The 115,343-nt window shown below is 53.5% G+C and carries 95 protein-coding genes and 4 tRNA genes (2 of these 99 cut by a window edge); 18 read left to right on the forward strand and 81 right to left on the reverse strand.

Going from position 1 to position 115,343, the window contains the following annotated elements; translation table 11 throughout:
- The 3 genes from HZA73_10915 to HZA73_10925 all read right to left on the reverse strand — a co-directional run.
- A protein-coding gene (locus HZA73_10915; GenBank protein MBI5806533.1) for a T9SS type A sorting domain-containing protein crosses the window boundary here: on the reverse strand, positions 1-1,785 show its 5' portion. The gene continues 480 nt to the left of window position 1, outside the view; the window shows 1,785 of its 2,265 coding nt (coding positions 1-1,785); its start codon is at positions 1,783-1,785; the stop codon falls past the left edge of the window.
- Between the two features lie 66 nt (positions 1,786-1,851).
- Positions 1,852-2,379: a DUF255 domain-containing protein gene (locus tag HZA73_10920; GenBank protein MBI5806534.1), complete on the reverse strand. Its 528-nt coding sequence runs from the start codon at positions 2,377-2,379 to the stop codon at positions 1,852-1,854.
- A 42-nt stretch (positions 2,380-2,421) separates the two neighbouring features.
- Entirely contained in the window at positions 2,422-2,871 is a 450-nt protein-coding gene (locus HZA73_10925) for an arginine repressor (protein ID MBI5806535.1), read from the reverse strand.
- A 776-nt stretch (positions 2,872-3,647) separates the two neighbouring features.
- Here HZA73_10925 and rsgA point away from each other — a divergent pair.
- The 3 genes from rsgA to HZA73_10940 all read left to right on the forward strand — a co-directional run bounded on the left by rsgA (position 3,648) and on the right by HZA73_10940 (position 8,389).
- The gene (gene rsgA, locus HZA73_10930; GenBank protein ID MBI5806536.1) at positions 3,648-4,754 is read left to right on the forward strand and encodes a ribosome small subunit-dependent GTPase A; all 1,107 of its coding nucleotides are present in this window, start codon (positions 3,648-3,650) and stop codon (positions 4,752-4,754) included.
- 49 nt (positions 4,755-4,803) lie between these two features.
- On the forward strand, positions 4,804-6,594 hold the full coding sequence (locus HZA73_10935) for an ABC transporter ATP-binding protein (GenBank protein ID MBI5806537.1): 1,791 nt from the start codon (positions 4,804-4,806) through the stop codon (positions 6,592-6,594).
- A gap of 61 nt (positions 6,595-6,655) precedes the next feature.
- Entirely contained in the window at positions 6,656-8,389 is a 1,734-nt protein-coding gene (locus tag HZA73_10940; protein MBI5806538.1) for an ABC transporter ATP-binding protein, read from the forward strand.
- A gap of 85 nt (positions 8,390-8,474) precedes the next feature.
- On the opposite strand, the gene HZA73_10945 is transcribed toward HZA73_10940, so the two are convergent.
- Positions 8,475-9,566 (reverse strand): endonuclease, encoded by a 1,092-nt coding sequence (locus HZA73_10945; GenBank protein MBI5806539.1) that lies wholly within the window; start codon positions 9,564-9,566, stop codon positions 8,475-8,477.
- A 142-nt stretch (positions 9,567-9,708) separates the two neighbouring features.
- Between HZA73_10945 and HZA73_10950 the strand changes: the two genes are divergently transcribed.
- Entirely contained in the window at positions 9,709-11,664 is a 1,956-nt protein-coding gene (locus tag HZA73_10950; GenBank protein ID MBI5806540.1) for an ABC-F family ATP-binding cassette domain-containing protein, read from the forward strand.
- A complete protein-coding gene (locus HZA73_10955) occupies positions 11,648-13,204 on the forward strand; it encodes an amidohydrolase (GenBank protein MBI5806541.1) in 1,557 nt (518 codons plus the stop codon). Before HZA73_10950 ends, HZA73_10955 begins: the two co-directional genes overlap by 17 nt.
- Positions 13,205-13,317: 113 nt before the next feature.
- Here HZA73_10955 and HZA73_10960 read toward each other — a convergent pair.
- The 13 genes from HZA73_10960 to HZA73_11020 all read right to left on the reverse strand — a co-directional run bounded on the left by HZA73_10960 (position 13,318) and on the right by HZA73_11020 (position 32,203).
- Positions 13,318-13,393 (reverse strand) — tRNA-Ile (locus tag HZA73_10960).
- 51 nt (positions 13,394-13,444) lie between these two features.
- Complete coding sequence (locus HZA73_10965) at positions 13,445-15,955, reverse strand: M28 family peptidase (GenBank protein MBI5806542.1); 2,511 nt, start codon at positions 15,953-15,955, stop codon at positions 13,445-13,447.
- Between the two features lie 31 nt (positions 15,956-15,986).
- Positions 15,987-18,863, reverse strand: coding sequence for a M28 family peptidase (locus HZA73_10970; GenBank protein ID MBI5806543.1), 2,877 nt, complete (start codon positions 18,861-18,863; stop codon positions 15,987-15,989).
- 148 nt (positions 18,864-19,011) lie between these two features.
- A complete protein-coding gene (locus HZA73_10975; GenBank protein ID MBI5806544.1) occupies positions 19,012-21,885 on the reverse strand; it encodes a M28 family peptidase in 2,874 nt (957 codons plus the stop codon).
- 70 nt (positions 21,886-21,955) lie between these two features.
- The gene (gene htpX / locus HZA73_10980) at positions 21,956-22,807 is read right to left on the reverse strand and encodes a zinc metalloprotease HtpX (GenBank protein MBI5806545.1); all 852 of its coding nucleotides are present in this window, start codon (positions 22,805-22,807) and stop codon (positions 21,956-21,958) included.
- 12 nt (positions 22,808-22,819) lie between these two features.
- Positions 22,820-23,884 carry an omptin family outer membrane protease gene (locus HZA73_10985; protein MBI5806546.1) on the reverse strand — a complete coding sequence of 355 codons (1,065 nt, stop codon included), beginning with the start codon at positions 23,882-23,884 and terminating at the stop codon, positions 22,820-22,822.
- A gap of 19 nt (positions 23,885-23,903) precedes the next feature.
- Positions 23,904-24,263 carry a response regulator gene (locus HZA73_10990; protein MBI5806547.1) on the reverse strand — a complete coding sequence of 120 codons (360 nt, stop codon included), beginning with the start codon at positions 24,261-24,263 and terminating at the stop codon, positions 23,904-23,906.
- 28 nt (positions 24,264-24,291) lie between these two features.
- Positions 24,292-25,932 (reverse strand): GAF domain-containing protein, encoded by a 1,641-nt coding sequence (locus tag HZA73_10995; GenBank protein ID MBI5806548.1) that lies wholly within the window; start codon positions 25,930-25,932, stop codon positions 24,292-24,294.
- Complete coding sequence (locus HZA73_11000; GenBank protein MBI5806549.1) at positions 25,929-26,891, reverse strand: radical SAM protein; 963 nt, start codon at positions 26,889-26,891, stop codon at positions 25,929-25,931. The genes HZA73_10995 and HZA73_11000 overlap by 4 nt, the downstream gene beginning before the upstream one ends.
- A gap of 90 nt (positions 26,892-26,981) precedes the next feature.
- The gene (locus HZA73_11005) at positions 26,982-28,253 is read right to left on the reverse strand and encodes a tetratricopeptide repeat protein (protein MBI5806550.1); all 1,272 of its coding nucleotides are present in this window, start codon (positions 28,251-28,253) and stop codon (positions 26,982-26,984) included.
- A complete protein-coding gene (locus tag HZA73_11010) occupies positions 28,246-29,130 on the reverse strand; it encodes a tetratricopeptide repeat protein (GenBank protein MBI5806551.1) in 885 nt (294 codons plus the stop codon). The genes HZA73_11005 and HZA73_11010 overlap by 8 nt, the downstream gene beginning before the upstream one ends.
- On the reverse strand, positions 29,131-31,272 hold the full coding sequence (locus HZA73_11015) for a UvrD-helicase domain-containing protein (protein ID MBI5806552.1): 2,142 nt from the start codon (positions 31,270-31,272) through the stop codon (positions 29,131-29,133).
- A 76-nt stretch (positions 31,273-31,348) separates the two neighbouring features.
- On the reverse strand, positions 31,349-32,203 hold the full coding sequence (locus HZA73_11020) for a hypothetical protein (protein ID MBI5806553.1): 855 nt from the start codon (positions 32,201-32,203) through the stop codon (positions 31,349-31,351).
- Positions 32,204-32,392: 189 nt separating this feature from the next.
- Between HZA73_11020 and HZA73_11025 the strand changes: the two genes are divergently transcribed.
- Complete coding sequence (locus HZA73_11025; GenBank protein ID MBI5806554.1) at positions 32,393-34,264, forward strand: hypothetical protein; 1,872 nt, start codon at positions 32,393-32,395, stop codon at positions 34,262-34,264.
- 151 nt (positions 34,265-34,415) lie between these two features.
- Entirely contained in the window at positions 34,416-35,189 is a 774-nt protein-coding gene (locus HZA73_11030; GenBank protein ID MBI5806555.1) for an HAD family hydrolase, read from the forward strand.
- A 96-nt stretch (positions 35,190-35,285) separates the two neighbouring features.
- On the opposite strand, the gene HZA73_11035 is transcribed toward HZA73_11030, so the two are convergent.
- A complete protein-coding gene (locus HZA73_11035; protein ID MBI5806556.1) occupies positions 35,286-37,721 on the reverse strand; it encodes a copper-translocating P-type ATPase in 2,436 nt (811 codons plus the stop codon).
- A gap of 209 nt (positions 37,722-37,930) precedes the next feature.
- Here HZA73_11035 and HZA73_11040 point away from each other — a divergent pair, with 209 nt between their 5' ends.
- The gene (locus HZA73_11040) at positions 37,931-39,895 is read left to right on the forward strand and encodes a tetratricopeptide repeat protein (protein MBI5806557.1); all 1,965 of its coding nucleotides are present in this window, start codon (positions 37,931-37,933) and stop codon (positions 39,893-39,895) included.
- Entirely contained in the window at positions 39,885-40,961 is a 1,077-nt protein-coding gene (locus HZA73_11045) for a DUF4388 domain-containing protein (protein ID MBI5806558.1), read from the forward strand. The genes HZA73_11040 and HZA73_11045 overlap by 11 nt, the downstream gene beginning before the upstream one ends.
- A gap of 143 nt (positions 40,962-41,104) precedes the next feature.
- On the opposite strand, the gene HZA73_11050 is transcribed toward HZA73_11045, so the two are convergent.
- Positions 41,105-42,766, reverse strand: coding sequence for a nucleoside kinase (locus HZA73_11050; protein MBI5806559.1), 1,662 nt, complete (start codon positions 42,764-42,766; stop codon positions 41,105-41,107).
- 273 nt (positions 42,767-43,039) lie between these two features.
- On the opposite strand from HZA73_11050, the gene HZA73_11055 reads away from it, so the two are divergent.
- The 3 genes from HZA73_11055 to HZA73_11065 all read left to right on the forward strand — a co-directional run bounded on the left by HZA73_11055 (position 43,040) and on the right by HZA73_11065 (position 44,921).
- Complete coding sequence (locus HZA73_11055) at positions 43,040-43,648, forward strand: thymidine kinase (protein MBI5806560.1); 609 nt, start codon at positions 43,040-43,042, stop codon at positions 43,646-43,648.
- Between the two features lie 3 nt (positions 43,649-43,651).
- The gene (locus HZA73_11060) at positions 43,652-44,119 is read left to right on the forward strand and encodes an HIT family protein (GenBank protein MBI5806561.1); all 468 of its coding nucleotides are present in this window, start codon (positions 43,652-43,654) and stop codon (positions 44,117-44,119) included.
- A gap of 76 nt (positions 44,120-44,195) precedes the next feature.
- Positions 44,196-44,921 (forward strand): CPBP family intramembrane metalloprotease, encoded by a 726-nt coding sequence (locus tag HZA73_11065; protein MBI5806562.1) that lies wholly within the window; start codon positions 44,196-44,198, stop codon positions 44,919-44,921.
- Positions 44,922-45,027: 106 nt separating this feature from the next.
- Here the strand turns inward: HZA73_11065 and HZA73_11070 are convergent, their stop codons facing one another.
- The 46 genes from HZA73_11070 to thrS all read right to left on the reverse strand — a co-directional run bounded on the left by HZA73_11070 (position 45,028) and on the right by thrS (position 94,665).
- Positions 45,028-45,177, reverse strand: a complete 150-nt coding sequence (locus HZA73_11070) for an SWIB/MDM2 domain-containing protein (GenBank protein ID MBI5806563.1) — start codon at positions 45,175-45,177, stop codon at positions 45,028-45,030.
- Positions 45,178-45,227: 50 nt separating this feature from the next.
- Positions 45,228-45,304, reverse strand: a tRNA-His gene (locus tag HZA73_11075).
- 71 nt (positions 45,305-45,375) lie between these two features.
- Positions 45,376-45,452, reverse strand: a tRNA-Arg gene (locus HZA73_11080).
- Positions 45,453-45,685: 233 nt separating this feature from the next.
- A tRNA-Pro gene (locus tag HZA73_11085) sits at positions 45,686-45,761 on the reverse strand.
- 69 nt (positions 45,762-45,830) lie between these two features.
- Positions 45,831-46,451: an XTP/dITP diphosphatase gene (locus HZA73_11090; GenBank protein ID MBI5806564.1), complete on the reverse strand. Its 621-nt coding sequence runs from the start codon at positions 46,449-46,451 to the stop codon at positions 45,831-45,833.
- 153 nt (positions 46,452-46,604) lie between these two features.
- Complete coding sequence (locus HZA73_11095; GenBank protein ID MBI5806565.1) at positions 46,605-47,309, reverse strand: CPBP family intramembrane metalloprotease; 705 nt, start codon at positions 47,307-47,309, stop codon at positions 46,605-46,607.
- Positions 47,290-48,255: a tRNA dihydrouridine synthase DusB gene (gene dusB / locus HZA73_11100; GenBank protein ID MBI5806566.1), complete on the reverse strand. Its 966-nt coding sequence runs from the start codon at positions 48,253-48,255 to the stop codon at positions 47,290-47,292. The genes HZA73_11095 and dusB overlap by 20 nt, the downstream gene beginning before the upstream one ends.
- A 250-nt stretch (positions 48,256-48,505) precedes the next feature.
- Entirely contained in the window at positions 48,506-49,534 is a 1,029-nt protein-coding gene (locus HZA73_11105) for an undecaprenyl/decaprenyl-phosphate alpha-N-acetylglucosaminyl 1-phosphate transferase (protein MBI5806567.1), read from the reverse strand.
- Positions 49,535-49,599: 65 nt separating this feature from the next.
- Positions 49,600-50,922: an aminomethyl-transferring glycine dehydrogenase subunit GcvPA gene (gene gcvPA / locus HZA73_11110; GenBank protein ID MBI5806568.1), complete on the reverse strand. Its 1,323-nt coding sequence runs from the start codon at positions 50,920-50,922 to the stop codon at positions 49,600-49,602.
- Between the two features lie 78 nt (positions 50,923-51,000).
- On the reverse strand, positions 51,001-51,387 hold the full coding sequence (gene gcvH, locus HZA73_11115; protein ID MBI5806569.1) for a glycine cleavage system protein GcvH: 387 nt from the start codon (positions 51,385-51,387) through the stop codon (positions 51,001-51,003).
- A gap of 36 nt (positions 51,388-51,423) precedes the next feature.
- Positions 51,424-52,524 (reverse strand): glycine cleavage system aminomethyltransferase GcvT, encoded by a 1,101-nt coding sequence (gcvT, locus tag HZA73_11120; GenBank protein ID MBI5806570.1) that lies wholly within the window; start codon positions 52,522-52,524, stop codon positions 51,424-51,426.
- A gap of 176 nt (positions 52,525-52,700) precedes the next feature.
- On the reverse strand, positions 52,701-54,197 hold the full coding sequence (dacB, locus tag HZA73_11125; protein ID MBI5806571.1) for a D-alanyl-D-alanine carboxypeptidase/D-alanyl-D-alanine-endopeptidase: 1,497 nt from the start codon (positions 54,195-54,197) through the stop codon (positions 52,701-52,703).
- 84 nt (positions 54,198-54,281) lie between these two features.
- Entirely contained in the window at positions 54,282-55,688 is a 1,407-nt protein-coding gene (locus HZA73_11130; GenBank protein ID MBI5806572.1) for a glucose-6-phosphate isomerase, read from the reverse strand.
- Between the two features lie 96 nt (positions 55,689-55,784).
- A complete protein-coding gene (locus HZA73_11135; GenBank protein ID MBI5806573.1) occupies positions 55,785-56,858 on the reverse strand; it encodes a hypothetical protein in 1,074 nt (357 codons plus the stop codon).
- A 132-nt stretch (positions 56,859-56,990) separates the two neighbouring features.
- Entirely contained in the window at positions 56,991-58,085 is a 1,095-nt protein-coding gene (locus tag HZA73_11140; GenBank protein MBI5806574.1) for a 6-phosphofructokinase, read from the reverse strand.
- A gap of 127 nt (positions 58,086-58,212) precedes the next feature.
- Entirely contained in the window at positions 58,213-59,346 is a 1,134-nt protein-coding gene (locus HZA73_11145; GenBank protein MBI5806575.1) for a glycosyltransferase, read from the reverse strand.
- 61 nt (positions 59,347-59,407) lie between these two features.
- The gene (locus tag HZA73_11150) at positions 59,408-61,714 is read right to left on the reverse strand and encodes a hypothetical protein (protein MBI5806576.1); all 2,307 of its coding nucleotides are present in this window, start codon (positions 61,712-61,714) and stop codon (positions 59,408-59,410) included.
- Positions 61,715-61,789: 75 nt separating this feature from the next.
- Positions 61,790-62,932 carry a DegT/DnrJ/EryC1/StrS family aminotransferase gene (locus HZA73_11155; protein ID MBI5806577.1) on the reverse strand — a complete coding sequence of 381 codons (1,143 nt, stop codon included), beginning with the start codon at positions 62,930-62,932 and terminating at the stop codon, positions 61,790-61,792.
- A 98-nt stretch (positions 62,933-63,030) separates the two neighbouring features.
- On the reverse strand, positions 63,031-64,089 hold the full coding sequence (locus tag HZA73_11160; protein MBI5806578.1) for an undecaprenyl/decaprenyl-phosphate alpha-N-acetylglucosaminyl 1-phosphate transferase: 1,059 nt from the start codon (positions 64,087-64,089) through the stop codon (positions 63,031-63,033).
- A 293-nt stretch (positions 64,090-64,382) separates the two neighbouring features.
- Positions 64,383-65,786, reverse strand: a complete 1,404-nt coding sequence (locus HZA73_11165; protein ID MBI5806579.1) for a glycosyltransferase family 2 protein — start codon at positions 65,784-65,786, stop codon at positions 64,383-64,385.
- A gap of 135 nt (positions 65,787-65,921) precedes the next feature.
- Entirely contained in the window at positions 65,922-66,902 is a 981-nt protein-coding gene (locus HZA73_11170) for a glycosyltransferase family 4 protein (GenBank protein MBI5806580.1), read from the reverse strand.
- Positions 66,899-68,029: a glycosyltransferase gene (locus tag HZA73_11175; GenBank protein ID MBI5806581.1), complete on the reverse strand. Its 1,131-nt coding sequence runs from the start codon at positions 68,027-68,029 to the stop codon at positions 66,899-66,901. Before HZA73_11175 ends, HZA73_11170 begins: the two co-directional genes overlap by 4 nt.
- A gap of 56 nt (positions 68,030-68,085) precedes the next feature.
- Positions 68,086-68,634: an acyltransferase gene (locus HZA73_11180; protein ID MBI5806582.1), complete on the reverse strand. Its 549-nt coding sequence runs from the start codon at positions 68,632-68,634 to the stop codon at positions 68,086-68,088.
- Positions 68,631-69,773, reverse strand: a complete 1,143-nt coding sequence (locus HZA73_11185) for a glycosyltransferase (GenBank protein MBI5806583.1) — start codon at positions 69,771-69,773, stop codon at positions 68,631-68,633. Before HZA73_11185 ends, HZA73_11180 begins: the two co-directional genes overlap by 4 nt.
- Positions 69,774-70,628 carry a class I SAM-dependent methyltransferase gene (locus HZA73_11190; protein ID MBI5806584.1) on the reverse strand — a complete coding sequence of 285 codons (855 nt, stop codon included), beginning with the start codon at positions 70,626-70,628 and terminating at the stop codon, positions 69,774-69,776.
- Between the two features lie 29 nt (positions 70,629-70,657).
- The gene (locus HZA73_11195) at positions 70,658-71,371 is read right to left on the reverse strand and encodes a class I SAM-dependent methyltransferase (protein MBI5806585.1); all 714 of its coding nucleotides are present in this window, start codon (positions 71,369-71,371) and stop codon (positions 70,658-70,660) included.
- Between the two features lies 1 nt (position 71,372).
- Positions 71,373-72,500 carry a glycosyltransferase family 4 protein gene (locus HZA73_11200; protein ID MBI5806586.1) on the reverse strand — a complete coding sequence of 376 codons (1,128 nt, stop codon included), beginning with the start codon at positions 72,498-72,500 and terminating at the stop codon, positions 71,373-71,375.
- Positions 72,501-72,644: 144 nt separating this feature from the next.
- The gene (locus tag HZA73_11205) at positions 72,645-73,832 is read right to left on the reverse strand and encodes an O-antigen ligase family protein (GenBank protein MBI5806587.1); all 1,188 of its coding nucleotides are present in this window, start codon (positions 73,830-73,832) and stop codon (positions 72,645-72,647) included.
- A gap of 97 nt (positions 73,833-73,929) precedes the next feature.
- Entirely contained in the window at positions 73,930-75,321 is a 1,392-nt protein-coding gene (locus tag HZA73_11210; GenBank protein MBI5806588.1) for an oligosaccharide flippase family protein, read from the reverse strand.
- Positions 75,296-75,487 (reverse strand): hypothetical protein, encoded by a 192-nt coding sequence (locus HZA73_11215; protein ID MBI5806589.1) that lies wholly within the window; start codon positions 75,485-75,487, stop codon positions 75,296-75,298. The genes HZA73_11210 and HZA73_11215 overlap by 26 nt, the downstream gene beginning before the upstream one ends.
- A gap of 179 nt (positions 75,488-75,666) precedes the next feature.
- Positions 75,667-76,641, reverse strand: a complete 975-nt coding sequence (galE, locus tag HZA73_11220; protein MBI5806590.1) for a UDP-glucose 4-epimerase GalE — start codon at positions 76,639-76,641, stop codon at positions 75,667-75,669.
- 23 nt (positions 76,642-76,664) lie between these two features.
- A complete protein-coding gene (gene wecB, locus HZA73_11225) occupies positions 76,665-77,936 on the reverse strand; it encodes a UDP-N-acetylglucosamine 2-epimerase (non-hydrolyzing) (GenBank protein ID MBI5806591.1) in 1,272 nt (423 codons plus the stop codon).
- Between the two features lie 89 nt (positions 77,937-78,025).
- Positions 78,026-79,219 carry a DegT/DnrJ/EryC1/StrS family aminotransferase gene (locus tag HZA73_11230; protein ID MBI5806592.1) on the reverse strand — a complete coding sequence of 398 codons (1,194 nt, stop codon included), beginning with the start codon at positions 79,217-79,219 and terminating at the stop codon, positions 78,026-78,028.
- Positions 79,220-79,302: 83 nt separating this feature from the next.
- The gene (locus HZA73_11235; protein ID MBI5806593.1) at positions 79,303-81,147 is read right to left on the reverse strand and encodes a polysaccharide biosynthesis protein; all 1,845 of its coding nucleotides are present in this window, start codon (positions 81,145-81,147) and stop codon (positions 79,303-79,305) included.
- 1 nt (position 81,148) lies between these two features.
- Entirely contained in the window at positions 81,149-81,859 is a 711-nt protein-coding gene (locus HZA73_11240) for a class I SAM-dependent methyltransferase (GenBank protein ID MBI5806594.1), read from the reverse strand.
- Positions 81,856-82,410, reverse strand: a complete 555-nt coding sequence (locus HZA73_11245; GenBank protein ID MBI5806595.1) for a sugar transferase — start codon at positions 82,408-82,410, stop codon at positions 81,856-81,858. Before HZA73_11245 ends, HZA73_11240 begins: the two co-directional genes overlap by 4 nt.
- A gap of 18 nt (positions 82,411-82,428) precedes the next feature.
- A complete protein-coding gene (locus HZA73_11250) occupies positions 82,429-83,625 on the reverse strand; it encodes an O-antigen ligase family protein (GenBank protein ID MBI5806596.1) in 1,197 nt (398 codons plus the stop codon).
- Between the two features lie 10 nt (positions 83,626-83,635).
- On the reverse strand, positions 83,636-84,670 hold the full coding sequence (locus HZA73_11255) for a glycosyltransferase family 2 protein (protein MBI5806597.1): 1,035 nt from the start codon (positions 84,668-84,670) through the stop codon (positions 83,636-83,638).
- Positions 84,667-85,848, reverse strand: coding sequence for a glycosyltransferase family 4 protein (locus tag HZA73_11260; GenBank protein MBI5806598.1), 1,182 nt, complete (start codon positions 85,846-85,848; stop codon positions 84,667-84,669). Before HZA73_11260 ends, HZA73_11255 begins: the two co-directional genes overlap by 4 nt.
- 2 nt (positions 85,849-85,850) lie before the next feature.
- Positions 85,851-87,014: a glycosyltransferase family 4 protein gene (locus HZA73_11265; GenBank protein MBI5806599.1), complete on the reverse strand. Its 1,164-nt coding sequence runs from the start codon at positions 87,012-87,014 to the stop codon at positions 85,851-85,853.
- Position 87,015: 1 nt separating this feature from the next.
- Positions 87,016-87,768 (reverse strand): class I SAM-dependent methyltransferase, encoded by a 753-nt coding sequence (locus tag HZA73_11270; GenBank protein ID MBI5806600.1) that lies wholly within the window; start codon positions 87,766-87,768, stop codon positions 87,016-87,018.
- 55 nt (positions 87,769-87,823) lie between these two features.
- A complete protein-coding gene (locus HZA73_11275; protein MBI5806601.1) occupies positions 87,824-88,747 on the reverse strand; it encodes a glycosyltransferase family 4 protein in 924 nt (307 codons plus the stop codon).
- 194 nt (positions 88,748-88,941) lie between these two features.
- Positions 88,942-90,267, reverse strand: coding sequence for a flippase (locus HZA73_11280; protein ID MBI5806602.1), 1,326 nt, complete (start codon positions 90,265-90,267; stop codon positions 88,942-88,944).
- Between the two features lie 30 nt (positions 90,268-90,297).
- Positions 90,298-91,671 carry a hypothetical protein gene (locus tag HZA73_11285; protein ID MBI5806603.1) on the reverse strand — a complete coding sequence of 458 codons (1,374 nt, stop codon included), beginning with the start codon at positions 91,669-91,671 and terminating at the stop codon, positions 90,298-90,300.
- Entirely contained in the window at positions 91,671-92,495 is an 825-nt protein-coding gene (locus tag HZA73_11290) for a hypothetical protein (protein MBI5806604.1), read from the reverse strand. Before HZA73_11290 ends, HZA73_11285 begins: the two co-directional genes overlap by 1 nt.
- 244 nt (positions 92,496-92,739) lie before the next feature.
- Complete coding sequence (gene thrS, locus HZA73_11295) at positions 92,740-94,665, reverse strand: threonine--tRNA ligase (GenBank protein ID MBI5806605.1); 1,926 nt, start codon at positions 94,663-94,665, stop codon at positions 92,740-92,742.
- Positions 94,666-94,912: 247 nt separating this feature from the next.
- Here thrS and HZA73_11300 point away from each other — a divergent pair, with 247 nt between their 5' ends.
- Positions 94,913-95,824: a hypothetical protein gene (locus HZA73_11300; GenBank protein MBI5806606.1), complete on the forward strand. Its 912-nt coding sequence runs from the start codon at positions 94,913-94,915 to the stop codon at positions 95,822-95,824.
- A gap of 185 nt (positions 95,825-96,009) precedes the next feature.
- On the opposite strand, the gene HZA73_11305 is transcribed toward HZA73_11300, so the two are convergent.
- The 3 genes from HZA73_11305 to HZA73_11315 form a co-directional block, all read right to left on the reverse strand.
- Positions 96,010-97,323, reverse strand: coding sequence for a 3-deoxy-D-manno-octulosonic acid transferase (locus HZA73_11305; GenBank protein ID MBI5806607.1), 1,314 nt, complete (start codon positions 97,321-97,323; stop codon positions 96,010-96,012).
- On the reverse strand, positions 97,323-98,327 hold the full coding sequence (gene rfaE1, locus HZA73_11310; protein MBI5806608.1) for a D-glycero-beta-D-manno-heptose-7-phosphate kinase: 1,005 nt from the start codon (positions 98,325-98,327) through the stop codon (positions 97,323-97,325). The genes HZA73_11305 and rfaE1 overlap by 1 nt, the downstream gene beginning before the upstream one ends.
- Before the next feature lie 105 nt (positions 98,328-98,432).
- On the reverse strand, positions 98,433-99,197 hold the full coding sequence (locus HZA73_11315; protein MBI5806609.1) for a hypothetical protein: 765 nt from the start codon (positions 99,195-99,197) through the stop codon (positions 98,433-98,435).
- Positions 99,198-99,455: 258 nt separating this feature from the next.
- Between HZA73_11315 and HZA73_11320 the strand changes: the two genes are divergently transcribed.
- The 5 genes from HZA73_11320 (at position 99,456) to recO (ending at position 105,693) form a co-directional block, all read left to right on the forward strand.
- Positions 99,456-100,460, forward strand: coding sequence for a PhoH family protein (locus tag HZA73_11320; protein ID MBI5806610.1), 1,005 nt, complete (start codon positions 99,456-99,458; stop codon positions 100,458-100,460).
- Positions 100,461-100,859: 399 nt separating this feature from the next.
- Positions 100,860-103,091 carry an HDIG domain-containing protein gene (locus tag HZA73_11325; GenBank protein MBI5806611.1) on the forward strand — a complete coding sequence of 744 codons (2,232 nt, stop codon included), beginning with the start codon at positions 100,860-100,862 and terminating at the stop codon, positions 103,089-103,091.
- Between the two features lie 19 nt (positions 103,092-103,110).
- Positions 103,111-103,539, forward strand: coding sequence for an rRNA maturation RNase YbeY (ybeY, locus tag HZA73_11330; GenBank protein ID MBI5806612.1), 429 nt, complete (start codon positions 103,111-103,113; stop codon positions 103,537-103,539).
- A gap of 35 nt (positions 103,540-103,574) precedes the next feature.
- Entirely contained in the window at positions 103,575-104,945 is a 1,371-nt protein-coding gene (locus tag HZA73_11335) for an HlyC/CorC family transporter (protein ID MBI5806613.1), read from the forward strand.
- A gap of 13 nt (positions 104,946-104,958) precedes the next feature.
- Positions 104,959-105,693, forward strand: coding sequence for a DNA repair protein RecO (gene recO, locus HZA73_11340; GenBank protein MBI5806614.1), 735 nt, complete (start codon positions 104,959-104,961; stop codon positions 105,691-105,693).
- Positions 105,694-105,822: 129 nt separating this feature from the next.
- On the opposite strand, the gene HZA73_11345 is transcribed toward recO, so the two are convergent.
- From HZA73_11345 to HZA73_11405, 13 genes are all read right to left on the reverse strand, one after another.
- Positions 105,823-106,461, reverse strand: coding sequence for a tetratricopeptide repeat protein (locus tag HZA73_11345; protein ID MBI5806615.1), 639 nt, complete (start codon positions 106,459-106,461; stop codon positions 105,823-105,825).
- Positions 106,445-106,639 (reverse strand): hypothetical protein, encoded by a 195-nt coding sequence (locus HZA73_11350; protein ID MBI5806616.1) that lies wholly within the window; start codon positions 106,637-106,639, stop codon positions 106,445-106,447. Before HZA73_11350 ends, HZA73_11345 begins: the two co-directional genes overlap by 17 nt.
- A 106-nt stretch (positions 106,640-106,745) precedes the next feature.
- Positions 106,746-106,961, reverse strand: a complete 216-nt coding sequence (locus HZA73_11355; GenBank protein MBI5806617.1) for a hypothetical protein — start codon at positions 106,959-106,961, stop codon at positions 106,746-106,748.
- A 21-nt stretch (positions 106,962-106,982) separates the two neighbouring features.
- Positions 106,983-107,870 (reverse strand): phosphoribosylaminoimidazolesuccinocarboxamide synthase, encoded by an 888-nt coding sequence (locus HZA73_11360; protein MBI5806618.1) that lies wholly within the window; start codon positions 107,868-107,870, stop codon positions 106,983-106,985.
- 19 nt (positions 107,871-107,889) lie between these two features.
- Entirely contained in the window at positions 107,890-108,390 is a 501-nt protein-coding gene (gene purE / locus HZA73_11365) for a 5-(carboxyamino)imidazole ribonucleotide mutase (protein ID MBI5806619.1), read from the reverse strand.
- A gap of 93 nt (positions 108,391-108,483) precedes the next feature.
- The gene (gene greA / locus HZA73_11370) at positions 108,484-108,951 is read right to left on the reverse strand and encodes a transcription elongation factor GreA (protein ID MBI5806620.1); all 468 of its coding nucleotides are present in this window, start codon (positions 108,949-108,951) and stop codon (positions 108,484-108,486) included.
- A gap of 27 nt (positions 108,952-108,978) precedes the next feature.
- Complete coding sequence (locus HZA73_11375) at positions 108,979-110,313, reverse strand: bifunctional folylpolyglutamate synthase/dihydrofolate synthase (protein ID MBI5806621.1); 1,335 nt, start codon at positions 110,311-110,313, stop codon at positions 108,979-108,981.
- Between the two features lie 8 nt (positions 110,314-110,321).
- Positions 110,322-111,116, reverse strand: a complete 795-nt coding sequence (locus HZA73_11380; protein MBI5806622.1) for a methyltransferase domain-containing protein — start codon at positions 111,114-111,116, stop codon at positions 110,322-110,324.
- Positions 111,113-112,669, reverse strand: a complete 1,557-nt coding sequence (locus HZA73_11385) for a hypothetical protein (protein ID MBI5806623.1) — start codon at positions 112,667-112,669, stop codon at positions 111,113-111,115. The genes HZA73_11380 and HZA73_11385 overlap by 4 nt, the downstream gene beginning before the upstream one ends.
- Positions 112,670-112,680: 11 nt before the next feature.
- Positions 112,681-113,658, reverse strand: a complete 978-nt coding sequence (locus HZA73_11390) for a hypothetical protein (protein MBI5806624.1) — start codon at positions 113,656-113,658, stop codon at positions 112,681-112,683.
- 13 nt (positions 113,659-113,671) lie between these two features.
- Entirely contained in the window at positions 113,672-114,259 is a 588-nt protein-coding gene (locus tag HZA73_11395; GenBank protein ID MBI5806625.1) for a DNA-3-methyladenine glycosylase I, read from the reverse strand.
- A 67-nt stretch (positions 114,260-114,326) separates the two neighbouring features.
- On the reverse strand, positions 114,327-114,938 hold the full coding sequence (locus tag HZA73_11400) for a tyrosine-protein phosphatase (protein MBI5806626.1): 612 nt from the start codon (positions 114,936-114,938) through the stop codon (positions 114,327-114,329).
- Positions 114,939-114,967: 29 nt separating this feature from the next.
- Positions 114,968-115,343 carry the end of an amidohydrolase gene (locus HZA73_11405; GenBank protein MBI5806627.1) on the reverse strand. It continues 815 nt past the right edge of the window, so 376 of the gene's 1,191 nt are visible here — the last part of the coding sequence; its start codon lies beyond the right edge, outside the window — the gene reads right to left on this strand; its stop codon occupies positions 114,968-114,970.

Below are 115,343 nucleotides of genomic sequence, written 5' to 3' on the forward strand. Positions count from 1 at the left end.
CGCGTTATCGGCCCGGTAAACGTTGTACCCGGCACAGGCTGTGTCTATCCAGAAATCATGCCAATAAACGCGAATGTCGCTTCCGGCGTATTTTTTTGGGGTAGTGTCAAGATACCCTAATTCCGGCAGGAAATCGGTCCACTCCTTCAAAACCCAGCTGTCCGGGTCGAGCATGACCCTGGCCACCGGCTGGTCGTCCTGCACCAGGAAATCCTGCGAGGCCAGGCTGTCCCAGACCACAACCGTACTGTCGATCCCGTTTGAGGTGCTGCAGGCCAGGGCCAGCGGCATCTTATAGAGCTCTCCGGTGTTGGAAGTGTGGGTCAATTTCAACCAGGCCGAATTGCTGTCCCCGTGTGTTTTATAGTAAGTGGCTGTGAAGTATATGGGGTGCCCGGCCCGGTATACCCACTGGTCAAAATACCATTGCAGCGAGGAACCGTAATGCTGCTCGGCGATCCTCTGGTAGTCGGCGGTCACCGCGTTGCCGTAGCTGAAGCTGTCGCCATAGGCGTTCAGGGCCGCAAAGAACGTGGAATCGCCCAACACCCAGCGCAAACCATGCAGCACCCAGGCTCCCTTGGAATAAACCATGGAGGAGGCGAACAGGGATTCCGGCGGGGGATTGTAGATGGGATAGCCGGTGGCCCTCAGCGCCCTCCAAAAATACTGGTTCATGTAAGCTCCGGGCTGGCGGCCGGTCTTGTACTCATCATAAACAGCCTCGGAATAGCTGGCAAATCCTTCATTAAGCCAGATGTCCTGCCAATAACCGCAGGTAACCTCGTCGCCCCACCACATGTGAGCCAGTTCGTGGGCTATTCCCCGCTGGGCGTTGCCGGTTATCCAATTGCGGTGAATGGTGGTCATGCCCTGGTGCTCCATGCCGCCGAATTGGAAGGGATAGGCCGCGGCCATCCCGTACTTGTTGAATGGATAGGGACCGAACTTGGCGGTAAAGCAATCCATCATCTGGGAGACCGAGTCGAAGACTACCGAGGCCTGAACCGAGTCCTCGGGCCACACATAATAATTCAGCGGCACGGTGTCGCCCCGGGCGGTGTAGGCGGTATCGGCCCAGAAGGAATATTTGGAAACGGCAAAGGACATCAAGTAGGTGGCTATGGGCTTATCGTCCTGCCAGTGCCAGGTCAGGGTGTCGCCGGAACGGATGGTGTCCATCAGCAGGCCGTTGGAGGCCACTTTAAAGCTGTCTGGAACGGTAACATAAAAACTGCATCCCTGTGTCGTCTTGAACCAGGGTTCATCCATGCAAGGCATCCAGTAACGTGCGTCCTGGGGCTCGCTCATGGTGTAGGCTATAGTATGGAAGGTGTTGGCATCATAGCCCTGGGGATAATAATAAAAACCCTTGGTGAAATCCCCCCCCCGATAGTAAATATTTACCGCAAAACAGCTGGGGAATTTAAAACTGACATAGATGTTAAGAACTCCCGAAGAGGTGTCATAATCGTAAGGATATCCATCCATATCCAACACCGAGTCTATGACCAGATCTCCGTAGTTAAAGGTTATCGTTACACCCCCTGCATCACGGGTACACATTGAAACATATGACCTCCCGTAAACAGAGTCGTTGTACATCGGCAGATTGAGGTAAAGTTTGTACTCATCGATGTAATACGGCAGGATGGTATCGAACTTGACCCCGCCCGGCTTGGGCATATAACTATTCACCGGAAGCCTGGTTTCCAGGTCGGAGGCGGATACCAACCCCGCAGTTAACAGAACCGCCAGCAGCACCAACATTAAGGATTTCTTCATAGTCCCCCCATAATAATTTTAACTAATTCGTTCTTTGTTCAGATAATAAGACAACCGGGCGTGCCGCTATTTCCCCGCCCGGTATTCATCGTAGCTCTTGATCTTGTATGACCCGGAAGTTATGTATTCCAGCATCTTCAGATAGTTGGGAACATCTATGTACCCTGCGATCTGCACCAGCACCTTGCCCTGGGCGTCCATGATGACGGTGGTGGGAAAGCCTTCCACCTTGAGCAGCTGGGTGAGCTCCGTTTGGGACATCATCTTGCCCTGGTAGGTCAGCTTCTCCTGGCTTTCCCCGTCTATCTTAACAGCCATGAAATTCCTGTTGATGGCCTCCACCACCCCGGGATCGGTATAGGTTTTCTCGTCCATCACCTTGCACCATTTGCACCAGGAAGTGTAATAGTCGGTGATCACAAAACGCTTCTCTGCTGATGCCCGGGCCATGGCCTGGTCGAACCCAATCCACTCTGTCTTGGCCCCGCCGCCTTTGACCGCAGACTCCTTGTTTTCCGCTTCTTTCTTGCCGGAACAGGCGATGCCGGAAATCAGCAGCAGCAACAAAGCCGGCAGGAATAGATATCTTCTCATGTTTCACTCCCAATGGTTTTATTTTGTATTTTTGAGTTTGAGCTATGTCCGGTGGATGGCCTGTTTGATGATGGAGACCACTTTGGGAACCTGGGCAGTGGAGGCCGGTATCACCAGCACCGTGCAGAACCCGCCGATGGTTCCGATGATCTCCCTGCGGTTCAACTGTTCGACGTATCTGGCCACTCCCTGGGCCCGGCCAGCCAGGGTGTGGATCACTACCATAGACTCGTTGTTGCGGATGCTTAGGATCTCGAATCCCAGCAGCCGGTCTATGTGTTTTCCGGTCTCGTCCTCGGCCATCTGGTAGCGGGGACCGTCCGGGGTGACGGTGCGGACCACGCCCATCTCTGCGAAATCGCGGCTTAGGGTGGCCTGGGTGGCCTTGATGCCTATTCCTGCCAAAGCTCGTGACAACTGACCGTACCCGGAGATCGCCCGCTCGCTCAAAAGCTCCTTGATGACGCTCTGTCTTTTTATCTTGGTGGTCATTGATCTCTCTTCAATTAATTTGAAAAAGTATAATATATACCATTCCTGAAGTCAATATCAAAATGTAAATATTTACATATTTTTTATTTATATATACATTTTTCAAACGGAATAATGCAATTAATTGCATTGCCCTGATTTCAAAAGGTCCTTGATGGAAATCCCTGATATGTTAAGAAAAGATCCGTAAAATATTGTAAAGCAGGCTATCTCCCGTTAATATTTACAGATTATTGAAAAAAAGACTTGACAAATAACCTGGTTATGCTATACAATACGGCATTAACTTAAAATCTTAATTTTCTAAAGGTACCCAAGGGGGGTGCGCAAAAATGATCAACTATACTAACATAATCGCGAATCTGCTTCCCGTGGATAATTTTCCTGGGATAGTTGCGCCCCCATGCCACAGTTGATTTGAATTTATCTTCTTTACAAGGCCATGGGTTTGCGCAAAACCTGCGGCCTTTTTCTTTTACCATTCTTCGCCCCGGTGCTGATGCCGGGCCTAAAGCTGCAGGAAAATTTTTACCCTGTGGCTTTTTTATTTACCTGTCATCTCCCCAACCCGCAGAGGCGGTTTAAAGCGAGATCAGCCACGACACCGAAGGGAGGACAATATGCTGAAGATACTGGAACGCTGTTTAAAAGATGACCCCAAACTCTGCGAATTGCATAAATTGGATCAGACCATAAAGAGCATCTCGTTGCCGGATCTTAGAACCATCAGCGGGAAACCCATCATCAATTAAAAAACAGAGACATTGAGGTAAATAATGAACCTTTCAATCCTGGGCTGGGATTATCATTTCGAACGGAATTTTCGATTGCTGGTCTCCGCCCTGCCTGAAAACAACAACATCCTGCCCGGCCGGGTGGCGGCCGTCCATTTAAGCTTAGTGAGGGTTTTAACGGAACTTGGCGAACTGGAGCTGGCGGTCTCGGGAAAACTGCGGGACGGGATACTGACCGAAGGACTGCCGGAAGAATGGCTGACCGGGATCCCGGCGGTAGGCGACTGGGTGGCTTTTGACCACGATCCGGCCAACCGCAGCGGGACCATCAAGGCCATTCTGCCACGGAAGAACTGTCTGACCAGAAACCGGGCCGGAGCCTTGACCGATCAGCAGGCCATGGCCGCCAACATCGACACGGTGTTCATCGTGGGGGCCCTGAACGACGAGCTTAATTTCAGCCGGCTGGAGCGGTATCTGGTGGCGGCCCGGAACTGCGGGGCCAGTCCGGTGATAGTGCTGAACAAATCGGACCTCTGCTTGGACCCCGCAAAAAAACAAAGGGAAGCGGAACAAGCGGCCAGGGAGATCCCGGTGGTGGTGGTCAGCGCTTTGGCTGGCCAGGGGCTGGAAAGGCTTTGGGAATTTCTGCCGGAAGGCGGGACCTGCGTCTTTGTCGGCAGTTCAGGAGTGGGAAAATCCACTATTGTCAACCGGTTGACCGGGACCGATTCCCTGGCCACCGGCGAGCTGTCGGCATACAAAGACAAGGGCCGGCATGTCACCAGCAGCCGCAACCTGTTTTTGCTGCCCAACAAGAGGATGGTGATCGACACTCCCGGCTTAAGGGAAATGCAGCTCTGGGACGGGGGCGACGGCCTGGCCCAAACCTTTGACGACATCGAGGAACTGGCCGGCGCCTGCCGCTTCCAGGACTGCCGCCATGACGGTGAGCCGGGCTGCGCCGTAAAAAAGGCCTTGGAGAACGGCGGCCTGGAGCCCTCCCGCTATAAGAATTACCAGAAGATGCACCGGGAGCTGGCGGCTCACAAAAAAAGGCAGGCCCTGAAAGAAAAGATCACGGAACACCGGAGCTCCCAGAAAAAAGTGCGGAGCGGGCAGCGGCGGAATGTTTTGGAAGATGAATGACCATTCCCCCTCTATTCTAAATTAAAAATGAAATTATTGGAATTATATTATGTGGTTCGATGAAATCGACGAAAATATTGAAGACCTGCCGTCCAAGAAGATCTACGACCGGCAGCTGATGCGAAGGATGCTGCCCCTGCTAAAACCGTTTAGATTAAAAATAATCGGCGGCGGGTTGATCCTCATTGTCTCTGCAACCCTGGAATTGCTGCCTCCCCTTCTGCTGAAGCGGGCCATAGACGTCAACATCGCCGGCTCGGATATTAATGGGTTGGCCATAACTGTGGGGCTATTTGCTTTGCTTCAACTGGCCACCTTCGGGGTCGACTATCTGATGTTAGTAATATTGGAATCGTTAGGGGTGAAGATAGTGTCGGCCCTAAAGGAGCAGTTGTTCGGGCACATGCTGGGCCTGGATATCGCCTATTTCGACCAGCACCCGGTCGGTCGTCTTATTGCCCGGGTGGAAAGCGATACCGAGGCCATCCGCCGGTTGTTCAGTTCCACCATGTTTATGGTGCTACGGGCTATGGTTAAGCTGGCCGGAATGGTTTATTTACTGGTCAGGACAAGTCCGCAGCTGTTCCTGGCTGTTTCCACCCTCTTCCCGGTGATAATATTGCTGGCCGTGCTTTACCAGAAGAAGGTTCGTCCGATGTTCCTGGTGGTCCGGAAAAAATACGCCGACATTGTGGCCTATCTAACCGAAATGGTCCAGGGCATGAAAGTGATCCAGGCTTTTTCCCGTGAGGAAGCGGTTAAAAATAACATGGACAGATTGAATCGGTCCTACATAAAGACCCTGCTTCCGGCCGATGTTTTGACCATGGGGTTCTTTAGCATGGTCGACGTCTTCGAGATCATCGGCCTGGCCATCATCCTCATAGTAGGAGGAAGAATGGTTTCCCGAAACGCCCTGACCATCGGAGCCATGGCGCTTTTCCTGAATTACGTCAGGCAGTTCTTTTACCCGGTGCATCAATTTTCCGAACAGGTGGGCATAATGCAGCGGGCCTTTGCCGGTGCCCAACGGGTCTTCGAGATCATTGACCTCAGACCCCAAGTGGTCAGCGCCGCCGAAAATAGTTGGGACGGGTTCAAAGAGTCAATTGAGTTCCGGGATGTGAACTTCTCCTACCTGACCCGGGCCGGGAAGGACGAGCCGGACTGGGTGCTGCGCGACATCAATTTCACCATCAACAAAGGCGAGAAGATAGCTCTGGTGGGCGCCACCGGCGGCGGCAAAAGCTCCATCATCAACCTGATGCTCAGGTTCTACGATCCCCAGTCGGGCTCCATTGCCATTGACGGGACCGATGTCCGGGAGATACCGGTGGATAAGCTGCGCCGCCATTTTGGGCTGGTGCTGCAGGACGTCTTCCTCTTTCCCGGAACGGTGAAGGAGAACCTGACCCTGGGGGCGGAAATGAGCCGGGAGCAGCTGAACCGGGCGGTGGATATACTGGGGCTGAAGCGGATGCTGGACAAGATGCCACACGGACTGGAGTCGGAGCTGGCCGAGCGGGGCGCCAACCTCTCCCAAGGCGAACGCCAGCTGGTCTCCTTTGCCCGGGCTTTGGCCTTCGACCCCCAGATCCTGATATTGGACGAGGCCACCTCCTCGGTGGACCCGATGTCGGAAAGACTGATCCAGGAAGGCATCAAGCGCCTGCTGGAGGGCCGGACCGCGGTGATCGTGGCCCACCGGCTGTCCACCATTCTGGACGCCGACAAAATAATGGTGATCCACAAGGGCCGGATCGTGGAATCCGGCAAGCATCAAGAATTATTGAAAAAGAACGGTTATTATGCAAAATTATACCGAATCCAATTCGCCTAGAGATTCCGGCAGCTTGAAGCTTATCTTTGGATGGCTTCGCCGTTACTGGGGGTCACACCGGTTGGCACTGGTTGTCCTGCTGGTCATGACCGTTATCCAGGCAGCTTTGGCCACTAGATACCCCATTTATTTTAAACTGGTGGTGGACGGTCTGGTCAATAAACTTCCCACCCAGCAATTGAACCGCAACGTGCTAATTCTCTTTCTGCTGGGGGTGGGTGCGGCTCTAGTCTATTGGGTATTGATGTCCACCCGGGGCTGGACCAACATGAAAGTCGAGGCCGAACTAAGGAACAGGATATTTGCCAACCTCACCAGGCTGGGGCCCTCCGCCCTTTCTGGTTACCGTACCGGTGATGTGGTCACCCGTCTGACCGACGATCTGGCGGAAAAGCTATCCTGGTTCACCTGTTCCGGCTTGTTCCGGGCGGTCCATGGGTTTGTGCAGTTCAGCTTCGTTTTGTTTGAAATGTTCAAGATGAACACCACCCTGGCGGCCTTTTCCCTTATTCCCCTGCCGCTGGTGGCCATTCTTTTCATGGCAAACGAAAGCACTCTGGAACGGCGCTTCCTCAAGCTGCAGAAGGCCATCTCGGCAGTCAACGATTTCCTGGAGGCTTGCTTCTCCGGCATCAGGGTGCTCAAGATCTACAATCGCCAGGAACACCAGAAAATCGGATTCTCGAAGGCCATGGATCGGCGGGTTAAGACTGAAGTCAAAAGCATCCAGTCGGAAGGCCTGTTCAACTCCTCCAACAACTTGGTTGATCAGTTGGGATTGCTGGTAGTTATTTTGGCCGGGGGGTATTTGGTGATCCAGGGTAAATTAACATTGGGCGGCTTCGTGGCCTTCAATACATATAGCCTGATGCTGGTGGGGCCGCTGTTTGACATGGGCAACTTCTTTGTCTCCGGTAAGCGGGCAGCGGTCTCCTACGCCCGGGTCCGGGAGCTGGAGACCGCTTTGCCCGAGGTCGGCGATCCGTCAGAACCAAGCAAGATATCCTTTGAGCATTCCCTGGATTTCCAACAGGTGTTCTTCAGCTACGGGAAGAACGGCAAATACCAGCTGCAGGATGTCAGCTTCCGGGTGGCCCGGGGGGAAAAGATCGCCCTGATGGGCGAGGTGGGCTGCGGCAAGACCACCCTGGTCCATATGCTGCTCCGCCTGCACGACCCGGCCTCCGGCGCGGTCAAGATTGACGGTGTCGATATCCGGCAATTCAAGCTGTCAGAACTGCGGAGCATCATCGGCTATGCCCCGCAGGAGGCCCTGCTGTTCTCCGAAAGCATCTTGAACAACGTCATCTTCCACCGGGACAACGTTGACCAGGACCGGGCGTTAGAGGCCGGGCGCATCTCCCAGCTGGAGAAGGAGGTCAAAGGCTTCGCCCAGGGCTACGACACCATGATCGGCCAGCGCGGCACCAGCCTCTCCGGCGGCCAGAAACAGCGGGCCTCCCTGGCCCGGGCCATCGTGGAAAGGATCGCCCTGGGGCATCCCAAGATACTGATCCTGGACGACATCACTTCGGCCCTGGACGCCACCACCGAAGCCCTGGTCTGGCAGGAGCTGAATGAGAAGCTCCCCGGAGTCACCTGCTTCATCATCTCCCATCGGACCTCCACCATCGAACGGGCCGACCAGATACTGGTGCTGAAGGACGGAAAGATCGTGGAACAGGGCAGCCACCGGGAACTAATGGCCAGGGACGGGTATTATGTGACGTTAAGGGAGAAAGAAAAGCTCGAAGAGAATGGCAATGGCAGCGCCCCAATTCTCTCCGCCAATTGAACAACAGTGGCATCAGGGTACTAACCGGCAAAACAAAACGGCGCAGTTAAACTGCGCCGTTTGTTAAATGAAAATCCCGAAAACATTATTTAACCAAAACCATCTTCCCGGCCGCAAACGGTTTTCCATTAGTTTGAAAACGGAACATATAGACTCCATTGGGAAGCGCCTCTCCCCTTTCGTTCCTGCCGTTCCAGTTAACGGCGTGTTCCCCGGCATTCAGTTTTTTCGTCCAACTATAGACCCTCCGGCCGCTCACATCATAGATGACAAATTCTGCGGCAGCCCCGGCGGAAAGAGAGAAGCTGATGTTGGTTGAACTGGAGAACGGATTGGGCCGGCTGGGATATACTTTGATGCCCCTGGTCAGTTCCCTGTTGTCCGCTCCGCCCTCCACCCCCAGCGCCGGAAAGAAGGCCCGGCGGATCAGGGTGCTGTCCAGCACGAAGGGATTGACCTTGTTCTGCTGGTAGGCAGCTATTTTCTTGGTGCGGGTTATTTCCCGGGCATCGGCCGGGTCGCTGACATGCCAGGCATACAGTCCGTCCCTCTGGCCGGTCCACCAGGCCAGATTGGTGTCACCCAGCTGCCACATGGTCAGTACGTAGTACATGGCCCGGGCGGTATTGCCCTTTTGAGCCTCGCGCGGTTCGAATCTGACGCTGGTCAGCAGTTCGGCATACTGCTCTATGTTCGAAGTGGGAACAGTGGTGGTGATCACATTGTTGCGGTACCATTTGTTGGTCTGATTGTCCGTGATGTCGCCGAAAGGCAGCGTCCCCCGGTCGCCGTTGACCTGGACCTCGGTGGGAAACAGGTGGTGCAGGTCGGCCTCGGCGGTGCCCGAGGCCAGCATGCTCTGAGGCCAGGTATGCTCGCAGTTTATATCCAGGCTGTAGGCCCAGGTGCTGGGATCCTGACCCGGCTGCATGTAAATTTTGTAACCGCTGTAAACGCATTCCAGGCTATCGTTCAGCTTGTCGATCACCCCATACATGGTATCGCGGCCGGCGTCGTAACCCAGGTTGGTGGTAGATTTATAAGAAGCCACCAGCGAGTTTATCAGCGTGATCCCTGTCTGCCCGGCAAATATCGTGGAATCCGGGGGCACGGTGCCGGCCCAGACTATGGAGACAGCCGTCAGGGAAAGAATAATCGTAAAATATTGTTTTTTCACTTATAAATCCTTTATTATCCTTTAATTATCAACCCATTTCACCAGTTTGTCAAGTGCCGTTTGTATATTTTTTGGAATTATGATAGAATTGACTGCCTGCGCTCCACCATTTTAAAAATAACCATTTTACTGTTTTCCTTAAATGATCCAGCTTTCCAACATATCGGTCTCCTTCGGCGAAAAGGTCCTCTTCAGGGACATCACCTGGAACATCGGGCTTTCCGAGCGCATCGCCCTGGTGGGCCCCAACGGCGCCGGCAAGACCACCCTGTTCAAGATCGCCCTGGGGCTCCAGAGCCCCACTACCGGCGGGGTGGCCTCGGCCAAAAAGATGCGCACCGGCTATCTGCCCCAGCAGGAGGTGGTATTCAAGGGCCGGACGGTGCTGGAGGAGGCCTCCTCCGTCTTTGCCGACCGCCATGCCATGCGGGACGAGGCCGAGGAGCTTTCCCATCTGATGGCCGCCATGTCCCAGGATGACCCGGAGCTGCCGGCGGTGGTGGAGCGCTACGGCGAACTGCATCACCTGTTCGAGGGACAGGACGGCTACCAGCTGGAAAGCCGCACCAAGTCGGTGCTTCAGGGGCTGGGTTTTTCCGAGGATGACTTCTCCCGCCCGGTGGAGACGTTCTCCGGTGGCTGGCAGATGCGCCTGGCCCTGGTCAAGCTGCTGCTGCAGGACCCTTCCTATCTGTTTCTGGATGAGCCCACCAACCACCTGGACATCGAGTCCATGGAATACCTGGAGGGCTTTCTGAAAAGCTTCAAGGGCACCGCGGTGATGATCTCCCACGATCGTTATTTCATCGACCGCACCGTCAAGAAGATCTTTGAACTGGAGCACGGCCGGCTGGACATCTACCACACCAACTATTCCGGATATCTGACCGAAAAGGAAAAACGCCGGGAGCTGCTGATCAAACAGCAGGCGGAGCAGGACAAGGAGATCGAGCATTTAAAGGAATTCGTCAGCCGCTGGAAGGGCAATTATATCAAGCGGGCCATGGTCACCAGCCGGGAGAAGATGATCGAAAAGCTCCGGCAGCAGCGGGTGGACCTTCCCTCCACCGTCAAAAGCTTCCGGCTCAACCTGCCCCAACCGCCATATTGCGGGCGCAACATGGTGACCCTGAAGGACGTTTCCAAGCATTACGGCTCCAAACAGGTTTTGAATAACGTGGACCTGCTGGTGGAGAACGGACGCAAGCTGGGACTGGTGGGTTTGAACGGAGCCGGCAAGTCCACCCTGTTGAAAATGCTGGCCCGGGTGGAAGCCCCCACCTCCGGGGAGATGGTGGAATCGCCCCAGCTGCATCGGGCCTACTTTGCCCAGCACACCGCCGAGATGCTGGACGACAAGAAAACTGTCTACCAGCAGGTGGAGGACGTGATCCCGCTGGAGACCCCGGGCCGGATCCGCACCATCCTGGGTTCTTTTCTCTTCCCCGGCGACGACGTTTACAAGAAGATCTCGGTGCTGTCCGGCGGGGAAAAGTCCCGGCTGGCCCTGTGCTGCACCCTGCTTTTGCCGGCCAATCTGCTGATCATGGACGAGCCCACCAACCACCTGGACCTGAAGGGCAAGGAGATCCTGGAGCAGGCTTTAAAGGAGTATCAGGGAGCCGTGGTGCTGGTGACCCATGACCGCTACCTGCTGGACCAGGTGGTGGATACCGTGGTGGAAGTGGCCGGCGGGCGGATCGGAATATTCCCCGGCAATTACACCGAGTATCTGGAGAAAAAAGAATCCCTGCTGGCCCAGGGCGCAACGGCGGCCCCCCAGCCGGTCAAGGAAAAGGCGTCTGCCGCCAAACTTCCGCCGGACAGGCCGCTGTGGGAGGAATCCAAAAAACTAAGAGCCCAACAGGCGGCCGAACAGCGGAAACATAAAAAGACGGTGGCCGAACTGGAGGAACGGATCCATTTGCTGGAAAAGAAGCAGAAGTCCCTGGAGTCCGATCAGGGCGGCCTGGCCGATCCCTCCATTTACAAGGACGGCGCTAAGATGAAGGAGCTGATGAACGATTTTGACAAGAACCGCAAAGAGCTTAAATATCTCTATGACCGCTGGGAGCATTACAATGAAGAAAACGCCTAAGGCCGGAACGGTCAGGCTCTTCACCAACGCCAGGATCCATGCCGTTGCGGACATAAACACTGACGAAGCCATGGCCTGCGACGCTTTTACCGGAACCATCCTGTCGGTGGGAAAATCCAAAGAACTGATGAGCAGTTATAAATCTCTGAAGCCGGAGATCATAGACCTTCAGGGAATGACCGTCCTGCCGGGCTTCACCGACTGCCACACCCATTTTTGCGGCTATTCCCTGATGCTCAGCCGGCCCAATTTGGACGGGATCGGATCGCTAAAGGGCTGCCAGGAAAAGGTCTTCTCTTATCTCAAGGGAAAAAGACCGGGGCAGTGGATCATCGGCACCGGCTGGAACAAGAACATCTGGGCCGAAGGCCGCCTGCCCCATAAAAACGATCTTGACGCCGTAGCTCCTTCCAACCCGGTCTTCTTGTGGAGCAAGGACTGGCACACCGGATGGGTCAACAGCGCCGCCATCAAGGCCCTGGGCTTGTCGCACAGCACCCAGGCCAACACCGGCGGCGTGGTGGAGCTTGACGCCCGGGGGAGTTTGACCGGCCTGCTGCGGGAGGAGGCCGCCAATGCCTGCTATCTGCAGATCCCCAAGCCTTCCTGGCCGGAATACCGGCAGGCCCTGACGGCCGGGCAAAGGTCCCTGGCCGGACTGGGATTCACCTGTTTTCATACCATGGAGACCAGCGAAGAGTTCCAGGCCCTGCAGGACCTGAAAAACGAAGACGCTTTAAAGCTGTCTGCCGTATGCTACTTAAGACATCAGTCACTGGGCGACCTGATCTCGCTGGGAGTCAGGTCCGGGTTCGGGGATAAAAAGCTGAAATTCGGCGGGCTGAAGCTGTTCGTTGACGGCTCGCTGGGATCGCAGACCGCCCTGATGCTTCAGCCTTACGAGAACAGCCGCTCACAGGGGATACTGGCCATGGATCAGGATCAGCTGCTCTCTTTGGTGACCGCCGCCTCCCGGAACGGGATCGCCTGCGCGGTGCATGCCATCGGCGACGCCGCCAACCGCCTGGCCCTGGACATATTCGAAAGGGTCCGCGATCTGAACCCCAAACTGCGCCATCGGATCGAGCATTGCCAGCTGATGGCCCCGGACGACATCGCCCGGTTCGGGAAGCTGGGCCTCATCGCATCGGTCCAGCCCGTTCACTATCCCTCGGACCGGGAACTGATCGCCAGACACTGGGGAGCCAGGGGCCGCTATGCCTATCCTTTCGGCTCGCTGTCCGGATCCGGAGCCAGGCTGGCCTTCGGCTCCGACACCCCGATAGAGTCCCCCAATCCCTGGCCGGCCATCCAGGCGGCGGTGTGCCGCAAAGAAGAAGGGATCACCGTCAAAGATGCGGTCAGGGCTTATACCTCCAATGCCGCCTATGCTTCCAATGATGAAGCGGTAAAGGGTACCTTGGAACCGGGCAAGCAGGCAGATTTCATCTGCCTGTCCGAAGACATGTTTCAAGTAAAGGCAGATGCGATCGGGCGGTTAAAGGTAAAAAGAACATTTGTAGGCGGAAAAGAAATTTAAAGTTAAAAAGCAAAAAGGCGGAGATTTGTAAAAACAAATCTCCGCCTTTTCTTATTGCGTAATCTGGCCTGCCAGACGTAGCCGGCAAATATTATTTCTTTTATGGCGAAGTCTGGTGGGCCCTCGGGGATTCGAACCCTGAACCAACGGATTATGAGTCCGCTGCTCTAACCGTTGAGCTAAGGGCCCAGCCTGAAATAGAATGTAATTATAGCAAAATTATAAGGCCCCCGTCAACTGCTATCGGAGCAAAAGCATTTTTTTAGTGCCTTTGATCCCTGCGGCTTCCAGTTTGCAGACATAGACACCGTTGCTTGCCTGCAGGCCGTTGTCGTCCCGGCCGTTCCATTTGACCGTATAGCTCCCAGCCTGCTGTTCACTATTGACCAATGTTTTCACCAGCTGGCCTGCTATGTTATAGATGTTCAGCTTGACCATCCCGTTCTTCGGCAGTTGGTAACTGATATTCGTCTGCTGGCTGAATGGGTTGGGCGAGTTCTGGAACAGTCTGAAGTCAGATATCCTTTCTCTGTTATCCGGCTTGCCAACCACCCCCAGCGGCACCTCCCCGAACTCTGCCATCACCTTCTGGGCCGCCAGTTTGACCTGTTCCCGGTCCATGAAGTACAGCGGGAACCCAAAGAACACCGTCTTCCCCGAGTCCCGCACCGCACAGGCTTTGCCTTCAAACGTACTGCCATTGTTCTTCATGTCCATCACATAGATGGTATCTGCCCCGGCCAGCGGGGTCAGGGCCTCGATGCTCCGGAACGTCTTGCCCCAGATGGTGGAGGGGTATTTTAAGGTATCCACAGCTATATCCGGATATCCCTTTAGGCCTATGGCAGTTTTGAAGGAGTCCACCGTGCTCGATAGTTCGGCATGGGATATCTTAAAATTATCATAAAGTATGTTTCCAAAGATAAAATCATCCGGGTATGAGGCGCTGCCCATCACATCCCCGGTTGGTTTCCACCCGGCCAGCCACAGCTTGCCGCCATTGTCAAGGTAGCTCTTCATATCATTCACCGCCCCGGAGGCCAGTAATGTAACGTAATCATCAGAGAACCAGGCCACCGTGGAATACGGTCCTAAGTCAGCCAGGATAGGCTTTTGCAGCGATGTCCCGTACTCGTAGGGTTCGTACTTGTAACCGTTAAGGATATAGTTGTAGAAGCTGTCCTGCTGGGCATCCCGGGGAAAGCTCCCAGTGGTCCAATTATTGGTCTCGTCCATCAAAAGAACCCCCTGGTCCAGGGTGATCGGCCGGGCGTAGGCCGAGTCGGTAAATGGGCTATAGTTGCCATCGGAGTCGAAGGCACGGACCTTGTAATAGTATTTATTGGCACCGGGCAATGGTCTGATCACCAACTGCGTATCTGTCACTACAGTTAAACTGTCAAAAGAACCATCATCAATTTTACAGTATGCCTCATACCCGGCTATGTCAAGCTCCTGGTTTTTCTTCCAAAACAGGGAAATGCCCGAATCCACCGGGACAGCCGTCATGCTTGATGGGATCAAAGGCATTGATCTCGGGATCCCGGTTGTTTCCGATATCACTGGGCTTTCCCGGCCAGAGTCATCAATAGCAATGACACCCACATAATACAAACTATCTTCCTTTAATCCGGAAATGATATACTCTGTCAACCCAGTAGTGGCTGAATCGGTATACACCCCAGAACTGCGGCCCCAATAGATATTATAGGCCACTATATTGCCTGCGATATCTGGTTCCCAATTAATTAAAAGCTCCGTACCGCTACCGGCATCTTTTACTGCCGGTTTGGTAGCTCTGGGATAATTTGATACGGTAGCCATCAGCCCCAATCCGCTCCTGATGATGTTAGCCATGGCTGGATAGTTGATGTAAATAGTGCTGTCGTGCCACGAGTGAATGAACGTATAATCAATAAAGTATTCCTGACTGTGTGTGGTATGGTACCCCAGGTCATGAAATGAAATAAAGTCGCTTGACATATCATCCCCTATTGCAGCCCGGATTGCGTTGGCTCCATCGTTACCGTACTTTTCCGCAGATAAGGCAAGTAATACGGTGAATGCCTCCGAACCCGATTGGGGCACTATGTGATAAAGAGTATCACATAAACGGCTTCCAATGCAGTCATAATTGCTCATCAGGCCGATATTCATGTTCTGCTCATATGCTTCTTCAGCATAATGTTTACTTCCCAATAATCCTGATTCCTCAGCATCGAAGGCAATGAATCTAACGGTGCAGTTCGGTCGGTTCCCAGGCAACGCCAGCAACCTGGCCATCTCCAGTACCGCCGTGGTACCAGAACCGTTGTCGTCCGCGCCAGGGCTATTGCAAGTATCTCCGTTCAGATCAATAGTTCCACCTGTGTCATAATGACCGCCTGTGATATATACTATCGAAGTATCGAGTAAACCAGGGAGGGTAGCCACTATGTTGTAACCATTCCTTTTTGCTATGGGATGGTAAAATGAATCCAACCTGACGTCGCTGATGCCCATCATAGTAAATTGATCAACCAGCCACTGCACAGTGCTGTCATAATTTGATCTGAAAATGCTATGATTATAAAATGACTGCAGGCTTTCCATATAATATTTGAGAGATAAAGTATCAACCTGAGCTGTCATTGAGCCTATCACCGGATCGTATTCCAGGTAGGGATTGGCTATTAAAGTATCTGCCTTTGTAATCGTTGGAATACCGACCAACAAAGACAATACTACTATGATATTTAATGCCGTTTTCATATGCCCCCTTTCATGATCTATTTTATAGTATTTACTTCAGTACTATCATCTTCCGGCTTTGGGTCTTGCCATCTGTGCTTAAATGATATATGTAAACCCCGGCGCTGACCTGTCTATTCTTGCTGTCTAACCTGTTCCATTTGACCGTATAGCTCCCAGCCTGCTGTTCACCATTGACCAATGTCTTCACCAACTGGCCCGCGATGTTATAGATGTTCAGTTTGACCCGGCCCGTTTGGGGAAGCTGATAGCTTATTGCCGTCTGGTTCTTGAACGGGTTGGGCGAGTTCTGGAACAATCTGAAATCAGTTATCCTTTCTCTGTTATCCGGCTTGCCAACCACCCCCAGCGGCACCTCCCCGAACTCTGCCATCACCTTCTGGGCCGCCAGTTTTGCTTGCTCCTTGTCCATGAAATACAGCGGGAAACCAAAGAACACCGTCTTGCCCGAGTCCCGCACCGCACAGGCTTTGCCTTCAAACGTACTGCCATTGTTCTTCATGTCCATCACGTAGATGGTATCTGCCCCGGTCAGCGGGGTCAGGGCCTCGATGCTCCGGAACGTCTTGCCCCAGATGGTGGAGGGATATTTCAAAGTATCAACCATGATATCCGGATATCCTCGTAACCCCGCAGCCATCCTGAAAGAATCTGTCGTTCCGGATAATTCGGCCTGGGAGATTTTAAAATGATCATAGGCTATGTCCCCCGCGGAATAATTTGCGGGATAGGTAGTAGTGTTATGGATATTGCTTGATGGTTTCCAACCGGCAAACCAAAGCTTACCGCCGGCAGCCAGGTAGGCCTTCATATCAGCCACTGCCCCCGGGGCCAGCAATCCGGCATAATCATCGGCAAACCAAACCACAGTTGAGTATGGTCCAAAGTCCCCCAGTATAGGCCTTTGAGAGGAAAGACCGTACTCGTAAGGTTCGTAATCATAGCCCGTCATTATGTAGTTGTATAAACTGTCCTGCTGGGCGTCTCTTGGAAAGCTTCCCGTCGTCCAGTTGTTGGTCTCGTCCACCATAATGATCCCCTGATCCAGGGTGATCGGACGGCAGTAGACCGAATCCGATAGCGGGCTTTTGTTGCCGTCTGAATCTTTGGCCTGCACTTTGTAAAAGTACCGGCTGGCACCGGACAGCGGTTTGTCCAGTAAAAAAGTGTCGGTGGTGCTGGCCAGGCTTTCGAACAAAGAGCCGTCAACCCTGCGGTAGACATCATAACCCGCCAGATCCAGCTCCAGATTTTTGCTCCAATCCAGCGAAACACCAGAATCCACCGGGACGGGGGTCAGACCAGATGGTGCTAAGGGAAAAGCTTTGGGTGTGCCTGATTTTTCAACTGCAGCGTAACTACATGTACCATCTGATGCCACAGCTCGCATTATAATATAATAGGTTGTATCCGAAATCAGCCCATTTATCGTATCTAATGAAGCATCCTTTCCGAGAATGTAGGAACTGTCTGAATAAATCCCGCTGGTCTTACCCCAATAAACATAATAACCTTCAATGTCGCTTTCTTGACTTGGTTCCCAAATCAATTGCAAACTGCTTCCGTTGCCTATATCAGCGACGAATGGTTCGACAGGATTTGGGTACTGCGATATGATCGCCATTAAGGCCACAGCAGCCTTGGTGTTTTTTGTATAAATATCCGCAGATAAAGTTTTTAACGAATCGGTTAAGCGGTGAATATTAGGATTTAAAGCTGGTTCTTCAAAAGCCAGGGTTGGAAACCCTAATTCCGCAAAACTCCAATCATCACAACCGGTAAAACTTTCGCACAAATATTGGTAATCTGAAACATATGAAGGTATAACCTGCAAGGCCAGATCTCTTAACCATCCTTTTGGGGAAGATAATTTGCCATCTATGATTGTATCTGACTTAAAGCCTACCATATCCATATTAAACATATTTGCGACATTCATACACGCACTATCTGCATACGTTGCGTAGTGTTTACTCCCCAGAATGCCCTGTTCTTCGGCCGCCCAACCGCAAAACATAATGGTTTTCCTCAAATTTGTGCCGGATAAAACCCTTGATACTTCCATTGCCCCAGCCGTACCGGAGGCGTTATCATCCGCACCGGGTGAAGTTACCTGAGATATTAATTCATCATATTCACTATATGAATCGTAATGCCCAGAAATGATGCTGATGCTGTTTGGATCCATTAACCCTATCTTTGAGGCGATGACATTTCTTGTATAACCGCTATCAATAAAATATGACGTATCTATGTAATGATGCCATATTTCTAAATAAAAACTGTCATACTCGGCCACGTACCCCCAACCAGTCAGTTTGTCAACCAGCCATTGCGAAGCGGCAGTTGAACTGTCAGTCAAGGAGAACCTGGTCCTAAAATCCTGAAGTCTTTGGATGTATGAGGTTATTGAATCTGCATTTACCTGGTCCACTAAGCTCTGGATGAAAGGGTCATAGGGTACGCTCTTTAACGTGACATACTTGGTAGTAACACTCTTCCAGAACCGGTCTCCCAATGGCTTGATATTCATCGGCCGGGTGATATGCTTATATTCAAGATCTAAATCATGGCCTTTGGATAGCGGCTTTATTATTGCCGCTTGGCCGTTCTGCCAGATTGGTTTTTCTTTTGGCCCCTGAGCTTTTTCGTTCTTCGATATTACCATGCACTTTGATGTTTCCGGCTGCCTGTCAATTATCTCTATAAGATAACCTTTTTGTTTTAATGATCCAACCTGGCTTTCCTCTATTTCCGTTATGGCCGTATTGCCTATAAGCTCATAGGTCGGTATTTTTAGCTGATGCCAGGCTTTCTTGCTCTCAATGGTCGGCAGTTCCACCGAGATCAACACAGTAGAACAAAGTGCCTCGGTAGCCAAAAGTAATAGCGCCAATAATGTTGCCAAAACGTACGGCCTTTTCATGGTTATACCTTTCTGTTGTTGGAATATTATCTATTATTTTAACTATACTCCCCGGATATACTCTTTGTCAACAATAATTTAAATAAAAAGAGGCCGCCTTTGCCAGGCGGCCTCTTAACATGGTTTCTGTTTACTTTAAAACTATCATCTTCCGGCTTTGGGTCTTGCCATCTGTACTTAAATGATATATGTACACTCCAGCGCTGACCTGTCTATTCTTGCTATCTAACCTGTCCCATTTCACCGCATAGCTCCCAGCCGCCTGCTCCCCGCTTACCAATGTCTTTACCAGCTGGCCCGCTATGTTATAGATGTTCAGTTTTACCATTCCGCTCTTCGGCAGTTGGTAACTAATGCTCGTCTGGTTCTTGAACGGGTTGGGCGAGTTCTGGAACAATCTGAAATCAGTTATCCGCTCCAAGTTCTCCGGCTTGCCCGCCACCCCCAGCGGCTCCTCCCCGAACTCAAGCATCACCTGCTGGGCCGCTGCTTTTACCTGTTCCCGGTCCATGAAGTACAGCGGGAACCCGAAGAACACCGTCTTGCCCGAGTCCCGCACCGCGCAGGCCCGGCCCTCGAACGGACTGGAGTCGTTCTTCAGATCCACCGTATAGATTGTATCTCCAGCCCCGGCCGGGGTCAAAGCCTCGACATACCTTAAGACCCTGCCCCAGATGGTCAGGGGATACTTCAGGGTATCGATGGCAATGTCCGGATACCCCCTCGATCCCCTGGCGACTATAAAAGAATCGGTTGCAGCCGAAAGCTCGGCATTGGCCAGTCCGAAGTAATCATACAATATACTTCCGGGAACGAAGGTGAACGGATAGGTGGTGCTGTTTTGAACGTCGCTGCAGGGCTTCCACCCGGCCAGCCAGAGTTTACCGCCAGCATCCAGGTAGCTCTTCATATCATTCACCGCCCCGGAGGCCAGTAATGTAACGTAATCATCAGAGAACCAGGCCACCGTGGAATACGGTCCTAAGTCAGCCAGGATAGGCTTTTGCAGCGATATCCCGTACTCGTAGGGTTCGTACTTGTAACCATTAAGGATATAGTTGTAGAAGCTGTCCTGCTGGGCATCCCGGGGAAAGCTTCCGCTTATCCAATTATTGGTCTCGTCCACCAGCAGGATCCCCTGGTCCCTGGTGATGGGACGGCTGTAGACCGAGTCTGACAAGAGGCTTGTATTGCCTCCGGCATCCTGGGCCTGGATCTTGTAATAATACCGGCTGGCTCCGGAAAGCGGCTTTTCCAGGAGAAAGGTGTCCGCCGTGTGGGTCAGGCTGTCAAATGTGCCGTTGTCTATCCTGCGGTATACGTTGTAACCCTCCATATCCAGCTCCAGGTTACTTTTCCAGTTCAGCCTGATACCGGAGTCCACCGGAACTGCCGCCAGCCCACTAGGAGCCAGGGGCAATGACTTGGGAGTGCCGGTGATCTCGCTTATCAAGGGGCTCTCCCGGTTTTCATCATCCATCGCTATGACCCCGATATAATACAGGCTGTCGGAGTTCAAGCCGCCGATGGTGTCTGAGGTGCCGGCAACCGGCATTGAATCAATATAACTGCCCGAGGCTTTCCCCCAATAGAGCTTATAACCGGTCACATTGCTGGCCTGGTTTGGCTGCCAATTGACATATAGCTGGGTTCCGTTCCCAACATCCTTAACTGCCAATCCCCTGACCTTCTGGGGATAATTGGCCAGGGTCCCAAGCAGGCCCATCCCAGCCCTGATAATGCTGGTGCAATACCTCATATTCATGTATGTGGTACTATCTGAAATAAGATGCCAATTGGGGCTAAAAAGATATTCTTCACTGTATGCCACGGGATACCCCCTGGCGAAAAAAGACCAACTATCGCTGCCGCTGGAATTGTCATTCACGTAAAACGGGACCAGGTTAGTGTCTGCGGTCCGTCCGTACCACTGGGCGCACTGGCCGGATAACCCGGCATAGATTTCGGAACCATCGTAAGAATAGCAATTGAAAAGGCTTTGGTTGCCCAGGTTCCCTATCATGTCAAAATTAAGCATGGTCGCAATGTTCATGCCCTGGGACAGGGCCTGCTCTGCAAAATATTCGCAACCATAAAGGCCCCATTCCTCGCCGTCGAATGCCACGAATTTGATTGTGGTTGCCGGAGGATTGGCAGCCAGCACCTCGGCGGCCTCCATGGCTGCGGTGGTGCCCGACGCATTGTCATCTGCGCCCGGAGCCCAGGGATTGTATGGCCAGACCGAAGAGTCATAATGCCCGCCGATGACATAGACCGTGCTAGTATCTTTGGTGCCCGGAATGGTGGCCACCACGTTTTTCATCCAGATCACTGAGTCCATATCGGCATTCAAACCGGCATCGGTGAAGGAATCGATTTTGACATCGGCGATGCCCATTCCAAGGAATTTTGTCTGGATCCATTTGGCCACGGAATCATGGTTGGAAGCCATGATCGACCTGGTGTTGAAGGCCTGAAAGGTATCGATAGTGGCCCGCACGTGGGCTGTGTCTATCAGACCTGCCAGGGCCGCCACCGCAGTATCCAGGGTCAGGCTGTTATTTCTGACCACAGCGGACGTAGGTATGATTATCGGTTGAACCCTGAAAGGCCGGACCACATAACTGCTCCCGCTTTTGATGCCGGCCGCGGTCAGGCTCCCGGTTTCCGCCAGCAGCATATCTTTTCCCGAATAAACCGCTTTGATGACCGGCGGTTGGTTGTTTCTTTTAAGATGCACCCAGCGCAGATCTTCCGAGAGACCCCGATAGGCCAGGGATGACCCCTGTACCTCTTGGTGTCCGGATCCGGACAATGGTAGGCCCATCAGGGCTTGTTGCCCGGAAATGTGGTACACCGGCCATTTTTGGGAACCGGCCAGCCGGTAAACATCGGTGCCCGGTATAAATTTCACAAGATAGAGTTCCACTGGAACTGCCAATACGGTCCCGGCTCCCATCGCCAGCAGGACCAAGGCGGAGATGAACAGATTTCTGATTCTCATGGTTTTCCTTATAGCATTATTATTGAATATTTGTTTCTGCCGTTATTATACACCCACTTTTGCCCCAAGTCTACCCCCTGCCCAAGGCCCTCAGTTTTGCCACCCTCTCCTCGATCGGAGGGTGGGTAGAGAACAGGCTCATCAGGCTTTTGCCCGAAAGCGGATTGACGATAAACAGGTGGGATGAAACGGGATTGGCGTTCATCGGCGCGATCTGCACCCCGGCCTGCAGTTTTTCCAATGCGCTGGCCAGCCCCTGGGGGGAGCCTGCGATCTGGGCACCCCCGGAGTCGGCCGAGTATTCCCGGGTGCGGGATATCCACATCTTGATCAGCAGCGCGGCTATGGGCGCCAGGATCATCATCAGGATCATTCCCAGCCCCCCGCCGCCCCGGTCGCGGTCCCGGTCGCCGCCGTAGCCCCCGAACATGGCGGCGTAGCCCGCCATTCGGGCTATCATGGTGATGGCCCCGGCGATGGTGGCCACCACCGTGGCTATCAGGATATCCCGGTGCTGGACATGGGCCAGCTCATGGGCGATCACTCCTTCCAGCTCCTGGCGGTTCAAAAGCTGCATGATGCCCTGGGTCACCGCCACCGCCGCGTGCTGGGGATCGCGCCCGGTGGCAAAAGCGTTGGGCGAGGCCGAGGGAATGATGTAGACCTTGGGCATGGGCAGGGAGGCCCGGGTGGCCAGGGTCCGCACCATGTTATACAGGTCAGGGGCCTCGGCTTCGGTCACCGGCTGGGCCTTGTAACTCATTAATGCGATCTTGTCCGAGAACCAGTAGGCCACAAAGTTCAGGCCCCCGGCAAAAAGCAGGGCCATGATCGCGCCCTGTTGGCCGCCATAATATCCGCCCAGTAATACCAGCAGAACGGTTAGCCCTGACATCAGGATGATAGTTTTGAACATGTTCATGGTTGGTTGACCTTAAAGTTTATATTCTATGAATGCTATGATGTTGTTTTGACGGAGTTTTAAAGTATTATCTATGGGCGGCGAAACACTCCCGGTGTCATCAAAATCTTCAGATGCAGGATCGTCTCCATACCACCGTTGGATCTGACTGCCGGTAGCTTTGATCCGGAGCATGCTGTAGCCGCCGCCCCAATTAAGTTCTGCTCCCGAGGTGAATCTATGAGCCTGAATTTTTATCCTTCCTTCCACCTGGTATCCATTGCCAGATGCATCAGTAGACATATTTTTATTCCTGAAGATATGATCATCAAAGTCCGTGGCCTTCACATACGGCAAATAACATGTTTTCAGATAAAGTGACAGGCCATTTTTGGGAATGGTTTCAAATATCAATCCCGTCATCAATTGGTGGTAATCCACCTTGTAGGTGCCGACCTTGACACTATTATCCAAGGGATCATACATATGATTATAATCATATGGCCATTCCCACCACCCGGACAAACCCATAACATCATAATTCTTATGGATTGTTTGGAATCCCAATAGAACTGTCATTTTCAGTTGTTTATTTAACCAAAAGGGATAACCTGCGGATAATCTTAGGTCATAATCAGAATATTTCACTTCTGATTTGGTTGCACTGTAAACCCATATTGGGGGAGCAAAATAGGAAACATATATATAATCTGAATCAACCATAGCTTCTTCTGGCTTTGTAATCGTCTTGCCGAAAGCCACCTCAAATATCATTTTATCTTTGTTCGTCAATCTGGCGGTCAGTTGCCCTGCTATTTCAACATGGTAGCCATCAGCAGGAAAAGCCAATATGCTGTGGCCTTCGCCCGGATAAACGTAATAAATTGTGGGATATACGATATGATATTCCGTATACCCCGACACTTTTTTACCGGCAAAATTAACCGAATACTCCCACTTAGATGTAGCTTTAGCCTTTTCAACCACAGACTGCATGTCCGGGGCAGTTTTTTGTGCCGGCGTATCCTGGCAGTAACCTGAGGAACTGATCATAAACACGACCAAAAGCATTAAACCAACCGTTAGAATCTTCTTCACCTTAAGTTCCTTTTTGATGTTAGTTTTTGTTTAATAATTTTGTCACGGTCTGCTTAAGTTCATCCAGGTTGCCGGACTTGACTATGTAGGCATCGGCCAGCCAGGAGGAGAAATCCGCCTTGTAGGCCGGATAGGCGGTGTTGATGACGATGGGGATCCTGGGGTCAAAATCCCGCATCCAGCGAAGGGCTTCCAGGCCGCCTTCCTCGGCGGTCAGCTTCAAATCCAGCACCACCAGCTCCGGCTTTTCCTTTTCAAAACACTGCCGGGCCTCTTCCGCCGAAGCGGCTGTGGTGATCTGGTGACCCATGGCCTCCAACTCTTTTTGATACAGCAGCCGGAGGTTCTGGTCGTCGTCCACTACCAGCAATTTACCCATATGCTGATCCTTCCGTTTGGTTTTGGATTTATTCTGCCGTTTGTTGGCCCGATGGCAGGCGGATCACAAACGATGTCCCCCGGCCCTCGGCTGAGCTTACCGAGATGCTGCCCCGGTGGCTTTCCACTATCTTCTTGCTGACCGCCAGCCCTATGCCCAGCCCCCCGCGCTTAGTAGTGAATTTGGGCTCAAAGACATGCTCCAGCGCCTGATGCGGTATGCCCGAACCGGTATCTGATATCGATATGACCATCTCTTTTTGGATATCCAGAAATGTTCTGGCCGACAACTGCCCGCCCAGAGGCATGGCATGCAGGGCGTTCTTGAGAATGTTCATTAGCACCTGGGGAAACTGATGGCGGTCTATCCAGACCGGCTCCAGCCCTTCTTCCAGAGATACCACCACATCTATGTTCTGCCGGTCAAACTCCGCCTTCAACACCCCGATGCACCGTTTGACCACATCGTTGATGTTCTCGCTGACCAGCTCCGGCTCCTTGAACCGCGAAAGTTCCAGCGTGTCGGTCAGCACCCCCTCCAGCCGGTCGATCTCGGAACTGATGATCTTCAGCTGCTGGCCGAACCGCGGGTCGTCAGGCGTTTCCCGTATCATGGAATTGACGAATCCCCCGATGGAGACCATGGGAGTACGGATCTCGTGGGCCAGCACCGCCGCCATCTCCCCCACCGCCGCCATCCGCTCCGCCTTCAATAGTTTTTCCTGGCTGTGCTGCAGTTCTTTGACCTTATCCTTCAAATTCTGGTACAGCCCGGCATTCCGGATGAAGGCCGAGACTTGCCCGGCGAAGATCTCCAGCAAAGTGACGTCGTCGGAATGGATCGGCATTTTAGTGACGGCGTTGTCAGCCAGGATGATCCCCAAGGCTTCCTGCTCGGCCACCAGCGGGGCTGCGATGAAGGAGTTGACCTTCAGCAGGCCGACCAGTTCCTGGGCGCCGGGAAAAGAGGCAGCGTCGGTCACCAGCAGTGGCTTCTTTGATCCCAGCACCTGGATCAGGATGTTGTTGCGGTCACTTAAGGGCGCCGACAGTTTTTTTACCAGTTGATTGACCTGAAGATTTCCCTTTACCTGGCTATAAGGGGTCAGGGCCATTTCCCGGAATGAGCGGGGCGACTTTTGCAGCTCGTTCCAAATGTTAAAAGCCTCCTCGGCCCCGCCCGGCCCCACAGCCATCTTCCCGGTCAACGATCTCCGGTCGCCGTCCACCAGCAGCAGAAAGGCCCGGTTAAGGCTCAGGGCCTGGGCAGCCGTGACCCCGGTCAAAATGATGTGCAGCACCTGGTCCAGATCCAGCGTGGTCTGAAGGGCCTTGGTCGCTTCGTTCAGAATAGCCAGTTCCCGCATCTTCTGGCCCAGCTGCCGGTTGCTGGCCGTCAGTTCGGCATGGACCCCGCCCATCTCCTCCAGCAGTTTCAGGACCGTCTCGGCCATCACCTGGTCGGTCAGCCGCCGTCCGGTGCTACGCTCCAAAGTCTTCTGAAAATGAGGGCAGTCCCGGCAGCACTGGTGCAGGCGCTCCCGGATGTCCCGGTTCTGCCCGTCAATGCAAACCCGGGCTTGGGAAAGCCAGCAATAGTCCTCCTGGTTCTGCTTGACCGGGCAGTCCTCCCGGGTGCACAGTACCTCCTCCCAGCATTTTTTGGTCATGGCGCCCTCACTATCCGGTCGGGCGGACCGCCCCCGCTCTCGTCCAGCTCCTGATGCCAGCCGTTCTCCAGCCCCAGCTCCTCCAGCCATTCCAGGGCCTGGCGGTATTCTTCAGGCATCAGACGGCGGTCCAGCTCCGGCATGGCTTTGGTTTGATGAGCGGGAAAATACTGGGCCATCAGGGAAAGGTGCACCGCCGGAGATATTTCACCGGCCAAAAAAGCCAGGGCTTCCCTGGTCTGGGAAAGACGGTTGGGAAGTACCAGGTGTCTGACGATCATCCCCCGCTGGGCAATACCAGCGTGATCGGTTTCAAGTTCTCCGGCCTGGCGCCACATTTCCTTGAGAGCAGCGCGGCAGACTTCCGGGTAGTCCGGAGCCTGGGAGTATTTTTCGGAAGCCTCGGGATCGCAGTAACGGATGTCGGGCAGGTAAATGTCCACCACGCCGTCCAAAAGTTTCAGGGATGTTTGGGAATCGTACCCGCTGGAGTTGTAGACCAGCGGTAGGTTAAAACCCTGCTCCGCCGCCAGCCGCAGCGCCAATAGGATCTGGGCTGTCATGTGCGAGGGGGTGACTAAGTTGATGTTGTGGCAGCCCCTCTCCTGCAATTCCAGCATCATCCCGGCCAGGCGCTTCAAGGACACTTCCTGGCCCTGGCCCAGCTGGCTGATCGGCCAGTTCTGACAGTAGACACAGGCCATGTTACAGTTGGCAAAGAAGATAGTGCCCGAACCCCTGCTGCCCGAAATGGGAGGCTCTTCGCCCATATGGGCGTTATAGCTGGAAACTATGGGAAGACGGCCGCTGCGGCAAAAGCCCTTCTGGTTCCGGGCCCGGTCCACCCCGCACTGCCGGGGGCACAGGCAGCAGGAAGACAGGAGCTTTTCGGCCTCCCGGCATCTTGCTTCCAGCCGTCCGTCCTGGAATAATTCTATGTATGAGGGCTGATGAACCATTAAATTAATATACCCGTAAAAACAAATATTGTCAAGTTAAAATGGCTCCGGGGAATGCCCATAATTCTAAAAAGTTTTCGTTGGCAGAGATCATTCCAATTCTCCCGCCAGCCGGCGCAGGCTGTGCGGCCAGGTTGCAGTATCTGAGGCCTTGATCAACTCCCGGGCCTGTTCTTTGTATGCCGGCTTGGCCGTGATCCGGTGAAGATGGTGGAGAATCTCAAACCGCCTTTTGCCATCCTGGTTTTCTGCCAACAGTCCGGTCAAGGCGGCCTCGGCTTCGGATTGGTTTTCCTCCGCCGTAAGCAGGGCCTCCAGCAGCCTGGCCTTGAATATCATTTCTTCCCGCCCGATCTCAATGGCTATGGCCTTGCCGGCGGTGGTATCCGCCAGGGCTTGGTCAGGTTGCTTCAATTCATGGTATAAACCGGCCCTAAAAATGAGATAATAGCAAAGGTAATATTTGATCTCCAATTTGCTTTGGATGTCAATGGCCAGGGAATAATTCTCCAGAGCCTCCTTGTTCCGTCCCAAGGCCTGAAAGACTTGCCCCAAATCGCCGTAGGCCACGCTCTCTAAAAATTTATCCCCCAGCTTTTTGGAGATGATCAGTTGTTTCTCAAAGTATTCTTTGGCTTCCAAAAAATGCCCCTGTTTGAGGCAGCAATCTCCGATGTTATTGCTGGCTACTGCAATGCTGTTCAGTTCCCCCATCTGTGTGGCCATGGTCAGCTGAATGTTGGAACACTCTAATGCCTTCTGATAATCGCCCTGATCCATGTAAATACTGGCCATGTTCCCCATGCCATTGCAGATGTTGGCGGTATTCCCCACCTTTTTTGACAGTTCGATCTGCTTCCGGTAGTGGTCAAGCGCCTTATCCAGTTCGCCCAGTTCATAATATACAATCCCCAGATTCCCATATAAGGCACAGACGGCTTCCTGATCGTTGCTGGTTACCGAAAGCTCCAGGTCAGTATTGTAGTACTCTATTGCCTTTTGATACTGGCCCTGGCGGTAGTGCAAGGTGCCCAAGAAATTGCAGCAACGGGCCAACCCATAAGAGTGCTCCGCTTCTTTGAAAGTTTTATAGGCTTCCTCCAGCATGGTCCTGGCCTGATCCGGCCGGCCCTTATTGGTCAGCATCCACCCCAGATCGTTCTGGCTTAAGGCCAGATGGATCCTGTCTCCGAAGCGTTCGGACATTTCCAGGTTGCGGCAGTACAAGTTTTCGGCGTTATCCCATTGGCCCAGTGTCTCCAGTATGTCGGCCTTTCTTTTTATTACCAACCAGGGATAATGACTGCCGCCGCCTTGCTTGGTTATCCACAATTTCTGATGTTTATGCGACCATTTATTCATTTTGCTTCGCTTGTACCGTTTTCTCCACAACCTCAGCCGTTGTAAGACGCTTAATATCTTCCAGGATATCCCTTTCCCCCGGCCCGTCTCCCAGCTGCCGGGCCATCTCCAGGTCCCGCCGGTAGTGCATGGCCGCTTCCTCTTTCAGTCCCATCCGCTCGCAGGATCTGGCCAGGTTGTAGACCGCGTAATACTCGGAATAAACGTCCCCGATCCTCCGGCTGATCTCTATCGCCTCCCGGTCGCAGGCGGCCGCCTTCTGGTGGTCGCCCCTGGCCGTGTAGAAGTTGCCGATGTTTCCCAGCGCGCTGGCCCGGCCCCTTTCGTCGCCCAGCTTCAGCGACAGTTCTATCTTGCGTTCCAGATAGCCCAGGGCCTCCTCCCACCTCCCGGTCTCCAGGGATAACAGCCCCAGGTTGTTCAGCATCTCGCTTTCGTTCCGGACGTTCCCCTCCCGGCGGGCCAGGTCAAGAAGCTCCCGTCCGGAGCGTTCCGCCTGTTCAAAGTTCTCCAGTTTCATGTCGATCTTGACCAGGGTGGAACGGCAATACAGCACCATATCCCGGTCATTTCCTTTATTCAACAGGCTCAGGGCCTCTTCGGCCCTGGCCCGGGCTTGTTCAAAACTGCCGCGTTGGGCATCAAGGATCCCCAGCTTCAACAGGCATCTGCCGCGGTGGTAAGGCAGGCCGGAGGCCCGGGCCTCCGAAAGATCCTGCTCCGTCATCAATACCAGCTCCTCCCACCTTCCCACGCCGTGAAGCACCTCGGATTTGGCGGCCCTTAATTGAAAGGGGTAGTACCGTCTGCCGGGCAGGCTTTCCCAAAGCATCCGGCCTCTGCTGTAAAGTCCTTTTGCCATCTTTCGTTTGACCATTCATTCCCTGGTTACGTAGCTGGCCAATACTTTTTTCCTCAAGCCCCCGGAAAAGACTATGGACAGCTTCATCTCCTCGCCCTCGCCCTCCACCTCCACCACCTTGCCCCGGCCCCAGACCGAATGCCGGACGGCCTGGCCCTTGATGGTCCCGGTCTCCGGCAGTTCCTGGTCCATGTCCTCGGCCGGGGCCCGGGTGATCTCGGTCTTGCCGGCCCGGCCCTGGATCTCTAAAAGATCCCGGGGCAACTCGGCCAAAAAGCGCGAGGGCACCGCCGGCATCAGCCCGCCGAAGCGGCGCCGGGAGGAAGCCAGGCAAAGATGCAGGCTCTTTTTGGCCCGGGTGATGGCCACGTAAAAGAGGCGCCGCTCCTCCTCCAGCTCCTGGCGGGACTCCACCGAGGCCGAGTGCGGCAGCAGGCCGTCCTCCAGCCCGGCAATGTAGACGTGGTCGAACTCCAGCCCCTTGGCGTTGTGCATGGTCATCAGGGTGACCGCCTGGGACTGCGGGTCCCAGCGGTCGATGTCGGCCACCAGCGACACTTCGGCCAAAAAGGCGGCTAAAGACTTGTCTTCCGACCGCTCGCAAAAATCGTTGGCCGCGGCCTCAAGCTCGCCCACGTTCTCGGCCCGACTGTCGGCCTCCTCCGAGTCGGGGTACTGCCCCTGCAGGTGCTTAAGATACGAGGTTCTTTCCACCAGTTCCTTTATGACCTCCTCGGCGGTCTTGGCAGTGGCCAGAGCTTTCATCTCTTCCATGAACCCGTGAAAAGCTTTGACGGCGGCCTTGACCGAAGGCCCCAGGCCCGGCACCTGGTCTGCCTGTTCCAAGGCCCGGTAAAGGGAGGTCTTGCTTTCGGCGGCCCAGGCCTCAATCCGCATCAGGCTGGTGTCGCCGATGCCCCGGGGCGGCTCGTTGACTATCCGCTTTAAATTGACGCTGTCGGCGGGGTTGGCCGCCACCTTAAGGTAGGCCAGCAGGTCCTTGACCTCCTTGCGCTCGTAGAATTTCACCCCGCCCACTATCAGGTAGGGCAGGGAATAGCGGCGGCAGGCGTCTTCCAGGGCCCGGCTCTGGGCGTTGGTGCGGTACAGCACCACCATGTCCTTGAGCGAGGCCTGTGGCATGTTCGATTTGATGCTCAGGCAGATCTTGTCGGCCTCGTCCCGCTCGTCCCAGGCCTGCCATAGAGCGGCTTTGTCTCCCGACGGGTTCTCGGTCCACAGGTTCTTGCCCTTGCGGCCCAGATTGTTCTTGACCACCTGGTTGGCGCATTCCAGGATGGTCTTGGTGGAACGGTAATTCTGTTCCAGCCTTATCACCTTGGCCTCGGGGAAATCCTTCTCGAACTCCAGGATATTGCGGATGTCGGCCCCCCTAAAGCCGTAGATGGACTGGTCGTCGTCGCCCACCACGCACAGCCGCCGGTTCTTGACCGAAAGAAGCTTGACCAGCAGGTACTGGGTATGGTTGGTGTCCTGATATTCATCCACCAGAATGTGCTTGAATTTTTCGGTATATGACTCCAGGGTGCCGGGGTTCTCCTGGAACAGCCGCACCGCATTTACCAGCAGGTCGTCGAAGTCCATGGCCTGGTTCCTTAGCAAAGCCTGCTGATAGGCGGGGTAAACCCGGGCCACCTCCTTTTCGAAAAAGTCGTAGGCCGTTTTCTGGTATTCATCGGGCCCTATCATCTGGTCCTTGGCCCCGGAGATGCGGGAGATAACGGCCCGGGGAGAGACCCGGCGCTCGGGAATGGCCAGATCGGCCATGATCCTTTTGATCAGCGACAGCTTGTCGGACTCGTCGTAAATGGTGAAGTCCCGGCCGTAGCCCAGCCGGAATCCCTCCCGGCGCAGTATCCGCCCGCAGACCGAATGGAAGGTGCCGATCCACAGGCCCTCGGCCGGACGCTTCAGCAGGGCAGCCACCCGCTGTTTCATCTCGGCCGCCGCCTTGTTGGTGAAGGGCACCGCCAGGATGTTCCAGGGGGCGCAGGCTCCGGTGCCGGTGATGTAGGCCAGACGGTGGGTAAGCACCCGGGTCTTGCCCGAGCCGGCCCCGGCTAAAATGAGCACCGGGCCGTCCAGGTAGGTGACGGCCTCGCGCTGGGGAGGATTGAGATTGTTAAGCAGATCCATGAAGTAAAAAAAACAGATTCTGATTGCAATATTTTAAGTAAGGGTCCGGTAATTTCTGTCCTTTAGTGGGCAAAAGTCACTTCGTTTGCAGACTGGCCAGCGGCACTTCCAGTATTATCTCCGCGCTGTAATCCTCAAAGATCCTGGTGGACCTGACCTTGGCCCCCGGTATGTTTGCCGTCCCTCCTTTAGGCGATATCCTGCCCAGGGCTATCCCCAGGTTCTTGTAAGCCGTCACCCGGGCCGCTCTCAGGGCCTGGGACTTGGTCATGCTTTCAAATCCAGGAACATCTATTTTTGTCTTGCCCTTGCCCCTGCCCCGGACCAGCAGATAATCTCCCTCGATCCAGGCGTCGGCCGAGGTGATGATCTGGGCGGCCACGGCCTCGCTGGAGGAATAGCTGATCTTGATCTGCCTGATCAAAAAACGGCCGTCGCCCAGATACGGCACGCCGCCATCGGCGTAGAACAGGACCCTCAGCTTGTTGTCCGGGCCCAAATAATCCAGCCTGCCGTCGGAGGAGGTGGTGTAAAGATATTCGGGGTTTTTGCTGGTCCAGCTGCCGGTGCCGTTGGTGGCCTGCCACAGCCGCCAGTTGGGGGCCAGTTTAGGGTTGCGGTAGCTTGGGTCGTCGTAGACCGTGCCGTAGTTGTAGACGTACATCTTCAGCCACTTGCCGCTCTGATTGTCGAACGACAGATCCATCTTCACCCGGTCGGCGGTTGATGGCAGCGGCACTGAATACTCGGCGGCACCATAGGTAAAGGATCCGGACAACCGGGCGGACTGTCCGGCGGCTTTGGTATTGCGGGATGAAGCCTCAAAACGGCTGCCATCGATGGCAACCTCGGCGGCTGGCGCCAAGCCTACGCCCGCAGGCAGGATGGTCGAAGCCAGCAGAACGGCCAGGAATGAAGTGATCTTTTTCATGTTCCCTCCCCAATGTTTGTTGGGTATTTCCTTTAACCTTGTATGATAACATCTTAAAATATGTCTGTCAACCGGTAAAAAGCAAAAAGGCGCTGGCGGGTTTCCGGTCCCGCCCTCAGTCCCGCCGTAACCGCTTAGACCTTTCTTTTTCTCTTGACTTTGCCCTATAAATTGGTATGATTAGAAGTTATGAAGCTTTCCTTACTATCCCCCTATCTTTTGGACTCCGGGCTTAAGCCCCGCCAGATCGCGGAGTACAACCGACAGATCCGCCTGGGCACCGCCTACGCCGAAAGGCTGACCGCCCAGGAGCGGGCCCTGCTGGTCCGGCTGTTGAGCGATGAAGAACAGTCTCCCGGCACCGCCCACGTCATCACCGAAAAGGTCCAGAACGAGGACAAGCCCGAAGCCCTGCCCTCCCTGCTGTTCGGGGTGCTGGCCCCGGACTGGGCCGGCCTGGCCGACGCCTGCCTGGGGACGGTGCACGAGGCGGGACTGAATATAGCCTACACCCACGGCTTCATCCTGCGCCGGGAGCGCCAGAAACTGGGGGTGATCCTGATGGAGGTGGAGGTCAGCCCCAACCTGACCAAGCAGGCTTTGGACCGGGCCCGGGGCAAGGTCCAGGAGCGGCTGGCCCGGATCGCGGCCGACGACGAGGCCAAGAAGACCCTGCAGCGCCAGGAATCGCGGCGGCTCTACGCCTTCACCGCCGTCACCGACGCCCTGAAGAAGCAGGTCAACGAGCAGGACCTTAAGGAGATCATGGGCGACAACGGCGAGGCCATAAAATTCTTCGTGGCCCGCCAGGAGTCCTACATCAACCAGAGGCCGCTGGAGGCTATCGCCCGCCAGGTGCTGGTCAATTTCCGGTTAAAGAGCCGGATCCGCCAGGGGCTTTCCACCACCGAGGTCGACATCGGGCCGATCCCCTTCGGCTACAAGGATCTTACCACCCTGACCATCATCACCAAAGAGAACTGGCTGACCTACGAACTGCTGCTGCGGCTGATCGACCAGGAACTGCCGGGGTACCGCCGCTACGACGACTACGCCTATTTTACCACCGACAAACTGTCGGTCTATCATCTGGAGATCACCGGCCCTGATGACAAGCCCCTGAGTTCCCAATCCGCCAAAAGCCTGGAGGCCAGGATCAAATCGCCGCCCTCTTCCAGGGAAGCTTTGGGCCCCACGCCCGGAGTGGAGCTGATCCGGCGCAAGATCGTCCCCCCCATGCTGGACGAGGAACGGGAGCTTAAGATCCCCCAGGGCTACATCCACCCCCATGCCCCGGACAACTTCAAGCTGATCGCGGTGGCCTCGGGCGCCGATGCCGGACAGGGATTGAACCTGGTGGCCGCCCTCTCCGCCGTGCCCGGCCTTTCGGCGGCCATGCCAGACAAGCCCAGCCACTTAAGCCACAGCCAGAACGGAGCGGAGGTGATCCAGGAGATATCCATCATCGACATCTGGATAGACCGCAAGACCCTGTTCCCCGCCGGAGGCTTGTTCAACGAGGAGGAGGTCTACACCAGGATCGAACAGGCGGTCCGGAACATTCCCGGCTTCGGCCCCCGGCTCAGGATATTTGACCGCACCAGCCGGGCCCTGCGCCAGATGCGGCTGGCGGCGGTAGTGGAACTGGCCCAAAGGGAGAACATACCGGCCCAGGAGATAAAATCCCTGTTCTACAACCTAGGCGATAAATGCCTGCTGAACCCGGAGATCCCTGACAGCGCAGTATTCTCCCAGCTCAAGCTCTGGCAGCAGATCCAAAAACCGGAACCCGGCCTAAAAGGCCTAAGCTACCGCCTGCAGAATCTTCAAATGACCTCGGACCAGGACCAGTATACCGCCCTGGCGGTGGCCCTGCCTTCTGGCTCGGACCTGCTGGTCAGGGTGATGGCGCTGGCCGGCGGCTACCAGGTGTTATCGGTCTGCCGCAGCGACCTTTCCCGGATAACCCTGCTGCTGTTCTCGCTTACCTGCCACGACCTGCCCCTGAGCGAAAAACAACAGGCAGCCCTGTCCGCCAAACTGGGCGAGCTTTCCGCCTGAGATTATAGAAGGTTAACCATAAAACATGTGGTGAGTTAATCGAACCAGGCACAAAACGCGCAAAACAACCGTGTTTAACGTTAATACGTAGTAACTCTGTTACGATTTGGGATTGAAATCATGTTAATCGTGTCTTTCCTTAAGTGACCTTATGCACCAAGCGATAACCTTTGATCTTTGGGAGACCCTGATAGCCGACTCCAAGGCTTTGGACAAAAAGCGCGCGGTTTCCCGGGTGGAACGGGCGCACCACATCCTGCGCCGGGCTGGCTTTGACGTGTCCCGTAAAGAACTGGACCTGGCCCATCAGGCGGTTTGGGAAAGTTGCCGGATAAAATGGGAAAAAGCCCGCGATGTTTCCTTTCACGGCCAGTTAAGAATGTTTTTGGATCTGGCCCGGCCCGGTTTGGCCGAAAGCCTGAAGCCCGGGACATTGAGGGGGATTGAGAAAGCCTATTCACAGGCGGTCCTGTTGTATCCTCCCCGGATGATAAAAGGCGCCGATCAGGTCTTGCAGGGATTGTGCAAGGACGGATATAAGCTTGGACTGATCTGCAACACCGGCCGCACCCCTGGTTTTGTTTTGAGACAACTGTTGACCAGATACCGTCTGCTGAAATATTTTGACGTGGCCCTGTTCTCGGACGAGACAATGGTCCGCAAACCGGACGCTAAGATCTTCCGGCTGGCCTTAAAAGCCCTGAACTGCCATCCCAGCCGGGCCCTGCATGTGGGTGACGACCTGAAAAACGATGTCCAGGGGGCTTTGAACATTGGAATGCAGGTTGTCTGGATCGAGCAGCCCGGGCAAAGGGCTCCGGCAAAAGTCAAAAGAATAAAAAGCGTGGCCGGTATCCCCCGCCTGCGGGCCATAGCCCTTTGGCGGGCGCAGGCCCGGCACCTAAAACAAGAACCCGGCCGTTAAAGGCCGGGTTCTTGTTTTTAGATTTTGATTCACTCATAATATCTGCGTAAATCTGTGAAATCTGCGGATGAAGATGTGTTTCCATATTTTTAGCCGTTACTTCCAGCGCTTCAGCCTTAAGCTGTTGCTGACCACGCTGACCGAGGAGAAGGCCATGGCCAGAGCGGCGAACATCGGGTTGAGCAATATGCCGAAGAAGGGATAGAGCAGTCCGGCCGCCACCGGTATTCCGACGACATTGTAGAAGAAGGCCCAGAAGAGGTTTTGCTTGATGACCTTCAGGGTGGACCGTGACAGCCGGATGGTCTTGAGTATAAGGTTCAGGTCGTCCCCCATCAGGATCACATCGGCCGATTCTATGGCCACGTCGGTCCCCCTGCCCATGGCGATACCGATATCGGCCTGGGCCAAGGCCGGGGCGTCGTTGATGCCGTCGCCCACCATGGCCACCACCGAGCTCCCGGCCTGCAGTTTCCTGATCTCCTCCGCCTTGTCCCGGGGCAGGACCTCGGAGATGGTTTTGTCCACCCCCAGCTGCCCGGCGATGGCCGAGGCCACTTCCTGGTGGTCGCCGGTGATCATGGCGGCCTTCAGCCCCAGGGCCCGCAGGCTGGAAACGGCCTGGGGGGCGTTCTCCCTCAGGGTATCGGCCACAGCGATGATCCCGGCCGGGGCTCCATCCACGGCCATATAGATGACGGTCTTGCCCTCCTGCTGCAGCCGGGCGGCCAGCTTTTCCAAGGTGGGAAAATCCACCCCGGTCTGATCCATCAGAAGCCTGTTGCCTATCACCACCGCTCTGCCGTTCACCTGACAGCTCAGCCCCGCTCCGGGCAGGGCCTTGAAGCCGGAAGTCTTAAGCATGTCAATTTTCTTCATCCGGGCATAATCGGCCACCGCCTGGCCGATGGGGTGTTCGGAGGAACTTTCGGCCGAAGCGGCCAGGGCCAGCAGCTGCTCCTCGTCCAGATCCGGCGACACCGCCACGTTGGTGACGGTGATCCTTCCGGTGGTCAGGGTCCCGGTCTTGTCGAAGACGATGGTGTCCAGGCTCCCGGCCTTTTCCAGGATCTCCCCCCGCCGGATCAGGATGCCCAGTTCCGCCCCCCGCCCGGTACCCACCATGATGGCGGTGGGAGTGGCCAGGCCCAGGGCGCAGGGACAGGCTATGACTAAGACCGCCACCGCGTTGATCAGGGCCAGTTTGAAGGACGGCCCGAAGACCAGCCACAGGATGAAGGTCAGGGCGGCCGCGGCCATGACGATGGGAACGAAGACCGAAGCTATCTTGTCGGCCAGCCGCTGGATGGGAGCCTTGCTGCCCTGGGCCTCCTCCACCAGCTTGATGATCTGGGCCAGCACGGTCTCCCGCCCCACTTTTTGCGCCTGGAACCGGAAGGCCCCTGTCTTGTTGATGGTGCCTCCGGTCACCTGGTCCCCGGCCGCCTTGTCAACCGGAATGCTTTCCCCGGTGATCATGGATTCGTCCAGGGACGAAAAGCCCTCCAGGATCACGCCGTCGGCAGCCACCCGCTCGCCCGGCCGGACAGAGATTACGTCCCCGGTCTTTACCTGCTCGATGGGCAGTTCTATTTCCCGCCCGTCTTTTATCACCCGGGCTGTTTTGGCCTGCAGTCCTATCAGGCGTTTGATGGCTTGGGAAGTCCTGCCCCGGGCCCCGGCCTCCAACATCCGGCCCAGCAGGATCAAAGTGATGATCACCGCCGAAGAGTCGTAATAATAGGCTTGCTGCAGCCCGGCCTGGGCAAAGAAACCCGGGAGCACCGTGGCCAGCAGGCTGTAACCGAAGGCGGCCGAAGTGCCCACCGCCACCAGGGTGTCCATGTCCGCATTGCGCCTTTTAATGGAAGCCCACAGCCCCTTGTAAAACAGCCAGCCCGAGAAGAACTGGACCGGGGCGGCCAGGGCCAGCATCAGCCAGGGATTGTGCAGCCAACCGGGCAGGAAGGGCAGGACCATATGCATCCCGCCTAGGAACAAAGGAACGGAAAATGTCAAGGCGAATAAAAACCTTTTTCTGAGCGACGAGTAATATTTATCCCGCTGCCCTTCCAGCGACCGGACCTGAACCGGCATGGAACCTTCCGCGGCGGACTGAGGCTCGGGGACCTCGTACCCAGCGTTGACTATCGCTCCTTTTATCCGCTCCGGGTCGGTGGCTCCGGACAGGAAGGAAATGCCGGCCCGCTCCGTGGCCAGGTTCACCGTGGCCGAGACCACACCGGGGCTGGCCAAAAGCGCCTTCTCTACGTTCAGCACACAGCTGGCGCAATGCATCCCGGCCACCGGCAGCTCGAGCTTCTGCAGCGGCACCTGGTAACCGGAATCATTGACGGCCTGCACGATCTCCGGGACCGTGATCAGTCCGGGGTCGTATTCGACCAGGGCCTTTTCCGTGGCCAGGTTCACCGCGGCCGACTGCACCCCCTTCAGCCGCTTGAGATACTGCTCCACGTTGTTGACGCAGGAAGCGCAGTGCATCCCGCTGATCGGGATCTCGATCTTGTTCATGCCCATCCTTTGCTGGTTGTCTGCCTTGAAAGTTTTCTGTCCGGGACGGCCCCAACGGCCTTTGATGGCGCCCCTCAAGTCAGTATAACACCAAAAAAGCATTTTCACAAGGTCCGGGAAATATTTTGGATTTTTTGCTTGACTTATGGCGTGCTTTAACCTATCATTTTACATATGTTTATAAAACTCACAATCCAAATCCATTTATGATGAAAAAAAGAATCCTGTTGTTCCTGGCCGTCTTGATCCTGTCCGCAGTTCCCTGCTTTTCCCAGAATAGGGAGGATGACCCCGGGGAAGCGGCGCCTATCCAAACGGCTGTGCCCGCAAAGGTTTTGGCCGACAGCCAATCCTTTTACCGTCTGCTGGACTGGCCCTTGTTGTGGCAGAAAAGCCGAACCGGTTTATCTGGGGATTCCGTTGATCAGTCTTTGGATCTGGCTGATTCGGCCCTGACCAAGGCTGCCTCTTTGGATATCAGTCTGCCCCTCCAGGCTGGTTATCTTAAAAACCTTTCTCGCCAGGCTTTGCGGGAGCGTAACCGGAACCTGGATTACCGCTATTACCAGCTGGCCCTCAAGGCCGATCCCACATATCCCGGTCTTATTTACAATTATTTTTTGATCCAGCAGGAGCGGACCGGATTCAGCCAGGCCTTGAAGGATTCCTGGAACTATTTCAATTCGGCCAGAAAGTATTTCCAGTTTGAATTGGGTTTTTCCGCCAAAGCCCTGATCATGGTCTCGATTTTCCTTTTGACTGCCAGCCTGATATTCCTGCTGCTGCTGGCGGTGAAGCACTTGCCATACCTGCACCATATATTTAGCGATCTGATGCCCGATGTCATGCCGCCATACAGCCGCCGACTGATCACCGCCGCCCTATTGGTCTCATTATGCCTTATCCTGGGGTTCGTAAGCCTGGTCCTGCCGGCGGCCCTGATGGCGATCGCGGGCTCGGTCTACGCCTCCCGTAAGGAGAAGATACTGCTGCTTTTGGTACTGGTGCTTTTAACAGCTTCCGGTCTGGGCCTTACGGCCGGACGGCATTTGTTCGTCACTATGAACGATGATTACATCCAGGCCTTGGCCCGGGCCAATCATTCAGAGGCTGACGCCAGGCTCAAGGCCCAGCTGTCCAAATGCCAGCAGCAGCGCCCCGATAACCTGACCCCGCTGTTTTGCCTGGCCCTGATGGAAAAACGATCCGGTGATTTCGGCCAGGCCCGGCAGTATCTGGAGACTATGCTGGCGAACGGTGGACAAAACTCCAAGGTTTTGAATAATCTGGGAAACATGCTTTTCTACCAGGGGAAGATCGACAGTGCCGCTGATTTTTACCGCCGGGCCATCCAGGTCAACCCGGCGGCGACCCTGCCCCATTACAACCTGGCCCAAGCCTATTTCAAGCAGGTTGATTTCAAGGCCGCCGACCAGGAACGGGAATACGCTATGCTCTTGGACCGGGCGGGCATATCGTCCCGAGCCGGTTTTCAGGATGCCGGACTGGTGCTGGATGAACTGATACCTGCATCATATTTCTGGGGTCAAGTCTGGCTGGGCTTGGATCCCTTGTCCGGCTTCAGCCCGGCCGAGTCAGCCGGTTTGATGGGACTGAACCTGTGGCTACCCGGATGGCTGGGACTGGCACTGCTGGGTTTGGGACTGATAGTGGTGATAGTATTTTTCAATGGCCCGGCGCCTGATCGCTGTTCGGTCTGCGGCAAGGCGGTCTGTTCCCAATGCCAGAAGACCTCCGCCCAGCAGGACCTGCTATGCTCCGATTGCCACCAGGTGATCTCGGCCGCCACTTCGCCGGAGTTGCAGGAAACAATGACCTCCAAGCTGAAGTTGCAGAGGACCAAGCGCAGGGTCTGGACCGGGGCCATTTCCAACCTGCTGGTGCCGGGTTCGGTGCTGTTACTTGAAAGCATGACTGTCCTGGCCCTGCTGTTGGCCTTCCTCTGGGGAGGGATATATGCCATACTTTGCGGATTTAAACTTTTGCTTTTCCCCCGGGACCTCCAGTATTACATCTTTCAGACCGGGCCGGGCTGGCTGATCATAACTCTGTTGATCCTGAGCTGGCTTTTCACCTGGGTGATTTTCCTGAAACACTCTAATCTGCTGGCCCATCCGGCCCAGCCTGTAAAGGATGGTACTCATGGAAGGTAATGTCAAAGAATTCGGACTGGCCGACGTCATTCAATTCATCTCCACCAGCCAGAAGACCGGAGTGCTGCTGCTTGACCATCATACCGACACCGCCTCCATCGCCTTCTCCAACGGCGACATCACCGCCGCGGTCTACGGCCGGAAGGGCAAGCAGGACCAGCTGCAGGACTACCTGTTCCGCTCCAAGAAGCTTGATACCGGTACCATTCAGAAGCTGACCCAGATCCAGAAGGACACCAACCTGGGCATCGACGAGGTGATGATCAAGGAGCAGATCATGACCGAGGAGGAACTGTTCGGTGTGATCGCCTTCAAGATACAGGAGGTGATAGACGACATCTTCACCTGGAGCGACGCTCACTACAAATTCGACGCCCAGGCCGATCTTTACACCAAGAGCCGGACCAAACTCACCATTCCCCCGGCCACTTTGCTGATGGAAGCCATGCGCCGCAAGGACGAGTGGCCCCGGATAAAGATGGCCATCCCCTCCGAGGACATAGTACTGTTGATCAAGCCCGACGGCATGCTGCCCTACGACGCCCTGCCCGAGGCCAAGCAGATGATGGAGTTCATTGACGGCCAGCGAACCATCTCGGAAATGATCCAGCTCTCCGGCTTCGGGCGCTTCCGGACCTTTAACGCCTTGTTCCATTTGTTCGAGCTGGGGATGATCGAGCGCAAGGTCATCGAGAGTACCGCCCCGCCAAGGACCTTGGCCAAGCCCAAGACCCCGTCCCCGTTGTTAAAATATGTGGGGCCAGCCGCCACGATGGTGGCCACCATAGGAATCGTGCTGATTTTTTTAACCGCCGCGGTCTTCGGGGGACATAAGATAAGCCTGCTGCTGGATTCCGGGACCAACTTAGTGGACGAACTGCTTTTGAAATCGGCCCGGGACAAGTATCAGCAGGAAATTGAGATCTATAAGATGCTCAACGGGCGCTACCCGGAGGAACTTGGGCAGGTGGTAAATGACCGGAGGTATTTGTACCAGTTGCAGTACGGGGTTTCCGGGGATGGGCAGAGATTTGAGTTGCGAGAGGTGAGTCTGAACGAAAATTAACGGATACATGAGAAAAGCCCGGTCAGTTATGACCGGGCTTTTCTATCTGATTTCAATGCCCCAAAGTATTTTTTGTGCCTTTTGTGCCCATTCGACATTGCTCAGGGCAGACTTTTTGTTGTTAATAAATCCTGTCCCCGCCCTTAGTACTCAAAAGTACTCCCCCCTATGAACTCCCTCAGTATCGAGGTATGCGGCACCTCGTCGGCGAACACCGGCACGAACATCTGCAAAAAGCGCTGCAGGCGATAGGCCTCGTAAAAGGCGGGATCGTCGGTGGGCACTTCCATCAAAAAGCGCTCGGCGTACATCCGCAGCACGGCCGGCTCGTAGATCAAAGTGGAATTGAAGATGATGTCAGCCTCCTCCTGGAAGGGAAAGATATTGCGCTCCTCGCCCCGCTGGACCGCGGGCCAGACCTTTAAGGTATGGGCGGCCCGGTAGCCCCTAAACAGCCGGTCCCGCACGATGCGCCGGATCAGCCGGACGTCCGAGGTGTTGATGCGGTTGTGGTTGTCCAGACAGAGCTGGGTCAGCGCGCTGATGTAGACCTTGAGCTTGTTCTCGGCCGGAACCGACCTGGTAAGTTTGGAATTCAATCCGTGGATGCCCTCCACCAAAAGGATGTCGTCATTCTTCAGTTTTAGCTTGATGGTCTTTTCGGCCCTCTGTCCGGTATGGAAATCGTAGACCGGGGTGGCCACTTCCTCCCCAGCCAACAGGGCGGTCATCTGCTGGTTGAACAGCTCCAGGTCCACCGCGCTTAAGGACTCGAAATCCGGCTTGCCGTCCTCGCCCAGCGGGGTCTGCTCCCGCCCCAGAAAATAGTTGTCGGTGGACAGGGCGATGGGATGCAGCCCGTTGACCTTGAGCTGGATCATCAACCGTTTGCTGGAGGTGGTCTTGCCCGAGGATGAGGGTCCGGCGATCAGCACTAACTTGACCCGCTGGCGCTGGGCGGTGATCCGGTCGGCCACCTCCACTATCTTCTTCTCGTGAAAGCCCTCGGCGATCCGGATCAGCTCGCTCATCTGCCCGGCCAGGCACAGCTCGTTGAGCTCGCCCACGTTGTTGACCCCCAGGATCCGGTTCCAGTCCTTGGTCTCCTTGTAGATCTGGAACAGCTTGGCCTGGGGGGAGATCTCCGGGATCCGCTCCGGATTGCGCTGCTGGGGAAAGCGCAGCACGAAGCCCGGGGGATACACTGTCAACTCGAAGCGGTCTATCAGACCGGCTCCCGGCACCACCGGCCCGTGGTAGATGTCCTTGAAGACCCCGCAGCCCACCAGCCGGACCTCGGTCAGGCGGATTGTGGTCAAAAGCTTGGCCTTGTCGGAATAGCCCTCGGCTTCGAAATATTCCTTGGCTTCCTCGATGGAGACGGTTTCTTTGACAAAGGGGCGGTTCTCGGAAACAATCAGGCGCATCCGGGCCTCGATCTTGCCCAGAGTATCTTCGTCCAGAGCCTGGTCCCCGCTGAAATCAAAATAATAGCCGTTGGCCAGCGACTGGCCCACCACCACCCGGGCCGCGGGATAGAGTTCTTTGATGGCCTCGTATAGTATCAGGCAGGCGGCCCGGCGGTACAGGGCTATGCCCTCGCGGCCGGAATAGAACACCGGCTCCAGGCGGCAGTTGGAATGAACTGTGGCATCCAGGCTGACCAGCTGCTGGTTCATCTTAGCGGCCAGGATCTTGGCAGGAGATTTGTCCAAGTATTTTTTAAAGATGGCCTGGACCTGTTCCCCGGCCTTGGTGGGCACCCGCTGGCCGTCCAGTTGGATCTCGATTGATTTATGGGTCATGTTGTCTTCTGATTTTTTCTGGTTGTGCGTTTATTGAAATTTATAGCCGACCCGCAATCTGCCGGGCCGGCTTTTCCACTGCCAATAATGTAACCTAAAAAGAGGCTGATGTCAAGTGATTTTTGGGATTTTCTCACCGGCATATTAGGCCACTGCCACATGCAAAGAAAAAGGCTTGGCTAAAAAGATGTCCCTGGGTCTTGATTTACCACCGGTTTTGATTGTATAGTTATTTATCAGCCTGTGTTTTACAAAGAAAGGGCCCTATTACTTATGATCAACGGACAACTGGAAGTCATTTGCGGATGTATGTTCAGCGGCAAGACCGAGGAGCTGATCCGCCGGCTCAAGCGGGCCAGCTACGCCCGGCAGAAGGTGCAGATATTCAAGCACTCCTTCGACACCAGATACGATGAACTGAGCATTACCACCCATTACGGGCTGAAGCTGCCCACCGTACCCTGCCGGGAGCCGGGGGACATCATCCGGGGCATAGAGCGCGGGGTGCAGGTGGTGGGAATAGACGAGGTCCAGTTCTATGGGGACCTGATAGTGCCGGCCATCGAGGAAGTGTTGAACCAGGACATCAAGGTGATCGTCTCCGGCCTAGACATGGATTTCCGGGGTGAAGCCTTCGGGGCTATGCCCCGGCTTTTGACCATGGCCGAGCAGGTGGACAAGCTGACCGCCATTTGCTCGGTCTGCGGTGAGCCAGCCACCCGCACCCAGAGGCTTTTGGACGGACACCCGGCCCCATATGACAGCGAAGTGGTCTCGGTAGGATCTACGGAGAAATACGAGGCCCGCTGCCGCAAATGCCATGCGGTTCCCGGCAAGCCGGACCAGGGGCCTTTTCACCTTTCCCCCCAGCTGGAGATGTAAACAATGAAGTGGAAAGCACCGGAGGAATGGGCCCGGCTGAAAGCAGGCATTGACTGCCCGATGTGCCTTGAAAAAGGGTTGGATGAGAATCCCCACAGTTTTAAGGTGATCGAGCTTCATCGCTCCATAGTCCGGTTTAACAAGAACCAGCATATGAAAGGCTGGACCACCCTGGTGCTGAAACGGCATGTCACGGAGCTGTTCGAACTGGGGCCGGAAGAACGGGCGGAGTTCTGGAATGAGGTTTCCCTGGTGGCCGAGGCGCTTAACGACATCTACCACCCGGCCAAGATCAACTACTGCATCTGGGGGAACATCGTGCCACATCTGCACTGCCACCTGTTCCCCCGGTTCTATGAGGATGACCCGGGCAGGCCTGTCAACCAGAACGAGAAGGAAGTGCTTCTTTCCCTTGATGAATACCGGTCGTTGATTAAAGACATCAAGGACAGATTAAACCATGGACGGTGAAACATTATTTGCCCGGTTGGCGTAATTTGACATGGTCATATGAGCACAACCATTAATTGAATGATATGGGAGCCCTATGAGCAAGATTACGGTCAAAAAAGCGGTATATCTGTCCCTGGGCATCATCACCCTGGGATGGATACAGAAGATCTACAATTATCTCTCCACCAAGCCTTCTCTGCCCGAACAGCTTGGTATTAAGGTCAAGCTGAGTGAGAACCTGCCTCAGGCTTCTTTATACATTGTTACGGTGGGCATTTTCACCTTCCTGCTGGTCTGGTATCTGCTCAAGCTGGCCAATGAGGGTTTTGGCTCCCTGGGTTTCAACCGCAACCAGCTGGGAAAGCAGATAGCCATAGGCGCTTTGTTCGGGATCGGCATCTTTGCCCTGGACACAATTCTGGTCAGCCCGGTGCTGGGGGCCCTGCTGCCAAACGCCGCGGCTGAGGGCGAAAACATAAAATATTTGTTCGGCAAATTGTACAATTTCCCGATCCTGTTGTTCCTGGGTATTTTCAAGGGCGGGTTTTTGGAAGAACTCTGGCGGATATTCGTTCTGACCAGATTCGAAAAAGCTTTCCGTAAACCGGGACTGATCTTTGCCCTGATATTCTTCTCATTGATGTTCGGCCTGGGGCATGCCTATCAGGGGATCTCCGGGATAATTTCCACCGCCATCATAGGTTTTCTTGACGGCCTGGTCTACCTGCGCAAGAGAAACGCCATGGAGGCGGTCACGGCCCATGCCGTGTTTGATGTGGTGGCTTTGGTATTGGGCTTCATTATTTATTACGGCAAGTAAAGATCCCTTAAACGGAAGTCAAAAAGCCCGAATGATCTCTCATTCGGGCTTTAATATTTTTCGGCCACCTGGTCTGCCGGGAAGGAACTCAATGCTGCGTGTGATTTTATTTGGTGGTTTTAACCTGGAGATTGTTTTCCCGAATGTAAGCCCAGAGCCCTTTGGTCAATTCCATGCCGGTGATGGTAGCCCCTTCTTTTTTCTTGAACACTTTGGCCAGGGTTGCGTCCAGCTTGATGGTTCCGCCTGCTGCCATTTTAGCTCTCCTTTTGTTGAATGTTTTTAGGTGAACTTTGGTTGATTTTTTGGGGTGGATGAGGGGATTCGAACCCCCGGCCTTCGGATCCACAATCCGACGTTCTAACCAGCTGAACTACATCCACCATGTTCTTTATGACTTGAACCTTATGATTTGGTTCAAGGAATTTTCTCGTTTCTTTTCCAGCCTTGAATATGGTACGCCTGACAGGATTCGGACCTGTGACCCTCTGCTTAGAAGGCAGATGCTCTATCCAACTGAGCTACAGGCGCATATTATTGCCGCCTTGATTGATGGGCTCCCTTGCTTCCAGTCCTGAACGGCTCGATTGAGCTCGCCGAAGTCCTGTCGAAGGAAGCTACCACCGCCGCAGCGGGGTCCCGCCCAAGGCGGGACAGGCGCACATCGTTGCTTTTTGGGTCCTGATCATTGGGATATCTTCTCCAAATCATGCTTCAATCCCATAAGCCACAAATCCCGATCATCCATAACCTGTTCCCTGAGTTGGTCGGGGTGCCCAGACTCGAACTGGGGGCTTCTTGCTCCCAAAGCAAGCGCGCTACCAACTGCGCCACACCCCGCTTTATAACAATAACTTGTAATTATATAACACTTTTACCGGCGATGTCAAGCAATACCGGGGGTTCGATTCAGGCCACAGGAAAGTTGTGCCGGTCATGGCCAGACAGACTGGCTATCAGGGAAGCGATCTTCTTTAGGGCCAGGGTCCGGTGGCTGATCCTGTTCTTCTCTTCAGGGGAAAGCTGGGCCATGGTCTTTTCATATTGGGGCAGCCAGAACACCGGATCGTAGCCGAAGCCATTATGGCCCCGGGGCTGGTCTGTGATACGGCCTTCTATCTTCCCCTCGGTAAAATAGGCCCGGTTGTGATTGGAGACCAGGGCCATGGTGCAGACGAAGCGGGCGGTCAGTTTTTCAGGGGGCAGGCCCTTGATCTCGGCCAGCAGTTTTTGGATGTTCTTTTCGGAGTCGGCCTCCTCCCCGGCATAGCGGGCGGAATGAACCCCCGGGCGGCCCTGCAGGGCATCCACCTCCAAGCCGGAGTCGTCAGCCAGGGCCCAGCAGCCGGAGTGATAGGCCGCGGTCTGGGCCTTAAGCAGAGCGTTGTCGGCAAAGGTCTTTCCCGTCTCCTCCACCTCCGGGTACTCCGGAAGATCATTCAGGCTCAGAAACTCCACCCCGTCCACTTTAAGGATCTGGGAGATCTCCCTTAGCTTGTGAGCGTTCCTGGTGGCGATGATAATCTGCATAATGGCTGGTTTTGATTAAATTTCAAGCACTAAATGCTAAATCCTAAATAATGCCCAATGATCAATGTATTCAATTACCCGGCTGTTTTAGGTTTATAGATTCGTGCTTGTTTAGAGTTTAGATATTGGCTTTTGGATCTTTCCGGCCTCAGGTTATCTCAGGTATTTCCACACCAGGAAGATGATGGCCCCCCAGCCCCCCAGCCCGTGGCAGATGGCCGCGGCCCAGATGTTTTTAGTGTGTTGGGTCAGCCAGGCCAGCACCAGCCCGCTCAGGAACACCAGTCCCACCAATGGCAGGCCGGGCAGCCCCGGCATCAAAAAGCCCACCGTCACCAGGTGGTAAAAGGTGAACAGCAGGGCCGAGATCAGCACCGTTTTGGTTTTGGAAAACCTAAGGCTTAAAAGCCCCTGCAGACCGGCCCGCCAGTACAGCTCCTCGCCCACCGGGACTATGATCCCCACAAACAAAAAGAACTGCCAGAAGCTGTAGCGCAGGGCCTGGCTCTGGGCCAGGCGCTGGGAGCAGGCCTGCAAAATGTTTCCGGAAACAGCCTGGGTGAAGAACATGGTCCCCAGCACCAGGATCAGGGCCGCCGCTCCCAGGGCCGATGATATTCCCCAGACCAGGCTATTTAGGATGTTCCGGGGCCTCATTACCAGCATTGACTTTAACCGGAAGGCCCTGATCACCCAATACGCTCCGCCGTAAAAAATCAGGCAGCACAGGAGGATGGCCAGCCAGGCGTCATTCAATATCCACAGCCCCAGCCAGTTGGCCAGGGCCGGGGCCAGGGTCAGGGCCGCCAGCAGAAAATCTATGGCCGGGCGGGAATGTTTATTCCGGTGTTTGTTCATCCATATCCCCCTGATGCCGGTGGATGGAGTTTTGAAGTTTTTCCAGCAGGCCCAGCACTTCCTCCCTGGTCTCGGCCCGCATCAGTTCCTGGCGCAGGGCGGCCGCCCCGGGAATGCCCTTGATGTACCAGCCCAGGTGCTTGCGCATCTCCCGGAGGCCCCGGGTCTGGCCCTTGTCGGCCACCGCCATCTCTATGTGCTGGATTATGACCGCCAGCTTTTCCGGCCAGCTTACTTCATATTCTGATTTTTGATTTTTGATTTTTGATTTTAGGCAGTCGTTGATCTCGGCAAACAGAAAGGGATTTCCCAGTGCCGCCCGGCCCACCATCACCAGGTCGCAGCCGGTCTCCTCCGCCATCCTTGCGGCGTCGGCCCCGCTGCGGATATCGCCGTTGCCTATCACCGGGATATTGACCGCCTGCTTGACCCGGCCGATCACCGCCCAGTCGGCCGAACCGGAGAACATCTGGCTTTTGGTCCGGCCGTGGACCGCTATGGCCGCGATCCCGCTGCCCTCAAGTATTTTGGCGATCTCCACCGCATTCTCGGCCCCCACTTCCCAGCCGCTCCGGATTTTGGCCAGCACCGGCCGGGGCGAGGCCTGGACCGCGGCCCGGGCGATCTGCCCCACCAGCTCCGGATCCTTGAGCAGGGCCGACCCGCCACCGTTCTTGACGATCTTGGGGGCCGGACAGCCGAAATTAAGGTCGTAGCAGTCGGGGGCCAAAGGCTCCAGCCAGGCCACCGCCTCGGCAAAGGCCTGGGGCCTTTTGCCGAAAAGCTGGAGGGCCACCGGACGCTCCTCCTCCCGGAATCCGGCCATTTTGAGGGTCTTCCCGTGACGGCGGGACAGGGCCTCGGTGGAAAGCATCTCGGAATATACCAAAGCCGCCCCGTACCTGCGGCATATAACGCGAAAGGCCGAATCGGTGATGCCCGCCATGGGCGCCAGCACCGCCCGGCCCTTAAGTTGGCTGATGTCTAACGCTGTTCCCAAATTGTGTCCTGAATTGTTTTGGTGAATGAAACCCGGCTAGGTTGAGATAGACCGTTTTCCAATGAGGAACCCAGGAAAGAAACATTGTTGTTTCCCGTTGGCCCTGCTGGCAGCTATAAATATTTCTGAGCAAACTGCGGAAATCGTCCGGCTAAGTATATGCCGGAGCCTGCGTCCTGTTTTGATTTCTAAAATGCTACTCCCGGTTCTTCTGCCACTTCATGAAGAACACCCAAACCAATATTATAAACACGATGGCCAGGATGGAGATCAGCCTGCGGTCGGCCGAGGCCGCCATGATGGACAGCACCGACAGGAAGAAAGTACTGCCGTAAAGGAACAGCACCGCCCCCTGGTGGGAAAACCCGGCCGACAAAAGCAGGTGGTGGATGTGCTCCTTGTCCGCCTGGTAGAATTTCTGGCCCCTCCGGGTGCGGCGCAGCACCGCCTTGACGGTGTCGAAGATCGGCACTCCCAGGGCGGCGATGGGCAGCAGCAGGGAGATGGCGGCCACGCTCTTCATGGTGCCCAGAGTGGTCATGGCCCCGAACAGGAAACCGAGCAGGGTGGCCCCGGAGTCGCCCAGAAATATTTTGGCCGGATGAAAGTTGAACGGCAGAAATCCCAGCAGGCTCCCCAGCATCAGGATCGAGGTCAAAGCCACCAGCGGTTGGCCGGTCTGTTCGGCCACAAAGAAAATTGTGAGAGCCACGATGGCGCTGACCCCGGCGGCCAGCCCGTCCAGACCGTCCAAGAAATTGAGGGCGTTGATCAGGAACACTATCCACAAGGCGGTGAAGGGATAGCTCAGCAGACCCAGGTCCAGTCTTCCGCCCAGGGGATTGGGAAGCATGGTGATCAGAAATCCCCCCCAGACCAGTACACCGGCCGCCGCGAACTGCACCAGGAACCTCAAGGCCACCGAGGCGTCCTTGAGGTCGTCGTACAGCCCGATGCCGAAGATCATCAGCCCGCCCAGGGTCAAAGCCAGAAGCTTCCGGTCCATTGTTTCGAACACCTGGGGCCAGATGCCCCTGGCCAGCCACAGGCAGATGAAAAATGACGCCGCCACCGCCGCCCCGCCCAGACAGGGAACTTCCTTCTGGTGGACCTTGCGCAGGCCGGGGCGGTCAAAGACCTGGTACCTTACCGACAGGGCCATTGCCAGCGGGGTCAGTCCCAGGGCCAGCATGGCCGCCCCGAAAAATGACAGAAGATAATGCATAACTTTTTATGGATTTACCAGAATGCCGCCCCGGTTTAAGAGGGACGGCATTCTGTTTTTTTGAGCTAAACGTTGATCTTTGAGGTCAGCAGGTCCAGTTCCTCCTTGGTCCTCTTCTCGGTGACCGCCAGCATCATGTGGCCTTTTAATTCGGGATAGAACTTCTCCAGGTCCAGCCCCCCCAGTATCCCATCCTTCTTTAATTCTTCCAGCAGTTTGGCCACCGGCTGTTTGGGCTGGATCACGAATTCCTTGAAGAAGGGTGCGCTGAAGGAGGGCTTCAGCTTCTGCGACAGATAATGGCTCTTCTGCAGGCAGAGTTCCGCCACCTGCTTGATCCCGGAGCGGCCCATCAGGGAAAGGTAGACCGCGGCGGCCAGGGCGCACAGGGCCTCGTTGGAGCAGATATTGGAGGTGGCTTTTTCCCGGCGGATGTGCTGTTCCCGGGTCTGCAGGGTCAGCACCGCCCCCTCCTGCCCCTTGGCGTCGGTGGTCAGTCCCACCAGCCGGCCCGGTATCAGCCGCAACAGGTTGGTCTTGACGGCAAACAGTCCCAGATAAGGCCCGCCCAGGTTGGTGGGCATGCCCAGGGGCTGGCCCTCTCCGGTGACGATGTCGGCCCCGTATTCCCCCGGGGTCTTTAAAAGGCCCAGGGAAATGGGATCGACCGAGACCGCCAGCAGCGCCCCGGCCTTATGGGTTAGGTCCGAGATCTCGTCCATCTGCTCCAGATGGCCGAAGAAGTTGGGATGCTGGATCAGCACTCCGGCGGTGTTCGAACCCACGGCCTTCTTTAAGGCCTCCAGATCGGTGACTCCGTCCTTGAAGCTGATCTCAATGACATCGATCCCGGCCCCGCCGGCATAGGTGGCCAGTACCTGGCGGTAGGCGGGATTTACCGTCCGGGCGACCACCAGTTGTTTGCGCTTGGTGTGGTTGCAGGCCAGCACTCCGGCCTCGGCCAGGGCGGTGGCCCCGTCGTACATCGAGGCGTTGGCGGCGTCCATACCGGTCAGGGCGGTGACCAGGCTCTGGAATTCCCAGATGGCCTGCAGGGTGCCCTGGCTGACCTCGGCCTGGTAGGGGGTGTAGGCGGTGTAGAACTCGGAGCGCAGCAGAATGTGGTCTATGGCCGCCGGTATGTAGTGGTCGTAGGCTCCCCCGCCCAGGAAGGAGATCAGGGAGGAGGCCGGCTTGTTCTGCGCGGACAGTGATTTTATTTCTTTGACCGCTTCCATCTCGGACAGAGCCTTAGGAAGTTTCAGCTCGGCCTTGAGCCTTATCTCGGCCGGGATGTCGGCTATCAACTCGTCAAAATTCTTGACCCCGATCCGCTTGAGCATGGCCTGGCGGTTCTGGTCTGTATTCGGTATGTATGGCATTCTTATTCCTTGAAAATTATAAACGTTTCAAACCGTTTGAACCGTTTCAAACAGTTCAAACTTATTACGGCTTCCGTGCCTGGCTCAGTGACCGTGCTTCTCCATCTTGTCGTAACCGGCGGCGTCCATCAGGTTGGCGGCCTCGGCGGCATTGGACAGCTTGATCTTTACCATCCAACCAGCGCCGTAGGCGTCCTTATTGACCACATCCGGGGTCCCTTCCAGGGATCGGTTGACCTCGGTCACCTCGCCGGAAAGCGGGGCGTTGAGGTCGGAGACCGCCTTGACCGCTTCCACCGTGCCCAGCGGCTTGTTCTGGGAAACCTTGGCGCCGACGGCCGGCAGTTCCACGAAAACGATGTCACCCAGCTCGCCCTGGGCAAAGTCTGTGATGCCGATGGTGGCGGTGTCGCCTTCGATCCTTGCCCACTCGTGGCTGGCGGAATATTTCAGGTCCTTGGGAATGTTCATGATCTCTCCAATTTTGAATATTTTATTTTTAATGTTTTATTTCTTTATCGAGCTGTGCTTCCAGAACGGCGTCTCGGCCACCTTGGCCGGAACCATCTTGCCCCGGATCTCCACCTGGAAGGGCGTGCCCACCGCCGCGAACTCGGCCTTGATGTACCCGGTGCCGATGCCCTTGGCCACCGAGGGCGAAAATACTCCGCTGGCCACTTCGCCCACCTGGGCGCCGTCCTTGAACATCTTGTAATGTTGGCGCGGGAAGGCGTTGCCTTCGACCTCGAATCCTATTAGTTTTCGTTTTACACCTTCTGCTTTCTGCTTTAACAAGACATCTCTGCCGTTGAATTCGCCGGCCTTCTTGAGCTTGGTGATCCAGCCCAGGCCCGCCTCCAGCGGTGAGGTGGTCTGATCGATGTCGTTACCGTAGAGACAGTATTTCATCTCCAGGCGGAGCGAGTCCCTGGCCCCCAGGCCGATGGGCCGCAGGTCGAATTCCTTCCCGGCCGTGAACAGGGCGTTCCAGATCTGGCCGGCGTATTTGATGTCGAAGTACAGCTCAAAACCGTCCTCGCCGGTATAGCCGGTGCGGGAGACCAGCATCTCGACCCCGTCCACCTTCCCGGTGCCGAACCAGTAGAACTTCATGTCGGAGAGTTTCAGATCGCAGATCTTCTGCAGCAGCAGCTCGGACTTGGGCCCCTGCAGGGCCAGCTGGGCAACTTCGTTGCTGGTGTTCTTCAGTGTAACATTAAAACCCTTCGATTGTTCCTGGAGCCAGGCAAAATCCTTAGCCAGGTTGGAGGCGTTGACCACCAGGAAAAAATGCTCGGGGTAACGGTAGACCAGCAGGTCGTCCACGATCCCGCCTTCCTTGTAGCACATGGCCGAGTACTGGACCTGGTTGATTTCCAAAGCCGCCGGATCGTTGATAGTGCAGTAGGAAACGAACTTCAGGGCCTCGGGGCCGCGGACCTCGATCTCCCCCATGTGGGAAACGTCGAACAAGCCAGCGGCCGAGCGGACGTGGCGGTGTTCTTCGATGATCCCCTGGTACTGTACCGGCATCAAAAATCCCGCAAAAGGCACCATTTTGCCGCCTGCCTTGACGTGGTGTTCATAGAACGGGGTCTTGTTCTCCATGGTTGCTCCCTAAAGATATATTATGATTTTTGGTTTAACGAAAGGAATTCTGCCGGGTATAAACTGTTATTATAGCCTAAAGACGGTTCATTTTCAATTGAAAACAAAAAATAACTGTTAGTGTTTTTGCATGGGTTTCCTGTCTTCCTGAATTCCTAAGAAGTTTCCAGGCGTGATCACGGCGCTATCTCCAGCAGTTTTTCCAGTATCGCGTCCTGCACCCGGCGGACCTCTACGGCCTTGCCGGGATAATTGTTGAACATAATGACAAAACAGTATACTTTGTCATCAGCACCAAAGGCAAACCCGGCCAGGCAGGAGACCCCTGTCATGGTGCCGGTCTTGGCCCGGACCCTTATTTTGGCTCCACTGTTCTGCATCCGACGGTAAAGGGTTCCGTCCACCCCGGCCAGCGGCAGGGCCTCCAACAGCTCGGTCTGCAGCAGGGGATCGCCATACAGCGTCATCAGCACTTCAGCCACCATCCGGGGATAGCACAGGTTATAGCGGGAGAGACCGGAGCCGTCGGCCACCTTAAAACTGCCGGGGGCAAAGCCCATCCTGTGCAGGGTCTTCTCCACTCCGTTAAAGGTGTCGGGGCCGGAAGAAGCGAAGGCCATACTGTCGCGGGACACCTGCCGGAAAAGCATCTCAGCTATAAAGTTGTCGCTCTCCTTGTTCATCTTCTGAATCATGGCGTAAAGCGGGGGCGACTCATGCAGCGCCAGGCAGGCCAGGCTTTCCGGGGTTTGGCCGATCCTGGCCCGGCCGGTGAACCGAATACCCTGGTCTTCCAGGATCTGGACAAATAAGGCGCCGCTGTATAGAGCTGGCTCGGAGATGCTGAAGAAATTGTACTGCACCGAGTCGTCCTGGGGCAGGTGGCCGCTGAAGGTGAAGACGTCTGTCCCGTTGGCATGACTGCGTTCGGCCCTGATCTTCCTTTTTATCCCCGGCCTGCTGGTGGTGACCTGGTTCTGTATCCTGATATAAGACAGTCCGGTGCCGGCACTGACCGCGGCCCGGCGGCCTATCCTTGATGAAGGCCTAAAACTAACTTCAAAGATATTCTGATTGGCCGAGAGGGCCGAGACCGGGGCATTGTAGGCATGGGGGCCCTCGTCCCACATCCAGCCGGCCCCGTATTTGACGGTGTCCAGATACGAGGCGTCCACTATCAGGTCCCCGGTGATCTGAAAAATACCCCGGGACCTCAGCCGGAAGGCCAGGTCCTCCAGGCCGGTTGAAGACAGCAGGGGGTCGCCGAAACCTTTGAGATAGACATCCCCCTTGAGCTTTCCTCCAGCCCAGGAAGGATGTCCGTAGACCGCGGTTCTGAACCGGCGGTGCGGCCCCAGCTGGTACAGGGCGGCGGCGGTGATGAATATCTTATTGACCGAGGCCGGGATGAAAAGCTGGTCCTGGTTCTTGGCGTACAACGGGGCAGACCCGCTCAGATCCGTCAGATACAGCCCGCACTGAGCCTGCGCCAGCGAGCTGTCTGCTAGCAGGGAGTCTATGGCCATTGCCATCCGGACCCGCTTGAGGACTGCGCTGTCCGGGACCGCCAGCACCGCAGTAGTTTCCGGCTTAATGGCCCCCTGCCCGCCGCAGCCCTCTATTAAGGCCAGAATCAGCAGGACAAAAATACCATTGATTTTATTTTTAGACATTTACTTTTCAAAAATTGGCTGTGGGTTTTCCAATGTTTGAGGCTTCGCCATTTTTGGTCAAATTTTCCGGAGATCACAAATACTTTATACCACGTATTTTCCCAGGCTGCCCGCTTCATACTTTTCCACCTCCACCGCCCGGTTGGCAAAGCCCTCCTTGCCCATCAGGCCGTAAGTGTAGCGCTTGCCCTCCTCCACCCCCGGCTGGTCCATGGGATTGACCCCGAACAGCCCTCCGGCATAGGCGGTGGCCGTCTCCAATAGAAATATCATTTGACCAATGACCGGAGCGGTGATCTGGGGGATTATAAAACTGCAGTTAGGACGGCCGTTCTTGGCCAGAGCCATGGCGGTGGCCCTCTGTTCGGCGTTCAAAAGATCGCCGAAATCATGGCCGCTCAAATATGCCAGATCTTTTATCTTGGGATATCCTTTGGGGATGGACAGGGTTGCCCGGAATTTTTCCACCCGGATGAAGGTCACCACCTTATCACGCGGCCCCTCGGCATATAGCTGTATCTGGGAATGCTGGTCTGTGGCCCCCAGCGCCTTGACCGGTGTGGGACCGGTCTCTACCACCTCGTTCCGGCTGTTAAGCTTTTTGCCCAGACTTTCGGCCCACAGCTGACGGAACCAATCGGCTAAAAGATAAAGACTGTCGGAATAAGGCATCATCACGCTGATATGATAGCCCTTCCGGTAAAGCAGGTACTGGGTCAGGGCATAAAGCCGGGCAGGATTGCGCCAGGGATTTTCTTCCAGGGTTCTTTTGCGCATGGCGGCCGCGCCGGCCAACAGGCCCTTGATATCCACTCCGGTCATGACCAGGGGAAACAGGCCTACCGGGGTTAGCACCGAAAACCTGCCGCCCACTCCGGAAGGAACCTCCAGACTCAACAGCCCTTCCTCCCGCACTATCTGACGCAAAATGCCTTCCTCGGGGTCGGTTGTGACCACCAGGTTATTTTTCCATTTGGGGCCCAGCGATTTGAACAACCACGCCTTGAGCCACAGGAACTGGGCGCTGGTCTCGGCGGTGGCCCCCGACTTGCTGATGACATTGACCAATGTTGTTTTGGGATTAAGCAGGGACTGAATGTTTTTCAGTTTTTCCGGGTCCACGTTGTCCAGCACCCACAACCGGGGCCGGCCCTTGAGCGTTTTTTTATCCTGATGGTTGTAGGTCAAAGGATTCAAGGCTGCCTGGACCGCAGCCGTGCCCAAGGCCGAGCCGCCGATGCCCAGCACCACCAGGTCGCTGAATTTGCCCTTCATCATTCCGGCCAGGGCCAGCGATGATTTTAAATGTTCCGGTTTCTCAGGCAGGTCAAAATAATCCATCTTCCCCTTGGCTCTCTGCCGGAAAAACCATTCCGAGGCCTGGGCCGCTTGCAGACCGGATTTCTCGATCTGGGAGTATGCGATCCCATGATCTCCCAGCCGCTCGGACATCAGGTTGTTGAAATCAAATCTGATCTTAAGCTCGGACATTTTACTTCCCTCACTTTTAAACAGTTTACAATTTACCGGTTTACAGTTGAGACGTTTGTCGTTCATTGTTCATTGTTAGCTGTAGACTGCCTGCCCTCAACGGGAGTACTGCAGCGACAGGGCCAACATGTCCTGCTTGAGGCCGCTGCCGGAGAACAACCGGCTGGTGGCAGCGGAACAATTAAGGGTGACAGGGCCGACTGTAAACGACTGCCCGGCTGAGATGAAATACATATCCTGCAGGCTGGGATAATTTTGGATCAACTGCGGCACCAATGGCGTGCCCACGGTAAAAAAGCCGAACCGCAGAATATAGCCCCGAGATGCTGGCTGCAACTCCATACCCAGTTTAAAATCGGCCCGGCCCTGATAATCCCAGGAGGCGTTCTGCCATCCGGTGATGTCTATCTGTCCAGCCAGGGTGGAGGTTGAATCGATCCGGTAATTGAAGCCCAAGGTTGAAAGGGCCGGCACCACTCCGTAAAGCGCCAGATCGTCACCGCCCGGTTCCGGCAGATAATCGGCGGTGCCTGTCATCCGGCTCTCTGTGCGAAGGCGGGTAAACAATATCAGCTCGGAATTGATTGTCATTTCTATTCCGGCATTTAGGTTGAGTCCTTGGGCAGAACCCTGGGTTATAAGGGTATCCCCTTTTTGCCAGATCATGGCCACCGACCCCTCGCAGAAGGATAGCCCGACCATCACTCCCTCAGAGACCTCATAAAAGCACCCCAAGGCAGTCAGGTGCAGGTCCAGGCTGGCTTGATACTGGATATAGGGCTGCCATTGGTCGGGAAAGTTCATATCGGTTTTCATGTAATTTGCAAACCCTGCGGCCAGTCCCCAGCGCCCAAAATTCCAAGCTCCGGCGGCTGCGGCCGGCAGGGCCAGGGACTGCCTGGTGGTAATCAGCACGTGGCTATGACTATCCGAAAGGAAATCTCCCGATACCACCGCCGAAGCCTTTGTACCGGGGATCTTCAACCGACAGGGATTGCCGAACAAAGCTGCCGGCCCCCGGTTAAGACAAGTAACGTTACCGCTACCCAAAGCTGCCGCGTCCAAGGTCTGGTAATAGTTATACTGCAGCGGCAGGGTCAGCTGGTATTGGACGGCCCAGACCGGCCGGCAGAGCAACAACAGCAATATGGCAGCGGTGGTTTTATTCATATCTAAAAAATAGTGGGAGAGGGCAGGTAAGTTATGGTTGTTTGAGTTGATGTTTTATGCCACTTCGGCTCTGATCAATGCAAGTTTATGGGATAAATAATCTGCGCAATCTGCGGATGTGATGCCCCGGGATCAGTCCCCGAACACGGTGCCGATGGACTTGGCCGCCCGGATCACCTCGGAGTCCGGCTGGACCAGCCGCAGCTGGCCCACCGCCTCCTTGATGGGAACCGCCTCCACCTTCAGGCCCTTGAGGGCCGCCATCTGCCCGAACTCGCCTTTGGCCATCAGTTCCACGGCCTTGACCCCGAACCTGGTTCCCAAAATGCGGTCGAAGGCTGTGGGGCTGCCTCCCCGCTGCAGGTGGCCTAAGACTGTCACCCGGCAGTCGATCCCGGTCCGTTCTTCGATATCATCGGCCAGCTTTTGGCCTATGCCGCCCAGCCGCACCGGGTCGGTGGACTCCTTGATGATCTTGCGGACCACCATCTCCCCGCCCTTGGGCTTGGCCCCCTCCGAAACCACCACGATGGAAAAACGCCGGCCCTTCTGGTTACGCTCGATGATCCGCCGGCAGACCTGGTTGATGTCGTAGGGTATCTCGGGAAGAAGGATGATATCACCGCCGCCTGCCACTCCGCTGTAAAGGGCGATCCACCCGGCATAGCGGCCCATGGTCTCCACGATCATCACCCGGTGGTGGGACATGGCGGTGGACTGCAGTTTGTCCAGGGCCTCAGTGGCGGTCACCACCGCAGAGTCGAAGCCGAAGGTGACGTCGGTGGCGGCCAGGTCGTTGTCGATGGTCTTGGGAATGCCCACAGCCTTGATGCCCCGGTCTATCATCTGCTGAGTGATGGCCATGGTGCCATCGCCGCCGATGGCCACCAGGGCCTCCAGCTTGGCCAGTTCAAAATTCTCCTGGACCCGCTCGAACACGTCCTGGTATTCCATCTCCCCCTTGGCGTTCTTGACCGCGTAGCGAAAGGGGTTGTCCCGGTTGGAGGTGCCCAAAATAGTGCCGCCCTCGGCCAAAATGCCCGAGACGTTGCGCCAGTTAAGCTCGTGATACCGGCCCTCGATCAGCCCGGCGTAGCCGTCCTCAATGCCGATCACCTTCATCCCGTGGCCGTTGATGGCGGTCTTGGCCACCGCCCTGATCACCGCGTTAAGACCGGGGCAATCGCCCCCGGCGGTCAGGATCCCGAAGCGCTTGATCTTGGACATCTGTGAAACTCCTTATCTTGAGCTGTAGACTGCAAGCCCTAAGCTTTATGCTTAGGCTGGGAGTTGATAGCTATCAGGGGGTAACCCCACCCTTCCCTCCCCTCGAGGGGAGGGAAAGAGGGAGAGGTCAATTTAAGATCTCCTCCACCAGTTTGACCACCTCCTGGGCGGCCCGGGGCCTGCCCAGGGCCAGGGCGTTCTTGCGCATCTGCGCCAGTTTCTGGGGCGAAGCCAGCACCTCGTCCAGCCGGTGAGGAATGTCCAACTGATGCATGGCCTTTATCCCGGCCCCGTGCTCCAGCAGCATGTCGCTGTTCATGTCCTCCTGTCCGGGGATGGGGTTGACGATGATCATGGGCAGGCCGCAGGCCATAGCCTCGGCGGTGGTCAGTCCGCCGGGCTTGCTGATCAGTATGTCGGAGGCCCGCATGTATTCGTCCATCTGTTCGGTGAACCCCACCGGGATCATCTTGAACGGCATTTGCTCCCGCATCTGGCGGAGGCGGCCCAGCAGCTTGCGGTTCTTCCCGGCCACCACCACCAGCTGAAAGTTGGACCTGACCGAGGCCAGTGAAGCCACTATCTTCTCGATCGGCCCCACACCAAAACCGCCTGACAACATCAGCACCACGGGCAGTCTGGGAGCCAGCACCAGTTTTTCCCGGATGGCGGCCGGCGATTTCTTTTTGGAGAATTCCAGGCCCACCGGTATCCCCAGCGTCCGGATCCTCTCCGGCGGAACGCCCGAAGCCATCAAGTGCTGTTTGCTGTTTTCATCAGCCACCGCGTAGTGTTCGCATTCCGGCAGGATCCAATATGAATGCAGTCCGTAGTCGGTGGTGACCGTCAGCAGCGGGGTCTCTATCTTCTCCTTGCGCTTAAGGTCGCAGACTAGCTGGGAAGCCAGAAAATGAGTGGATATTATCAGATCCCACTCCTGCTCCCTGATGAAAGAGGTGAACTTGCGGGTGTTGAGGGTGTCCAGCAGACGCAGCAGGAAATCTGGGCGGTTCTGGCGTTTCAGATTGTCCGAGGTGGTGAAGATGTAGCCGAACAGCAGCGGTTGCTTCTGGGCCATGTACAGATAGATGTCGTGATAGACAGTCTTGTAGAGCAAGGTGGAGTATTTGAGCAGGTCGATATGGGTGACCTGGCAGCGCTCCTTGCTCTGGGGCAGCAAGGATAGCGATTGCTCAATGGCTTTGGCAGCCATGGTGTGGCCGGCCCCGGCCGAGGCCGAGATAATCAGGATGTTTTTCATAGTGTATCTGTTGCCCGTTCGCCGTTTGATGTTTACTGTTTGCCGTTTGGTGTTCAGGGCCTTAAAAGCTTTCCTTGTCCTGGCGGCACAACACCGATTGATAGGGATTGAATTCAATATCCTTGGGTTTTAAGGGCATCAGCGGTAGTTCCAGTTCGGTCAATGGCCCCTTTACCAGCACCCGCAGCCGGGCCTGCCTTTTTTCCCCAAAATCTACCAACAACGGAATATACATCATAAAATCCGGAGAAACTTCCTCCTGACGGACTTTGAGAGTCACCCGGAATTTGCCATCTGGGGTCTTGCTGGTAGTATAACAATATTTGTAGTTGGGAATATCAGTGCCGTAAACCCATTGATCAAAAAACCATCCCATGTCCATCCACAGGTGTTTCTCCGCAATTTTCCGGAACTGTTCAGTACTTACTAGGCTGTCGCGGTAAGTGGCATAATAATCGCGCATCATGCCGATGAATTTGTCCTCCTTCATGGTGTTCAGGTCTATCAACATGTTCCGCAGCATCTGGATCACCCAGGCCCCTTTTTTATAGGTTATCACCGCGTTGTCCTCAAAGGTCTCACTGGTGATGTTGCGTCGGCCCAGCCAGATCGGCCCCGACCCCTTGCCATCCCCCAGCAGATATTTGCGGTTGTTGATTATATCGTCCCGGTATTCTTTGAACCACTTGAAATAGTTTTCATTGTCTTTTAACGCGTTCTGCATATACCACAGACCGGAGAACTCGGAAAGGCCCTCCGAGAGCCACTGGTCGTGATAGGAGTCATGGCTCACACCGTAGCCCAGCCATTGATGGGCTACTTCATGGGACCGTAACACTTCCTGATAGCTCTGATATTTATTGTAGAGGTTGTTTTTAAAACTGTACCAGGCTAGGTTTATCAGTCCCGGAAAAGCTACACCCCCGCCAAAAGGATATTGGGCGGCGCAGAGCCTGGAGGCCGGGCATTCCCCGTAGACTTTTTGAAAAAAAGCCAGGCTGTTGGCCACATCGGCCCCCACTTGCTTTTCATCCATCCGAATCTCGTCCGAGGTCAGTATGGTCACCGGAGGAATGCTGTCGTTGATTATTTTAGTTTCCTTAAAATACCCCATATTAAAAGTGAAGAACTGGACCGGGGTGGAAGTGACCCAGCGGCTGTTGACAATTGCATCTACGGTATCAGATGATATCTGGTCTCCAACGCTGATGAATTTGAACTTGGAGGGATAATGATAGGTGACGTCAAACAGCGCCCGGTTTGACTCGCCAGCGTAGGGATACCACCCTGATGATGACTTGATATACACCCAGTTTTGGAAGCGTTCCATCAAATCACCATGGTAGAAAACTGTCAGGGTACAGACTTGACCTGAGGCCAGGGGATGGGGCGAACGGACCCACATATCGTCCAACTCCTTCCCTTTGTAAAATTCGGCCGGGCCCAAACCTGCCCAGGACACCGAGTCCGCCTCCACCCCGGCGCACCATTGGCTGGCAAGGTAAAAGTTGAGCCACCGGCTGTCAGCGTGGTGCGATTTTATCACCAATCGGCAGACTACATCCATTCTCTTCTCACCCGAAATCAGACAGTCCATTTTGTAATTTAAAATACTCAGCGATTTTCGGATCTTTTCCTTTTCCGTTTTCAAGCTGTCGGCCTGCCAATGGAATTTGGAGATCAGGTCCAGGCGGTAGGTAGTCAGAGTGGCCTCTTTAATGCTTTTATAAAACTCCACTTCCTCGAAGGAATAGGGATCGAGTTCGAAAATCTCGGCGGCTTGATTGCCGGGGCCTTTGATGTGGGCATAGAACAATCCATTGGGCTGTTTTCCCAAAATGGTCTTCATTATCTCCGGTTCGCAGTAATCGCCTTTCAAGACGGAGTTGTAGGTGATATACTTTACCGCTTCATCGGCGGCTGAACCGAAGTCCTCGGAAATGGTCAGGGGGCCGAACTTCAGTTTCCGGTCAAGTTCTTCCATGGTCCCGTCGGCGCAAAGAAGGAACAACTCGCTGAAATCCCGGTTGATGGAATCGTTCTGGTAGAACCTGGCGATCTGCTGCCTTTCGACTTTAGTGGGCGGAACAAAGACTATGTTCCCCTTTCCCTTGAACACCGCGGCGCAGCTGAAACCGTCGATGTCGGAGCACAGGAACATCTGCCCTTCGCTTAAGGTAATGGTGGCGGCATCGCGCTTCAGCACCAAGTCCTTTACCTCTGCCCCCCGTGGCCCGGCCTTAAGTTTCTTTAACTGCTGGCAGACCTTCTCGTATTGTGTTTTGGTTCCGTCTCCGGCCGGCTGGGAAAAAGCAGGGGCTGACAGGAACAATCCAATCATTAGGGTCCAGGTCATGCTTTTCAACATTAGTGTCCTCCCCTATTTTCTGTTATTTTGTTCTTAAATAATCCCTGGGCTGCCTCCGATGGTTTCATCTCTTTTTTACCGGCGCTGGCAGAATAGCATGATGGTCTTCACCACTTGCTCCTGATCGTTTAAACTGAGGCCATGATGAAATGGTAGCGCCAAACTGCGGTCAGCCGTATCCTCGGTCACCGGAAAATCCCCTCGTTTATGTTTCAGTTCCTTCACCAGGTATGGCTGAAGGTGAAGAGCCGGAAAGTAGTGAGCACAACCGATACCCTTTCCCTGGAGGTGCTTTATCAGCCGGTCACGGCCCAAGCCTTTGAGTTTTGGAGGAACCAGGGCCACGAATACGAACCAGCTGCGGGTTATTCCGGGAAAATCTTTTAACACGGTGAATTCCGGCAGGCGTTCGGCAAAAAGCTTTTGGTAGTTTTGGGCCACCTTTTTCCGCCTGGCCAAAATCCCGGGAAGCCTTGCCAGCTGGGCCAAGCCCAGTGCGGCGTTGATGTCAGCCATCCTATAATTATAACCCAGGTCATGATGGGCCAGCCAGCCGCCCATGGAATGGCGCCCCTGGTTGCGAAGACTGCGCATAGCCTCGGCCAGATCATCGTCATCGGTCAAGACCATTCCGCCCTCGCCGGTTGTGATCTGCTTGTTGGGGTAGAACCCGAAAGCCGAGGCGATCCCGAAACTGCCAGCCTGCTTACCGTGATACTTTGCCCCCAAGGCCTCGCAGGAATCTTCGATCAGGATCAGTTCGTGTTTTTTGCAGATCCTCTGCAAGGCGGAATAATCTGCAGGCAGGCCGAAGACGTCCACCGCCAGTATTGCCTTGGTGCGCCGGGTGATGGCGGCCTCTATCATTTTAGGGTCAATGTTCAGGGTCTTAGGATCGATGTCCACAAAGACCGGCCTGGCTCCCTGGTACAAAATGCAGTTAACCGAGGCGGCGAAAGAATAGGACGGAGTGATGACCTCATCGCCGGGCTTTAACCCCAGGGCATGGGTGATCAGGTGCAGCCCGGCGGTGCCGGAGGAGACCGCCAGGGCGTGCTTGCGGCCGGTGTATCTGGCAAAAGCTTTTTCAAATTTCAGGATCTCCGGGCCCAGGCTTAGGGTTCCGGACTTGAGTACCTTGATTACAGCGTTGATTTCGCGCTGGGTAATGTCAGGGGAGGCTAGCTTGAGCACTTTTACCTCTAAGCATTGTTCAATGTTGTGTGTCAAATATCCCAGAGCCTTTGATGGAATACGAATGATGTGTACCCTTTAGCAGGCGAAGCTCAGTGCACCCTGCCATTGATTCCCTGACCCTACTCCACTGTTTCCCGGGGCCAGCGTTTGGCCTCATATGAAACAGCGGGTCCATCTGCCTCAAGAGGGGCAAACATCCCCATCCTTATCATACATGCCAGTATCCCCAGCCACAGTACCAGGGCCATCCCGGCCGGCAAGAACCAAGGCAGATACAATGCAGATACAGCCAGCAGCCCGAAGATCAGTTGAAATAGATACATGATGAGAATGGTCTTCCAGACTGAATTATAGCGACGGTGCATCAGGTCGTACACGTGCCGCCGGTCCCCGGTGAAGATATCACGGCTCAGGACGATCCGGCGGACTATGGCCAGCCCGGTGTCCAGCACCAGCCAGGAGAGCAGGATGAACCCGGCCAGCAGATGGATCAGCCCGTGTGCGGACAGAAGTAAAAGCATCCAGCCCAAAATGCCGCCCATCACCAGGCTACCGGAATCGCCCATGAATATCCGGGCCGGCGGTTTATTGATGGGCCAAAACCCTCCGGCCGCCCCGGCTAGAATGGCAGCCCAGCAGGCCAGGATCATGTCCCCCAAAAGCATTCCCAGCACCAGGAACCCCAGTCCGGCCAAAACCGTCAGGCCCGCGGCCAGGCCGTCCATTCCGTCCAGAAAGTTCAGGGCGTTGGCCGAGGCCACCAGCGCCATTATCCCCAGCAGGAAATCCATCCTCTCGAATCCCAGCAGGGTCAGGTGCCTGGAGACCAGCATGATCATCAGCCCTGCCCCGAACAGGCCCAGGGCCTTGATGTAGGGCTTGATCTCGTGCAGATCATCCAACAGGCCGGTAACGAACAGACCGAAACATCCTATGCCCATGGCCACCAGCTGGCGGTTAGAGATGATGACCCCGGGCAGCAGCCAGCAGACCTCCAAAGTGACCCAGATGGCCATGCCGATGGCAATGCCGCCGCTGCGGGGAATGGAATTGCTGTGCATCCCCAGTTCGTCGGGATGGTCCATGATGGCCAGCCTCCGCCCCAGGATCCTGGCCAGTGGCCCGGTCAGCAGCGCAGTTAAAAAGGCCACCATAAGAAGCAGTAAGTAGTTCAGCATCAACTTGGCTATTGGTTATTGGAAAAACATTGTCCGGGGAACGCTGATCAGCAGGAGAGGTCGGACAATCGCCCGGTAATTGACCACAGAAGGCAACAGGGATTCTTTATCGGCCACAAAAACACAGTTCAATTTCTAAATTCATATATCGAAGGCTTAAATCACCGCCATCCCTTTCATTTCTGCTAGTACCTCCGCTAAAATTTTGGTCCTCAAAGCGGGCTAATATCAAAGCGAAAGCTGACAGCAGACAGATTGACGGGATCCCGCTTTTGGGGGACAATGCCAAATGCTCAATCTGCAAAACTGCCTTGTTCAATGGGTTTCTTTGAATGATCCCGGTTTGAAACAATACCCGCGTCAACCCGCGTTTTTTTGGTGCCCCGCCAAAAGGGCAAAGTTACCAGACCCCAGAGCGAGCCCAAACCATAGGAAAAGTGCAGGGTGACAAATACCAGTGGCAGCAACAGCAGGGAGCCTAACGACAGTTTGGCGTTTACAGTTGTACTGTTTTCCGTTGGGTCGGTTGACGTGTCATTCTGAGGCATGTCCTGAGTTGGGCTACCTGACTTACGAGCGAAGGAGGGGCAATCCACCTTGCAAGCCGAAGAATCCGTTTTATGCTTATGTTTGCCAGACTGTAGAATGAAGAAAACCATGGCAGAAAAATAAGCGAATAGCTCCAGGAACAACATTCGCAGGAACAGCAGGTGCCAGCTCCAGGCTTTTAGATTTAGAACTCCGGGTTGCTTAAGACCAAAACCCTTTATGCCGTGCAGTGCATTGGCCAGCCTGGTCCCTGCCCCGTGGCCCCAAAGGTTGGCGCCCAGGCCGGAAAGGCTGAGGACGGTGAGAAGGATCAGGGAAGAGACGAAGATCAGGGGAATGAAGTGGCGCAGGCTTAGGGCATAGGGCGCAATGTATCTGGTATAGACCACCCACTGGCCGTTCATGAAGTTCTGGGCCCACAGCCCGGACAAGGTTGACCGGCAGTAGTAATGGCTTTTGATCTTGGGCGTCAGGTAGATATTGCCAGGCGTTGGGGCTTTGCTATTGTTATACGGTTGTGATGCCATTGACACACCATTGTTGCCCGATCGTATTCCCTTGCGTATTCTTGCATTCAGTTCTATGTCCTGGTTCCGGTCCAGCCGGGGGTCGTACCGACCGTACTTGGCGAAGGTTTCCCTGGGGAAACAGCCAAAAGTGACTGTGTCGGTATAGCCCTCGTAGTTTCCCATCCGGAAGGCCCCTCCACCCAGACCAAAAGCAGAGGCATGGGCCAACATAATGGCGTTGCTCATGGTGGTCCCACTGCCGATATTGCAGGCCGGTCCGCCCACGTTGCCGGCCTTGGTCTGTTCCAGGATTTTTACGCAGCTGGAAACGTAGTCCGGCTCCATCACTGCGTGGCCGTCGAAGCGCAGGATGATGTCCCCCCTGGCCTTGGAGATCCCTAGGTTCATGGCGTGGGGCACGGTTAACTTGGTGTTGGTAAGCACCTGAATGTGGAAGTCATCATACCCACTGTCGAACTCGGCAATCTGATCCAGGGTATCGTCGTCGGATAACCCATCCACTATCAGCAGTTCCATGCATTCCTTGGGGTAGTCCTGGGCGGCAATGGACTGCAGGCAGTTTACAATAAACTCCCCTTCATTTCTTACCGGTAGTATTATGGAGACATGAGGTTGCATTAAATACCGATTTACTTTTATACTTTCAACTTTTTTACTTTCAACTTTTTGCTTTCAACTCTGAGGACTCGTTGCGGACGGGGTGGATTATGGTGACAAATGGCTGCAATAAATTTTTGACAGGATTAACATGATTTATTTGCCGGCCATTACTTCTTCTACGGCTTGAAGCAATGCTGCCTTCCTTTTTTCCAGAGGGAAAACATCAATTATTCTTTGCCGGGCCTTTAGGCCGTATCCGTTCGGCAGGGCCAGGGCTTTTTTAATGGCCTCGGCCACGGCTTCCGGGGTTTGTTCTTCTATGTAGATGCCGGTATCGCCGACTACTTCGGGCAGGGCCGCCATGCGGGAGACAACCGGAATGCACCCGCCCAGCATGGCCTCGGCCACTGAACAGCCGAAGGATTCGTGGTATGAAGCCTGAACGTACACCTTGGCCTTGGCGTACCAGTTTTCAAGATCTTCATTGTATAACCCGCCGGTGAAAGTTACATTTGGCGGAGTGATCTTTTTCAATTCTTCCACACTGCCATCATGGCTGGGACCTATCAGGTAATATTTTATATCCGGCAATAAGGAAGCTGATTGGACAAACAGCTTAAGGCCTTTTTTAATTACCGTTTCCCTGGTAATCCGGCCGACTGTTATCACGTCATTAACTCTGGGGTTTTGAGGCAACGGTTCTTTGCCAAAACCGTGATAAAGGCATTTAACCTTGTTTTCTTTGGCCCCGGTATTTTTTATAGATTCAGTCCGATTGAAATTAGAAACGGATAGGGCCAGATCGCAATGCTTAAAGACGTAGTCAGGGCACCACCTTTTCCAACATTTTGCATAAAGACCGTAACCGATGGCTGGTTCATTGGCGACGTCGTCCCCCCCGGCGACAACGATTGATTTTTTGTTTAACATTCGGGCAAATAGAACGGCCCAAAACGCCTGCATTTTCCCGAACCAGCAGAAGACCAGATCGCAGTTCAATACGGCTTTGAATAAACTGACTGACGGCAGAAATGAATTGCTTTCAACATTTACCGTTTGGTGGAAGTCGGATAAAATGTCATGATCCTTTTTCACAAAGGACATCATCTTGGGATGAACAAAACATATCTTCATACAATCTTATCCATCAAAGGGATTATCTTAGAAGCCCTTTGTACCCAACTGTTTTCCCTAGCATAGTTCTTTCTCTTACACTTTTTGCTTTCATCGTTATCCTTAAGGACCTTTTCTATAGAACCTGCAAATGCCTCCGTGTTATCAGCCATTTCCACCCATTCTTCATATTTGCTCATTTCGGGTAAGGAGGTGGATACTATCGGCAAACCCATCGCCATATATTCATGGAACTTATTGGGATCAACATATTTATTGAATTCGCAATCCAATCTGTATGGTATTATTCCCACATCAAACAACTTAAGGTAACCAGGCAAAACAGCCCAATCCAACCAGCCGGTTAAGATCACATTAGGCATGCCCTTTAATTCATTGAAAATGGGGGTCTCCGCCATCTTTCTGCTTTGAACCGGCCCCACCAAAAGAAAAGTCCATTCCTTTTTTAATTCGGCCAGTTTCAGCAACAGCTCCGCGTCCAAACCTTCGTGGATAGTGCCCAAATAACCTATGACAGGTTTTATTATGCCTTTTGTTAAATTGGCCCTTAAATCTTCGGCGGCTCCAACTCCGGAGAAATATTCATAATCTGCGGAATTTGGCAAATTATGGGTCTTTTCCTTAGCCCCGTTTAATTCTTCGGCAAGCTTTGACGCCGTGGTTATGATCAAGTCGGCTCGTTTTACCAATGCATGATCCAATGTAAACACCAACCCGGCCAAATCAGGACTTAGGCCTACTGCCTTTTCATATTTGTCGTATCTTTCGTAAACCACTTTATAGTTAGCCGGAAGGTCCATTTCCATTAATTGATACGGATGCGACAGCCATAAGACAGTATTGTCAGGTAAAAATCCCCTGTTTTTTAAGAGTTTTTCTACCTGGCTTCTATATATGCTCTTTTGAATTTTCTGAGCAAAAGGTATATGCCGGGCAATAAGTGGATGGATGTATAATTTTGGTCTATTAACTGACAAGTTATTGCCGTGTTTTTGGGGCTCTGATTCAAATACCTTACGCCACCGTTTAATATTACCGAACAGATCTGTAAGCATAAAAATTGGCCGGTTAAAGCAAACAACCTGCCCGTTACTATCAGCCAACTGGCGGGCTATCTCGTTAAACATACTGGCCCGATAGGATAGTTCCCAATCGGGCGAAAGAAATACTATAAGATTTTTTATCACTGAAAAGGCAATATATATTCTAATTTATAGTTCATCTCCCGGCTGCGTGTTCCTATCGGCTTGGCCGGGATACCGGCAACTATAGTGAATTCCGTCACGTCTCTTGTTACTACCGCACCGGCTGCCACTATCGCGCCCCTGCCTATCTTGACCCCGGGCAGAATCATGGCAGCCGAGGATATCCAAACGCTATCCTCTATTATTACAGGTTTCTTCTCCGTGTTGAACATGGGATCATTCGGCAAATGCTGCCAGGTGAATATTTTCACGTAGGGCGAGATATTAACATTGTCACCCATAGTTATCCCAGCCCTAAAGTCCAGATGGCAATGGTGATTTATAACGCTATTCTTTCCCAATGACAGCTTGCCGAAATGTTTAAAGTCAAAATGACAGTTACGTTGTATGACCGAACGGGAACCGAACTTTGCCTTTAGGATAAGAATGTATACCAACCTGCGAATGATCCAGAAAGGGCAGGCATTAACAAATTGATTAATGACGTACATCCCAAAATAGAATATGAAGGCTTTTATTCTTTTCATAAATAATCCTTGATCTGATTTACCCTGTTGTCCCAATTTTGGGTAAGGCCGTATTCTTTTCTCTTTGTCTGACTGGTCTCATCCTCTTTAAGCGCTTTTTCTATGGCGGCAATGAACTGATCCTTGTTTTCTGCCAGATACACATAATCCTTGTACGGCCTTACCCCGGCCAGGTTCTGGCTTACTATTGGTTTACCGGTAGCCATATAGTCAAAAAGCTTTATGGGGCTTTCGCTGTCTACTAGTTTGTTTGCCAAATGCGGTAACAGACAAACATCAAATGAAGCAATTGTGCCAGGCATTTGCGTATATTCCATCCCATCTATAAAATATACGTTTTTAGGCCAGTCAATCTGGGCGTCCAGGCTTTTGTTTCCGACCAGGACAATACTCCAATCAGGTTTTTCTTTGGCAATGGCCTTGATAAGTTCCAAATCCAATCGGTAATTTATACTGCCCACATATCCCAATACCGGTTTGGGTATATCTTTTAGACTATTATATAAATCCCCGTCGGTTATGAGCGAAAACACTTTTTCGTCCACCGCATTTGGCATTACTGCAATGTTTTTATTGAGCGGGGTTTTGATATCTCTCAAATATTCTGTTTGGACAAATACCTGGTCAGCTTCCTTGGTTAGCTGGTTATCCCATTCTATTATACTTTTTTTGATGTTCCGCCAATTATCAAATTCACTGAATTGCTCGCTGCAATCGTAAATAAGTTTATACTCTTTAAAACATTTTAGCCATAGTGCATCAAACGGCAGACTGGCCCAGAATACGTCCGGTTTAAAACCTTTGGGCAGTTTGGAAAATATGCTCCATTTTACTATAGATAAATTCAAGCCCTTCAATGCCCCGGTGGTAAAATAGGGCAGGATAGAAAATGGGGTGATAATTGTTATTTTCCCAAGATCAAAAGCAAAACCCGCTTTAAAAACCCTTGACCACCTTTGGGCGGATTCTTTATCTGCCCTGCCCGTCAGGTATTTAATAAGTGAAGTGCCGCTTAATGGCAATTCGATAAAATATAATGTTTCTACCCCCGGTAATTTTGAAAGACGCATGGCAATCTGCTGGCGCCTACGCCATTTATCATCCCACTGATCTGAATAATAGAATATTCTTTTTTTCATCTACACACAACCCACAATGTCTTTACTAGACATTTTTATAAATTTGCTCAATACCTCTTTATTTTTTGCACCAACTACAACTATATTATCTCTAAAGACCCATTTTAATAATGGGATACTTTCCAACACAACTATTAAAGTTCTATATGGTATTGGTAGATTATCTATATTGTTTCGCCTTGTAACGTATACTTTTGTGAAAAAACCCACAGACTGTAAATCATTTTTCAAAGCAAGCGGGTTTTTTATATTAACATGACCGGCTTTACATTCTTCTACTTGCCTTTCATTAGAACTTTTCAGTTTCTTCATTTGGACTATCTGCCTAATATGGCGTGTAGCCATATATACATGTTTTTGTAGCCACTCATTTGGGTGTGTACCTATCACTATTACTCCGTCATCTTTTAGGATGTAATATGACTGTCGTAAACACTCAAGCCATTGCCATTGATATAAATGCTCAACATTGGCCCAACTCATAATTCTATCAAATAGTACACCATTAAAGGGCATTGACTCTGCACAAGCCTGTATTATCATGAATCTTTGTTTAACGTCATTACTGTAGAAGTCAAAACATTCTTTTGCTTTTTTAATAGCCTCATATGCATAATCAAAACCGAATGACTCAACGCCTTTATAGGCTAAATACATAACCAATTCACCACGTCCACATCCGATATCTAACACTTTCATTCCAGGCATAATTTTCACTTTACATAAATCATTTAAACGACAACATAGTAGCTTAGCACCTTTGTTATTGCAGAAATATTCATAGTTGCCAGGAGCCATTTGCTTAAAATAGTTTTCGTCATATTTATTTTGACTATAATATTCTTTCCCAATCATAAAGACCTCAATAATTACAGTTATACAATCTACTTTTGGGGGCCTTTAGTTGCCCAAAATATAATATGGCCACAGAACACTAATTTAACAAGATTTGTTTTTTTTACGTCCCACTTACGTAGCCAACTTAAATTATCTATCAACCGATTTAACGGTGATTCATTGTCGAACCAACGATCAAATAACTTTGGTCTATTCAACCCCCGTCTAATGATCAATGTTAAACCATCAATGCCTGGACGTATTTCCTTCAGCACTAATCCTTCTTGATTGAACAATTTGCACACCCCGTATATTGTGAAATTAAATATACTAAAGGAATGGAAAGGTTCAAGCTGTGAAACTGAACCAATTATATTACCACCTGGCTTTAGTATTCTAATAATCTCTTTTACTAATTCATTTGGATGTTCAACGTGCTCAAATACCTGCCTAGTATAAATAACATCAACAGAATTATCGTTCATTGGAATATTTGTACCGTCGTAAGTCATTATATTTTTGCTTTCATTGACTCTCTCCCTCACTTCTGGTGAATCTTCAATATCAATCCCTATCCAAATAATGTTGGGGTTGATATTTTTGAATATTTTCTCTGTTTCACCCCGGCCACACCCTAAATCTAAAACATTGCTTCCTGGTTTTAATTTCTTCAATATTTTATCGATAAAACGTACAACTGATACTTGCTTGGCATGGTCATTTGTTAAGAATTTATCGAAATATAATTCCTGTTCACCCATTTCAATTACCCATCGTATTTATGGTTTTTAAATACATTTCAAGTTTTTTAGAGATTGCTGTCCATGTAAATATATTATTTACCCTTATCTGACCGGCGTTTCCCATTCGATCTCGCAATGCTTTATCTTCTGTTAGTCTTAGCATAGCCTTAGAAAGTTGCTTAATATTGTTTGGTTCTATTAAAATTCCTGTAACGCCGTCTTCTATAGCATCTGGCACACCACCTTGCTGGGTTCCTATAACAGCTTTGCCGCAAGCATTGGCTTCCAGATAAACTATTCCAAAGGTCTCAACATCCCTGCCTACAATTTTTGAAGGTAAAACAAAATAACTGCATTGCTTCATCTCGGTATAAACCTCATTTGCCGACTTAGCACCGGTAAAGATAATTTTATCCGAACACTTCAATCTCAAAGCTAAAGTCTCAAGATTCTCTCTTTCTGGTCCGTCACCAACTATCTTTAAAATCGCTTTGGGATGTATGGCCGCCACTAAAGCAAATGCATTTATTAAATCGTCAATACCCTTCTTGGGTACCAGCCTCCCGGCCGTCAATACAACAGTATAGGCTTCAGTGTTGCATGTGATATCCAATTTGTGTTGGCTAATTCGATCCGGCCACACACCGGGGTTTAGTATTTTTGTTTTTAATACTACCTTTGGATATTTTTGTACCACCTTGTCTTTTGTATAATTGCTGTTTGCCAATATAAGATCGGCATTTCTAAACAAACAATCAAGATAATATTTATCTAAATCACAGGACACTGCGTAATCCAGGTCATTTCCATGTGTAAGAACCGCCAAGTGAGTCAAATTGAATTTTCGTGCAAGTGTTCCCCCTGCACTTAGGGTGCTAACTGCATGGCCGTATAATAAAACATCAATTTTATTTGTTAAACATAGATAAAAAGTAACTATACATGGCCAAAGATTAGACATCCTCTTTGTCCTTTTATACCGTATTACCCTGTATGGCAGGCTGGCATCATTTTTACCAGCCATATCAGGGGCTAATACCCAAACCCTATGGCCTGCCAGTGCCATGCTTTCGGCTATCCCATCAATAAAAATAGAAACCCCGCCGATATTAGGCAAATAATCACCTGCAATTAATAATAATTTCATTGTTTATGCTTATTAAATATTCCACCTATCAATACAAACATTAGCACTATGAACTGCAACAAGGCTACTGCCTGATAGATTGAACCACCCTTGACAATAACATAGCCAAGCAAAACCATCAATATAAATATTAAATAAATCATTTCAATTGTCTTTTGTAATATTGATTGATAAACCCAACAAAACCCAATATAGTTCCCTCAGTTGATTATAATTAAAAGTGTAGTCAAAAAGGCTTTGCAACAGAAACCAACTTAAGGCAACAATACAACCCAAGGAAACAGCTTTTTTATGTTTATCCTTTTGTTTTTTATATGCTTTTATTATTACAAATAGCCAGACAGTATTCAACAGAACAAACACCAATACAGGGAAGATTCCATAAGACCAAGCTTCCTGTAAGAATAGATTGTGGGCATGTATTGCAGTAGGTCCCTGACTGTAACCCCTGACCAGCAATGAATAATTATAGCCCTGGCCAAACCAGATATTTTCTATTATTTTAGAATAATAAGTTTGATAAATAGCCCAACGTGAAAATTCTTGTACTGGCGTTTGGGTAAACACTAAAATATGTTGTTTAGTGCCATAGGGTAAAGCCCACATTACTAATGTAATTACTAAAACGCTGAAAATCGTAATATAAAACACCTGGGTTTTATTTGACCGTTTGAAAAATACAATTAAAAGAAATATTGCTAGTATTCCTACGGCCATAATACCAGCTCGGGATTGAGACAGGATAATGTTGATTATCGCAAACGCTAGAATTACTGCCCAATGCCATTTGTTTTTTTCGTCTTCAGCCAACAGCAATATTACTGCAAAAGATGATATCACGCCCAGATATACGCAGTAAGGATTGGCGTAAAAAAACGGACCTATAGACCGAGCCAAACCGCCGGCTGCCACCGGCTGCCAGTACCAACCTCCCATCTTAGATGCATACTGGGCGTAGTCTCCGTAAATCAACCCACCAATTTTACTGCTGATAAGTGACGATGTCCAACCAGAGCCCAAGACAACCTGAGTCAACCCCAGCAAAGTTGAAACAACCGATACATATAATAATAATTTTAACATGAAAAAGGCTTGGTCGTAATTATCGGCTGCATATAACCCTGCCAAGTAAAACATCAAACTGCTTAGCAGAACCAAATAATCAGCTAGGGTTAAAGCAGGTTCCGGGGAGGTGAAAAAACTGATGGCCCGGGCTAGCAGATAAAGTATAATAATAATATTGTACGGTGTATATTTGGGCCATGCATTTATTGTTTTTAAATTGGTAAGCAAATAAAACAATACCGCCAGGTTTGCCAACACTTCAGCCAATGTAATGCTTAAACCTGTAATACCCCTGAGATATCCTTGAAAGGGGATTACAACAACCAGAGAGATAGCGCAGACATAACCGCATTTTTTAAAAAAGCTAAACATGTTTGATCGTTTTTTGAGTGTGCGTCATATTACGAGTCAACAATAACGTCCACGCTATATGCAATAAATATGCAAACAGGTAAGCATACGACAGCCCCAAAGCACCCTTTTCCTTAAAGATAAAGAATATACCTATTAGAGTTAATCCTGTTATGCCATTTAAAATAAAACCCAGCCACATTTTACCTGAAGCTGCTATGGTATGCCCCAATGGCATCTGTACCGTTACAAAAACCGCTGATATTGCAAGTATTAATAAAGTGGTGTTGCCGCCTGCAAAAGATTTCCCGTAACTTTGCATTATTATGTTTTTACCAAATACAATTATAATGGCGGTGGGAACAACCACGGCCAGATTGATCGCTAAATTTATAAGGATCAAATGCCTGACGCTTTTTTTATCGCCCGTTCCGTATTTATCCGAAAGAATTGGAGTAACAGTTTGGCCCACCCAGCGGGGAAATATCAACAAAGAATTACGCCATTGATTGGCCGCGTTGAACAGGCCCAGTTCCGCATAGCCTCCTATGGTATTGACCATAATTGCGTTTATTACCCATTGGATCGGGCTTATCATAATATTGGAAAGCAATGAAGGCAAAGAAAATTTCCATAATACGCCGATCTCTTTTTGCCAGTCATTGTAATCTGTTTTAATCCCGGACAACTTTTGTATGTTCCCCAGCGACACATAATTAATCGCACAACTTATACTACTTGAGACAACAAAACCTGCGATGGCTCCCTTAAGTCCCCACAGGTATGTCCCCACCAAAACAATAATAAAGTTCGCCACCGAAACAATGGTGCTGTTCCTGGCTATCACTTTAAAGGCTTCAAACCCGGTTAAAGCACCATATTGGGCCCCTGCCAGGGTGCTGAAAAACAACAGCCCGCAACTTAGTTTAATTTCCCCTGAAAGATGAGGCGCATTAATGATATTTCGTGTAATATAATTTGAGAAAAGCAATAAAATAAAAGTTGCAATGAGGCCGGTACCGATTGCCAAAATGTTGGTTAAACCGATCACTCTGCCTGCTTTTTCGGCATCCTTGTTTTTGAATTCAGAGATATATTTAGTTGCTGTTATCCCTAATCCAAACCCGGCAAATATGCCGAATATCTCCACGGTGCTGCGGATCATGGCCAACTCGCCAAACCCTGTTCGGCCCAGCATTCTGGCATTTAATATGGACAATACAATAGCCAATACCGCTACAACAATATTGCCGACTACGGTCCAGAACATACCTTTGGCAAATCTGTACCTAAGTGTATCGTAGGGTAATTTATCGTTTATATATTTTAATAGTTCTTTTGGTAAAATACGTTGCATATATTTTATTGCAGTTATTGCTTTACTTCTTGCAGCAATCTCCCCCATACACCCCAGCCGCAATTGCCCCCAGCAAAAACACCATGGCCAGCTGTACCCAGGAACTGGGCACCGTCCCCAGAATGTGTCCGGATATGACATGCAGTTTCATCAGGATCCCCACCAGCAGGCTCAACCCCGCCAGCACCATCAGGCACAACATGGTCTTCTTCATCTTCTTCCCTCCGTTTACCGTTTAGAGTTTCCCGTTTAAAGTTAACCAGTTTATAGTTTTCTGTCTCTATATTCTGACTTCACTTTTTTACTCTTATCTGTTAGGCCGAACTAAATCGAAGCCGTGCCGAAGGACTGTTTATCGTTTGAAGTTTCCCGTTAATTGTTCCCAGTCAATTGTTAACTGTTCTTGGAATGCCATTCCCAGGCCGTCCTCACTATCTCCTCCAGACCTGTGTACTTTGGCTTCCAGCCCAGCGTCTTCCTGGCCTTCACCGAAGAGGCCACTAATCGCGGTGGATCGCCTTCCCTTCGGGGGGCCGCCTTGGCCTTGATCTCCCGTCCGGAGACCTTCCGTGCCGTCCCTATGACTTCCTTGACCGAAAATCCGTTCCCGTTTCCCAGGTTAAAGCAGTCGCTTTTGCCTCCGCCGCTCAGGTGCTCCAGGGCCAGCAGGTGGGCTAAAGCCAGGTCGTCTACGTGGACATAGTCCCTCAGGCAGGTACCGTCCGGAGTGTCGTAATCGGTGCCAAATATCTTGACCTCTGGGATCTTTCCCAAAGCGGCCAGCAGGGCTAATGGTATCAGATGGGTCTCCGGGGTATGATTTTCGCCGATTACGGCCCCTGGCGCTGCCCCGGCCGCGTTGAAGTAGCGCAGGGCCGCGTACCTTAAGCCGTATGCCCCCGAATAGTCGCTCAGTGCCTGCTCTATCATCAGCTTGGTCCGGCCATAGGGATTGATGGGGGCCAGCGGGTGATCCTCGTCCAGGGGATCCCGCACCGGGTTGCCGTAAACCGCTGCGCTGGAGGAAAAGACGATCTGCCTGGTCCCGGCCCGCAGCATGGCCTCTAGCAGGTTCAGGGTGTAACTCACGTTATTCTTGTAATAGGTCTCGGGATCGGACATGCTCTCACCCACAGCAATGTACCCGGCAAAGTGCATCACAGCGTCAAACTTTTCGGTTTTCAACAGTTGACTTAAGCCCTCACGGTCGGCCAGGTCCATCTGGATGAACCGGCCCCACCCGGCGAACTCGCGGTGACCGTGGACCAGGTTGTCCACTACCAAGGTGTCGTAGCCGCATTCGCTCAAAAGCTTGTTGGCATGCGAGCCTATGTAACCGCAACCGCCGGTGATCAATACTTTAGACATGTATGCTGTATACTGTTTGGCGTTCACTGTTCATTGACAATTGTCTTGACTATCCGCTCCGCCGCATGGCCGTCCCACCTGGGGATCGAAGTTTTGCGCTGTCTGCTGTATGCTGTAGGCTGTACGCTTTTGAATTTGCCCCAGGCTTTAAGTATCGCTCCGGGCTTCGTGCCGATGACCTTGTTCGTCCCCAGTTCCACCGTAACCGGGCGCTCGGTGTTGGGCCGCACCGTAAAGCAGGGCACCTTCAGAAAACTTGTTTCCTCCTGCACCCCGCCGGAATCGGTGAATACGCAGACCGCGTGTTGCTGCAGCGCTATAAAATCCAGGTATCCCAGCGGAAGAACTATCTTCAGCCTGTTTTTACTATTTCCAATTTCCGATTTCCCATTTTTTACCCTGAGCGGGGCCTGCGGTGAGCAATGCCGAACCGTCGAAGGACTGCCGTTTGTCTTTGTTTTCAGCCGTTCGAGAGTTCGTGGGTGGGCTGGGAATATTACCGTGGTTTCCTCGGCGATCTGCTCAAATGCTTTTACGATGGGGCCCAAGACCTTGGGGTCGTCCACATTGGAGGGCCGGTGCAGTGTCAAAATCACGTAGGGCTGTATCCTGTCCCCTTTTACCAACCCCAGTTTGTTCAGGCATCTTTTATTTTTTATTTTTGGTATTTCAGTTTTAAGCGTATCGATCATCACATTCCCGGCGAAATGGATCTTAGTTTTGGGAATTCCCTCTTTCAGCAGATTCCCTAAAGCCTCGGGACAGCTGGTGAACAAAAGGTCCGAGATATGATCTGTCAGTACCCGGTTCAGCTCCTCGGGCATGGTCTGATCGTAACTGCGCAGGCCGGCCTCCACATGGGCCACCGGGTTACCGGACAGCTTGGCGGCCAGGGCGCAAGCCATGGTTCCCGTTACATCGCCCACCACTATCACCAGGTCCGGTTTTTGGACGGCCAGCACTTTTTGGAACTTGGTAATGATCTCATCGGTCTGCCCGGCCGTGGTGCGGGCCTTGACGTTAAGGAAGATGTCCGGTTTGGGAATGTTCAGATCTTCAAAGAATACCTTGGACATCAGATAGTCGTAGTGCTGGCCGGTATGCAGCAACAGAATCCCGGGCCGTTTAGCTTTGGGCAAAGCCTTAAAGGCCTTAAGCAGCGGGGACACTTTGACGAAGTTGGGCCGGGCTCCGGCCACAATGATGATCTTTTTGTACTTGATATTCACTCCGGACGCAGATTTTCGCAGATTAAGATGATTCAATTGCTTGTCAGGTGATACTTGCGAAACCATTGTATATGCTTTAGAGTTCTTTGGCGCCTTTAGCGGGAAGGTCCCGTAAGCACAAATATCCGCGTCGACCTGCGGGTATCCGCATCCCGTCAGGTACGGTTCCCGGTCAGCACTTTCCGCACCGCCGCTATCACATCGTCCACATCATCTTCCGTCATCCGGTTATAGAACGGCAGCGTCAGCTCTCTCTCTCCCAGCCACTCGGCATTGGGAAAATCCCCCGGCTGGTATCCCAAATATTCTTTGGCATAGCTGAACAGGTGCACCGGGGTGTAGTGGATGTTGGAGCTGACGTTCTCCTGCTTCAGAAGCTCTATCATTTTGTTCCGGTCGATGCTCAGCTTTTCCAGGTCCAGCAGCACCGGATAAAGGTGCCAGCAGTTCCGGCCGTTTGGATCCTCGCCCGGCAGTATCAATTCCGGGAGATCTGAGAAGCCCTCCCGGTAACGGGCGGCGATGGCCCGGCGCTTTTCCAGGGTCCGCTCTATCTTCCGCAGCTGGTGGATTCCCAGGCCAGCCTGGAGATCAGTCATGTTGAACTTGTAGCCGGGATAGATGATGTCGTACTGGACCTTGCCACCGGGGGCGTAACGCTTCCAGGCGTCCTTGTTCATGCCGTGAAGCGACATCACCTTTATCTTCTCCGCCATCGCGGTGTCGTCGGTGGTCACCGCCCCGCCCTCGCCAGTGGTCACATTCTTGACCGCGTGGAAGCTGAAGACCGTGAAGCGGCTGATGGAGCCGGTCTTTTTCCCCCGGTGCTCGGTGCCGATGGCGTGGGCCGCGTCCTCGATCACCGTCAGGTTGTGCTTTTTTGCCAAAGCCCCGATACGGTCCATATCGCAGCTGCGGCCGGCATAGTGCACCGGAATGATGGCCTTGGTTTTTGGAGTTATAGCGCTGGCAATCAGCGCCGGGTCTATATTGAAATCTTCTTTATTGACGTCTACCAGCACCGGCCTGGCCCCGGCGTGCAGTATTACGTTGATCGAGGCGGCGAAGGTATAGGGAGTGGTGATCACCTCGTCCCCCGGCCCGATATTAAGGGCTTTAAGACACAGGAACAGCCCGGAGGTGGCCGAGTTTATCATCATGGCGTGTTTGGCCCCCACGTAGGCGGCTAGTTCCTGCTCGAACTTCGCCACCTTAGGCCCGGTGGTGATCCAGCCGGAACGCAAGGAATCAACTACTTCGTCAATCTCTTCCTGCCCGATGTCCGGGGGACAGAAGGGCAGCATGGCCTGCCGTTTGGGGCGGTTTAAGTATTTTTCGTCTGGCGTCATTTTGCTCTGTTTTCCATTTCAATTATCTATGTTCAAGATTCTGTATTCAAAATTCAGTCTCCAGTGTTCCGCCCGGCTTTTTGTCATCCCTCCCTGCGGAATCCCGGTATCACCTTCTGTATCGCCGCCACCACCTTGCTCTCGTCCCCGGTCACAGCTGCCTTATATAGCTGGGGCAAAAGCACCGGCAGGTCATTAAGCCTGGCATGCTTGCCCTTGACCATGAAGATCTGTGCGTGCTTGGTGGTGTTGATCCCCTCCTCAGCGGTAAGTAATTCCTCGTAAAGCTTCTCCCCCTTGCGCAGCCCTGTGAACTCTATCTTGATGTCGGTGTCAGGCTCCAGTCCCGAGAGCTTTATCATGTCTTTTGCCAGGTCAACTATCTTAACCGGCTGACCCATATCCAGCACGAACACCTCTCCGCCCGACCCCATAGCACCGGCCTGGATCACTAATTGCACAGCTTCCGGGATGGTCATAAAGTAACGCTCCATGTCTGGGTGGGTGACGGTCACCGGCCCCCCGGCAGCGATCTGCTTTTTGAACAACGGCACCACGCTGCCGCTGGAACCCAGCACATTGCCGAAACGGACCGCCATGAACTTGGTTTTCCCCCTTCCGTTCAGGCTCATGATCATCTTCTCCGAGATCCTCTTGGTGGCCCCCATCACGCTGGTGGGGTTCACCGCCTTGTCGGTGGAAATCAACACGAAACGCCCGGTCCCATGCTTTAGGGCTGCTTCGGCCAGTATCTTGGTGCCGAAGATGTTGTTCTTGACAGCCTCTCCCGGGTTCTGCTCCATCATCGGAACGTGCTTGTGGGCCGCGGCATGAAACACCACCTGGGGATTGTGCTTTTCGAAGACGGCTTCCACCCGGGCGGCGTCGGCCACGTCGCAGATCAGGGTGACAAGCTTCAGTGTCTTGTGCTTTAAGGCCAGCTCGGAGGCGATATGATACAGGCTGTTCTCGCCCTTGCCAGCTAAAAGTAGCTTTCCCGGATTAAAGGTGGCGATCTGGCGGCAGAGTTCCGAGCCGATGGAACCCCCAGCCCCGCTCACCAGGATGGTCTTACCGCTTAGGTACCCGGCTATTTCCTCCAGGTTGATATTGATGGCTGGTCGCCTTAAAAGATCCTCCAGTTCAATGTCCCGGATCTGATTGATACTGACCTCGCCCGAGATTATCTCCCGGATGCCAGGGACGATTTTGAACTTTATCCGGGCCTGCTGGCACTGTTCCACCACAGCCTTGACCACTTGACCCGGAGCTGAGGGAATTGCTATCACTATGGTGTCGACCTTCCTGTGCTCCACCAGCCTCAGGATGTCCTTTAAGCCACCGCCGATGGTTATGCCATGGATCTTTTGTCCCTGCTTTTTAGGATCGTCGTCCGCGAAGGCCACCGGCTGGTAACCGAATTCCGGATGGGCCAGCATCTGGCGGACCACCATTTCCCCGGCATCCCCGGCCCCCACTATCAGCACCCGGCTATAGGTCCTGTCCTTGGAGGCGGCCTTCTGCCTGCCCTGGGACCACAACCGGTAGGCCATCCTGATTCCGCCTATCAACATCACGTCGCCCAGCCATTCTATGATGATCACGCTGCGGGGATAGCCCCAGGCTGGCACTACAAACCAGGTAGTGGCGAAAATTATGATCGAACCCAATGAGATGGCTTTGAGAATGACCACCAAATCCGTCATCCCCACGTAACGCCATACACCTTTGTAAACTCCCAGGTACCAGAATATGGCGATCCTTAGCAGGGCAACCAGTATCGCCAAGGATATGAAGTTGGATTGAAATGGCTCTATGATGTTCCCCTCAAAGCGCAGGGCAAAAGCCCCCCACAGCGCCAGACAGATGGCCGCTGCATCCAGAAGCACCAGGGTCCATTTGTTCTTTTCCAGATATTTTATTGTCATGTCATTTCTCTCCCGGTCTGATTGATGCCAGATAATGGGTCAGTAAAATGGGGAAACAAGAAAGTCCTTCGCACAGGCTTCGGCTTGCACCCGCTAACCCCCTGGCCAAAGGAGGAAGCAAGGTGGTCTTCTGCGTCCGGATCCGGCATTGGGGAAATAACCTTTGTATCTCTTTGCGGCCGATACCCCGGACATCTGGGTTCCGGGGATTGTCATAACGGAAATCGTACCAGATGATCACGCCTTTCGGCCCCAGCACCCGGACCATTTCATTAGCCACGCTCTTTTTGATTCCTTGATCCAGTATCGAGGTCAGCACCGTGCTTTGCAGCACCATGTCAAATTTGCCCCTGGCAAACGGCAACCGGGCCCCGTCAGCCAGGGCGGCGGCGATATTCGGCGATAGCTTTCGGGAGACTTCCAGCCTATCCCGGATGATATCCGTACCGGTAAGGTTTTCCGGCTGGGCCCCGTATTTCAACAGCTCCCTCAGCCACATCCCGTGACCGCAGCCCAGATCCAATATCCGCAAGCCGCTTAAATCGATTAAATTTTCCCTTTTCAGCAGGTCCAAAAAGGCCCGCTCCCGCTGTTGGTACAAAAACAGGCTGCCGGGGTTAAAATAGCTGTAGCGCCCGGCCGGGACCGTTTCCTCCCGCCGCTTGTAGCTGTTCCGGACCCTTTCGATTTCTTGGTGAACCAATGCGGTCAAAATGCCCCCTTTCCATCTATCACCACGGCCACTGTTTTCAGGATGATCCAGATATCCATACAGAAGGAGCGGTGCCGGACATAATAGGCGTCCAGCCGGAGCTTGGTGTCCATCTCAATGTCGTCGCGCCCCAGCACCTGGGCAAAACCGGAAAGCCCAGGCTGGACCTTAAGCACCTGCCGCTGCCAGGGGCTGTAATTTGCCACCAGGGGGGGGATCTCCGGCCGGGGTCCCACCAGGCTCATCTCGCCTTTCAGGATGTTCAGCAACTGGGGAAGCTCGTCCAGGCTCCAGCGCCTCAAAAATTTCCCCACCCCGGTCACTCTGGGATCATTTCTTACGGCCAGCAGCGGCCCTTTATTTTCTGCATTCGGAATCATGGTTCGGAATTTGAATATTCTGAATGTTTTCCCGTCCTTCCCAATTCTGTCCTGCAGAAAAAAGATCCCGCCCCTGGAATCACAAACTACCGCCAAAGCCACTGCTGCCAGCACCGGCAACAGGACCAGCACGGCCGCAAGGGAAAATGTTATGTCGAATGCTCTCTTCATCGTTCTAGTAACAAACATTCAAGTATTAAATGATTTTTTAACCGGTTCGGCCGATAGACTACTTGCAGCCACCGCCAAACCGGTCACCATCCACAGCGTCGAGACCACCTCCGAATCGCCAAAGCTCCATTCAGCCAGGCCGCCGATCAGAAAAGCGGCGGTGACTGCTAACACCGCCCCGAAAAAACCGGCCCTTTCGGGCGGTCCGGACCGGAGGTTCTTTCTAAACAGCCGGATCATGGCCCAAAACATCATCCCGAAGGCCGCCAGTCCCAAAAAGCCCGTAATGGCAGTGACATGAATGAAAATGTTGTGCAGGTGGCCGTAGCGCCTGTGATTACCAAATTCTGCGACATCCTGAGAGGTGCGTTTAGATTGGTAAATCTCTCCCAGATCTATCAGCCCCACCCCTGTGACCGGGTGCTCTTTTATGATCTGCCAGCCAATTTTCCACATCGTCAGACGGGCTTGCCAGGTTTGCTGCTTGGTATAGTTGAGGCCTAGGCTGGCTGAGTTTGCGATGATGGCCCCTACGACGGCAATCATGACGGCTAGGGCAGTGAAAGCCAGCCGCTTACTTTTGAACGGGGGATTGGCTGCCACCCCGATCGCCCAGCCCAGCCAGGCGCTGATGGTTTTGGTCAGCACCATGCTGGTGGTAATCACCAGGGAAGCCGCCCCTGCCAGCCATCTTTGGCTCCCCCCCCTTTTCAAGGCCTCCTGCAGATACCAAAAAGATAGAAGCGAAGACATCATATAGATCGATCCCGAGGTCATGGCCATGCCTTGGGCTCCCAAAAGCCTGCCTTGCGGTTCGGCGGCCAAAAGCATTGCCCCATAGAAGCCGCTCAGGGCTGAAGTCAGCAAATATGCGGCCGCTATCTCCTTTATCCGCAAAAAAGACCCTGTATTGTAAGCCACCAGGTACACCGCCATCATCAAAAAGAATTCCTTAAGCCCGATAAAACTCTCCAACGGCTTTAGGGAGGTAACGGAGGATATCAGACAGGACGCAAAGAACAATCCAAAGTAAATATCCAGACCAGTGCGGTGCCCCAGCCATTTGCCGGAGACCACGCACTTGGTTAAAAATGCCGCCCCGCCCACCCCCAGGCAGATATGGTAAAAGGCGATGGAGACCGGCAGGGATGCGGCAAATCCTACGATCGAAGTTTGTATGACCGTATCTAAAATGCGGATAGTTTTTTCTTTCATCTTTGAAGTTCTATCTATTGGCAGTTAAGCTTCGGGGCAATTTGTTAAAAAAAATGAAATCCCAGATCCCCCTTAGATAGCCCCAGCCGTAGGAGAAATGTATGGTAAAAAAAGAACCCATCAGACCTGTAAACAACCCCGGGACTTTCCCGGAGGACAGCGATAGGCTTACTCCGGTTACCGCCAACAGATAAATGGACAGAAGGCCAAAGGCCACCCAGCCAAACCCGGTATTCCACCAGGCCAGTACCGACAGAACTACCGGCATCAGGATAAGGGCCGCCGGGGCCAGCTGGCGGGCATTGGCCGGAATTTTTATTTTCTTGTTGACCAGCGGCTTGAAATAACCGTATTGATAATACATTTTGCCCAGTTTGGAGAAATTCTCCCGGGCAAAATATTTGATCTTAATATCGGGTATGATGAATATTTTGCCGCCGGATCTTTTGAGCCGGGCATTGAATTCATCGTCTTGGTTGCGTAAAAGCTGTTCGTCAAACAACCCTATCTTTTCAAAAACCCTTTTGGGATAACAGCCGTAGGGCACAGTGTCCACTTCTTTTACCTTGCCACTGCCCAGGCGGTAAAGGGCGTTCCCCACCCCCAGCGGATGGGTCAGTGCCAGAGCAATGGCCCGGGACTTGGCTGAATCGTTTGACGGAAGGGTGATCCAGACCCCGCCTACATTATCCGCCCCCAATCGATCACCCCATTCGATCAGTAACGACAGGTAATTTTGTGGGTAGCGGGAATGGGCATCCATTCGTACGATGATCTCGCCAACCGACTGTTTAATGGCCAGATTCAGCCCGAAAGGGACGAAACGGCCGGGATTGTCGATAATCTTAATGCCCGGCCGGGTGGCGGCATACTCCCCAACTATCTCCCGGGTCCGGTCAGAGCTTCTTCCATCGGCTATCAGAACCTCGTATCTTGAAGGATCATAATCCTGGCCGGCAATATCATCCAGAACCCGGCCTATGTATCCTGCTTCGTTATAGGTGGGAACAATGATGCTTATGAATGGTCTGGCCGGCGCCGTCATTTGAGGCCTGTTTTTAGGTGTTTTTGGTATATTTTATAATGCTTGTCCGCGATCTTGTCCCAGCTGAAATACCCCGCCAAAGTTTTGACCCCGGCCCCGATTCCCTGCAGCAAAGTCTTGTCTTTTCCCAAATGCATCATGGCCTCGGCTAGCCGGAGTGGGTCCCGGGGAGGGACCAACACTATATTCCGGCCGTTCTCAAAAAAAGGCGGCAGGCTGTCATCGTTGGTGGTTATCACCGGACAACCGCAGGCCAGAGCCGCCAATAGGCTGCTGCGCTTTGTAGAAGCCCCATAATTGAACGGCAACACTGAATAATCACAGGACGCCAGAGCTTCGGCGACTTCTTGCGGACAGAGATATCCGGTGAAGGTAACCTGTCCACCCAAGCCCAAGCTATCAAACAGCTGTTTTATTTTTAAATGATAGCTGTCTTCGTCAGGAATAAAATCGGACAGACAGACCAAATGGCAGGGCAGATCCTGGTCCAGACAGATTCTCAAAGCCCTGAGCAGATCATCAAATCCCTTACCATCATTTATAAACCCAAAATATGATACAGCCAGATGATGTGGCTTGACCCCCCATTTGTTTTTCAACTCGACTTTCCGTCCGGCAGTGACCACTGGGCAAGCTTCTATGCTGGAGCCGGTAAAAACAGTTTCTTCCAGCCTGGCTTTTAAAAACCCCAAAGGACCGCGCCAAAACTGCCCGGCGGATAATTTTATGTGCTGGCTGACCGTGATGATCCCGTGGGAAAATGCCGATGGCAGTGAAAGCCTCAGCTTTCCCAGCCAGGTGTACAGCCCAAAACCATGCAGCGTAATGATGATCCTTTCGGCGCCGGCCAGCCGCAGAAACAAAGGCAGTAAATTGGGCATCAAATGCCTTTTATAGGTGATCGAGGGATACTGGATATGCACTATATCCGGCTTCACCTGGTGAAATGCCATTAATGTCCGGGACAGTCCGGACCAGGACCAGCTGTTGACCACTGGATGAACGGTCAAGCCGGGTATTGACGGATCTACGGCTTGGCTGCTAGTTACGATATCTATGTCCAGTTTTCCCTGCACTGCCATTTCCCGGCACAGGCAGCTGCAATAATCCCCGACTCCGTCTTTGATGGGCGGGAATGATCCGCTGATCATCAAAAGCTTTATTCTGGACTCGTTCATTATCATGTAAGCATCGACTGGTATACTTTATGGGTGGCCTGGCCGGTGGCGATGAATGAGTATTTGTTTGCCACCAGTTCCAACGAGGCCTTCCCCATTTCCCAGATTTTTTCGTCGCTGGAAAACAATGCAACCATTGTTTCGCCCAAAGCCTTAACATCCCCGGACGGCACCACTATGCCGTTTTTCCCATTTTCTATCACCTCGGAAATGCCCCCTACATCAAAGCCAACTACCGCCCGCCCTTCGGCCATGGCGGTCAGCAGAGCCCCGCTTTGGGATATTCTCCGGTAGGGGAAAAGACAGACCCCAGAAGCCTCGATCAGGGCTTTCAAATATGCCTGCTCCATAAAACCCAGTTTAAGCACCACTCTTTTTTGCAGATTTTTTTCCGCGATCAAACCGTTCAGGCGCCTGGTCCAGCCGGCATCATCCCGGCCGGCAATCACCAGAACAACATCCTTGGGGATCTTATTGGCAGCCGAGGCCAAGGCCTCAATCGCCAGATCAAAACCCTTGTATTCTTCAATGAAGCCGAAGCAAAGGGCGATCCGGTTTGATGCCAGGCCCAATTGTTCCTTGATCACGGTTCCGGACGGTCCGCCGGTGGCCGGCAGCGGCAGGGCCGGCATGGCTATGGTCTGGATCTTCCCCTCATCAATTCCGAATTTTTCCGCCAGCCCGTTACTGGTTTCCCGGCAATGAACTATCAGCTGGTCGGCCAGCCGGTATAGCCGCAGGTATTTTTTGTGATCGTTTCTTCCCTGTTTATGCGGCCAAAGATTATGAACGGTGTAGACCAGTCGATATCCTTGTTTTTTGTAAAAAGACCAATAGTAATGGTCCACCTCGGGAACTGCTGACCATTGGAAATGGAGGATTTGGGCGTTTTCTTTCTTGGCATACGACGACAGACTGGTCATGCCGCTGATATGATCGGCCAGTTTAAATCCCTGGCGAAAAGGGCTTCTGGAGGTCCCGAACATCTTGTTGGTGGCGCGATAAAAATATTCCCGTGGCTGCTCTGGGTATCCCTTCAGCATGCCCCAGATATCCTTGGAGCCCAGCCAGTCGACCCGGCATCCTGTTTCTTTTATCCCCGATACCAGGTAGGAGTCGTAAGCCGGGGTGAACAACGAGGGGTCTATCAACAACACATCTGTCATGTTAACGTTCTTCGTGTTTTTTGCAGGCAAAAAGCCACAGGTTTTCTCCCAACCGCCTGGAACTTCCCAGGCCAAGGTGGTTCATGACGATGAACGGCAGGACTATCGTCAGGCTCTGGGCTAGGCCGACCAGACCCCGGACCACCGGCAACGCCCAAAACCCGTTTCTTAGAAAATATGGGCTATCCCAAAGTCCGTCATAAAATATTTTTTTTAACCGCCCTTCCCTGGAAACGAGCCTGAGCCAAAATTCCTCCGGCTGGATACTGACATGGGTCTTGTCCCTATAACCGAACCACTGCTCTTTTTTGATCGCCCGGCCTAGCGAATCTGGATTTGGGGTCGAGATCACCAGCAGCCCCCCGGGCCTCAAAAGCCGCCAGGCCTCGGCAATGAATAATTCCGGATGTTCCAGATGCTCCACGATGTCCAGGGCGGTGACCACATCAAAGGAACCGGACCGGTAAGGCAAGCCCTTCAGGGCATCGGCCTGGGTCAGCCGTCCTTTTAGACAGGCCTGATGGCGGGCTGACATCAAAGCGTATTCGGATATCTCCGTTCCAAAAGCATCGTACCTGGCGCTGGCCTCATTCAGGAACCGGCCTATCCCGCAACCTACATCCAGTAACTTCCCCGAACCGGCGATTTTTTTCATCACCTTCAAAGCCCCCGGCTTTGACCCCCAAATCGTTTGGAACAGGTTGCCGGAATACCGCCGGTAATATTGCGGGCCGAATGATGTTTTATTTTCCATACCGCTGAGCCCTTGTTGTTAAAACCCGGCAGCTGCGCCCCGGGGGGTGCGAAGTTTACAGCAGGGCCCGGTAAACCGCCCGGTGCGCTGCGGCCGCAAGGCGGTAGTCGTAGCCGGCCACCCGCTTCAGGCCGTGGTCGATTATCTGGTCCCGTAAATTTTTATCAGACAGCACGCTGAACATCTTCTCGGACATTTCCTCCGGATCAAGCGGATCGAAGAAAACTCCGGCAGGGCCTGCTACCTCCCGAAAAACGCCGATCCCTGAAACCGCAACCGGCGTTCCGGTTGACATCGCCTCTATGACCGGAAGTCCGAACCCCTCATTATGCGAGGGCAGGACAAAAATGTCCGCCCCGGCCAAAAGGGACCTTTTATCAGGGCCGGCGATATAGCCTGTTTTTTTCACCGCCTGGCCCAGGTCCAGGGCGATTATCTCCCGATCCACCAGCTCCGCCCCAAACCCGTCTTTCCCGGCAAGGACCAGAAGATGCTCAATGCCTTTTTTTTTCCTCATCAACCCAAAGGCCCTGATCAAGCGGACGATGTTTTTCCTGTCCTCTATCGTCCCCAGATAAATTATATACGGCCGGTCGATGCCGTATTTTTTCTTTGCCATTTGTATTTCCTGGTCCCGGCCGGCAAAAGGCAGGGTGAACTCAGGGTCTAGGCCGGGATGGATAATGGTAATTTTTCTCTCGGGTACCCGGTAAATTTCCTGGAGGTCGTTTTTGGTCGCCTGGGAGATGGCAATGAAATGGTCAGCCCTGGTAATGGACGACCTCAGAGCAGAGCGGTACCTTGAAACCACACCCTTGGGGAAGGTGTCGGGCAAAATATCGAACAACAGGTCATAGACCGTTACTACCCGGGCCTTGGCCCTGACTGGCAGATCGCGATAGTTGGTTATGTGGGCTATGTCCCAAAAAGGCTGGCGGTGAGCGATGATTTCACGGAAGATCTCTGTTTCCGCCAACACTCCTGGTAATCTTATGTTTCTATGCTGAAATCCTGACGGTAAATCCAGGCTACCGGGGTAGCGGTGCCAGGAGGTTGAATATAATCCGACAGTATCATTCTCAGAAATCAGCGATAGACCTTTTATTAATGTTCTGATGTGCTCCCCAATGCCTGTTGACCTGCCAATCATCGGGTAAATATCCAAGGCAACTCTCATATATTTTCATCTTCTTGCATGGATTGTCCGGAAACATGATCCGGCTGGATCCGGAAAAGAGGACTGTAGAATTGAATCAGAAAAGCAAATATAATCAAATTTACCAAGGCAGTGCCCGCCACAGTTCCGATTGCAGCCCCGGCTGGACCATGTTGGGGAATAAGCCAGAACCCCAGGCTAAGACTGATGGCCACCTCCATCAGCATGAATATGGCATACCATTTTTCTTCCCCCACGGCAATGACAAGGCTACCCAGAACGCTTCCAGGAAAAGTAAATAGTAACTGCCAAGCCATGATCTTAAGCACGGGGATTGAGCTGGCGTATTTTGCCCCGTAAAGCAGTTTGATAATGGGCCCTGCGGCCCCATATAGTGCCAGTGTGCCAATAATCCCGACAAGCAGCAATCCGTTTATGACCCGGCGCAATAGTTTGGCTATGTGTTGATTATTGCCGCTGGTCAGCAAATTGGACATCTGCGGTAACAGCACATTTCCTATTACCACCGGTAAAATAGATATTCCGACAAACATACGGTAAACAGCAGCATAGGTCCCAACCTGGGCATCACTTCCAAAAAACTGGAGCAGCAATTGAGGTGCCCTGTCGTATATGAAAAAAAACACCCCCCCTAAGCCCAGCCAAACTACCCTCCCTTTCCATAAACTGATGAATTCCCGGTCCAGACCTAACTTTGGCACACCCCATCGTTCAATATAGGCCTTCCATAGATAAACTGCCTGAAAAAGAGAGGCTGCCAGGTATGCCGCCGCTAAACCCACTAAAGTCAAATCGGACATGACCACAATCAAACTGAAGGCGAGATTAAACAGATTGAATATTATGCCGGATAAAGCCTCGTAACGCATGTCCTGGTTGGCCCTAAAAACTGATATTAATGTCATATTAAGGGCCAGAATGAAATTAGCAAAGGCAAAAATACCGATAGCGATCATTATTTCTGAGGTATAATCACCTGCCGTCATGATAACGGCCAGAATCGCCCATACCACCAATGTGGTGATCAGCTTAATGCTTAATACATTGCTCAAGTATTTCTTCAGTTGCCCGGGATGTTGAGATACCTCCCGGATCAGGAACAAATTCAGTCCAAAATCGGCCAATACCCCAACCGTTTGAGTAAGCGCCAGCCCGAAAGAATATTGCCCAAAACTCTCTTGGCCGATCATCCTTGCAATCAGGACAGCCCAGCCCAGCTGCAAAATTATCATCCCTCCCTGCGAGGATATCAGCCATAAAAAATTTTGCCGTAGTTTTGATCTGGTCAGCCAGCTTAACGCTTTATTATTGCTGTCAAACATCTTGGGTAAAGCACTTTTGAGAATAAAGTCTCATGGCTGTTCCTTTAAAACTGATTCCATTTTAACGGCCACTCCAAAAAACAGTCCGGTAAATAAATAAAGCCGTTCATAATTGGACATGTTGAACAACAGCGGTATCATTCCCAAAGAAACAATGATCAACGCATCCTTTTTATAACGTAAACTTGCCCTGAACATTTGCACCAGTGAACCTACAATCCCGGCCCAATATAAAACCACCCCCATAATACCCATCTTCAGCAACTGGCTCAGTAACTGCAAATGTGTGCTGAAATGTTTTACTTCGCCGGGAGCGTATGCATCGTTTAAGTATAATGCTGGGATTTGATAATATTTGGTTGTCCATGAGGCTCCCTGCCCTAAACCCAGCAACAGGGCTCCCTCATGACGCAATAAGGCACAAACGTTTTTTATTTCCAGCACTTTGACCGTGTTAGATAGTGCTTGTCCACCTTGGCCAAGCGCTGTGCTTTTCCAAACAAAAATCGAACTGATCCGCCACCAGTAGAACTTTGCAAGCTCAGGGTTTGATGTTGTTAGATATAAAATAAGACTGGCAATGATTAAGAAAAGTGAAAAACTGAACCATAACCTGGCTTTTGCCGGAATAAACAGTGATAGCAATGCAATTTGCACAAACAATAACACCATTGCGGTCCTGCCAGCTACCGTAAATAAAATAAAACAAGAAAGGCTGGCAATAGCCAAATATGATAAGGATATCCGCCACAACCCTTTGTTGTTCAGTGACAGGAACAACATTGCCCCGACTAAAATCAACAGTAGTATTGAATCAGAGCTAATGGTGACCCTGAAGACCGACATCCAGCTAAAACCTTCTCCTGTCAAATAGCGGATTAATAGGACAACTGTTTTAATGCTTAACCAACCCAGCAGCCAAAACACTGTTTTGCGGGCTTGTTCAAAGCTGTTCATTACCGCAAAAGAAACGCCCGCCATTAATAGAAGATATCCATGATTCTGCATGTCCTGTAGCATTTCCTTCCAAGGATTGCCTAAAGCAAAGGCAATAACCAACGAATAAACATATGGCACTGTTGCCACTGCCAGACCCCAAACTACCGGTCTTTTAAACCAATTGTGCAAATGTTGTCGTTCATTCCATTTTGCAAGCAATACCATTAAAACCCTGAGGGCCAAGGCCAAAAGCATCCAATCAACAATCTGAAGCCCAGCTATCCTTATATTAAATATTGTTGGAGACTGAAAATGCAGACGGGACAACACCGTTTCCGATATTTGCCTGTCATCATAGATAATTGCTGCAGCAATAGCCACCCATAAACCCCAAAGGGGACGAAAAATGGTGGTTACAATAAATAATGTGCATACTAAAATCAGTATTTCCATCGAAAATGACATTAGCCCAGCCTGCTTGCTTTTATTGATTTTCTTATTTTTTCCTCATAAAGGATACCTGCAAATAATCCCACCACAGAACCTATCATCAGCCAGGCAAAAAGTTTTGCCGCAACTAATATTAAATTTTTATCTACAGCAGCAACAGGCGGCTGGATAAATTCATAACTGTGCATACGAGCTTGATCGTTGAGTAATTTATTCCTTTTTGTGTTAAGTTCAAATATTTTAACTTCCAGATCTACCGGATTAAAACCCAACATTCCACGGCTTCGGGCTAATTTGATGAATTCGTCTCTGATGTCCTGCGCCCTTTTGACGGATTGGTCCACTTCTTCAATGGCAAGATCCAAGGTTTTTTGTTCTCCATCGTAACAAGATTTAACATACGGATTTTTTCGAAGGTACTCTATAGTGTTATTTGACACTTGTACGGCCAGCTGGGGATCGTCGGCTGTTTTGACAACCAACTTAAAACAATTATTTGAACCAACTATGTTTTCCACCCAAACACCCTTTATACGGCGTTGCTGCAATGAATTATAATAATTCCCTTTGGGTGTTTTCAATTCCGCCCAATAGTATTCTACCAGTCTTTGAGTTTCTGTAGCATTAATGATGCCGGCTACCACTCCAACTGCGTCTGAACGCAATTGGCTATTCCCTGTCTCTGGAAGAATGATCAGAGATTCACAATAATAAATTTTTGGTTTCACACCTTGGTTAACTATTCCAACCAGCAAAAACAAACAAATCGTTATAGTAATTGAGACGCTATATTTACGGAACAATAACGGCATGTTATCTGGCGATATCTTTTGAATCATATATCCCTCCTAAAATATTTTTTTGAGTGATGACCCTGTGGCAGAGACCACAGTATATGTGTCGGTCTCTTATTCTCATGAAAACCCATGGCTTTCATACCATCTCTTTATGTGGTTACCCTTTGGTAAAGACCAAAAGGAATGGGAAGTTAATATGTGATATTTTTCTCGCACCCGCAGTCTTCTTTAATTTAGCCAGTTCAGCTATGTCCCCGGCTTGTGGTATTTGTTTTCTATCTATATGCTACTTCTTTAGTTCCACTTCCTGTTTCAACCTTACCGCCAGGTCCTCCACCGTCATCTGCCCGGCATCCCCCTGGCCGTGCTTGCGCAGTGAGACCAGCCCGGACTCCGCTTCCTTGGCGCCTACAATAGCCATGTAGGGGATCTTCTCCATTTCGGCGTCCCGGATCTTGGCTCCGATCTTCTCTCCCCCCAGGTTCAGCTTGACCCGGAAACCTGAAAGCTGTAAACGTTCGGCTACCAGCTTGGCATAATTCGCCTGGGCGTCGGTTATGTTCATCACCATCAGCTGCAGCGGGGCCAGCCACAGCGGGAAGTTCCCGGCATAATGCTCGATCAGGATGCCGAAGAACCTTTCCAGCGAACCCAGCAAGGCCCGATGCACCATGTAAGGCCGGTGCTCCTTTCCGTCCTCGCCGGTATAGGTCATGTTAAACCCTTCCGGCATATTGAAGTCGAACTGGATGGTGGTGCACTGCCACAGCCGGCCCAGGGAATCCCTGACCTTGATGTCTATCTTGGGCCCGTAGAATACCGCCTCCCCCTCCATCCTTTCGTAATCCAGGCTGCGGGTTTTAAGCGCCTTGACCAGCGATTCCTCGCCCTTGACCCACATCTCGTCCGAACCCGCGTATTTCTGCAGGTTTTGGGGATCGCGTACCGAGAGCTCGATCTTGACGTCCTTGAACCCGAAGTCCTCCCAAAGGGACAGGGAGAAGTCCAGCACCCTCAGGATCTCGCCGTCCATCTGGTCCGGGGTACAGATGATGTGGGCATCGTCCTGAGTGAAGCCGCGGACCCGGAACAGGCCGGTCAGGGTGCCGCTCCGCTCGTAGCGGTAGACCGTGCCCAGCTCCGCCCAGCGCAGGGGCAGGTCCCGGTAGGAGTGGCGCCCGTTCTTGTAGATCATGATCTGCATGGGGCAGTTGACCGGTTTCAGGTAATACTTGTCGCCGTCGATGTCCAGCGGGGAATACATGTTCTCCTTGTAGAACTTCAGGTGGCCCGAGGTCTGCCACACCCATTCCTTGCCGATGTTGGGGGTGTAGACGATGTCGTAGCCTCCCTCAAAGTGGCGCCGGCGCCAGTGCTCCTCCACGATCGACCGCATACGGGCGCCCTTGGGGTGCCAGCAGACCAGGCCGGCCCCGATCTCCTCGTGCAGTGAGAACAGGTCCAGTTCCCGGCCCAGCTTCCGGTGGTCGCGCTTCTTGATCTCCTCCAGCTTGTTCAGGTGCGCTTCCAGCTGTTCCTTCTTGTCAAAGACGGTGCCGTAGATCCTTTGCAGCATCTGGTTGCGCTCGTCGCCCCGCCAGTAGGCCCCGGCCACCGACAGCAGCTTGAAGTGCTTGATCCGCCCGGTGGAGGCCAGGTGCGGCCCCCGGCAGAGGTCTATGAAGTCCCCCTGCTGATAGAAGGAGATGATCTCGCCCTGGGGCAGGGCCTCGATCAGCTCCACCTTATATTTCTCGCCCAGCTTGCGGAAATGTTCCAGGGCCTCTTCCCGCGGCATCTCCCGGCGGACGATGGCGATATCCTGGGACGCTAGTTCGGCCATCTTCTGCTCGATGGCGGCCAGGTCGTCGGAGGAGAAGGGCTCACTCCGGTCGAAGTCGTAATAGTACCCGTCCTCGATGGCCGGGCCGATGGCCGCCTTGGTGCCGGGGAAAAGCCCGGTGACGGCCTGGGCCATCAGGTGGCTGGTCGAGTGGCGCAGCACTTCCTTGCCCTGTTCTGAATCGAAGGTCAGGGCCGAGAATTTGGCGTCGCGGTCGACCTTGGCGGACAGGTCTACTGGCTTGCCGTCCAGGATGGCAGCCAGGGCCGCTTTGGCCAGCCCCGGGCCTATTGATTTGACGATATCCAGGGCTGAGACGCCCGGTTCAAATTCCTTGATCTTGCCGTCCGGCAGGGTGATCTTTATCATGCTGGTTTTCCTTGATATTTTAAGGTTTTATCTGATTAAGCCGTTTATTTATTAGGAACTTATAGAATTTATTATATTACCATTAAACCTTGAAAAAATCAAGAAAATTCGGGCAAAATACTTGAACGATGTTCTTGACTTATCCGGGCAAATATGTTAAATTGAAAGTCCGGTATTCTCCATAAAGAAATAACTTTTGTCCCGTTGCTTTCGCGGGAGGAAACAATCATCAAAAGGAGACTATATCATGTCAAGAAAACTTACCCTGCTGGCTTTGGCTCTGATGCTGGGCTTTTCGATAGGACTGGCCCAGGGACTCAAAAAACGGGTGGCGGTGATGGACTTTGAGGACAAGACCGGCCACGGCGGCTGGCACATCGGCAGCGGAATGGCCGACATGCTGACCACCGCCCTGGTGAAATCCGGCAAGTTCATGGTGATCGAGCGCCAGCAGCTGGCCAAGATCATGCAGGAGCAGTCGCTGGGAATGAGCGGGGCCGTCACCCCGCAGAGCGCGGCCCAGGTGGGCAAACTGCTGGGGGTGGAACTGATGGTCACCGGCAGCGTCAACGAGTTCGGCGAAAAATCGTCCAAGGTGGGCGGATCGGTGGGCAGTTCCGTCTCCAAGGGCATGTTCGGCCTCAACCGGCTGGGGGTCGAGACCAAGACCGCCCGGGTGGGGCTGGATGTCCGCCTGGTCAACACCACCACCGGCGAGATCGTAGCGGCTGATGGCATCGCCGAGGATGAGAGCAAGAAAGGCGTGGATGTCGGCACCGACGAGTTCAGTTTCTCCAACGACACCCATTTCGACGAAACCCTGGCCGGCAAGGCCACCCGCAAGGCGGTCAACAAGATAATTGAGATGATCACCGGTGCCATGGACAAGGTGGCTTGGACCGGAATGGTGCTCAAGGTCAATGCCGACAAGACCCTGATGCTTAAGCCGGGAGCCCTGGGCGGGGTCAAGGTGGGCGACAAGTTCACCGTTTACTCCAAGGGCGAGGAAGTGATCGACCCCGAAACCGGGCTGTCGCTGGGCGCGGAGGAAAGCCAGGCCGGAACCATCGAGGTGATAGAGGCCAAGGACCAGTATGCCAAGGCCAAGATCCTGACCGGAAGCGGTTTGAAGGAAAAAGACCTGGTACGGGAGAAATAAAAGAGAATCTTATTGGACGCAAACATTATAGTGAGCATTAGTCAAACTATCCCCGCTGATTTTCATTTGTTAAAATTGTTTTAGGATCAAAAAAGGCTGCACAAAATGTGCAGCCTTTTGCGTTTTATACATCTCCCCTGAATTAAAAAATTCCTTTATTCCTGCCCGTCCGGAGTTAAATCATGTTAATCCTGTCTTCTCCGGTTGATCTTTCCCGCCACCAGCTCCGCCGTATGCTTGGAAACTCCCCTTTTGGAATCAACCAAACTGCGCGCTTTGGATCCGGTTGAAAATCTTTTTTGCTCATTGCCGAGAAGATCGTTTAAGATCGTCTTCAACTCCCCGGTATCCTTCACCTGCATCGCCCCGCCGCAGGCCAGAAGTCCTTCAGCGCTTTCCCGGGCGTTGAACATGTGGGGGCCGAATATCACCGGAAGCCCCAGGGCCGCCGGTTCCAGGGGATTATGCCCTCCCACCGGCGCCAGGCTGCCGCCAACAAAAGCGATATCCGAAGCCGCGTAGGCATTGACCAGTTCGCCGATGGTGTCCAGCAGCAGGACATCGAAATTGCTGGAAGCCCCGCCGTTCTTTTGTCCGCTGCGTTTGCTATAGTTCAAGTTTTGGGTGACAAGTAGTTTTTCCACCTCGGAGAACCTCCCCGGATGCCTCGGCGCTATGATCAATTTAATCTTTTGATTTTTGATTTTTGATTTTTGATTTTGCAATTCCTGCCAGGCCCCAAGTATCACAGTCTCCTCACCCTCCCTCGTGCTTCCGGCTGCAAACACTAGATCCTCCGGGCTCAGGCCGAAGTCCTTCCTCAAATCCTGTTTCTCTGTGGCAGAGACCGGACCCTTGATCCCGTCGTATTTCAGGTTTCCGGTGACGGTGACGAGGTCCCGGCGAACGCCCAGAGCCAGGTAGCGGTCAGCATCCGCTTTGCTCTGGCAGGCTATCAGCTGCAGAGTGTTCAACAGCGGTCCGAACAAAAAACGCAGGGCGTTATAGTATCTGAAGGACCGGGCCGAAAGCCGGGCGTTGACCAGGAACACCGGAACGTTTTGCTTTTGGCACTGCCAGATCAGGTTGGGCCAGATCTCGGTCTCAGTCAGGACCAAGGCCCCGGGCCTTACCCTCTTCAAAGCCAGCTTTTGGGCGAACCAGAAATCCAAAGGCAGAAAAAATATCCCGGCTGTTTTCCCGGAAAAGATCTCGCCGGCCCGCTTTTGCCCGGTGACGGTCATGGTGGACAGGACGATGTTCTTTTCAGGCATCAGGATTTTGAGCTGCGCCAGAAATGGGGCGATCACCCCCATCTCGCCCACCGAGGCCCCGTGGATCCAGACCGGACGGCCTTCTTGAGGTGTCAGCCAGCCCAGCCTCTGCCGCCATTTTTGGCGGTGGCCCAAGGCCAGCATCAACAGTAAATATGGCCATCCCAGCAGGAGGGCCATAAAAGTGATCAGATGGTAAAGTCCCATTCCCAAGGAAAATATCATCACCAGTTCCTCAAGGCCTGTTTCAGTTCTTCCGCCGTCACTTCCGCCACCCCGAACTTGGAGACCTCCACCCCGGCCGCGTGATTGGCCGTCACCGCCGCCTCCAGCAGGCTGGCTCCGGCGCAGAGCGACAGGGTGGCCACCGCGATCACGGTGTCTCCGGCCCCGGAGACGTCGTAAACTTCCCTGGCGGCGGTGGGTATCCGGAATACTTCGCCCCTGCGGGCGGTGAAGAGGTACATCCCCTGGTCGCCGGCGGTGATCAGCACCGCCTGGGCCTCCAGCTGTCCTAACAGGGCCTTCCCGGCTTTGATGATGTCTTCGGGTCCGGAGATCTTGGCTCCCAAGGCCCGTTCGGCCTCGTGGATGTTGGGTTTGAAGAGCGTCACTCCCTTGAAATCCAGAAAATGATTGAATTTGGGATCCACCGTTATTATTTTCTTGTATTTGAGACTCAGCTCCAGTGCGGCTTTCAACACCGGGGAGGTTATCAGCCCCTTGTTGTAGTCTTCGATCAGAATGGCGTCGGCCTGGGGGATAAGTTTTTCCAACGCTTTGATCACCTTTTGCTGGGCGGCCGGAGAAATGTCCTGGCGGTGCTCCCGGTCCACCCGCACCACCTGCTGGTGGCTGGCCACGATCCTGGTCTTGATGGTGGTGGGCCGCCCGGACTGGTTAACCAGCCCCAGTTCGGAGATCTTCCTGGTCTTGAATTCCCGCCGCAGCATTTTCTCGGCCCGGTCGCTGCCCACCGTTCCCACCGGAAAGGCCTGTCCCTTAAGGGCCGCGATGTTCCAGGCCACATTGGCCGCCCCTCCCAGGTGGAACTCCTCCCGGCTGACCTCCACCACCGGCACCGGGGCCTCGGGCGAGATCCTTGACACCGCCCCGAACAGGTATTCGTCCAGCATCAGGTCGCCTAAGACCACCACCTTGCGCCGGGCGAAGCCGTTGATGAGCTTTTCTGCCCGTTTGGGGCTGATCTTGTATTTGCTTGGGTTCATATGATTCCCTAGTTTTGTACGTTGGCAGTTATTTTCTTAAGCGAGTGCGTAGACAATATTGATTCAACTCACCTATGCATGTGTTCCGCAGTACCTCGAAGATAATTAGAAGGTATAGCCCCCTGTTAACATTAAGCAAGATATTTGTTGTTTGCGCGTTGCTTGGCATATGTTACTGCTGTTGTTGTCATACAAATCATACTCCGGTTCGCTGCTTAAACAACGAAGTATTATTGAAGCAGAACCGATGGATATTCCGGCCCCAACCCCGAACCCAAAATAAAATTCAGGGGGGAATGGGCTACTAATATGCATAGAGTCACTTATAAACCATTGTCCTGGAATTCTTGTAAGAAGCACCCCTAACTGCCCGAAACCCAAAACCTCGACTTTCGGCCAAGCATTCCCTCTTACTTCCCATCCCGTCAGCAGCCAGCCCAAAGCCCAATTTTTTAAATTGGGCTTTTTCGGGCGGTTAACTGAAAGATTGACGCTCGACATCCAAGCTACGTTGGGCGATAATTTTTTGCTGAAATCAACACCTATAACATAACCATTTTTTGCCATGCCTGCTTTAGAACCATCTCCGTCACCAAATTCATCGATGGGTATGGAACTCCCGGCAAATAACGTCACACCCTTTGTATTTGGGCCATCGGTGATCTTTTTCACTTCGCTCATGGAATAGGCATAAATGCTGCCGTCAGCCGTTTGTATCTTCAAGCCACTATCGGGAATGAATTCGACTATTTTCCCTTTGATGATGCTGCCATTTTTAAGATAAACCACGTCCTGTGCCAGTATTTGAGCAGGACAGACGACCAAGCTTAACGCGATAACCGCCAACAGAATCAGTAGAAGATTTCTCATGGTGAACCCTTGGGTGGTTTTTTTATTCAGTTAAATTACATAACGCTGCTGCCACTCCAGAAGATCAAGGCCAGATTACCTTATGATTTATCACCTCAACCAGTTAATAGTCCCTGCTCTATGTATCATAAACCACTGGGCGCCCGTCTGTCAACTCTTTTTTATTTGGAATTTCCCCTTGCGTTATCATTTTGCTTGTGATATATTATTTACTGGGGTTTGCCCTGATTTACCGCAATTATGGATGGATTTTAAGATATGCCTAAAGAACTACAAGAAATAACCGAGCGGATCTCCCTGGCCGGCATCGATCCGGTGAATCTTTTGGGGCCGGGGGATTCCAACTTAAAGGTGATCCAGCATTCCTTCAAGGCCAAGATCTTCGCCCGGGGCGACGAGGTCATCATCAAGGGTTCAACCGAGGAGCTGGAGGCCATCACTTCGCTGATACTGAATCTCAGAGCCCGGGTGGAATCGGGATCGGTGCTGCAGGAGCGGGACATAGGGCTGGCAATCAGCCAGGCCGGCGAGCGGCATCGGGACATCCAGGAACGGGGGACCGTGGCCGCTTTGGCCCTTAAAAAGCTGATCCGGCCCAAATCGCCCGGCCAGTCCCAGTACCTGGATGCCATCAAAGACCACGACCTGGTGATAGCGGTGGGGCCGGCCGGAACCGGCAAGACCTATCTGGCGGTGGCCGCGGCGGTGGCGGCCTTGAACGAGCGCCAGGTGGAGCGCATCATCCTCTGCCGTCCCGCCGTCGAGGCCGGGGAATCGCTGGGGTTTTTGCCGGGCGATTTCCGGGACAAGATCGACCCCTACATGCGGCCCCTGTACGACGCGCTGTACGACCTGATGTCCCCGGAGAAGGTGCGCCGCTTCATGGCCAACGAGATCATCGAGATAGTGCCCCTGGCCTACATGCGGGGCCGGACCCTTAACAACTCCTTCGTGATATTGGACGAGGCCCAGAACGCCACCCGCACCCAGATGAAGATGTTCTTGACCCGGCTGGGCTTTAATTCCAAGGCGGTGGTCACCGGTGACGTCACCCAGATAGACCTGCCCCGCAACGACAGCTCCGGCCTGGTACACATCCAGGAGGTGCTTTCCCGGGTGGAGGGAATAAAGTTCATCAACCTGTCAGAACGGGATGTGGTGAGGCACCACCTGGTGCAGAGGATCATCCAGGCCTACCAGAGTAGCAGCCAGAACGAAGGCCGGGAACAGGGACAGGACGAAAAGACCGGGCCATCGGATTGAAATACAGCATGAATAAATGCGAAAAATAAATATTAAATACTTAGTTCTTACACTCGGTTTTATTCTTGGGATTTTCTATTTCAAGGATGTACCGGTAGCAATATTTACTATGAGCAATAACCCGCCATTTTGGGAGTTAGTAGGTTTCTTTTCAGGACCCGTGGCAACTTTACCAGTAATATTATTGGGATTTTCCCGCTACAGATTAAGTGGGTATTTGCTATTGATATGTTCATTATTAAATTGCATATCGATACTATTTGGCAATTTCATCAATGACCCACCTAAGTTAGGCTTAGTATCTTTCTTCAGTTTACCACCTATGTTTATTAGCGCACTCATTATTTTTAGCAATCAAAAACTGTCTTCAACTCAACCCCCGAAGGTTGAACCAAGCATATGAAATTAGATTTTAAAACCAGATCCCTAAACTTCGCCAAGGCCTTCTGGCCCTTGGACGCCCCGGCCCGCAAAAGGCAGATCTTCTGGCTTAAACGGGCCGCCATCGCCTTCGGCCTGCTTTTGATCGTGGCCAACCTCTTCTCCCCGGCCCGCCACGACGAGCTGGAGATGAAGGAAGGCGACGTCAGCAACCACGACATCGTAGCCCCCTTCGACTTCCCGGTGCTGAAGTATCCGGGGGAGCTGGCGGCCCAGCAGGACAGCGCCGAGCTTAACATGCTGGCCATCGCCTACCGCAGCCCCGAGGTGGACAACAAGATACTGGGCGACGTCGACCGTTTTCTGGTAAAGCTTTCCGCCCTCCGGGAGGAGGATGAGTATCTATCGGTCAAAAAGAAACGGCTGGAAAGCTGGGGACTGGGGATCTCCCCGGCCACCGTAAACCTGCTGTTGTCCCTGCCCGAGCTTTATCCCTTTCAGCAGGGCCTCCATTCCATCTGCCGCCAGACGGTCTCCACCGGCATCCTGCCTTTAAGCGACGAGCAGACCCGGGGGCTGGGGAACCAGATAGTGATCCGGGACCAGGATCAGCTTAAGCGGACTCCGGTGCAGGACCTGGCCACCGCCCAAAGTCTGCCGTTGCTGATGAAGATCAAGGCCGAACAGGCTTTCCCAAAGTCGGCTCCGCTGGCCCAGGCCGCCGCCGAGGCGGCCACCGGACTGCTGGTGCCCAATCTTAACCTGGACCTGGATGAAGTGAACAACGCCCGGGCGCTGGCCCGCCACAATGTGCCCCTGGCCGTGGGCCAGGTAGCCAAGGGGGAGCGCTTGGTGGCGTCCTATCAGGTGATCGACGCCCCGGCCGCCCAAAAGCTCTACTCCCTTAAGGTGCGCCTGGACGAGATCGCCCTGGTCTCCCGCCAGGGCGGCTGGCGGTATCTTTTGACCTTGCTGTCAAGGCTTCTGGCTCTGGGCTTCTTTCTGGGGATTTTGATCATCTACCTCTACCGTTTCCGGCCCGAGATCTTCAACAATGATTCCCATCTGCTGCTTTTGGCGGTGGTGATCCTGCTGACCATGCTGGGCGGCTGGGCGGTGCTGGGGCAGCAACGCCTCTCGCCGTATCTGATCCCGGCGGCGGTGGGCCCGCTGATCATCGGTCTGATCTTCGACGTAACTTTGGGGGCGGTGGTGGCCATCACCGGCAGCCTGCTTTTGGGAGTGGTCACCGGATTCAACTTCCCTTTGACCGTGGTACTGCTGGCCTCGGGCGCGGTGGCGGCCTTCGCAGCCAGAGACCTGCGGGGCCGGCTTAAGTTCATCTTCAAGAGTTTTTTTGCCATCAGCCTGATCAACATCCTGGCCATAGCCGCGGTGGAATATTTAAGGCAGGCCCCGGCCGGGCAGATCAAGCAGGCATTGGCGCTGGGGCCGGCCAACGCCGCCCTTTCTGTGGTTCTGGCCCTGGTGTTGCTTCCCGTCCTGGAGGCCGTCTTCAGGGCCACCACCGACTACAGCCTGCTGGAGCTGGCCGACCCGGATCAGTCCCTGCTGAAGAGGCTCTCGCTGGAAGCGCCGGGAACCTTCCAGCACAGTCTTTTAGTGGGCAACCTGGCCGAGGCCGCCGCCCTCGCCATCGGGGCCAACAGCCTCCAGGCCCGGATCATGGGATACTACCACGATGCCGGCAAGCTGGCCAAGCCCGATTACTTCATCGAGAACCAGAACACCGGGGTCAACCGCCACGATGGGCTGGCCCCCAAGGTCAGCCATCTGGTGCTGGTCTCCCACGTCAAGGACGGAGTGGAGCTGGCAAAAAAACAGCGCCTGCCCCAGCTGATAGTGGACGCCATAGCCCAGCACCACGGAACTACTCTTTCCAAATTCTTTTACCTCAAGGCGGTCCAGACCAGCGAAGGCGGGGTGCTGGAATCCGACTTCCGCTATCCCGGGCCCAAACCCCAGTCCAAGGAGATCGGGCTGGTGATGCTGGCCGACGTGGTGGAGGCCACCGTCCGGTCGCTCAAGGACCATAGCACCAAAAGGGTGCGCAAGGTGGTCCGGGCCATCATAGCCGAGAAGGCCAACCAGCTGGAGCTGGACGAATCCAACCTGACCCTGCATGAGCTGAATTTGACCGGGGAGGCCTTCATGCCGGTGCTGACCGCGGTCTTCCATCCCCGGATAGAATATCCCCAGACCAGCATGCTGGAAGAAAAACCGCGCTAGCAATATTGCCGTATTTCATATGTCCGTACATTTTGAGCATCTGGTCCCCGTCCGGGATTTCAAGCCTTCCAGCCTGAAGGCTTTGATAGAAAGGATATTGAAAGTGGAATCCCGCCCGGGCTGCGACCTGACCGTGATCTTCACTGACAGCGCCCACCTGCGCCGTCTCAACCGCCGCTACCGGGGCAAGGACAAAGTGACCGATGTCATCTCCTTTGCCATGACCGAAGGAGCTGACTCCCGGTATAATGCAAAAGAACTGGGCGACGTCTATATCTCCCTGCCCCGGGCCCGGCGCCAGGCCCGGGAATACCGGGTCGCGGCCGGGGAGGAGATCAAAAGGCTGACGGTCCACGGGGTATTGCACCTTCTGGGATACGACCATGTCAAACCCGGCCAGGCCCCCAAAATGCAGCGCCGGGAAGAATTCTATCTTTACGGGAATTGACCCCGCAACTTGAAACAAAAGGGAGTGCTTAAACTTTGGATATTTCCATCTGGGGCGAACTGCTGTTGATCGCGGCGCTGATCTTTTTCAACGGACTTTTGTCCGCCTCCGAAATAGCCCTGATCACGGTCCGCAAAAGCAGCCTTAAGGAGCTGGCCCATCGCGGAGATCTGAGGGCCAAGTCGGCCTTAAGGCTTTTGGAGGACCCCTCCCGGCTGTTCGCCACAATTCAGATGGGCGTCACCTTTTTGGGCTTTCTGGCTTCGGCTGTGGCCGCCGTTTCCAGCTACAAGCTGGTATCCCAGGCCCTGGAAGGCGTTCCCCTGGGCATCATCTCCAAAAACAGCCATCCCATCGCCCTGGCCCTGGTCACCGCGGTGGTCTCCTTCTTCACCATCATCCTGGGTGAGCTGACCCCCAAGAACATCGCCCTCAAACATTCCCAGTTCATCACCCTGCTGGCCGCCAGACCCCTGGAGTTTGTGGCGGCGGCGGCCCGGCCAGCCATCTGGCTTTTGACCAAAGCCACCGACCTGGCCCTCTCCTTCTTCGGGATCAAGAAGGCACAGCTTTCCTCCAAGATCACCGAAGACGAGATTAAGGCCCTGCTTTCGGCCGGGCACGAGCAGGGGGTGCTGGACAGCAGCGAGACCGAGATGATCCACGGGATCTTCGAGCTGGGGGACAAGACCGCCCGGGAGATCATGGTGCCCCGGATCGACATGGTGGCGGCCCCTTCGGACCTTCCCATCGTCAAGGCGGTCAAACTGATGGAGAAGGCCGGACACTCCCGGATTCCGGTCTACCGCCAGACCATCGACAACATCGTGGGGATAGCCTACGCTACAGACATCAACAAAATTCTGCGCTCGGGAGTCAAGAACCAGCCGGTGGACGAGCTGGCCCGGCCCGCCCATTTTGTGCCCGAGTCCAAGAAGCTGGACGGCCTGCTGCAGGAGTTCCAGTCATGGAAGACCCACCTGGCCATCGTAGTGGACGAGTACGGCGGCACCGCCGGGATGGTCACTTTGGAGGACGTGCTGGAGGAGATAGTGGGCGAGGTCCGGGACGAGTTCGACACCGAGGAGCCGCTGTTCCGCAAAATCGACGAAAGGTCCTACCGGATCGACGCCCGGATAGACATCGAGCAGTTGAACGAAGCCCTGGGCTCCGATTTTCCCACCGAGGGTTTTGAGACCCTGGGCGGTTTCATCTACGACATCGCCGGCAAGGTACCGTCATCCGGGGAAAAACTCAAATGGCCGAAAGACCAGCCGACCTGGGAATTCACGGTGGAGGCAGTACGCAAGCGGAGGATCATGGCCGTCCGGGCCAGGCGGCTGATCAAACCGTCCTCCAAGACCAGCCCGCAGGACGGTGCAGGGCAGAGTACGCTCACAGAATGAATGGCGAGAACCGATGATCCAACGCACAGAAGCCGTCATTCTTAAGACCCAGAACTGGTCAGAGTCCAGCCGGATCGTCCACGCCTTTACCCGGAAATTCGGCCGGATGAAGTTCATGGCCAAGGGCGTCCGCCGTACTAAAAGCAAGTTCGGCGCGGCTTTTGACCCAGGGACCCTGTCCCAGATAGTTTTTTACCGCAGCATCAGGTCCGAGATCCACACCGCCTCCGAGGCCGCGGTGGTTTTTTACCCCGGCCAGGCTTGCAGGACGGAGAACCTGGGTTTTTTGGCCCCGGCCCTGGAAGTGGCCTACCGGGCCACCGACCTGGAATCTCCGAACCTGGCCCTCTTCAACAATCTGCTGGTGCTGATCAAGGCCCTGGAGCACAGCCCCGGCCCCCAGCACCCGCTGGCCGAGTTCTGTTTGGCCTCCATCAACAACCTGGGCTACCACCCGGTGCTGGACCGCTGCCTGGACTGCCGGAAGACGGCCGGGGATGAGCTGTTCCTGTTCTCGCTTTCGCTGGGCGGGCTGCTCTGCCCCGGCTGCTGCAAAAAACACGGCGAATCGGTGGCCCTGACCCGGCCGGTGCTTAAAGGCCTTGATTTCTGGCAACAGCACGATTACCTGCCTCCGATGGAGGCCGCCGATTCGCTGTTCCTGATCCGGCTGCTGGCCGAGTTCATCAACCACCACCTTTCCGGGCATTCCCGGCTGGTGTCGTTCAAATACCTGCCCCGGGAATGAAATCCAGCCTCAATGATATTTATGGACTCATATTTACGCAGATTATGTTGATATTGCTTTATAGTAAACCCACCATAACGTAAAACCCCCTGCCTTAAGGCGGGGGGTTTTACGTTTGTCAGATTAATATTATTCCGATGATTTTCTTTTGTTTTGTTTTTTCTTATTGGCCGTTCCGGTTTTCCCTGCCAGCATTTCATGGAACGATCTCAACAGTTCATTATGGGGATCCAGCTCCAGGGCCTTTTCCACCATGCCCATGGCCTCTTTGATCTTTCCCTGCTCCATCATGCAGACCGCCAGGTCGTTGAGCGTCCCGACGTTGTTCTCGTCCAGCTCCAGCGCAAACTCCAGCATTTTCTGCCCCCGCTTCAGGTCGCCGGACATGAACACCGCCCAGCCTAAAAGATGTGTGGTCTCGGGATGCCCGGGCCTTAAGTCCAGGCATTTCTCAAACTGGGTAGCCGCCTCCTCGAACCTGGCCTGATAGTTGTATAGTGCACCCAGTTCCTGAAGATAACCTGCCTCCTGTGGATTAAGCTTGATGGCCTCCTTTAAATGGACCTCGGCCTGTTCTACCTTTCTTTCGGCGATCAACAGACCGGCCAGCCCCCAGTGAGCGCATTCCAGCGAGAGAGGCTGCTGCCGGGCGATCCCCGGCAGTCCAGCCACCTCGGTCAGGTTGGCGATGGCCCCCAAGCGGTCCCCCTGCCTGACATTTTGATCGGCCAGGGAGAACAGCTCTTCGATCTTATTTTTTAATTCCATCTTCCTGGGACGGCTGGGTTATTCTTTTAAGTTCGTCCATGATCTCCTCGCGGGTGCAGACGTTCTTCTTGACCAGCACGTTGATCAGGGCCTGGATGGAAAGGGCGTTGGCCGCCACTCCCTGCTGAACGGTTATTCCCTTGCCATGCGGCGGAACTTCTTTTTTATTCCAAAACATATATCTATCCTGTTAATTATGGTTTAGCGATTACAATAAATGACCGCCAGCAAAAAGGACGAATCCTAGTCTACCGGGCTGTAAGCAGCGGTCATACCTTAAGAATTCAGGGTTTTTTCTTTTTGCCCTTGCCCACTTCTTCCTTCCGCCGTTCCATCCAGCTGCGGCGGTCGCTTTCAACCACCTGGCCGGTCTCTATCAGTCTTTTGAACTCTTCTTCGTTCAAGAGACGGCGCCGGTCGGATGGGGTACGCTTGGCGGCAAGTTTTTTCCTGGATTCAACAGTTTTCTTTTTGGTTGCGGCGGTTTTCTTGGCAGGCATTGATCGTCTCTCCGTTTTTTATTAACTGCTTTGACCGGTGAGTATTTTCAGAGCTTCCAGGTATTTTTGGCTGGTCTTTTCCACAACTTCTTTGGGAAGTTCCGGACCGGGGTCCTGTTTGTTCCAGTCCAGAGTGCTCAAGTAGTCGCGAACGAACTGCTTATCGAAGCTGGGCTGGCTCCTTCCCGCCTGGTATCCGGCCAGGGGCCAGAAGCGTGAGGAATCCGGGGTCAGCACCTCGTCTATCAGGATAAGTTCGTTTTTGAAGTCACCCATCTCAAACTTGGTGTCGGCGATAATGATGCCTTTTTCTTCTCCGATCTTTCGGGCTGCGGAATATATATCCAGTGACAAAAGTTTGACCTTCTCCGCCTTTTCGGTCCCGAGGATCTCGGACATCCTTTCGAAGGAAATGTTCTCGTCGTGGTCCCCGATCTCGGCCTTGGTGGAGGGTGTAAAGATGGGGCTCTCCAGCCGGCTTGATTCCACCAGGCCCTTGGGGAGCTCTATCCCGCAGACCTTCCCGGTCTTCTGGTAGTCCTTGAGCCCCGAGCCTGTCAGGTAGCCCCGGACGATGCACTCCACCGGCAGGGGTTTGGCCTTCTTGACCAGCATCGAGCGGCCCTCGAGCTCCTCCTTGTACTTTTGGCAGGTTGCCGGGAAATCCTTGACCTCGGTGGCCACCAGGTGATTTGGCATGATGCCCGACATTTTTCCGAACCAGAACTTGGAAATCTGGGTCAGTACGTAACCCTTGTAGGGAATGGCGTTGGGCAGGACCACGTCGAAGGCCGAGATCCGGTCGGTGGCAACGATGAGCAGGTGTTCGCCCAGGTCGTAGATGTCGCGCACCTTGCCCTGTGAGATCTTTTTCAGGTCAGGGAAATTGGTTTGGGTTATGATTTTCATAAGATCGTGATTGTTTGTATTATTTGTTGTATTTTAATTCTGCGTCCTGGGATTTTTTCTCCACTTCCTTCTTCATCTTCTCCCGCATTTCCTCCAGCTTTTTGGCGATCTCGGGGTACTTGATGGACAGAATCTGCCCCGCCAGTATGGCGGCGTTCTTGGCCCCATCTATGGCAACCGTGGCTACCGGGATGCCGGAGGGCATCTGGACCGTGGCATACAGCGCGTCCACCCCGGCCAGGGCACCGCTCTTTAGCGGCACGCCGATCACCGGCAAAGTGGTATTGGCCGCCACCGCCCCGGCCAGATGGGCCGCCAGTCCGGCCCCGGCGATGATGCACTCGAAACCTCCGCCTCGGGCGCCCTTGGTGAACTCGGCCACTTTCTCCGGGACCCGGTGGGCCGAAAGGATTTTGACCTGCGGGGTTATTCCCAGCTCCTTAAGGGTCTCGACGGCCTTCTCCATCACCGGCAGGTCGCTGTCGGAACCCATCAGAACCGCTACTTTGGGGTTGGGCATATGTTAGTCTCCTCGTAGAGTGGGGGCAATTCATGAATTGCCCTTACTTGATGTAGTTTTTTGTTTATCATAAGGACACGTCGCACCATACCGCTAGGTGATCGATATTATCTTGTACTTGATGCTGCCTGAGGGAACGATTATCTCGGCGGTATCGCCCTTCTTCTTGCCCAGCAGGCCACGGCCGATGGGGCTTTCCACCGAGATCTTGCCCGCTTCAAAATCGGCTTCATGGGGGCCCACCAGTATGTAGGTCTCTATGCTGTTATCCGAGAGATCCTTGACCTTGACCGAACGGCCGAAAACCGCCACCCCCTGGGCCAGCTGGCTTTCGTCTATCACCTCGGCCTGGGCCAGATCTTCCTGCAGTTTCCGGATCCGTGATTCTATCAGGCCCTGCTTGTCCTTGGCCGAATGATACTCAGCATTCTCAGAAAGATCTCCCAGGCTCCGGGCATGGGCCAGGGCGGCCGAAATGGTAGGCCTTTCCACCTTGACCAGGTTTTCCAGCTCGGCCTTTAATTTGGCCAACCCTTCCTTGGTTACCACCACTCTGCTCATGATTGACGCTTTATTATTTGTTTGGGTTTATTTTTTTTTGCCTAACAGTTCCAGCGTCTCTCCCACCAAAAACAGCGAACCGGTCACCAGCACCAGATCCTGGGGTGTGGCCAGTTCCTTGGCCCGCTCCAACGCCTGGGCCAGGTTTTCGGTCTCGATCACCGGCACCGCGAATTTCTTGGCCTCTTTCTTGATGGCCTCCGGGGAAGCCGCCCTGGAATGCTTGGCTTTGGTGATCACCAGCACCCGGCTTTGGGGAACCAGGTTGGTGACTATTCCTCCGATATCCTTGTTGGCCGATATCCCCAGAACCAGGATCCTGTTTTTGTCGGGATACAGGGTCTCCACCGCTTTCTTTAGCCGGTAAGCCGAATAATCGTTATGGGCCCCGTCCGCTATCATCAAAGGATGCTTGGAAACCGTCTGCATCCGGCCCGGCCAGTACACTTCCTTAAAACCCTTGCGGATGGCGGCATCGCCCACCTGCTGGTTGCGGAACTGCAATGTCCTTAAAGCGGCGAAAGCGGTGGCAGCGTTTTCGGCCTGGAAATCGCCGGACAATCCCAGTTCCACGTTGGTAAGTTTGCCAAAAGTACCGCCCAGGTCCATGCTCAAATGTTCCGGGTCCTGCTCCGATATTTTGAATCCCACTTCCTTGCCTACCTGAAACAGCCGGGCGTTAAGGTCCCGGCACCTGTGCAAAATGACCTTCAGCGCTTCGGCTCCCTGGGGAGCGGTGACCACCAGGCCGTCCTGCCGGATGATCCCGGCTTTCTCACCGGCGATCTCCTTAAGGCTGTCCCCCAGGATCTCGGTATGGTCATGGCTGATGTTGGTGATAACCGAGACCCTGGGATTTACCACGTTGGTGCAGTCCAAGCGCCCGCCCACCCCCACTTCCAGCACCGCCCATTCGATGCCCATCTCCTGAAAATAAAGGAAGGCCATGGCGGTCAGGATCTCAAATACCGTGGAACTTCCCCCGGCCGGGGAGGCGGTGTTGAATTTCTGTTTTTCCAAAAATGGCTTTAAGCAATCCAGCCTTTGGGCAAAATCGCGCTCCAGGATATTACGGCCGTTCAACCGGATCCGCTCGCAAAAGCTTATCAGGTGGGGCGAGGTGTACAGCCCGGCTTTGATGCCCTGGGCCCGAAGCGCGCTTTCAATAAAGGCCGCCGTGGAACCTTTTCCCTTGGTCCCGGCCACCAGAATGGACTTGAATGAATTCTGGGGATTTCCCACCTGGCTTAAAAGCTGGCGGAACCCGTCCAGGTTGTAGGAATCGTCGTGATATTTTTGTCCCGGTGCTTTTTCCAGGTCCAAAAACGACATCAAATATTCTATGGCGTGCTGGTAGGTCATTGGATTTTTCAGATGATTTGTTCCGGCTTTTGAGTAATAATTACGGCATATCTGGCCGTCCATAGCAGGACCGGTATACTGCCCAGCAGCACATCCCAGCCTTTGAGAATATTATAATGCCACGGCCAGTTCAGCAAAGCTCTATCGGCCAGTCGTTCCAGTCGCCAGCTGTAGAAGAATGCCCCCTGGCACTGCTTTATTGCGAAACCGCTTTTTTTAAGCAGAACCAACAGACTGTTCTTGGAAACGAAACCCTGAAATGGGACCAGCGACCATTCCCGGATATGGGTCTCCTGATCCAGAAATTTCACCGGCGTCCGCCGGACCAGACCCTTATAAAGCTTGAACCAGTCGGCCAGGGGAACGGTGACAATGAAACAGCCGCCGGGCCGGAGGACCGAATAAGCCTGGCTTACAGCCCTTTCCATGTTTGGGACATGTTCCAGCACCTGGCTGGCTATCACCAGGTCAAAACTGTTTTTTGCGAACGGCAGGTCTTCGGCCTCTGATTTGACAACATTGCCGAAACCCTTGGCCTTGGCCCGCTGCAGGGATATGTATGAAATGTCCAACCCAAAATATCCGGATGCACGGTTTCCGGTCAAGGCGTTTTTTAAAGACTCCGTCACATGGCCGTCGGCACAGCCAATCTCCAATACTTTCCCTGGATCTAATTTTGCCCCAAGGAACAATAGCGTTTTCAGCCTCATGTCCGGCCCGGCGTGCCGGTAGTAATTTTGGGAGCTTTCTCCGTCGTTTTGCGCCAGCCGGTCGTAATTGCGTTGGTCTAAAGGACGGATCATTGATCCTCGTTCTTAAAACAAAACCGGCTGACCCCGTTCGGCCCCCCGGCCCACAAACAGCCGTTCAGCGAATGCACTGACCACACCTGTTCATCCAGCAATCCGTCGGAGGCATGATAAACTTGGAACTGGTTCCGGTTTTTTACGAAACGGACCAGCCCGTTGTCTGTGCCGATCCAGACATTGCCGCCATCTACGGCCAGACAAAGGCCCTGCCCGGCGGCGTAATTGCCGGAACGGAGGAAGGTCCTGTAACTGCCGTCCCTTTTGTTTCCGGCCAGCAGAAAGTCCTTTCCCAGCCACCAGGTGATGGTGTCCTCGGAGATTACTGCCGCCATTGATTCTTCCAACATGGCTGGATCTGGGTCGTTATAACGCAAAGGCTTCAGGCTGTCCTGCCGGTCCAGCTTCAGGGCTCCCCGGCCGGTGGCCAGGTAGATATAACTCTGATCGGCGCTGATGCCGGTGATCATATGGTTCTCCAGCTGCGGCCAAAGACTGCTGGCAGACTTTATACTCCGCTGATAAAGGCCCAGTCCGTAGTCGGTGCCGGCCCATAGGCTGTCGCCTTCCAGATACAAGCAGTTTACCCGGTCGGATGGCAGTCCGTCGTAGGTGGTGATATTGCGGACGAAGTCGTCGCCCCGCTTGAAAGCCAGGATCCCCGAACCGGTTCCGGCAAAGACATCGCGGTCATCGAAGGCCGCCGCCATTATTGAATACCCGGCCAAGTCGGCATTGAACATCCGGTTCATCTGCTGCCAGCGTTCGCCTTCTGCCCCGATCAATGTGATCCCGCCCGGCCCGGCCAGGGCCAGGTTTGTCCCATGAGAGGCGATTCCATTCACTCCGGCGCTGGCCAAAAAACCCTTGGTGGCCTGGCTAAGTTTGCGGGAAAATGTGTCGTACTTCCACAGACCCAGGCCCCGGTACCATATCCAGGCTTCGGTTCCGAACTTTTCATAAGCCAGAGCAGTGATAGGATGGACTATTGCCCATTCGTCCATCATTTGAAAAGGAGCCAGGCCCAGCAGCCGGACATCATTCCTGATCTGTCTCAGGTCTAACGGACCCTGCCACTCCCGGAGTGCTACGCTGTCGGCGGATAGGGAAATTGTTCTGGTCCAGCGGTCTAAAAAATAAACACCGTTGGTGGTCCTGGCCCAGATCCCTTTCCCGTCAAAAGACAGGCCCTGCACCGGGGCCGGGAAGATCACCGGGCTGTAATAGAACTTGGAAAGAGCATTGTAGGGTGTGACGCTTTGGCCCGCGGCAAAATAGAAATCACCTGTCATGTGGTCCAGTCCGGCAAACTGGAAGTTCGAAGGAGGAGCCTGGGGCAGAAAGGAAAAATCCCATTTGTCAAGCAACTTGTCATAGCGGACCCCGCCGGAACCGGTGAAAGCGTAAAGATAACGGATATCGGCAATCAGGGTCCTGACCTCTCCGGCCAGGGTGCTGCCGCCGAAGGTTTTGAACTGCTGCCAGTTCCGGGGATCAGCCTGGGCAGCGGTTCCGGCGGCCAGCAGGACCAGCAGGTAGAATGTTTTCAAGCAGCGGCGCTTCACTTGATCTCGGTCTTTTTATCGACTTCCAGCACCACGCCCTTACGCCATACATATTTGCCGCCGTAGCTGTAATTCAGCAGCACATCGTAGGTGCCCGGCGGACAGGGGGTGACATGGTCGGGCCCTTCGATGGCAAAGCGCTCGGCCTTCTTGTCCGGTCTGGGCTTCCCCTTTGCCTTGGCGGCCGTGCCGGCCGGGTAGAAGTGCAGCATCTTCACCTCGAATTCTCCGCCGGTATAGGCCACCTCCGCGGCGTTGAGGTTGGTGGTGATCCGGCAGGAGACATCCGGCTTCAGCTCCAGGTTCTCCAGCCATATCATGTGCCCGCCGGCCCTGGTGTAGATGTCAAGGTACAGGTCATACTTGCCGCCCCTGATCTTCCCGTAATAATCCCCTCCCGGTGCATCGGGCGCCACTTTTACCTTGTGATCACCGCTCCTGAAGAATTTGGGAATGCTCCAGTTGCCGTTCTGCTCCCAGTTGCCATGATAGCGGTTGGTCTTGGTCTCGTAGTAGGCCAGGCCCTGGTTGGGTTCCGTCTTCTCGTTGATCGTGATCTGGACATCATGGAGGGTAACGCTGACCTTGGTGTCCGTTTTGGGCCTGATCACAGCGCCGGCCACCAAGAAACTGATATCCCCCGGGGTGCTGGATGACAGGGGGCAGGTAATCTTTAGGTCATAAATTCCCGGGGTCAGGGACGCAGAATCCACCTCCGCTCCAGCCTTGAGGATCTTGACCCCGTAGCCGCTGATCAGGTCGCCTACGGCGGTTACCGCCACGTCGATCTTTCCGGTGGCGGCAGGTTTCTGCTGACTGGCGAAGGTCTGGGCCGCCTGGACATAGTTCCAACCCTTCTCGGTGCGGACTGTCGCCCCGTTGTCCAGCTTATAGGAATAGTCCCTGATTACTTGGGCTTTCGGGCCGGCGGCGGCCAGCAGAAGAACCAAACAAAAGATGAACAGATTTCTCATCGCTCTATCCTTTCTATTGGTTTTTGGCATTCCCCGACACTTCCCCGTGCCGGAAGCAGCTCACCAAGTGGTCGTTGACCATCCCGGCCGCCTGCATGAAGGCGTAGCAGATGGTGGTGCCCACGAAACTGAATCCCCGGGCCTTGAGATCTTTTGACATATCGTCAGACTGGACGCTGGAGGTTGGTATCTGGCTGACGGTTTCCCATTTATTATCGATCGGCTGATATCCCACGAAGGACCAGATGTATTTTCCAAAAGTGCCGAATTCTTTTTGGATCTTCAAAAAGGCCTTGGCGTTCTTCACCGTGGCCTCGATCTTCAGCCGGTTGCGGATTATCCCCTGATCCGCCAGCAGCCGCTGGATGTCGGGCTGGGTGAACCGGGCCACTTTCTTGGGATCAAAGTTCTTGAATGCTTTTCGAAAATTCTCCCTTTTGTGCAGAATGGTGCTCCAACTTAGGCCGGCCTGAAAGGCATCCAGCACCAGGAACTCAAAGAGTTTTTGGTCATTGTGCAAAGGGACGCCCCATTCGGTATCGTGGTATTCCACCATTTGGGCGTCGTCCTGGGGCCAAGGGCAGGTTTGTTTTACAGTGATGGTCTGGTCCTCCGCCAATGCTGTTGAGGTTATTGTTTCAGTCTGTTTCTGGATTGGTGATCGTTGTTCATTTCTGCCGGGGCGGATTGGCCTTCGGTGCTGCCGGGGGCGGGATGAATGTGATTCCCGCTTCTTTTCTCACCTGTTCGATGTCCAGGTCATTGATCCACTTGGGCAGGTTAACGAACATCTGGTGGAAGCCAAAGCCGCCACCGGTCATTTCCCTGATAGCTTCCTCCTTGCTCCAACCCTGGACCGTCACCCGGTATATGGCGCACATCGTCCCGGTGCGGTCGGAGCCGTGCTGACAATGGACCAGCACCGGAGTCCTGGCGCTGTCGGAGACAATTTTCAGGAACCTGACCGCTTCCTCTTTTTCCGGATGCCAGGCCACCATGTATATGTGTTCCCCGGCCGGGCCGGTATTCCCGAGCTCATCCTGGTCGGTGTGAAACGACCTTAGATTGACGACGGTCTTGATCCCCAGCTGTTTGAGGTTCTTCATTCCCTGGGAGTCGGGCTGGGCGCTGCGGTAAAGGTCATTACTTACCTGGAAAAGATTGGGCACCCCGGCCAGGCTCACCGGCTGGGCCCAGTTGTCGGGGCGGGGACGGCCGGGATTGCAGGTCAGGGTAATGACCGCAATCAAGAGCAGTCCTAAAACTGTGAATATTTTCATTATATTTCCGGCCGGTTAGTGGCCAAATATTACCTTTGTCCCTTTATACCGTGAATACTTAAATATTCTTTTGCCAGCTCCGCCAGCAGTTTTGCCCCTTTGGGCAGCACCTCTTCATCAATGTTGAATCTGGGGTGGTGCCAAGGGTAGGCCGTACTGTTGTTCTTGCAACTTCCCAGTCTTAAGAAAGCGCCGTGAGCCTTTTGTAGAAAATAGGCAAAATCCTCGCCGCCCATCAAAGGGTCATTAATATATACCACGGCCGGACGGCCCAGCAGGCGGCTGGCAACGGCCTCGGAAAAATCGATCATCCTGGGATCATTGTGCAGCACCGGATATCCCCGTTCATATTCCACAGTCGCTGTAAGACCGTTGGCCCGGGCCGTGTTTTCTGCGATCTGTTTG

The organism is candidate division TA06 bacterium, assembly GCA_016235665.1.
Lineage (GTDB): Bacteria > Edwardsbacteria > AC1 > AC1 > EtOH8 > UBA5202.

Excerpts from the sequence above, each read along its gene's own strand:
- HZA73_11140 (MBI5806574.1), bottom strand. The coding sequence starts at position 58,085 with ATGTCCAAGATCAAGCGCTTCGGGATCCTGACCGCCGGGGGCGATTGC.
- HZA73_11300 (MBI5806606.1), top strand. The coding sequence starts at position 94,913 with ATGTCAAGAAAACTTACCCTGCTGGCTTTGGCTCTGATGCTGGGCTTT.
- HZA73_11250 (MBI5806596.1), bottom strand. The coding sequence starts at position 83,625 with ATGAAAGAAAAAACTATCCGCATTTTAGATACGGTCATACAAACTTCG.
- purE (MBI5806619.1), bottom strand. The coding sequence starts at position 108,390 with ATGCCCAACCCCAAAGTAGCGGTTCTGATGGGTTCCGACAGCGACCTG.
- HZA73_11215 (MBI5806589.1), bottom strand. The coding sequence starts at position 75,487 with ATGAAGAAGACCATGTTGTGCCTGATGGTGCTGGCGGGGTTGAGCCTG.
- HZA73_11040 (MBI5806557.1), top strand. The coding sequence starts at position 37,931 with ATGAAAAAAAGAATCCTGTTGTTCCTGGCCGTCTTGATCCTGTCCGCA.
- HZA73_11235 (MBI5806593.1), bottom strand. The coding sequence starts at position 81,147 with ATGACAATAAAATATCTGGAAAAGAACAAATGGACCCTGGTGCTTCTG.
- gcvT (MBI5806570.1), bottom strand. The coding sequence starts at position 52,524 with ATGGAGAACAAGACCCCGTTCTATGAACACCACGTCAAGGCAGGCGGC.
- HZA73_11090 (MBI5806564.1), bottom strand. The coding sequence starts at position 46,451 with ATGCAGATTATCATCGCCACCAGGAACGCTCACAAGCTAAGGGAGATC.
- HZA73_11000 (MBI5806549.1), bottom strand. The coding sequence starts at position 26,891 with ATGGTTCATCAGCCCTCATACATAGAATTATTCCAGGACGGACGGCTG.
- dusB (MBI5806566.1), bottom strand. The coding sequence starts at position 48,255 with ATGGCGGGCATCACCGATTCGGCCTTTCGCGTTATATGCCGCAGGTAC.
- HZA73_10995 (MBI5806548.1), bottom strand. The coding sequence starts at position 25,932 with ATGACCAAAAAATGCTGGGAGGAGGTACTGTGCACCCGGGAGGACTGC.
- gcvH (MBI5806569.1), bottom strand. The coding sequence starts at position 51,387 with ATGAACATTCCCAAGGACCTGAAATATTCCGCCAGCCACGAGTGGGCA.
- HZA73_11175 (MBI5806581.1), bottom strand. The coding sequence starts at position 68,029 with ATGTTTAACGAGATAGCCCGCCAGTTGGCTGATAGTAACGGGCAGGTT.
- HZA73_11165 (MBI5806579.1), bottom strand. The coding sequence starts at position 65,786 with ATGCAACCTCATGTCTCCATAATACTACCGGTAAGAAATGAAGGGGAG.
- HZA73_11160 (MBI5806578.1), bottom strand. The coding sequence starts at position 64,089 with ATGCTGAACTACTTACTGCTTCTTATGGTGGCCTTTTTAACTGCGCTG.
- HZA73_11380 (MBI5806622.1), bottom strand. The coding sequence starts at position 111,116 with ATGATCCGTCCTTTAGACCAACGCAATTACGACCGGCTGGCGCAAAAC.
- HZA73_11005 (MBI5806550.1), bottom strand. The coding sequence starts at position 28,253 with ATGAATAAATGGTCGCATAAACATCAGAAATTGTGGATAACCAAGCAA.
- HZA73_11035 (MBI5806556.1), bottom strand. The coding sequence starts at position 37,721 with ATGAACAAGATCGAGATCCCGATCAGCGGGATGCACTGCGCTTCCTGC.
- HZA73_11375 (MBI5806621.1), bottom strand. The coding sequence starts at position 110,313 with ATGACCTACCAGCACGCCATAGAATATTTGATGTCGTTTTTGGACCTG.
- thrS (MBI5806605.1), bottom strand. The coding sequence starts at position 94,665 with ATGATAAAGATCACCCTGCCGGACGGCAAGATCAAGGAATTTGAACCG.
- HZA73_10955 (MBI5806541.1), top strand. The coding sequence starts at position 11,648 with ATGAAGAAAACGCCTAAGGCCGGAACGGTCAGGCTCTTCACCAACGCC.
- htpX (MBI5806545.1), bottom strand. The coding sequence starts at position 22,807 with ATGAACATGTTCAAAACTATCATCCTGATGTCAGGGCTAACCGTTCTG.
- HZA73_11095 (MBI5806565.1), bottom strand. The coding sequence starts at position 47,309 with ATGAACAAACACCGGAATAAACATTCCCGCCCGGCCATAGATTTTCTG.
- HZA73_11010 (MBI5806551.1), bottom strand. The coding sequence starts at position 29,130 with ATGGTCAAACGAAAGATGGCAAAAGGACTTTACAGCAGAGGCCGGATG.
- HZA73_10965 (MBI5806542.1), bottom strand. The coding sequence starts at position 15,955 with ATGAAAACGGCATTAAATATCATAGTAGTATTGTCTTTGTTGGTCGGT.
- HZA73_11135 (MBI5806573.1), bottom strand. The coding sequence starts at position 56,858 with ATGAATAAAACCACCGCTGCCATATTGCTGTTGTTGCTCTGCCGGCCG.
- HZA73_11170 (MBI5806580.1), bottom strand. The coding sequence starts at position 66,902 with ATGAAGATATGTTTTGTTCATCCCAAGATGATGTCCTTTGTGAAAAAG.
- HZA73_11345 (MBI5806615.1), bottom strand. The coding sequence starts at position 106,461 with ATGGAATTAAAAAATAAGATCGAAGAGCTGTTCTCCCTGGCCGATCAA.
- wecB (MBI5806591.1), bottom strand. The coding sequence starts at position 77,936 with ATGGTTTCGCAAGTATCACCTGACAAGCAATTGAATCATCTTAATCTG.
- HZA73_11270 (MBI5806600.1), bottom strand. The coding sequence starts at position 87,768 with ATGGAAAATAAAACATCATTCGGCCCGCAATATTACCGGCGGTATTCC.
- HZA73_11070 (MBI5806563.1), bottom strand. The coding sequence starts at position 45,177 with ATGGCAGCAGGCGGAACCATCAAGCTGGACGCAACCCTGGCCAAAGTG.
- HZA73_11050 (MBI5806559.1), bottom strand. The coding sequence starts at position 42,766 with ATGACCCATAAATCAATCGAGATCCAACTGGACGGCCAGCGGGTGCCC.
- greA (MBI5806620.1), bottom strand. The coding sequence starts at position 108,951 with ATGAGCAGAGTGGTGGTAACCAAGGAAGGGTTGGCCAAATTAAAGGCC.
- HZA73_11230 (MBI5806592.1), bottom strand. The coding sequence starts at position 79,219 with ATGACGCCAGACGAAAAATACTTAAACCGCCCCAAACGGCAGGCCATG.
- HZA73_11130 (MBI5806572.1), bottom strand. The coding sequence starts at position 55,688 with ATGTCCGAGCTTAAGATCAGATTTGATTTCAACAACCTGATGTCCGAG.
- HZA73_11105 (MBI5806567.1), bottom strand. The coding sequence starts at position 49,534 with ATGCATTATCTTCTGTCATTTTTCGGGGCGGCCATGCTGGCCCTGGGA.
- HZA73_11400 (MBI5806626.1), bottom strand. The coding sequence starts at position 114,938 with ATGAAAATATTCACAGTTTTAGGACTGCTCTTGATTGCGGTCATTACC.
- HZA73_11025 (MBI5806554.1), top strand. The coding sequence starts at position 32,393 with ATGAAGCTTTCCTTACTATCCCCCTATCTTTTGGACTCCGGGCTTAAG.
- HZA73_11185 (MBI5806583.1), bottom strand. The coding sequence starts at position 69,773 with ATGAAAAAAAGAATATTCTATTATTCAGATCAGTGGGATGATAAATGG.
- HZA73_11260 (MBI5806598.1), bottom strand. The coding sequence starts at position 85,848 with ATGAACGAGTCCAGAATAAAGCTTTTGATGATCAGCGGATCATTCCCG.
- HZA73_11360 (MBI5806618.1), bottom strand. The coding sequence starts at position 107,870 with ATGAAAATCATAACCCAAACCAATTTCCCTGACCTGAAAAAGATCTCA.
- HZA73_11325 (MBI5806611.1), top strand. The coding sequence starts at position 100,860 with ATGAAATTAGATTTTAAAACCAGATCCCTAAACTTCGCCAAGGCCTTC.
- HZA73_11065 (MBI5806562.1), top strand. The coding sequence starts at position 44,196 with ATGAGCAAGATTACGGTCAAAAAAGCGGTATATCTGTCCCTGGGCATC.
- HZA73_11245 (MBI5806595.1), bottom strand. The coding sequence starts at position 82,410 with ATGAAGAGAGCATTCGACATAACATTTTCCCTTGCGGCCGTGCTGGTC.
- rfaE1 (MBI5806608.1), bottom strand. The coding sequence starts at position 98,327 with ATGAACCCAAGCAAATACAAGATCAGCCCCAAACGGGCAGAAAAGCTC.
- HZA73_10990 (MBI5806547.1), bottom strand. The coding sequence starts at position 24,263 with ATGGGTAAATTGCTGGTAGTGGACGACGACCAGAACCTCCGGCTGCTG.
- HZA73_11150 (MBI5806576.1), bottom strand. The coding sequence starts at position 61,714 with ATGTTGAAAAGCATGACCTGGACCCTAATGATTGGATTGTTCCTGTCA.
- HZA73_11045 (MBI5806558.1), top strand. The coding sequence starts at position 39,885 with ATGGAAGGTAATGTCAAAGAATTCGGACTGGCCGACGTCATTCAATTC.
- HZA73_11020 (MBI5806553.1), bottom strand. The coding sequence starts at position 32,203 with ATGAAAAAGATCACTTCATTCCTGGCCGTTCTGCTGGCTTCGACCATC.
- HZA73_11290 (MBI5806604.1), bottom strand. The coding sequence starts at position 92,495 with ATGATTCAAAAGATATCGCCAGATAACATGCCGTTATTGTTCCGTAAA.
- HZA73_11265 (MBI5806599.1), bottom strand. The coding sequence starts at position 87,014 with ATGACAGATGTGTTGTTGATAGACCCCTCGTTGTTCACCCCGGCTTAC.
- rsgA (MBI5806536.1), top strand. The coding sequence starts at position 3,648 with ATGAACCTTTCAATCCTGGGCTGGGATTATCATTTCGAACGGAATTTT.
- HZA73_10925 (MBI5806535.1), bottom strand. The coding sequence starts at position 2,871 with ATGACCACCAAGATAAAAAGACAGAGCGTCATCAAGGAGCTTTTGAGC.
- HZA73_11195 (MBI5806585.1), bottom strand. The coding sequence starts at position 71,371 with ATGGGTGAACAGGAATTATATTTCGATAAATTCTTAACAAATGACCAT.
- HZA73_11350 (MBI5806616.1), bottom strand. The coding sequence starts at position 106,639 with ATGTTTTGGAATAAAAAAGAAGTTCCGCCGCATGGCAAGGGAATAACC.
- HZA73_11030 (MBI5806555.1), top strand. The coding sequence starts at position 34,416 with ATGCACCAAGCGATAACCTTTGATCTTTGGGAGACCCTGATAGCCGAC.
- galE (MBI5806590.1), bottom strand. The coding sequence starts at position 76,641 with ATGTCTAAAGTATTGATCACCGGCGGTTGCGGTTACATAGGCTCGCAT.
- HZA73_11305 (MBI5806607.1), bottom strand. The coding sequence starts at position 97,323 with ATGATATTTTCCTTGGGAATGGGACTTTACCATCTGATCACTTTTATG.
- HZA73_10920 (MBI5806534.1), bottom strand. The coding sequence starts at position 2,379 with ATGAGAAGATATCTATTCCTGCCGGCTTTGTTGCTGCTGCTGATTTCC.
- ybeY (MBI5806612.1), top strand. The coding sequence starts at position 103,111 with ATGTCCGTACATTTTGAGCATCTGGTCCCCGTCCGGGATTTCAAGCCT.
- recO (MBI5806614.1), top strand. The coding sequence starts at position 104,959 with ATGATCCAACGCACAGAAGCCGTCATTCTTAAGACCCAGAACTGGTCA.
- HZA73_11015 (MBI5806552.1), bottom strand. The coding sequence starts at position 31,272 with ATGGATCTGCTTAACAATCTCAATCCTCCCCAGCGCGAGGCCGTCACC.
- HZA73_11180 (MBI5806582.1), bottom strand. The coding sequence starts at position 68,634 with ATGAAAAGAATAAAAGCCTTCATATTCTATTTTGGGATGTACGTCATT.
- HZA73_11055 (MBI5806560.1), top strand. The coding sequence starts at position 43,040 with ATGATCAACGGACAACTGGAAGTCATTTGCGGATGTATGTTCAGCGGC.
- HZA73_10950 (MBI5806540.1), top strand. The coding sequence starts at position 9,709 with ATGATCCAGCTTTCCAACATATCGGTCTCCTTCGGCGAAAAGGTCCTC.
- HZA73_11320 (MBI5806610.1), top strand. The coding sequence starts at position 99,456 with ATGCCTAAAGAACTACAAGAAATAACCGAGCGGATCTCCCTGGCCGGC.
- HZA73_10975 (MBI5806544.1), bottom strand. The coding sequence starts at position 21,885 with ATGAGAATCAGAAATCTGTTCATCTCCGCCTTGGTCCTGCTGGCGATG.
- HZA73_11200 (MBI5806586.1), bottom strand. The coding sequence starts at position 72,500 with ATGAAATTATTATTAATTGCAGGTGATTATTTGCCTAATATCGGCGGG.
- HZA73_11255 (MBI5806597.1), bottom strand. The coding sequence starts at position 84,670 with ATGACGGCGCCGGCCAGACCATTCATAAGCATCATTGTTCCCACCTAT.
- HZA73_11390 (MBI5806624.1), bottom strand. The coding sequence starts at position 113,658 with ATGAGAAATCTGTTCATCTTTTGTTTGGTTCTTCTGCTGGCCGCCGCC.
- HZA73_11280 (MBI5806602.1), bottom strand. The coding sequence starts at position 90,267 with ATGTTTGACAGCAATAATAAAGCGTTAAGCTGGCTGACCAGATCAAAA.
- HZA73_11190 (MBI5806584.1), bottom strand. The coding sequence starts at position 70,628 with ATGATTGGGAAAGAATATTATAGTCAAAATAAATATGACGAAAACTAT.
- dacB (MBI5806571.1), bottom strand. The coding sequence starts at position 54,197 with ATGTCTAAAAATAAAATCAATGGTATTTTTGTCCTGCTGATTCTGGCC.
- HZA73_11210 (MBI5806588.1), bottom strand. The coding sequence starts at position 75,321 with ATGGGGGAGATTGCTGCAAGAAGTAAAGCAATAACTGCAATAAAATAT.
- HZA73_10935 (MBI5806537.1), top strand. The coding sequence starts at position 4,804 with ATGTGGTTCGATGAAATCGACGAAAATATTGAAGACCTGCCGTCCAAG.
- HZA73_11355 (MBI5806617.1), bottom strand. The coding sequence starts at position 106,961 with ATGCCTGCCAAGAAAACCGCCGCAACCAAAAAGAAAACTGTTGAATCC.
- HZA73_11060 (MBI5806561.1), top strand. The coding sequence starts at position 43,652 with ATGAAGTGGAAAGCACCGGAGGAATGGGCCCGGCTGAAAGCAGGCATT.
- HZA73_11285 (MBI5806603.1), bottom strand. The coding sequence starts at position 91,671 with ATGTCATTTTCGATGGAAATACTGATTTTAGTATGCACATTATTTATT.
- HZA73_11145 (MBI5806575.1), bottom strand. The coding sequence starts at position 59,346 with ATGAAAAACATCCTGATTATCTCGGCCTCGGCCGGGGCCGGCCACACC.
- HZA73_11315 (MBI5806609.1), bottom strand. The coding sequence starts at position 99,197 with ATGAGAAATCTTCTACTGATTCTGTTGGCGGTTATCGCGTTAAGCTTG.